The sequence below is a fragment of the Mesorhizobium sp. BAC0120 genome, assembly GCF_033542235.1.
In the GTDB taxonomy this organism is placed as follows: Bacteria; Pseudomonadota; Alphaproteobacteria; order Rhizobiales; family Rhizobiaceae; genus JAWRCU01.
The window spans coordinates 394,562-502,761 of the sequence record NZ_JAWRCU010000005.1 but is presented as its reverse complement, the minus strand read 5'-3'; the positions used below and the strand labels follow the sequence as shown (position 1 = coordinate 502,761).

Genomic DNA, 108,200 nt, shown 5'->3' with positions numbered 1-108,200 from the left:
CCGCCGCCGGCTACAACTTCCGCCGCCTCATCCGCTGGCTCAGTCTTTTGCTGTGCCTGATGCTGGCTGCCTTCAGCACTCAGCTTCGCCTCGTATCAACGTGAAATCGCAATAGTTCACGGTCGACTAGGCAACGTGATCTTATCCAGAAGGCCTGCAACGTCTTGCTGCGCTGACCTTCCATTTGGGATCATGTGCTAGCCTTCGTCATCCGGCATGTCGTGAGGCGCGAGGAGCGCCTCGGCAAAGGCGCGTTGAGCTGGTTTCGGGCGAGGCGTCGCGAGGCCCGCCAGGAGGGCGGCCAGCAATGCCACCGGCACGGCAAGGAGAGCGGCCCGATCAATGCCGATGCTTGCCAGATCCGCGAGCCCAGCCCGCTCCAGTGGAGCAAACAGGCCTGGGCTGTACAGGTTGGCAATGGCGAGATAGCCAGCTGTAGCGAAGCCGGTAAGCATGCCGGCAAGCGCACCGAACCAGTTTGCGCGAGGCCACCAGATGCCGACCAGCAGTGCGGGAAAAAGCCCGGAGGCCGAGATCGACAGCGAGATCAACATCAACCTGAAATAATCTGCTGGCGGATGATCTGCCGCGTAGACGGCAAGGACCGTCGCAAGGACAAGCGCGAGGCGCTCGACAAGCAGCCGTCTGGAGACTGACGCGCCCGGCATGACCAGTCGAGAGATGACATCATGGCCCAGTGCGCGGCCGATAGCGAAGATCAGCAGCGAACCGCCGGCGATCGCCGCTACAAGGCAGCCCACACTGACAAGCATCGCGATGAGTGGAGGTGCGCCGGCGATCTGCGGAGCGGCCAGCAGGGCAATTTCGGGCTCGACAGCGAGATCACCGGGCTGCAAGGGACCCGTGCAGGCAATGCCGGCCTGGCTGGCCGGCTCTCGGCAAAGTGTGACCAGCGTCTCGCCATGGGCAATCCAGTCGACCACCCATGGCTGCGAGACGAGTTCCGCGATCGATCCGGCACGTGCGGGACTCTCGACCACGATCCATTTCGCCACCGCCGCCATCGAAGCGCTGGCGACCGAGAACAGGGCCACGAAAAGCAGCGCCCAGGCGATGGACGAGCGCGCAGAGCTTGTCGAGCGCGCCGCCGCCGACCTCTGCAACAGAGACGGGAAGACGGCAATGCCGAGGGTCACGCAGAGGCCCATCCCGGCAAGGCCCCATGGAGGCGCTCGCGAGAGCAGGCCGTAGCCTGAGGCGTTGATTTCATCCAGGCTTGCAGAAGCGGCGACATAGCCGGCGAGCGGCAGCATATGGCCTGTCGTCGCTACGGATATCCATATCGAGGTGAAGGTCAGCGCGGCCAGCATCAGCACGAACTGCAGTACACCGGCCACCGTCAGACCATGCATGCCGCCGAGCAGAGGCGGCGCCAGCATAAGGACCGCGGCGATGACCACAGCAGCGGATGTGCCGATGCCCAGCGTCCAGTTGCCGACCATGCCGGCTACGGAAAGCTCGGCGAGCAGCATAGGAAAGAGCGCCGCGACGGCAATGATGCCGCTAAGCGCCGGAACCGCCTTGCCGCCGAAGCGCTGAGCGAGGAAATCGCCGAGCGACTGTGCAGCGCTTCGGCGGAAATAGGGCGCGAAGAGCACGCCGCTTACAAGGCAGCCGCCGCAAAGCCCAAGGGCCAAAGTCGACATTTCCGCTTCGCCGCGGAAAAACGCGGCAGCAAGCCCAACAGCAAAGACCCCGCCGAACAGCGCTGCAACCGTCGCGGCCGTGTTCTCGGCGGTGGCGATCCGCCTGCCGGCCACGGCGAATTCTGTCCGAGTGATCGTCCTGGTCGAAAGCGCCGCCAACGCCGGCACAACGAGTGCGAAGGCGACGATGAGCCACACAAGGATCGATTGGCTCACGCCGACCTGAGAGAGCGTCTCGACGGCGAGTGCCAACAGTGCAAGGGCGAAGATGAAGGCAACCACGCCCGCAGCGGCACCGCTGCGCGTCGGCCTTACCGGCTCCGCGAGCGTAGCAGGGGATCGCCTGGCCAGATCAACCATCGTCGCGGGACCGTTCGTCTTCAAGGTTCTGGCGAAAGGCTAACCAGAACATCGCCAGCACGAAGGCGGGCAGCCCAACGGGCAGAGCGAGCCCCGCCCGGAATGGCAGGCCGAAGAGCGTCGGCTCGGCATGCGTTTCTGCGAGCGGCAATGCCAGCGAGAACGCCGCCCAGATGATCAGCGCGAGAAGCCCGAACATGATCGTGCGGCTGCGAAAGGAATGTCGCGCTCGGTTATAACGCCTCCTGGCGGCCATGATGAACTTCTCGATTGCCTCGCAACCCGATTAGGCCACACGGCACGGGCGTTGCAAGCCCGAGAAACTGCGTTCGCCGGCAGCTTCTCGACATCATGCTCTGGATCCGACAGTTTCGGTGCATCACGATCTGCTAATGCTTCCGGTTGCGTGCATTACCGGAACTGCTGTGGTAACGGTCGCTTAACCATTGCAGGACCCAGGAGCGGGCCATGTCCGATCCAGCAGAACAGAAAAGCACGAACGGCGCGGTGCGGCTGGTCGAGGCGATCCGCGAGGCCAAGAACGCTGCGGCCGACCGCGAGGACGTCGTGGTGGATTTGCGGGAGGCGCAGAAGACCAGGCTCGAGCTACTTGCGGCCGAGCTTGCCCCGATCTTCGCCGAGGTGCCGGCCGAGATCGGCTTCGACTTCGCCATCTCGTCGGGAATGCAGCCGCGCCTTTGGATCGACGCTGTCAGCCATGTCAGCATGGGTCGCGACCGGCGCACCTATCGCTTCCTGCGGGACACGCGGCTCGGTCGGGTCGTGCTCGCGGAATCGCTCGACATCGGGCCGGTAGCCGACCAAGTGACCCGCTACATTGCAGAGCGGATCGTCGAACGCCAGCGCATGATGGAAGGGGATGTGGAGACAGCGCTGGAGGAACAGCCGACCAAGGCTTTGGAGCGGATCACGGAGCGGCCAACGCGATGGCGCTCGTTCCTGTCGGGCGTCCTCCTCGTGCTGGCGGGTGCCATGGTCGGGCTTGTCGTCACTGCGGCGCTGCTCTGGGACAGGCTCGCTGCGATCGGCAGCCATTTCTGAGCAAGAAAATTGCGGCTCCGAGGGGAGAGCCGCCATTGTGATCGTCGAGCGGAAATCTGGCTTTCGGCCGAAATATCTACTGATTGCGGTCCCGCTTGGCTTCCTCGATCGCAGCTTCGTGATACCAGCCGCCTTCGGATGCGATGTTGGCCGCGCGCCGTGAGCCGAGGCTCACCGGAGAATTCGCCTGGTCGGAATGGCTGCTGTACTTTTCGACCTTCGTCTTCGCCCGCTTGGGGAAGGTATAAATCTTGGCCGACTCATGTCGAACGGTCGTGCTCATGGTCGTTGCTTTCTTCAGTACCGTATCGGCTACTTGAGATAGGAATGAATACCATGACCGCAAGCTATCTGTCCAAAAAAATAGCATCGTGACTAGCATTTAGGCAGTCAGATGGTTTGCCGGTTCCGGCGGCATGTTGCAGCGCACGCGCAAGCCTTGATTTCGGGCAATTTTTGCTGCTGCGCATCGAAGTGGCACGGTTGTTGCTTGGTTAAGGACCGGGATCGGCCCTGGCGGCCGGGAAGTCGCGCTCCCTCCGAGCGCATTGGTAACGAGAGGTCGGAATGACGAAATATCGGCTCGAGTATATTTGGCTGGACGGGTACACCCCGGCGCCGAATCTTCGCGGGAAAACGCAGATCAAGGAATTCGCGGAATTTCCAAAGCTCGAAGAGCTGCCGCTCTGGGGCTTCGACGGGAGCTCGACCATGCAGGCGGAGGGCCGTAGCTCGGACTGCGTGCTGAAGCCGGTTGCGGTCTATCCCGATGCAGCGCGTACGAATGGCGTGCTGGTGATGTGCGAGGTGATGATGCCGGATGGCGTGACGCCGCATCCATCGAACAGCCGCGCGACCATCCTGGACGACCCGGAGGCTTGGTTCGGCTTCGAGCAGGAATATTTCTTCTACAAGGACGGCCGTCCGCTCGGCTTTCCGGAAACCGGCTTTCCGGCACCGCAGGGCCCGTACTACACCGGCGTCGGCTACAAGAATGTCGGCGATATCGCCCGCCAGCTCGTCGAGGAACATCTCGACCTCTGTCTCGCGGCTGGAATCAATCATGAGGGCATCAACGCCGAGGTGGCCAAGGGCCAGTGGGAATTCCAGATCTTCGGCAAGGGCTCCAAGACGGCGGCCGACCAGATGTGGATTGCCCGCTATCTCCTGCTCAGGCTCACGGAGAAGTACGGGATCGACATCGAGTTCCATTGCAAGCCGCTCGGCGACACCGATTGGAACGGCTCGGGCATGCACTGCAACTTCTCGACCGCCTACATGCGCGAGGTGGGCGGGAAGGACTATTTCGAAGCGCTGATGGCCGTTTTCGAGAAGAACCTGCACGACCACATCGCGGTTTACGGCCCGGACAACGACAAGCGTCTGACCGGCAAGCACGAGACCGCGCCGTGGAACAAGTTCAGCTACGGCGTGGCCGATCGCGGCGCCTCAATCCGCGTGCCGCACAGTTTCGTACGCAACGGCTACCGAGGCTATCTCGAGGATCGCCGGCCGAACAGCCAGGGCGACCCCTACCAGATCGCCTCGCAGATACTGAAGACGATCGCGGAAGTACCGGCCAGCGCAGCGGCCAAGGCGGCGTAAGTCAGACTTTCTACCGAAGACTAGAGAACCCCGGCAGCGATTGCCGGGGTTCTTTTTTGCGCGGCAGGCAATCTCCGCCATACCTCCTCGGCGGCATCGACGTTGTCGGTTCAGCAGTGCGTGGGTGAATTATTGCGCGCTTTGTTAAATTAGCGATTCGTGATATAAGATGGCATTTGGCGAGCGACCCTTGATGCTCGCGACGATTGCCCGCGTTCTCCGGCGATTCAGGCTTTTCCGAGGATGAAAAGGCCAGGGGAGGTTCAAATGAGATTGCGCCACGTCCTGCCGCGTGCGGGAGTAGTCGCGCTCGCCTTCGCCGGTCTTGGGACTGGCGTAGCCATCGCGTTTGTCACTCACGGTTCCGTCCAGCCTCCCAAGGCTGTGAAGGCGCAGTCGTCAGATGCTCTTGGGATCGCACATTGCATGTTTGCCGCTGTTGCGCCTCGGCTGCAACCTGCTGAAGCCGCCAAGGCTTATGAGGAGGCTGAACCGCCGCTTTGGAACGACCTGGGGTCGCTGACCTATCCGATCAGCACGAACAACACGGAAGCGCAGGCATATTTCGATCAGGGCCTGCGGCTTGCTGCAAACTTCAACCACGCTGAAGCACAGCGGGCGTTCCGCAAGGCGCAACGGCTCGATCCGAACTGCGCCCTCTGCTTCCTCGGCGAGGCCCTGGTGCTCGGTCCCAATATCAACGTGCCAATGTCGCCCGATGCTAACGCGCCCGCGATTGCGGCGCTGCGTAAGGCGCAGGCACTTGCGGGCGGGGCGAGCGGAAAGGAGAGGGGGCTGATCGAGGCGGTGGCTGCGCGATATTCCGATGACCCGAATGCGGAACGGCTGAAGCTCGACGCCGCCTTTGCCGACGCAATGGCAGCCCTGTCGGACAAATATCCCGATGATCTGGAACTGGCAGTGCTTGCGGCCGAAGCGGAGATGGACACGCAGCCCTGGGACTATTGGCAACCGGGCGGTATGGAGCCGAAGGGGCGGGCTGCCGATATCCAGAAGCGTCTGGAAGGTGTTCTGGCGAAGAGCCCCAATCACCCCTGGGCTATGCACCTCTACATTCATCTCGTCGAAGCGTCAGATCGTCCGGAGCGAGCGGAGCCCTATGCCGACCGGCTCGCCGCGCTCATGCCTGGAGCCGGGCACATCGTCCACATGCCGAGCCATATCTACTTTCGCCTCGGCCGCTATGCGGACTCGATGGAGACCAACAAGGCAGCCTCGAAAGTCGACGAGAACTACCTCACCCAGACGGGCGCGGTCGGCGTCTATCCGATCGGCTACTATTCCCACAACATCCACTTCGTGCTGGTTTCGGCTCAGCTTCTGGGAGACCGCAAGACAGTCCTCGAGCAGGCAGACAAGCTCGACAAATGGCTGAGCAACGATGTGGCAACCGCAATACCGATCGCCCAGCCGGTAAAGGCAGCACCATACTACGCGTGGGCCCAGTATGCGGATCCGGACAAGATCCTCGCCATGCCCGATCCTGCGGGCGCGCCACCTTATGTGAAGGCGATGTGGCATTATGCGAGAGGAACTGCATTCGCGGCCAAGAAAGATGCAGCCGCCGCGCGCGCGGAAGCAGACGCCATTCAGCGCATCGCAACGGACACGGACTGGTCGGAACTGGATGCCTGGCGTGTCCCCGCGCGGCCGGTGCTGGCGGTCGCCGGCGACATCGTTCTTGCGCGCGCCGCACAGGCCGAGGGTGATCAGAACGCGGCCGTGGATGCCCTGAGAAAGGCTGCCGATACTCAAGACACGATCCCTTACACGGAGCCGCCTTACTGGTACTATCCAGTAAGGCAGTCTCTTGGCGCCGCTCTCTTGAAGACAGGGCATCCGGACGAGGCCGAGAAGGAGTTCAATGCGGCATCGGAACGTGAGCGGAAAAGCGCCTGGGTTCTCTACGGGCTCAAGGAGGTAGCGAAGGCGAAGGGGGATGCGGCTGCCGAGCAAAAGGAATCGCAGGAACTCGCCAAGGCTTGGCGCGGCGATCCCGGCATGCTCACGCTCGAGCGGTTGTAAGGCTTTCACACACGCCGCGAAGGGCTAGCCGTCGGAGCGTGCGTTGGCAGCGAAAACTCTTTCTGGCGTCGATTTCGAACCTCGGTAAGGTTCGCAGGCAGGTTGGATTTCTGATGAGCCTCAACGACGACACACTGCGGATGGTGCGTCGCAACATGCTCCTTGGCATATGGGCGGCTAAAGAGCTGGGGCTCGTAGGCGAGAGCGCCGAAGCCTATTCGAGGGATCTCGCCATGGGGACGCTCGATTTCGGTCGCAGCGACGTGCTTTCTAAAATCCGCAGGGATTTCGGCGCCGCTGGCGTGGTCCACTCCGATGAGGAAATTCGCGCCGTCATGGAGAAATTCTGGTTGCAAGCAGCGGGACAGTCAAAGCGAGGAGATGCTCGCGATTCCGCGATAATACAGATTGCACGCAATCTCATTTCAAGATGACTGTGAGTGCTCGGCTTTTCCACGAGAGCTTCGATCTCGCCAAGCAGATCGCCTGCAGGGACGAGATCGGGCTCGACGCCGGACCGTTCGCGCTGGCGGCTGAGTACGACGCCAAAGGCGAGGGGTTGGCCAAAGTGCAGGCGGTCGTCGGTGGTGCGCCCGCCAAGCAACTGGCTAACCTGGTATTGGACGAAGAAGGAACATCGTCAGTTACTACAACAGGATAGCCAGTTGCGAAGGCGCTTTCTCGAGACTAGACCGAATAATACATGTCGTATTCGACCGGATGCGGCGTCATCTCGAAGCGCTGGACCTCCAGCATCTTGAGCTCGATGTAAGAGTCGATCTGGTCGTCGTCGAAGACGCCGCCCGCCTTCAGGAAGCCGCGGTCCTTGTCGAGGCTCTGCAATGCCTCGCGTAGCGAGCCGCACACGGTCGGGATCCTCTTCAGCTCTTTCGGCGGCAGGTCGTAGAGGTCCTTGTCCATCGGCTGGCCGGGATGGATCTTGTTCTTGACGCCGTCGAGACCCGCCATGAGCATTGCCGCGAAGCCGAGATAGGGGTTCGCGCCGGGGTCGGGGAAGCGCACCTCGACGCGCTTCGACTTCGGCGAGGCACCGAACGGAATGCGGCAGGAGGCCGAGCGGTTGCGTGCCGAGTAGGCGAGCAGCACCGGCGCCTCGAAGCCCGGGACCAATCGCTTGTAGGAATTGGTCAGCGGGTTGGTGAAGGCGTTGATCGCCTTGGCGTGCTTGATGATGCCGCCGATATAATAGAGGCAGGTCTCGGAAAGCCCGGAATATTCATTGCCGGCAAAGACCGGCTTGCCGCCCTTCCAGATCGACTGGTGAACGTGCATGCCCGAACCGTTGTCGCCATAGACCGGCTTCGGCATGAAGGTCGCCGTCTTGCCATAGGCGTTGGCAACCTGATGCACGACATATTTGTAGATCTGCATCTTGTCGGCGTTGCGGACCAGCGTGTCGAACTTGAGGCCGAGCTCGTGCTGGGCGGCAGCCACCTCGTGGTGGTGCTTCTCGGTGCGCACGCCCATCTGCGTCAACACCGTCAGCATTTCGGAACGCATGTCCTGGGCGGAATCGATCGGCGGTACGGGGAAATAGCCGCCCTTCATGCGCGGACGGTGGCCGAGATTGCCGGTCTCGTAGTCCGTGTCGTCATTCGAGGGCAGCTCAGCGGCATCGACCTTGAAGCCGGTGTTGTACGGGTCGGCCTTGTACTTCACGTCGTCGAACACGAAGAACTCGGCCTCGGGACCGACATAGATGGTGTCGCCGATGCCCTCGGACTTCATGTAGGCCTCGGCCTTCTTGGCCGTGCCGCGCGGGTCGCGGTTGTAGGCTTCCCCCGAGACCGGATCGAGGATGTCGCAGAAGGCGACCAGCGTCGATTGCGCGAAGAACGGGTCGACATGGGCCGTCTCGGTATCCGGCATCAGCACCATGTCGGATTCATTGATGGCCTTCCAGCCGGCAATCGAGGAGCCGTCGAACATGACGCCATCGGCAAACATGTCCTCGTCGACCTCGACGACGTCCATCGTGACGTGCTGGAGCTTGCCCTTGGGGTCGGTGAAGCGCAGATCGACGAATTTTATGTCGTTGTCCTTGATCTGCTTCATGATGTCTTTGGCTGTGCTCATGTGGGATTCCCTGTTTGAATGATGTTTTTGAAATGAAGACTGAGCCTGAGGAACAATCCGTGGAATAGAGAGGCAGTCAGATGGCGTCCACCCCGGTTTCGCCGGTGCGGATGCGTACGACTTCCTCGATGTTGGAGACAAATATCTTGCCGTCCCCGATGCGCCCGGTCTGGGCGGCTTTGCGGATCGCCTCGATTGCCCCCTCGACGGATTCGTCGGCGAGCACGACCTCTATCTTCACCTTGGGCAGGAAGTCGACGACGTATTCGGCGCCACGATAGAGCTCTGTATGGCCCTTCTGGCGGCCGAAACCTTTGGCCTCGGTGACCGTGATGCCTTGAAGCCCCACTTCCTGGAGCGCTTCCTTAACCTCGTCGAGCTTGAACGGTTTGATGATCGCCTCGATCTTCTTCATGTGACAACCGGCCTCCAATGCCGCTTTGGGACGGGTCTTTCGGGCCCGCTTCGGCGCAACTGATGCACGAACTATGCCAATCCGACCCGCTTTGTGAAGCTGTCTGGTTGACAGCGTTGCCCGAACAGGTTCGCGAGAATGCAAACCAAATCCAGGTGCAGACGCCATAATTTTAATCAACGATCATCTTTGCCTGGTTATTGGGCTGCAAACAATTTGGCCATAGTGCCTATTTCGTAGGCGGATCGGCGACCCTTTTCGTTGGCTCTTGAGTTGTAGACTGGGCGCGTTATCACGGTAAGCCCTTGCTCAAGTCGGGAACACATCGCGCTTTGCCCTTTGAAATCCTCACCCCGACGGAAATGGGCGATGCCGACAGGCTGACCATCGCGTCCGGCTTGATCGACGGCATCGGCCTGATGCGCCGCGCCGGCGATGCGGTGGCTTCGCTGGTGCTCGAGCGCTTTCCCGAAGCGCCCGGCGTGGCCGTGCTTGCCGGACCCGGCAACAATGGCGGCGACGGCTATGTCGTTGCCGAGCGTCTGAGACGGGCAGGCATCGCCGTCACGCTCTGGCGCGCCGATGAGCCGCGGTCGGGGACGGATGCCGCAATCGCAGCGGAAGAATGCAATGTCGCGCCGGAACCGCTCCCGGAGTTTGCGCCGCAGACGGGCTGGGTCATTGTCGACGCGCTGTTTGGTGCGGGGCTCGCGAGGCCTGTCGAAGGCATCTACGCGGAAGCGATCGGCAAGGTGGAGAGGGCGGGCGCCCGCGTCGTTGCCATCGACCTGCCGAGCGGCGTATCGGGTCTAACCGGCGAAGTGCTTGGAATTGCGCCCAGGGCAGAGCTCACGGTGACATTCTTTTGCAAGAAGCCAGGTCATCTGCTCTATCCAGGTCGGGCGCTCTGCGGCGTGACGGTCATCGCCGATATCGGCATTCGCGACGATGTGCTTGCAGCGATCGAGCCGAAGACGGTCGAGAACGATCCGGCCAACTGGATCGCCCATTTTCCCGCGCCAGGTACTGAAACCCATAAGTACGCGCGCGGCCATGTCGCGGTTTTCTGCGGCGGCTTGTCCGCGACCGGGGCGGCGCGGCTTTCGGCCATGGCAGCGGCGCGCACCGGATCCGGGGCGGTCACGTTGCTTTCGCCCGCCAGCGCGCTCGCCGTCAACGCGGCGCATCTGACTTCGATCATTCTCCGCAAATCGGATTCGATCGAGGAGGCCGGCGAGTTCTTGCAGGCGCGCAAGCCGGGGGCGCTCGTTTTGGGGCCGGGCTTCGGCACGAACGACAAGGCCAGCGCATTTGCGCTCGAGCTTATTTCTGCAGCCTCGGGTTACGTCTGCGCCATCGTTTTCGATGCCGACGCGCTGACGATCTTCTCGAAGAAGCGCTCGGAATTCATTGAGAAAGCTAACACAAGCAGTGCACCGGCGCTGGTCCTGACACCGCATGAAGGCGAGTTCGGGCGGCTGTTTCCAGAGCTGGCCCAAAACGGAAGGCTCTCCAAGCTCGACCGTGCAACACAAGCCGCGGCCATGGCGAACTCGGTCATCATCTACAAGGGGCCTGACACGGTGATCGCGGCACCGGACGGGCGCGTGGCGATCAACAGCAACGGCACGCCGCTGCTGGCTACTGCCGGCTCAGGAGACGTGCTGTCGGGTGTTTGCGCAGGCTTGCTCGCGCAAGGCATGCCGGCCTTCGAGGCGGCGTGCGCCGGGGTTTGGATGCATGCGGAGGCGGCGAGAACCTTTGGGCCAGGGTTGATTGCGGAGGACCTGCCGCTTGCCTTGGCGCCTGTGCTTCGGGAGCTTGGGGCTAAATTTGTACTAAGGTGATTTGTCCTGCTTCGCTGCGCTCTTCGCGCCGCCGTCTGTGCCGTCGGACATCTCCTCACAAGGGGGGAGATTGGCTGTCATCAACTGCTTCGCCAATCTCCAAACGTTGGCGATTGGCGAAAACAATGCGGCCGTCCGATCTCCCCGCTTGTGGGGGAGATGTCCGGCAGGACGGAGGGGGCAACGTAGGGCGCGGCGTTCGGCATTCAATCAACTGTGGCAAGGCTGTCATCAGGCGCTCCGGGCACACACTGGTGCCGCAGCTCACGCCAATATCTCTAGCGCGACATTGCGTCCGTACCGATATCTCTTTGAAATTTCGACGGAATTCAGCTCTGGAAAACGACTGTTCGGGTTGGAGAAACCGAGCCAGTTCCTATATAAGGAGCAAGTGATTCTGATAGTGATTGTGACCTGATTTGAGCGACCTGAAGCCACCGTCCGGCCCTGACGGCCCATCCGGCATTGAGCCGATTTCCATCATCGAGGAGATGCAGCGCTCCTATCTCGATTACGCGATGAGCGTGATCGTATCGCGCGCGTTGCCCGATGTTCGCGACGGCCTGAAGCCGGTGCATCGCCGCATCCTCTACGCCATGCAGGAGGGCGGCTTTCACTGGAACCGCAAGCATGTGAAGTCGTCGCGCATCGTCGGCGACGTCATGGGTAAGTATCACCCGCATGGCGATGCGGCGATCTACGACGCCATGGTGCGCATGGCACAGGACTGGTCGATGCGCGCCCCGCTGATCGACGGCCAGGGCAATTTCGGCTCGATCGACAACGATCCGCCGGCGGCCATGCGCTACACGGAATCGCGCCTGGCCAAGGTCGCGCATGAGCTGCTGGAGGATATCGACAAGGAAACAGTCGATTTCCAGGACAACTACGACGCTTCCGAGAAGGAGCCGAAGGTCCTTCCGGCTCGCTTTCCCAACCTTCTCGTCAACGGCTCGGGCGGCATCGCCGTCGGCATGGCTACCAACATGCCGCCGCACAATCTCACTGAGGTTGTCAACGGCACCATCGCGCTGATCGACAACCCGGCGATGGAACTGTCCGATCTCATCGAGCACATTCCCGGACCGGACTTTCCGACCGGCGGCATCATTCTCGGTCGCTCCGGCATCTACAACGCCTATTCGACCGGCCGCGGCTCGATCGTCATGCGCGGCAAGGTGCATATCGAGGAGATGCGCGGTGACCGCGAGGCGATCATCGTCACCGAAGTGCCGTACCAGGTCAACAAGGCCGCGATGATCGAGAAGATGGCCGAGCTGGTACGCGAGAAGCGCATCGAAGGCATCTCCGACATTCGCGACGAGAGCGACCGGCAGGGCTATCGCGTCGTCATCGAGCTCAAAAGGGACGCGAATGCCGATGTGATCCTCAACCAGCTCTATCGCTTCACGCCCCTGCAGACCTCGTTCGGCGCCAATTTCGTGGCGCTCAACGGCGGCAGGCCCGAGCTCATGACGCTGCTCGACGTGCTCAGGGCCTTCATCTCCTTCCGCGAGGAAGTGGTGAGCCGGCGCACGAAGTTCCTCCTGCGCAAGGCGCGCGAGCGCGCACACACGCTTGTCGGCCTTGCGATCGCCGTCGCAAATATCGATGAGGTGATCAGGCTGATCCGCAATGCGCCAGACCCGACCTCCGCGCGCGAGCAGTTGATGGAGCGGCGCTGGCCGGCCGCCGATGTCGAGGCGCTGATCCTGCTGATCGACGACCCGCGCCACCGGATCAACGAGGACGGCACCTATTACCTTTCCGAAGAGCAGGCCCGCGCCATCCTGGCGCTGCAGCTGTCGCGGCTTACTGCCCTCGGCCGAGACGAAATTGCCGACGAGCTCAACAAGATCGGCGTGGAAATCAAGGACTTCCTCGACATCCTTTCGTCGCGCGCGCGCATTCAGGGCATCGTCAAGGACGAGCTTGCCAAGGTGCGCGACGAGTTCGGCAATCCACGTCGCACCGAGATCGGAGAATCCGGCGCCGACATGGAGGACGAGGACCTCATCCAGCGCGAGGATATGGTCGTAACGGTCACGCATGAGGGCTACATCAAGCGCGTGCCGCTGTCGCTCTACCGGGCGCAGGCAAGGGGCGGCAAAGGCCGTTCCGGCATGTCGACCAAGGACGAGGATTTCGTCACGCGGCTGTTCGTCGCCAATACCCATACCCCGATCCTGTTCTTCTCTTCGCGCGGCATCGTCTACAAGGAGAAGGTCTGGCGCATGCCGATCGGCAATCCGCAGTCGCGCGGCAAGTTCCTGCGCAACTTGCTGCCGCTGGAAGAGGGCGAGCGCATCACCACGATCATGCCGTTGCCGGAAGACGAGGCGAGCTGGGGCGAGCTCGACGTGATGTTCGCCACCACGCGCGGCACGGTGCGTCGCAACAAGCTGTCCGACTTCGTCCAGGTGAACCGCAACGGCAAGATAGCCATGAAGCTCGAGGAGGCGGGCGATGAGATCCTCGGGGTAGAAACCTGCGCGGACAATGATGACGTGCTGCTTACTGCCGGCAGCGGACAGTGCATCCGCTTCCCGGTGAGCGACGTGCGCGTCTTCGCCGGGCGCAACTCGATCGGCGTGCGGGGTATCGCGCTGGGCGAGAACGACCGGGCGATCTCGATGACTATCCTGGAGCATGTCGATGCGGATGCCTCGGAGCGTTCGGCCTATCTGAAGCGAGCCGGCGCTGAGCGGAAGGCTGCCGGCGCCGACGAGGAAGACATCGCGCTCACCAATGAGGAGGTCGGCGAGGAGGCCGTGCTATCCGACGAGCGCTACGAGTTCCTCAAGGCGCATGAGCAGTTCGTGCTCACCGTCACGGAGCGTGGCTACGGCAAGCGTTCTTCCTCGTACGACTTCCGCCTGACCGGACGCGGCGGCAAGGGCATCCGTGCCACCGATGTCTCCAAGACGGCGGAGATCGGTCGGCTGGTCGCCGCCTTCCCGGTGGCCCATGAAGATCAGATCATGATGGTGTCGAACGGCGGCCAGGTCATACGTGTGCCGGTCGCCGGCATTCGCATTGCGAGCCGCGCCACCAAAGGTGTGACGATATTCAATACCGCCGATGGCGAGACGGTGGTTTCCGTCGAGCGCATTCCCGAGCCCCAGGAGGGCACGAATGGCGCAAACGGGGGGAACGGGGCTTCGGGCGGAGAGTCCGGTGGCGAAGGGAGCGCCTGACAAGGGCGGCGAAAGTGTCCGCATCAGACTCGCCACTGCCGGCGACCTCGATGCGATCGTGGCGCTGACCGAGTCTGCCTACGCGCCCTATACCGAGCTGTTTGGCGCGCCGCCTCTGCCGGTGACTGAGGATTACGGTCCTCATATCGAGTGCGGCGGCGTATGGCTCCTCGAAGAGGACAATCGGCTGGCAGGACTTATCGTCCTGGAGGAGGAGCCGGACCAGATGCTGATCTTCAGTGTTGCAGTCGCGCCTGAGTTCCAGGGCAAGGGCTACGGGATCAAGCTTCTCACATGGGCTGAGAAAGAGGCGAGGGAGGACGGCTTCGACCAAATTCGCCTGTTCACCAACGCGCGGATGGAGCGCAACATCGCGCTCTACAGGTCGTTCGGATACAGCGAGACGGGACGCCGGCCGAACAGCCGGCGCCCCGGTTGGATTCTCGTCGACATGGTCAAGAAGATCGACGCTGCGTGAACTCCGCTATTCACGCTCGTTCAGCAAGGTCAATGCCGAAAGCCGAAACGGTCAATCCGTTGTTCCTCGAACCTTTTTTGAGCTGCCTCCTCTTGCAGGCCGAGGAAAGTGGCGATCAGCATGGCGATTGTCATTGCGGCTGCGAGCATCAAGATCAACATGGCTCTGTTCTCCTGTGCTTTACAACGGACGCGTCGTTGTTTGGTTTCAAATCCGTCTGGAGGCGGCGATCACAGGGGATTTACTCCGCTGGAACTGAACGCCTGCTGATGCGGTCGTTCAGAGAATTTTCAGGTTGGCGATCGACCGCCGAAAATTTGCGGTGGACTATTCCTGTTCATCACGTCCGCTGAGACTATGCGCGACCCCTCTCAACATCTTTCGGATTTGCGCCGGTTTTCTCGAAAAACCGCTTCGCACTTTCACAGGCCATGCTTTAGAACCGGCCTGTCATGACAAAGCGCGTCGCCATCTACGCCGGTTCGTTCGACCCTCCGACCAACGGGCATCTCGATGTCCTGAAGGGCGCGCTGGCGATCGTCGACAAGGTCGTGATCGCGATCGGTATTCACCCCGGCAAGGCGCCGCTGTTCTCCTTTGATGAGCGCGTCGCATTGATCAGGCAGGTAGCACAGAGCGAGTTGAAGGCAGACAATGGCCGCCTCGAAGTTGTGGCCTTCGACGGCCTTCTCGTCGAGGCGGCGCGCGCCAACGCTGCCTCGATCCTGATTCGCGGGCTGCGCGACGGCACCGACCTCGATTACGAGATGCAGATGGCCGGCATGAATGAGACGATGGCGCCGGACCTGCAGACGGTATTCCTGCCGGCGAGCCCTTCGGTGCGTACGATTACCGCCACACTTGTCAGGCAGATTGCCTCGATGGGCGGCGATGTGCGCCCGTTCGTTCCCTCGGCCGTCGCGGGGGCGCTCAACAAGAAATTTCCCAGGTAGCTCTCAGGAGAAATAGATGTCGTTTTCGAAGTTCGCTTCGGCGATCGCCTTCCTTGCTATTCTTTTCGGCTCCTCGCTCGCCGCGCGCGCGGCCGATCCTGAGAATACCATGATCATCACGCTCAAGGACGGGGATGTGACGATCGCGCTCAGACCCGACCTCGCGCCAAAGCATGTCGCGCAGATCAAGAAGCTGGTGCGCGAGGGCGCTTATGACAATGTCGCCTTCCACCGCGTCATCGGCGGTTTCATGGCGCAGACCGGCGACGTGCAGTACGGCAATATGAAGTCCGGATACAATGCCGACGCGGTCGGCACAGGCGGCTCGAAACTGCCTGATCTTCCTGCGGAATTCTCCAAGGAGCATTTCGAGCGCGGCGTGGTCGGCATGGCTCGTTCCCAAGATCCCAACTCGGCCAATTCGCAGTTCTTCATCATGTTCGCGCCGGCCCCTTCGCTTGACGGCCAATATACGATCGTCGGCAAGGTCGAGAGCGGCATGGAGCATGTCGATAAGATCGCCAAGGGCGACGAGGCGCAGAACGGAATGGTTGCGGAGCCCGACCGCATGATGAAGGTGCGCATCGCGGCTGACGGCAAGTAAGCGACAGTCCCGGAGCATCATTGCTTTTTCGGGAAAAGCGGCGTTCAAGGAAATGATATGCGGGCCGGGTCCCTATCCCCGGCTCGAACAGCCAGGACAGGAAGGCGAAATGGCCGAAATCAAGGACCCTGAAAACACCATTCTCATGGACACGACCACGGGCAAGGTGGTGATCGAGCTCTTCCCCGATCTCGCGCCCGGCCATGTCGCTCGTATCAAGGAGCTGACGCGAGAGGGTGCCTATGATGGCGTCGTGTTCCACCGCGTCATCGACGGCTTCATGGCGCAGACCGGTGACGTGCGCTACGGCAAGTCGGATTCGCCGTCATTCGCCCCGTCGCGCGCAGGCATGGGCGGCTCGGACAAGCCGGACCTCAAGGCCGAGTTTTCCAACATGAACCACGGCCGCGGAACCTGCTCGATGGCACGCGCGCAGAACCCGAACTCGGCGAATTCGCAGTTCTTCATCTGCTTCGAGGATGCAAGCTTCCTCAACCGGCAGTACACGGTCTGGGGGCAGGTGATCGAAGGCATGGAGAATGTCGACAAGATCAAGCGCGGCGAGCCGGTGAAGGACCCTGACAAGATCGTGTCTATGAAGGTCGCGGCGGACGCCGCGGCCTGAAGTTCTTTCCTTCTCCCCGTTGACAGTGAGAAGGTGGCCCGAAGGGCGCAGTTTCTAGCTCGGCAAACTTGGCGCTGCGTTGCGTAGTGCATGTGGAAGGCGCTACATTGACGACTCCCTCCCCACAAGGGGGAGGGAGGCACCGGCGCGGCGCCACTTCAAATTGCGGTTTTGCGCTGCGGCTCAATGCTTCGTCAGCACGACATGCATGGCGTGGTCGGCTGCCGCGCGTTCCGTGACAGACCAGCCCATGGCCGGAAGGTCCAGTCCGGCAAACAGCGCTTCACCGCGGCCGAGCATGATTGGCGAGACAGCCAGGTGCATCTCGTCGATTGCACCGGCGACCAGGTACTGACGCATCGTCGAAACGCCTCCCATGATATTGACGTCGAGCCCGCCGGCTGCCGCCGCTGCACGCTCGAGTGCAGCCTCAACTCCTTCGGTGACGAAGTGAAAGGTGGTGCCGCCTTCCATCTCTATTGGCGAGCGCGGATAATGCGTCAGCACGAAGACCGGCGCGTGATAGGGAGGATTGTTGCCCCACCATCCCTTCCACGACTCATCAGGCCATGGGCCGCGTATCGGCCCGAACATATTGCGCCCGAGAATGAAGGCGCCTGCACCCTTCAACATGGCGGCGGCATACTGGTCGTCCGTGTCGGACGATCCACCTGCTTGCCCGGTCATTGCGTGGAAGGTTCTTGTCCCCATTAACCACTTGTGCAGTTCCTCTCCCTTTTTGCCGAGCGGGTGCTCGAGGCTCTGCTCTGGGCCTGCCCCGAAGCCGTCAAGCGAGATGGAAAAGCCGCGGACCCTTACCTTAGGCATGGTGGCGCCTTGACTGGTTGTGCGATTAGAAAACGGTATCATGACTGATTGCGAGTCGCAATCAGTCTATCAGATGCATGGACGGTGATCCGGTGATCCAGGGGTGGCAGATTGACCGGGATCAGGCTATCTGCCGCGGCATGAAAGTGGATTTGTTCGATTTCGAGCTTCCGGAGGACAGCATCGCTCTGCGTCCCGCCGAGCCCCGGGATGCGGCACGGCTGCTGGTCGTGCAGCCAGGGCAGCGCTTCGACGACCGGCATGTGCGCGATCTCCCGGATCTATTCGCTCCGGGCGATGTGCTCGTCTTCAACGATACGAAGGTCATCCCTGCCCAACTCGCCGGCATTCGGCAGCGCGGGGAGAATGTCGCTGAAATCGATGCGACACTGCACATGCGCATTTCTGCGGACCGCTGGAAGGCGTTCGTCAGGCCGGCTAAGCGGCTCATCGTCGGCGATCGCATCAGCTTCGGCCATGACAGCAACGTGTGCTTTCTGGGCAAGCTTGAAGCAACGGTCGCGGAGAAGGGCGAGGCGGGCGAAGTAACGCTCGCCTTCGATCTTTCCGGCGCTTTTCTCGATGAGGCGCTGCAGGCCGTCGGTCACGTGCCGCTGCCGCCCTATATCGCTTCGAAGCGCCCGGAGGACGAGCGCGACCGCAGCGACTACCAGACCATCTATGCGCGCGAGGAGGGCGCCGTCGCGGCGCCGACCGCCGGGCTGCACTTCACGCCGGCGCTGTTCGACGCGCTCGACCGACGCGGCGTGAAGCGCGTCTTCGTAACGCTGCATGTCGGGGCGGGGACATTCCTGCCGGTCAAGGCCGACGACACGGTCGAGCATAAGATGCATGCCGAAAGCGGTACAGTGCCGGCCGAAGTGGCCGATGTCGTGAATGCGGCGCAGGCGCGCGGGAACCGCATCGTCGTTGTCGGCACGACCTCGCTGCGGTTGCTCGAAACGGCGGCCTCGGAGGACGGGAAGCTGTCTGCCTGGTCGGGTTCGACCGACATCTTCATCACGCCGGGATATCGGTTCAGGGTGGTCGACGCGCTGATGACAAATTTCCATCTGCCGCGTTCGACCCTGTTCATGCTGGTGTCCGCGTTCTCGGGACTTGAGACGATGCGCGCAGCCTACGCCCATGCGATCGAGGAAGGCTATCGCTTCTACTCTTATGGCGATGCCAGCCTGCTGTTTCCCTTGAAGGAAGGACGATGATGGCAAGCTCTTCCCCAATGCGATCTTCCTTCAGAGTATCATGCTGATGGAGCGGGAGTTCTCCTTCCGTCTGCTCGCCACCGATGGCTTGGCGCGGCGCGGAGAAATCGTCATGCCACGCGGTTCCGTGCGCACACCCGCTTTCATGCCGGTCGGCACCGGCGGCACGGTGAAGGCAATGTACATGGACCAGGTGCGGGCTGCAGGCGCCGACATCATCCTCGGCAACACATATCACCTGATGCTCAGGCCCGGTGCGGAGCGCGTGGCGCGCCTCGGCGGCCTGCACGAGTTCGCGCGCTGGCCGGAACCGGTTCTCACCGACTCTGGCGGCTTCCAGGTGATGTCGCTGGCCCAACTCAGGAAGCTGGACGAGAAGGGAGTGACTTTCCAGTCGCATATCGACGGGGCACGCTACGAACTGACGCCGGAGCGCTCGATCGAGATCCAGGGCCTGCTCGATTCCGACATTCAGATGCAGCTCGACGAATGTGTCGCGCTGCCTGCGTCGGAGGCCGAGATCGAGCGGGCGATGGAGCTTTCGCTGCGCTGGGCCGAGCGCTGCAAGGCCGCTTTTGGAGAGCAACCCGGCAAGGCGATGTTCGGGATCGTGCAAGGCGGCGATGTCGGCCGGCTGCGCGAACGCTCGGCCGAAGCGCTCGCCGCAATGGGCCTCAAAGGCTATGCGGTCGGCGGGCTCGCTGTCGGCGAGCCGCAGGAGGTCATGCTCGACATGCTCGAGCTGACCTGTCCACTGCTGCCGACGGACAAGCCCCGCTATCTGATGGGCGTCGGCACGCCCGATGACATAGTGAAATCGGTGGCGCGGGGTATCGACATGTTCGACTGCGTCATGCCGACCCGCGCGGGCCGCCACGGACTTGCCTACACAAGACGCGGCAAGGTCAACCTGCGCAATGCTCGCCATGCCGAGGACCCGCGTCCGCTCGACGAAGAGAGCGACTGCCCGGCCGCGCGGGACTATTCCAGAGCCTACCTGCACCATCTCGTCAAATCCGGCGAGGCGCTCGGCGCCATGCTGCTCACCTGGAACAACGTCGCCTATTACGAGCGGCTGATGCAGGACATTCGCGACGCGATCAGCGGCGGACGGTTCGTCGATCGCGCCGCGGAGATCAAGGAGGGCTGGGCGAGGGGTGACCTTGCGCCCCGCTGAACCCCAGCTCAGGAATCTCTGCGCCAGTTCGCCGGCGGGAAGGGGATCGGCGCATCCCCACTCTCTTTTCCGCAGTCCCTTGCGTTGAGAAAAGCCGTCAGTTCCTGTGCTTCCTGGAGGGTTGCAGCGGTCAGAATTCGACCCTCGAACATAGCGGGAACGCCAGCCTGATTGTCCCACACGACAAATTGCTCGCATGGGTCCAAAATATAGTCGAAACGCGGCTTCACGCTGGTCTTCCTCCTCTCTTTCAGTCGGGAGGATGTCGGCCGGCCTGCAGAAGGCCTGGCTCTCAAGGTCCGGCATCACGCAAGCACAGCATAGCTTGCATGTGGCTACCCGCTAATGCCGCAATTCGATCTACTTCGGAGGACTGCGCTATGTGCTTAGCGTTCTTGCAGTCCTGATACTGCTGCGATTTCAGTTTCGCCGACGGTTCTTTTGCCGCTCGTCCTCCCTTGGCGCCATCGCTGAAATCGAAAGCGGTTGCTGCCAAATTGCCGGGCAAACTGCCCGGCTAGTGTGCAGTGCGAAGGTAATGGGCGCTCGGGGCTCGACCTTGATGCGATTGAGCTTGCAATTCCTGCAACGTGTCAGTGAAATGACAACGTAGGGGAGTTACCGCTTGGTAGCGTTCGACGAGATGCGTCCGGACAATTCCGGATTGCGCAGGCCTTATTCGGGGTACGATGACTGGCTGAAAGCGCAGGACCCTGCGCGGCTCACCGAAAAAACGCGTGATGCCGAGCGCGTGTTCCGCAAGACCGGCATCACCTTTGCCGTCTCTGGCGATGCGGAGTCGGCCGAGCGGCTGATCCCGTTCGACATCGTGCCGCGGATCATCTCCGGTTCGGAATGGCGGCGACTGACGCTCGGCATCGAGCAGCGAGTGCAGGCCCTCAACGCATTCCTCGACGACATCTACCACCGCCAGGAGATCCTGCGCGCCGGCCGTATCCCGAAGGAGTTGATAGCCCGGAATGACGCCTTCCTGCCTGAGATGATCGGCATGAGGCCGCCCGCCGGCGTCTATACGCACATCATCGGCGTCGACATCGTCAGGACCAGTGAGGACGAGTTCTTCGTGCTGGAGGACAATGCACGCACGCCGTCCGGCGTCTCCTACATGCTGGAAAACCGCGAGACAATGATGCAGCTCTTCCCGGAGCTGTTCCAGCGCGTGCGAGTGAGGCCGGTTGAAAACTATCCGCGGCTCTTGCGGCAGTCGCTCGCCGCGGTCGGCCCCAGCAATCTCAAGGAGCCACCGCGCATCGCAGTGCTGACCCCTGGGCTCTACAATTCCGCCTATTTCGAGCATGCATTCCTGGCCGACCAGATGGGCGTCGAGCTCGTTGAGGGAACCGACCTGCGCGTCGTCGAAGGCCATGTCGCGATGCGCACGACCGAGGGCTACAAGAAGGTCGATGTGCTCTATCGCCGCGTCGACGACGCTTTCCTCGACCCGCTTACCTTCCGGCCGGATTCGGCCCTCGGCGTGCCGGGCCTCATGGACATCTACCGCGCCGGCAACATCACCATCGCCAATGCGCCGGGGACGGGCATCGCCGACGACAAGGCGATCTACTCGTATATGCCCGAAATCATCGAGTTCTACACGGGACGCAAGGCCATGCTGGAGAACATCCGGACCTGGCGTTGCTCCGAGCCTGACAGCCTGAAATACGTGCTGGAGCATATCGACGAGCTGGTGGTCAAGGAGGTCCACGGTTCCGGCGGCTACGGCATGCTGGTCGGGCCGACAGCGTCGAAGAAGGAGCGGGAGGGATTCGCCAAGAAGCTTCAGGCGCGTCCGAGCAACTATATCGCGCAGCCCACACTTTCGCTTTCGACCTGCCCCATTCTTACCGAAGCCGGGCTTGCACCGCGCCATGTTGACTTACGACCGTTTGTGCTTGTCTCCGACCGAATTCAAATCGTGCCGGGTGGGCTGACGCGGGTGGCGCTCAAGGAGGGATCGTTAGTGGTCAATTCCTCCCAAGGCGGAGGGACCAAAGACACCTGGGTGCTTGATGACTGAGAAGGCCCATTAATGCTCCTCGGTCGCACGGCGAACGGCCTCTATTGGATGAATCGGTACATTGAGCGTGCCGAGAATATGGCGCGCTTGGTGGATGCCGGTTTGAGAATGGCATTGACGAGGAGCGAGAGCGCCTCCGACGAGTGGACGTCCGTGGTAGTAAGCGCCGGTGCTGAAGATGCTTTCAGGGCCAAGTACAACGAATTTACCGCAGCGACGGTCTCCGACTTCCTGTTGCGCGATGCCGGCAACCCTTCGAGCGTGATGTCGTCGATCGAGACGGCCCGCAACAACGCGCGCATGGTGCGCACGGCTCTCACCCGCGACACGTGGGAGTCGATCAACGAGGCTTGGATGTCGTTGAAGCGCATGCTTGCGGGCCAGGTCGACGCCCCCGACCTGCCGAAGGTGCTCGATGCGATAAAGCGTGAGACGTCGCTGATCCGCGGCACGTTTCACGGCACAATGCTCAGGAACGAAATCTTCGACTTCTCGCAGATCGGCACCTTCGTAGAGCGCGCCGACAATACGGCCCGCATTCTCGATGTGAAATACTACGTACTCCTGCCATCGATCTCCTGGGTCGGCTCCTCGCTCGACAACTACCAATGGGAATCGATCCTGCGCTCGGTGTCGGCGCACCGCTCTTACCGCTGGGTCTACGACACCGAATACAAGCCGACGAACATAGCCGACTACCTTATCCTCAATGCACGCATGCCGCGTTCGCTCACTTTCTGCTATCGCAGCATATCGACCAGCCTGAACCTGCTTGCCGGGGACTATGGCGTGCGCCACGCCTGCCACGATACGGTCGAGAAAACCCTGGCAAGGATCAGGGTGGGCTCGATCAAGGACATTTTCGACACCGGCCTGCACGAGTTCCTTGACGCCTTCATCGCCGACAACAATCGTCTTGGAGACCAGATCGCCCAAGACTATGGGTTCTGCTGATGCCGCTTTCATCGAGCACATCGCCATGTGGTTGAAGATCAACCACCGCACCGAGTACAGCTACGACCGACCGCTTTCTTATGCATTGCAGCGACTGCGGCTTTTTCCGCTGAGCGGCCCGCTGCAGATCGTCCGCTCCTGGTCGTTGTCGATCGCAGGGGCCAAGGAAGAGGTGCGCTTCATCGATCATTTCGGCAATGACACGCGGCTGATCAGCGTCGAAGGCGAGCCGCATGCGATCGGTATCGAGGTGACCGGCGAGGTTGAGACCGTCAATAAAGCTGGCATGGCGGGTCCGCAGCGCGGCTTCGCGCCGCTGTGGCTGTATCTGCGCGACACGCCGCTGACGGCACCGAGCGAGGCTATTGAGGCGCTCGCCGCGACGGTTGCCGAGGGATCCGATCTTGACTGCCTCCATAGGCTGATGGCGGCAATCCGCGAGCGCGTCGCCTATGCCGTCGGTACGACGGACAGCGACACCGCTGCAGAGGAGGCGCTTTCGAAGGGCCGCGGCGTTTGCCAGGACCATGCCCATATCTTCATCTCGGCCGCGCGGCTGAACGGCTTCCCGGCGCGCTATGTGAGCGGCTATCTGATGGTCGACGGCGTCGCCGAGCAGGCGGCAAGCCACGCCTGGGCAGAAGCACATGTCGAAGCGCTGGGTTGGGTCGGCTTCGACGTCGCCAATGGAATCTCGCCGGATGAGAACTATGTGCGGATCGCGACCGGCCGCGATTATCGCGACGCCATGCCCGTTTCCGGAATTCGGCTGGGGCAAGCCTCGGAGCAGCTTGCGGTCCGCATTACAGTGGAGCAGTAATCCTGCGAGCCGTAGAGTGGACGATTCTGCGAAGTTGCCAGATGACCTATTGCGTGGGCCTGAGGATTGACGATGGGCTGGTGTTCATGTCGGACACGCGCACGAATGCCGGCGTCGATTCCATCTCGACCTTCCGAAAGATGCATGTCTGGTCGGAACCCGGCGAGCGGGTGATCGTGCTGCTGGCTGCAGGCAACCTCGCCACCACTCAGTCGGTGGTGAGCCTGCTCGACGAGCGCACGAAAGCCATATCGGAGCGCACGCCGACGCTGCTCGAGACGCCCTCGATGTACCAGGCGGCGCGGCTTGTCGGGAACACTTTGAGGGAGGTGATCGCAAGCTCGGCGCCGGAGGGCCAGACCGCAGAATCCTATTTCAATGCCTCGTTCATCGTCGGCGGTCAGATCCGTGGCTCCGAGCCACGCCTCTTCATGATCTATCCGGAAGGCAATTTCATCGAGGCCAGCGATGATACGCCGTTTTTCCAAATCGGCGAGACGAAGTACGGCAAGCCGATCATCATACGCGCCTATGATCGCACGATGAGCTTCGCCGAGACTGTAAAGCTGCTGCTCGTATCCTTCGATTCGACGCTAAAGTCGAACCTCTCGGTCGGCCTGCCGATCGATCTCTTCTTCTATGAAAAGGACACTCTGAAGCCAGGGCTGAAGAAGCGCATCGACCGCGACGATCCATATTACCGGACCATCTCCGAAGGCTGGTCGGACGCCTTGAAGAACGCTTTCAAGAGCCTGCCGGATTTTCCTGAATGACTGTTTGAGAAGCTTCTCCGCCGGGCTTCAGCTGGGATCGCTATCTGCCTGATTTCGGCCGCAACGGATTCCCATTTCTTGGAATTGCGTTGTAGCACCCATCGCCGATCACAACGGTGCGGCCTTTGCACTACCGGGAGGGAGTTCGATGGATTGGCAGGAGTTCCGCGACTGGTCGCACAAAGCGGCCGAGTGGGGTGCCGACTACCGCGCGGGGCTGCGCGAACGGCCGGTCAGGGCCAAGACCGCCCCCGGCGACATTGCCGCGGCAATTGCCGCCTCGCCGCCCGAGAGGGCGGAACCGATGGCCGAGATTTTCGCGGATTTTGAAAAGACGATCGTGCCGGGCATGACGCATTGGCAGCATCCACGCTTCTTCGCCTATTTCGCGGCCAATGCCGCGCCGGTCTCAGTCGTTGCAGAGTATCTCGTGTCCGCGATGGCGGCGCAGTGCATGCTCTGGCAGACCTCACCTGCGGCAACCGAGCTCGAGACCAGGATGATCGACTGGCTGCGGCAGGCTCTCGGACTGCCCGACGGTTTCTCCGGCGTGATCCAGGACTCTGCCTCGTCGGCGACGCTCGCCGCGGTGCTGACGATGCGTGAGCGCGCGCTCGCCTGGGCCGGCAACCGCAAAGGGCTCGCCGGACAGAAGGCGCCCAGGGTGTATTGCTCGGACCAGGTCCACACCTCGATCGACCGCGCGATCTGGGTTGCCGGCATCGGCGAAGAGAATCTCGTGAAGCTGCCGGGCAAGGGGAAACTGCGCGGCATGGACCCTGCTGAACTCGAAGCGGTGGTCATACGGGATCGCGCCGCCGGACTACTCCCGGCCGGCGTCGTCGCATCGGTCGGCGGCACCAGCGTCGGCGGAACAGACGATGTCGCGGCAGTCGCAGAGATCGCGGGCCGTCAAGGTCTTTACCTCCATGTCGACGCCGCCTGGGCTGGCGCCGCCATGATCTGCCCCGAGTTCCGGCACTACTGGGCGGGCGCGGAGCAGGCGGATTCGATCGTCTTCAACCCGCACAAGTGGCTCGGGGCGCAGTTCGACTGCTCCGTTCATCTGGTGCGCAACCCTGACAGCCTGGTGAGGACGCTCGCAATCAAGCCGGAGTATCTGAAGACGCATGGCCGCGACGGCATCATCAACTATTCGGAATGGACTGTGCCGCTCGGCCGGCGGTTCCGCGCGTTGAAGCTCTGGTTCCTGCTTAGAGCGCACGGCCTCGAAGGATTGCGGCAGATGATCCGCAATCACGTCGCCTGGAGCGGGAAGCTTGCCGAAAGGCTGCGCGCCCATGCGGATTTCGAGATCGTCTCGGAGCCGGTGCTGTCGCTGTTTTCGTTCCGGCACAAGCCGCCACCAGGCGTGGATGCCGATGAGCACAACCTCGCGCTGGTAGGCGCAATCAACGAAGACGGCCGCATCTACCTCACGCAGACCCGGGTCGACGGCCGTGTCGCGATCCGCTTCCAGGCCGGGCAGTTCGAGACGGAGGAGCGGGACGTCGCGTTGGCCTATGAGGTGATCACCGAGATCGCTGCAGGCTGATTTCCGGTTCGCCGGGCGCATCGCTCTGAAAAGTGCTTGCAAAGCCACCTTCAAAGCGACGAAAGTTCAATCGATTAGACGGCGCGGTTTCCAGGAGAGCCGGTCTGCGATGCATGGGGACGATGCGCTTATCGATCTCATCTACGGCGCCTTGCTCGGCGAGACGTCCTGGCAGGATTTCCTTGGCAAGCTGAGCAGGACATTGCCCGGCGGCGGCAGCACTCTGTTCTTCCACGATGCCAATCGGCGGAAGGGCGCTTTCTCGCTTTCGGGCGGTATCGAACCAAGCGCACTCGATGCCTACGCCAGCTATTTTTCCAGCATCAATCCGTGGATGACCAAGGCGGCGGTGCGACCGGTCGGGCGCGGTGTCGTCGCCGAACAGATGCTACCGAGAGCAGAGTTCGTTCGCACCGAATATTATAATGATTTCGCCAGGAAGAATGGCATGGAAAGTGCGGTCGGGGTGACGATCATCCGCGACCGGGGTGTCTCGTTCATGCTGAGCACGGTGACGTCTCGTGCCGATCCCGATTCCAATATGGCCGAAGCCGAGCGGCTGACCCGGCTTGCCCCCCACCTCAGGCGGACTTTCGAATATTATAGCCGGGCTCCGCATGACCGGACCGTCACGGACGTGGCCGAAGCAGCATTGTCAGTGCTTGACATCGGGCTGTTGATGTTGGGCGACGGGGGGCGGGTGAGGACAATGACACCCGCGGCGGCGCGAATGATGGAGGAAGGGGTCGGACTGAGCGTCTCCGCGACAGGAAAGTTGCGTAGTTCGAAGGCAGCCGTCGACGAAGTCATCACCGCGATGACGGATCGTACGCTCGAGCGGCCTCACGTCAGCGATGTGGTCGCCGCGGGCAGCCGCGGGCCGGTGCGCCTGACCTTCATCCGCGTCGGCAAGGACAAGGCCGCGGCTTTCTTCGAGGGGCCGACCGTCCTTGTCCTGATCGATCCAGCGCATCCTCCACGCTCGAATGCGCAGGCGGTCGGCCCTGCATTCGACCTGACGGCTGCCGAGCATCGTATCTTTGCCGGAATCGCTGCCGGCCAAACGCTGCGTGAGATCGCTGACAACGCTGGAATTTCATACCAGACTGCGCGCGTCCAGCTGAGGCGTGTCTTCACCAAAACGGGCGTCAATCGCCAGGCCGATCTCGTTCGATTGGCGGAGAGATTCGGGTTTGCGCTGGCGTCATGACATATCGGCCGACCCGATGAGGGGCCGCACCGCCTTGGCGACTAATCAAGCCAACCGGCAAGTGTCTGTCTTGGCGGAGGCTTGCTTCAGCTGCTTGCTGGCTGGCTCATGCAATTGGTCAGCTAGTCCGCCATGGACCCAGACCTTGCCTGACGAACTATGATGGCCAGTGTAGCCACAGGAGTGGGTTTCGTCTGTTCAATGTGTCTTCCGTTTTCGTGAAGGGCGCGGAACGAACGCGCCCATCGGCCGAAAGTACCGGAATCCAGCTGGGCTACCTTCCATTCCAAGCTTCTCTTGGTTTTCGTTTTGCTCTATAAGGCGCGAAAACGAAAACCAGGGGCCTCACATGTTTCTGTCGCCGCGGCATTCGCAGATCATTCAGATGGCGAAGGATAATGGGCGCGTGCTGGTCGACGATCTTGCCGCACATTTCGATGTAACGCCGCAGACGATCCGCAAGGATCTCAATGATCTCTGCGAGCAGCGACTGCTGACGCGCATCCACGGCGGGGCGCTGTTCCCCTCCGGCATCGAGAACATGGAATATGAATCACGGCGCAAGATCGCAGCCGAAGAGAAGAGGGCGATCGGCCGTGCCGCCGCCCGGCTGATCCCCGACAATGCCTCCCTCTTCATCAATATCGGCACCACGACCGAAGCGGTCAGCGAGGCGTTGCTCGACCATAACGGGCTCATGGTCATTACCAATAACATCAATGTTGCCAACAGGATGCGGGTTCTTCCTAGCTTCGAGGTCGTGATCGCCGGCGGGGTTGTGCGCGGCTCTGATGGGGGCATCGTCGGCGAGGCTGCTGTCGACTTCATCAAACAGTTCAAGGTCGACTACGCCGTGATCGGCGTTTCCGCGATTGACCACGATGGTGCGCTGCTCGACTTCGACTTCCGCGAAGTGAAGGTGGCGCAGGCAATCATCGCCAATGCCAGACAAGTGATCCTTGTCTCTGATTCCACAAAGTTCGAGCGCACCGCACCTGTGCGCATCGGCCATCTCAGCCAGGTCGATACCTTCATTACTGACCGCTGCGACATCGCTACCGTGAGGCGGATTTGCCTGGACAACGAAGTGGAACTGATCGAGACCGCAGCCAAGTAGCACGCCTGAAGGCATGAGCCCGGCCAGATTCGAATTTCGTTTGACATTCGATATGCGTTCGAAATAATTCCGAGCGGCTTTCGACTGACTACGATAATTCTGCAGTGCGAAGGCGCGGGAGGCGCCCCAGTGGATCAGTCCACGATCCATGACATTTTCATCATAGGCGGCGGCATCAATGGCTGCGGAATCGCTCGTGATGCAGCCGGCCGTGGCTTTTCGGTTTATCTCGCCGAGATGGACGACCTGGCGAGCGGCACCTCGTCTGGTTCGACCAAGCTGATTCACGGCGGGCTGCGCTATCTCGAACACTACGAGTTTCGGCTGGTGCGGGAGGCGCTGAAGGAGCGCGAAGTGCTGTGGCGGATGGCGCCGCACATCATCTGGCCTTTGCGTTTCGTGCTGCCTTATGCCGAGGGGCTGCGGCCTGCCTGGCTGCTCAGGCTCGGCCTTTTCCTCTACGATCACATCGGCGGCCGCAAACTCCTGCCTAAGACCAGGACGCTCGACATGAGCGAAGACCCAGCCGGGAAGCCGCTGAAACCGCTTTTCTCGAAGGCTTTCGAGTATTCGGATTGCTGGGTGAACGATGCGCGCCTGGTCGTGCTCAATGCGCGCGATGCGGCCGACCGCGGAGCAGTCATTCGTACTCGCGCCAAGGTTGTCAGCGCCCGGACGGAGGGCGATCATTGGCTTGTGGACGTCGAAGACGTCTGGAGCGGCGAGATCGAGCAGGTGCGCGCGCGCATGATCGTGAATGCAGCCGGCCCTTGGGTCGATCATGTGCTAGCGGGCGCGCTCGGTCACGACCACGTGCACAATGTCCGCCTGGTCAGGGGCAGCCATATCGTCGTGCCGAAGAAATTCGAAGATCCGCGCGCCTATTTCTTCCAGAACAAAGACGGGCGCATCATCTTCGCTATTCCTTACGAGGACGATTTCACGCTCGTCGGCACGACCGACCAGGACTATGACGGCGATCCGACGAAGGTCGTCATCAGCGAGGCCGAGATCCGCTATCTCTGCGATGCGGCGAGCGAGTATTTCTCCAATCCAGTGCGGCCTGACGACATCGTCTGGACCTATTCCGGCGTGCGCCCGCTCTATGACGACGGCGCCTCGAAGGCGCAGGAGGCGACGCGCGATTATGTGCTGAAGGTCGATACGCGCGGCGGCATGCCGCTCGTCAACATATTCGGTGGCAAGATCACGACCTATCGCCGACTTTCCGAGCAGATGCTGGAGAAGATCGAGGACCTTCTCGGGCGAAGGGGCAGGCCGTGGACTGCGCATGCCGCGCTGCCGGGCGGCGATTTTTCGGTAACCGGATTCGAGGAAGAGGTCGGCGGCCTCAAGCGCTCTTATCCTTTTCTCGACATGAAACTCGCGCGCCGGCTTGCCCGGCTGTATGGCACAAAGGCGCGGGTGCTGCTCGGGCTCGCCAAGTCGGAGGCGGATCTCGGCCGGCGCTTTGGAGCGGATCTCTACGAGGCGGAGGTCCGCTATCTCATGGCGCATGAATGGGCGGCGACCGCGGAGGATGTGCTGTGGCGGCGCACTAAGCGCGGCTTGCGGCTCAACCGGCAGGAGGCCGCAGGTCTCGATGAGTTCATGACTGCTTTGAGGGCGGACCCGCACAGCGCGGCAGCGGAATAGATGGTCGGCATAGCCTGGGAGGAGGCGTGATTCAACTTTGGGCGAACGCCACTCCGGCCGTCCTTTTTTGCATGATGAGAGGGGAAATATGAGTGGTTTCATCCTGGCAATCGACCAGGGTACGACGTCGAGCCGTGCGATCATCTTCGATCAGTCAATGAAGGTGGTCGGAACCGGCCAAAAGGAATTCAGACAGCACTTTCCCGCGTCCGGCTGGGTCGAGCACGATCCCGAGGACATCTGGCAGAGCGTGGTGACGACCTGCAAGCAGGCGCTGAGGGTTGCGCATCTCTCAGCCTCCGACATTGCGGCTATCGGGATTACGAACCAGCGCGAGACGGTCGTCATCTGGGACAAGGTGACCGGCAAACCGATCCACAACGCCATCGTCTGGCAAGACCGGCGCACCTCTGCGCTCTGCCAGAAGCTCAGGAAACAGGGGCTGGAGCGAAAGTTCTCGCAAAAGACCGGCCTGCTGCTCGACCCTTACTTCTCCGGCACGAAGATCGCCTGGCTGCTCGACCGAGTGAAGGGCGCACGCAAGCGTGCCGCAAGCGGAGAGCTCATCGCCGGCACGATCGACAGCTTCCTGATCTGGCGGCTCACGGGCGGCAAGGTCCATGCGACCGATGCCACCAATGCATCGCGCACGCTGGTCTACAATATCGTCCGCAACGAATGGGATGCCGAATTGCTGGACATCCTGCGCATACCGGCTACGCTGCTGCCGGAAGTGAAAGATTGCGCGGCCGATTTCGGCTTCACCGAAAAATCGTTATTCGGAGCGGAAATCCCGATCCTGGGCGTCGCCGGCGATCAGCAGGCGGCCACCATCGGCCAAGCCTGCTTCCTGCCGGGCATGATGAAATCGACCTACGGCACCGGTTGCTTCGCGCTGCTCAATACCGGCGCCGACCTCGTGCGCTCGAAAAACCGACTGCTCAGCACCATCGCCTATCGGCTCGACGGCAAGACGACCTATGCGCTCGAAGGCTCGATCTTCGTGGCGGGTGCCGCCGTGCAGTGGTTGCGCGACGGGATCAAGGTCATAGGCAAGGCCGAGCACAGCGGCGAGCTCGCGGCCGAGGCGGACGAGAGCCAGGCCGTCTACCTGGTGCCAGCTTTCGTCGGGCTCGGCGCTCCGCACTGGGATGCCGAGGCGCGCGGCGCGATCTATGGTCTTACCCGCAACTCCGGCCCGGCCGAGTTCGCGCGTGCCGCGCTGGAATCGGTCGCCTTTCAGACGAGGGACCTCCTCGACGCGATGAAAAAGGATTGGAAAGTCGCGTCCGCGAAGACGGTGCTGCGCGTCGACGGCGGCATGGTTGCATCGGACTGGACCATGCAGCGGCTCGCCGACATTCTCGATGCGCCGGTCGACCGGCCGGCGATTCTCGAGACGACGGCACTGGGCGCCGCCTGGCTCGCCGGCTCGCGGGCAGGCGTGTGGCCGAAGGCGCAGGATTTCGCGAAATCCTGGTCGCTCGAACGCCGCTTCAAGCCGGCGATGGACGAGGTCACGCGCAAGCGCAAGCTAGCGGGCTGGCACGAGGCGGTGCGGCGAACGTTGATGTGAGAAAGCAGCGAATAGGGAATAGCGAATAGCGAGTAGGGGAATATCTAGCAACTATTCGCTATTCGCTATTCCCCCCTAGTCTTAGCTATACGGCAATGCGCTGCTTCCTGTGCGGAGAAACGATAGCGCCCGCGCCGTTGTTCGCCCCACAACCCGTCGGGGATCTTGCTTCCGGCGCGGACGCAACCTTAGGCGTTGTCGCCAGTTTTACCTGTCAGTTTGAGAAATACAGGCTTATCCCTGGGCGGTGGTGATAGCGGTAGTGGGGACGATAGTAGTCGTCATAATAGTGGCGGCGGTGCCACTCCTGCCGCATTGCCCAGCGGTTCGCTTGGCGAGCCCGCCACGCATGCCGCCTTTCCCACCGATCCCGGCGGAGGTGATGCCGGTACTGCCAGTACCCGTCACGCCATTCCCGCCTGTATTGGACCTTCTGAACATCCATCGACGATTTCGCCTGCACGGATGGCGACACATAGACCGGCGCCGCGTTTGCCGGCCCACCGCTCGCGATTGCGAACGATGCTGCCAAGGCTGTGGCCATCAGGCCGGATAGGACCATCTTCTTCATCGTTAGCCTCCTTCAACTTGGAGTAATCGTTGTGGCAACGCCCTCCAGCGAAGATTGGTTCCGATGTTAAGTTCACTCATTGTTGGAAGCGGAAAACAGCCGAGAGCCGGCAGAGGAGCATGGCCCGGGCGAATTATCAAAAGTAACGCGAGGCCATAAGTCATTGATTAAAATGGAAATTGCCATTCCGAACTTTGCTCAGATGTGAAAATACGGCGAACTTCGACAGGTCGGACCAGGATCGAACAGAACGGCACTCGGAGCCGCGCCCGGACTGGCGATTGGGGATAGATGGATGGACGCTGCAACTTTCAGGTGCCGCACGCCCGCGCAGTTGTTCGCGCGTGGCCTTGCTTCAAGACGGAGGTTGCGTCGGGAACGTACCGCAGAAAACTTGGTCTCGCTGCAAGGCACCGATTATTGGACTCCGCGAGAACGGCCGATAGCCGGCGCAGAGCTTTGGCTCAGGTCGGAGAAGGACCGAACGGAAACTGGCGGACCCGCGCCAGGGTTGGCGCGGTTCATTAGAGATACATGACCAGACCTCAACCTGTTGCCGAGGCACGCACCCTCACATGTAAGGTGAGACGCACTCTTTGCGCGGGCCACGCGGCGGCGAATAGGTGTTGTCGGCCGGGCGGTAGGTTTGGAAGTGGGCCATGCACCAGTCGACGTGTGCCCTGGAGAGTGGCGCCCTCCTGATCGAGCCCGTCGTAGTGCGGTCGGGGAATGCCGCAGCCGGGAACCACCATCCCTCATGCTCGATATACCCCTCGCGCTTATAACGATAACCGCGATACCCGTTGTAATATGCAATGTCTCCTTGCAGCTGGATGTCCTTGGGGGCGGCGCCGAAGATCGGCGGCAAGGCTTTCCAATTCTGCTCGTACTGGACCATTGTAAGGTCGGTTACCGCCGTTGCTGGTTGCGGCATTGAAAGAGGAGCCGCGTTGAGGGGCAGCGCGGATGCAGCTGCGAATGACGCGGCGAGCGACGCCGCAACGAGACCTGACAAAGGCTTCATTATCATTCTCCTCACGTATGGTGGTCGTCGGTCCGATTGCGGCAACGTGCCGCAAAACAAGGGAGTTCCGTCACTTCTGGATCACGTCCGCTTGCTTGGGAATTGAACGGGTTGGCAGGCTACGCCGACGGAATGCGTCGGCCGACGGATCGAGGGCGGCGCGATCCGGCCGGCTGGGACAGCCATGGGAGGAGCGGACAAGAGAAGGCGATGTTTCTCCGCGGCAAATAGAGGCTGGATGGCTTTGGATTTGCGGTTGACCGGATGAACCTCTCTCCCTATGTTCCGCGCCAATTTCGGGGGCGGCCTTTTCGCCCGCGGGAGCGCATAGCTCAGCCGGTAGAGCAACTGACTTTTAATCAGTAGGTCCTGGGTTCGAGTCCCAGTGCGCTCACCACACCGGACATGTGTCCGACCCGGAGACATGGGTAACAGTTTGTACCTAAGACGTGGGTGACAACCTCGTGCCGAACGGGTTGTCGATGGTCTGCAAGGTCCTCTGTTCCAAGTCGATATATCCGAGATCATAGTGCATGAAGGAGACGAGCCAAATGCCGTCGTCGACTTCCTTGATGCCGAGCCTCTGACCGGCGAGCACGGTGGAGATGTTGATCTTCTTTCGATGCATGCAGATGCGGCCGCAGGCGGTGACGAGAATGTCGCGATCGAGGAACCGGTATTCCAGTTCGGGAAGGCCCTCGTAGGCTCTTGACGAGAGCGTGTAGACGGCGGCCGCCTTCACAGATTGATTTCCAAGAGGTCGTCTTTCGGCGCCGCTCTTCTGCAGGTTGCCGGCCGACATCATGCCCGGCCTCAATGGCCGAGTCAGCTAGAGCCGCAGCTTTAATGGCCTCGAGACCACTAAATCGAAGCGTTCGCTAAGACGCGGCTCCTTTACCGCGCCCCAGCAGCGCTCGCTCGGCGAAAGCGGCAAGCAAGTAACCTGATGCAGCCGCCGCGCAGCTCAGTTTGCCTATTGGCGAATCAGTATCGAAGTATCGCTGCTTTGCATTAGACACGGCTCATAGAAAAATTTTGGGGAAAACCTCTTATAGAGTGTAAAAGGGTAGCTCTACATTCTTATACATGATTGTCTTTCATCCTGCCGTCCTCATGGTTTTTAAAGACGTGTTTGACGTCCGGCGGGCGATCGTCGGAACGCAGATGCGGCGCTTGGTCAGTTCTTGAAGTCCAATTCTCAGTTCCGATGGCGGTATCTCCGATGACTCTTCTCGAGCACTTCATGGCGCCGGAAGCCCAGCCGTTCGCGGTTGCGGCGGTGATGATCCTCGTCATCGGCCTGACCGAAGTGGCCACTATGCTGGTCGGCTTTTCGCTCAGCGAGCTGGTCGGCAAGGCCATTGACTTCGACAGCCATCCCGATCACGGCCTGCTCAACGTGATCTCGTGGCTCAACGTTGGTGGCGTTCCGCTGCTGATCTTCGTGCTCTTGTTCCTTGGCATGTTCGCGATGTCGGGTTTCGTGATCCAGGAGGCGGCGTGGAGCCTCGGCGGGCCGTTGCCGGCGTTCGTCGCCGCGCCGCTCGCATTCCTCGCTGCACTCCCCCTCGTCCGCTGGTCGACCGATCTTGTCGGCGGGATCATCCCGCAAGACGAGAGCTACGCGGTCGAGCTCACCGACCTGGTGGGCCGGATTGGCGAAGTCGTGGTCGGTCCGCTCGACCATGGCCTTCCCGGCCGCGTGCGATTGAAGGACGTTCACGGCAACGTGCACTTCGTGTCGGCCTCGGCCGCTCCTGAATCGGACCCCTTGCCGCAAGGCGCAACGGTGCTGCTCGTCGATCGGGAAGATACGCGCTTCGTTGCGATTGGCGCTCCAGTCGATCTCGCTTCAAGTACGGTTTCCGGCAACAGCTGAATTGGGGGGCTCCCATGTTCAATATTGCAATACCCGCCCTGGTGGGCGTGCTGCTCATCGTCGTCATCGGCATCGTATTCACAACACTCTACCGGCGCTCGACGCGCGACGAGGCCTTCGTGCGAACAGGGCTCGGGGGCAAGAAGGTCATTCTCGACGGCGGCGCTGTCGTGCTGCCGATCTTCCACTCGACCGCACGCGTGAACCTGAAGACGCTGCGCCTGCAGGTCGAGCGCAGCAAGCAGGATTCGCTGATCACGAAGGATCGCCTGCGCGTCGACATTGGCGCCGAGTTCTATGTACGGGTGCGGCCGGATGCCGAGAGCATCGCGCTGGCCGCACAGACGTTGGGTGACCTCACCAACGACGCCGAGAAGCTCAGGCAGCAGGTCGAGGCGAAGTTCGTCGACGGCTTGCGCTCGGTTGCCGCGACCATGGGGATTCTCGAGCTGCAGGAAAAGCGCAGCGATTTCGTGAAGCACGTCCAGCTGGCTGTCGAGTCCGACGTGAAGTCGAACGGTCTGGAGCTGGAGTCGGTATCGCTGACAAAGCTGGACCAGACCGACCTCGGTTTCTTCAACCCCGAGAATTTCTTCGATGCCGAAGGCCTGACCAGCCTGAAGAGGATCACCGAGTCGCGCAAGCAGGAGCGCAATGCGATCATCCGTGACAACGAGGTGGCGATCGCACAGAAGGACCTCGAGGCCCGGCAGCAGACGCTGTCGATCGAGCGCGAGAAGAAGGAGGCCGAGCTCAGCCAGGAACGCGACATCGCCAACAAAACCGCGAGCACGCGTGCCGAGGTGGCGCAAGCCCAGCAGACGGCCAAGCTGATGGAGGAGGGTGCCCGGATCGAGACCGAGCAGAAGGTGGCGCAGAAGCAGGCCGCCGCGAAGCAGATCGAGCAAACCGCGGTGATTGAATCCGACCTTGCCGTCAACAAGCGTCGCACCGACGCAGATCGCGAGTTTCAGATTGCGACGCAGGAGAACGAGATCGCGATTGCCAACAAGAGCCGCGAGCAGTCCGACGCGATCGCCGAGGCCAAGGCGGCCGAAGCGCTTGCCGTGGCGGCCGAGGAGAAGGTCGTGACCGCCGGTGCCGTGGAGATTGCCGACCGCGACCGCCAGACTGCCGTGCTCGCGGCTCGCAAGGAGGCCGAGAAGAAGTCGACCGAGGTCGTCGTCGCGGCCGAGGCCGAGAAGAGGGCGTCTCTCGACAAGTCCGAAGCAATCCGCACGCTGGCAGCGGCCGAGGCCGAGGCCAACAAGATCAAGGCCCAGGGCGTGCGCGACATGGGCGAGGCCGAGGCTGCCGTCACGACGTTGAACAACGAGGCCCGCAACAAGCTCGGCGAGAACTTCATCAATTTCGAGCTCGGCAAGAAGCGCCTGGAGACCATCCCGGCCGCGATCGCCGAGGCCGTCAAGCCGATCGCAAGCATAAGGGACATTCGGATTCTCAACACCGGCGGAATGCTAGGGAACGGCACCGACGGATCTGGTGGGCTCGGCTTCGGTGACGGCATCGCGGGCCAACTCCTGAAGCTGCAGGCAATGCGTCCGATCGTCGAAGAGATCCTGCGCCAGGGTGGCTATACGCCCGGCGCAGACCCGCTCACGACATTGCTCGAAGGCGCTACCGGCCGACACGTCGTCAATGGCGCGGCGGTCAATCGGGTAGGACAGGGGGCAGAAATCGAGGCGGAACTCGAAAACCAATAGGGTTGTACACGCGAGATTTCCGCGGCCCGGCAATGCGAAGTGGTGTGCGGCGCCCTTTACTATTACCTGGAGTAACGGGATTACAGGCAAGCACGAAACCCCCACCCCACGGAAGATAATGTCGCATAACCTCTTCTCGCAGATTCAGTCCCAGATTACCGATCTGGATGCGCCTTTCATGCGAACCGCGGAAGGCAGGGCCATCAACTATGGTGAACTGTTCGCGCTCTCGGGACGTTATGCCAATGTCCTGCGCAACAAGGGGGTCGTGATTGGAGATCGCGTCGCGGCCCAGGTCGAAAAGTCGCCTGAGGCGATCGTTCTCTACCTTGCATGTCTTCGTGTCGGTGCAGCGTTCCTGCCGCTCAATACGGCCTACACGCCGGCCGAACTCGAATACTTCATCGGCGATGCGGCACCGCACATCTTCATCTGCGATCCTGCCAAATACGCAGAGCTCAGTCCGCTTTGCGAGAAGCTCGGCGTTGCGTCGCTCATCACGCTCGGCGCGAAACAGGACGGCACGCTGCCGGAACTGGCAATGCAGGTGGCCGACACCTATTCGACCGCCGCCGTCGAGGCGAGCGACCTGGCGGCGATGCTGTACACGTCCGGCACGACGGGCCGTTCCAAGGGCGCGATGCTGACGCACTCCAACCTGTCTTCGAACGCTCGAACCCTCGTCGAGTATTGGCAATTCTCGAAAGAGGACGTGCTGCTGCACGCACTGCCCATCTTTCACACCCACGGGCTGTTCGTCGCCACGAACGTCATCCTGTTCGCAGGCGCGTCGATGATCTTCCTGCCCAAGTTCAGTGTCGAGGCGATCCGCAAGGAACTGCCGAATGCGACGACGCTCATGGGCGTGCCGACCTTCTATACGCGATTGGTGAAGGAGCCTTGGCTCAACCGGGAAAACACCAACCATATACGGCTCTTCATTTCCGGCTCGGCGCCATTGCTTGCCGAGACGCACCGCCAGTGGACGAGCCGCACTGGTCATCACATCCTCGAGCGCTACGGCATGACCGAGACGAACATGATCACGTCGAACCCCTATGACGGCGAGCGCGTTCCAGGCTCGGTCGGATTCCCGCTGCCCGGCGTCAGCGTACGCATCACCAATCTGGAGACGGGAGAGGTGTTGCCCGCCAACGAAGTTGGCATGATCGAGGTGAAAGGCCCGAACGTCTTCAAGGGCTATTGGCGAATGCCTGACAAGACGCGTGCCGAGTTCCGTGATGACGGCTATTTCATCACCGGGGACCTCGGGATCGTGGACGATCGCAACTATGTGTCGATTGTCGGCCGCAACAAGGATCTCGTCATTACCGGCGGCTACAATGTGTACCCGAAGGAGATCGAGACCGAGATCGACGGACTGGAAGGTGTCACCGAGAGCGCCGTGATCGGCCTGCCGCATGCCGATTTCGGGGAGGCGGTCACGGCCGTCGTGGTTCTGGAGGCCGGTGCGTCCGTTACTGAGGACATGGTTCTGCAGGCGCTCGACTGCCGCCTTGCGAAATACAAATTGCCCAAGAGGGTGGTGTTCGATTCGGACTTGCCGAGGAACACGATGGGGAAGGTGCTGAGGGCCGACCTCCGCAACAAATACGGGAATCTCTACAAATAGGCCTTTCAGGGTCACCGGTGCGGGCTCTGGCACGAGCCCGCATGTTCTTTGTACCTACCTGGACCTGGTTGCGGCTGCCTCGACAGGGGGACGATCGGGAAGAGCAGGGGCGGGCGGTAGCGCCGTCACCTCGAGAATCTCTTTTTCGTCGAGAGATTCCTGTTTCATCAAGGCGGCGACAAGCTGATCGAGTTCTCTTCGGTGTTCCTGCAAGAGGCGTTTGGCTTCCTCGTGGCATTCATTGATGATCCGGGCGACTTCGCTATCGATCAGCCCGGCGGTCTCGTCGCTATATGGTTTTGACGTGCTGAAACCGGAGGCGCCGACCCAACTGTTCTGACGCGGAGCAAGCTGGACCATGCCAAGGGCGTCACTCATGCCCCAGCGGGTGACCATCTGGCGGGCAATGTTGGTAGCCTGTTCGATATCGCTTTCGGCGCCCGTGGTCCTGGTGCCGTAGACGATCTCCTCTGCGGCACGGCCACCCAGCATTCCGATGATCTTCGCGCGCAGATAGTTTTCGGGATAGTTGTATCTGTCGGTCAGAGGTCTTTGATAGGTAACTCCGAGAGCCTGGCCGCGGGGTACGATGGTGACACGATGAACCGGGTCGGCACCGGGCACGACCAGGCCGAGGATCGCGTGGCCGCCTTCATGATATGCGACGCGCTCACGGTCGGCATCGCTCAAAATGATCGGCCGTTCCGGTCCGAGCACGATCTTCTCGAGAGCATCGATGAAGTCTTTTTGATGTACCTTGTCTTGCTCCCTGCGGGCGGCCAGCAGAGCTGCCTCATTGACTAGGTTCTTGATGTCCGCTCCGGACACCCCGGGAGTGGTCTGCGCGATATCGGCAAGGTCGACGTCCGCGGCAAGGGGTACCTTTCGGGTGTGCACCTTGAGGATCTCCTCGCGCCCGCGTTTGTCGGGAAGATTTACCACGACGCGCCGGTCGAAGCGGCCCGGCCTCAGCAAGGCCTTGTCCAGAATGTCGGGCTGATTGGTCGCAGCAAGGACGATCACGCCTTCACGGCTTGAGAAGCCGTCCATCTCCGTCAGGATCTGGTTGAGCGTCTGCTCTTGCTCGCTCGCTCCGCCGATGACGGACTGACCTCTGGTGCGTCCAATGGAATCGATCTCGTCGATAAATATGATGGAAGGCGCGTTCTTGCGCGCCTCCGAGAACAGGTCACGAACGCGCGCGGCGCCGACCCCAACGATCATTTCGACGAACTCGGCGCCACTCATCGAGAAGAATGGCACTTCCGCCTCGCCGGCTACGGCCCGTGCAAGAAGGGTCTTTCCGGTTCCTGGCGCGCCGACCAGCAGCACGCCTTTCGGCGCGGTCCCGCCCAGCCTGGTGTATTTCTCCGGGTTCTTGAGGAAGTCGACGATCTCGATCAGTTCGTTCTCTGCCTCGTCAATGCCGGCAACGTCTGCGAAGCTGACCTTTGTCTCCGTTTCCTTGTCGAAGCGTCGGGCTCTGCTTTTGCCGATGCCGCCCAACCCACCGAACATCCCGCCGCCCTGTTTCGCGGCACGGCGGAACAGCCATACGTAGATGCCAATGATAAGGAGCGCCGGACCGAAGGCGGACAGCAGCATGAGAAGCGGGTTGGCTTCCGATTGGATTGGTGTCGCCCTGATATCGACGCCACGCTTTATCAGCTCGGTCTCCAGGCCCGGATCGACGAAGGATGGCAGAATGGTCTTGAAGTTCAGAACGTCCCGGGCCTCCGAACTGGGCTGGCCCTCCCCGGCGGGCGGCGTCCACTTGACGGCCGCTCTGAATTTGCCGTCGATCGTTTGGCCCTGTGTGTGAATGGCTTCCACATTGTTCTTGGCCAACTCGTCGCGGAAGAATGTGTAGGAGACGGTCGTTGGCGCATTCGTCTCGCGAAAAAGCGTGGTGACCAGAAAGTAATTCACCACAAGCAGGATGAGGAAGACCAGCCAGGCGCGCCCGGATGGAATACTCGGCTTATTCGCGGTTTTGCCGGGTTGGCTCTTGGTCGCACCGCGCCCTCCAACTTTGCCAACCACATCGTTCTCCCTTGCCGCGGGAACCCCATGAGATTCTCAATGGAAACTGGAGCGGTAACAGCTTTCAGGCAAGTCCCGCCTCAGCATATGGACCATAGCTGGGGCCGATAGCTGGAGCTGTTGAGAGCGCGAGCTCATGCCGGCTGCTACCGCCGCCGACTACCTTTACGTTTGGAACAAACCTCCTATCTGCACATTCATTAGGGCCGTCTAAAGGACGCCGCGCCAATCCGCGCGAGCCGTTCTGACGCGGAGGTGATCGGGAGATTCCGTGAAATCGATCGCGAAAGAACTGGGCGCATCGATGAGCCGGGTCTCGGGTGGCCGCGTGCGGGCTACAGGCCCGACGCAGGAGAGTCCCGTCCAACTCCGTCCAGCGGAGTCGCGGGCGCATCGATCAGAGGATTTTCGTGAATTTCGGGTGGCAGCCCTGATCGACACGGCGATCGTGTCTGGACCGGGCCGGCAGTTAGCTGCCCTGGCAGATCGGCTGTCGACATATGGAGTTCGGCTGCGCGTTTACATGTTTCAGCGGGTCGGCCATCCGCTTTCACCATTCTCCGCCTATCTCGAAAGGGCAGGCATAGAACACGTCGTCATCTCCGAAACGGGTCCCTTCGACATGTCGCTGCTGAGCAAGGTCGGGAGGAGCCTCCGGGAATGGAAGCCGGACATTGTCCAGACGCATAACTATCGGACTACCGTGCTGGCGTATCTCCTGAGCTGGGGATATCCGGATTGGCGCTGGCTTGCCTTCTGTCACGGATGGACGAACGAAGACTGGAAAGTCCGGGTCTACAACCGAATAGACCGCGCTCTTCTGCCCCGTGCCGACCGCCTCGTCGTCATGTCTGAACGGCACAGGCGACAGTTCCTCAGGGATCATCCTGAGGTAACAGTAATCTACAATGCGGTCCTCCAATTGCCGGAGGAGAGCGACTCCATCGATCTGGAGCACCTGCACCTTCCCGAGAGGCCGGCCATCGGCGTGGTAGGCAGGCTCAGTCATGAAAAGGGCGTGGACGTCTTGCTGGCCGCGATTTCACGGCTTCCTGCCGGCAGCGTATCGTTGCTTGTCGCCGGGGAGGGACCGGAGCGCCTTGCGCTTGGGCGGCAGGCGGTCGAGCTGCACATCGAGTCACAAGTACATTTCCTCGGCTCGGTTCGAGATGTGCGAAAGCTCTATCGGCAACTCGATGCGATCGTCCTGCCCTCGCGAACGGAGGGCCTCCCGAATGTGCTGCTCGAAGCGGTCAGTGAGGACGTGCCGGTGGTTGCAACGCGGGTTGGTGCTGTCCCGGAAGTGCTCACAGACGAAGCGTCCGGATGGATCGTGGAGCCTGACGACGCTGCAGGCCTGGCAACGGCAATCAGCCTGGCTTTGGCCAATGGAAGGAGCGCGTCAGCCCGACAGGCGCGCAGAGAAACAGCCAAACGCTTCTCGCTCGAAGAGCGCGTCCGGCGACATCTCCGGCTTTATGCCGAACTATGCCCCGATCGAATTTCAGGAACGGCCACTTGAACGCGTACGAACGTCACGACGGCAGCAGACTGTCCGTCGAAATTGTGCTGCCATCGTTGCCGCGGGCCGGAATGGAGATCATGGCCTGCGAACTGGCCAAAGGTCTCGTGGCAAGCGGTCACAAAGTAGGTGTCACCTGCCTGGAGGAAACAGGGCCGCTCGCTGATGATCTGAGGGGGGCGGCTGTAGATGTCAGTCTGGTCCCATGCCCGGGGGCGCGGTCCAACTTTCTTCCCCACAAGGCGCTCGTAGAGCACTTGCGGTCCCGCCGCTGCGACGTGCTCCACATGCACAATATCTGGGGGAAAGCCAGTCTGGCAGGTCGGTACGCAGGTGTGCTCCAGATCGTCGCCACAATGCATGGATTAGCTGCTGGCGAGCCATGGTTCTACGAGTCCCTGCGTTGGTGGGGGGCCCGATATATTGATTGCGTGGTCGCCGTTTCGGAACCGCTGAGGCGTCATCTTATCGAACGCACGCGTATTCCATCCGAAAAGGTCGTCATGCTCGTGAATGGAATCGACCTGCAACGGTTCGCAGCAGCAGGCCGCACGGGCTTGCTACGGACGGAACTGGGAATTGCTCCCGATGTCCCCGTCATCGGTTGTGTGGCGCGTCTCGATCCGGTCAAGAACCATCCAATGCTCCTTCGGGCCTTCAAGCGGTTGCTTGCAGAGTTGCCCGCTGCACGCCTGATTATCGTGGGGGAGGGGCCACTCGGTTCTCAGCTGCAGGCCGATGCCTCCGAGATGGACCTCTCCGGCCGCGTGTCATTCGTCGGAAGCGTAGCCGACACGGCGCCGGTCTACCGGGAGTTCGACGTGTTTGCGCTCGGCTCTGTCTCGGAAGGCACGTCGATCAGCATCCTGGAGGCGCTTGCCAGCGGCGTGCCGGTCGTCGCGACTGCAGTAGGGGGAAACCCAGCCCTCCTCGCACCTGATTGCGGACTGCTTGTGCCGAGCGACGATGACGCGCGTATGGCCGAGGCAATTGTCAAAGTGCTCCGCGACCGCGACCTGTCCGATGCGCTGGCGAGAAGAGGGCGCGCGCGCGTCGCCTCGGGCTACTCGAGCTCGTCGATGATTTCTGCCTATGAGCGCCTCTATCGGTCGCTTCTCGGAGCGGATGGGCAGCGTGGAGTATCGTCATGTGCGGCATAGCCGGCGGCGTCGGGCTGTCGGAGGATGCCCGGCCGGACCTGTGGCGGGTCCAGGCCATGTCGTACAGCATGATACATAGAGGACCCGACGGCGGCGGGTTGTGGATCTCCCGCTCCGGGCGCGCCATTTTTGGCCATCGCAGGCTCGCCGTCATCGACCTGGAGACGGGCGACCAGCCCATGGTGGACGACGCCGGCGACGTCGCAATCGTCTTCAATGGAGAAATCTATAACTACCTCGAGCTGCGGGACGAACTGGCCCGGAGGGGCCAGGTCTTTCGCACTCGCTCGGACACGGAAGCTCTTCTTCGACTGGTCGAACTGAAGGGCGAAAGAGCCGTCGACGAACTGCGCGGCATGTTCGCCTTTGCCGTTTGGGACGACCGACGTGGCTCATTACTGATGGCGCGCGACAGGATCGGCAAGAAGCCACTCTTCTACACCGTCCACGGTAACTGTATCTATTTTGCGTCGTCTCTGGCAGCCCTGCGCGCCGCTGACCTCGTCGGCTCCTCCATCAGCTCTCGGTCGCTCGATCTATATCTCAGCCTCGGCTATATCCCCGCGCCGCACACGATCTACCCCGGGATTTTCAAGCTGCCTGCCGCGAGTGTTGCGACGATAGACGCGCACGAACTCAATCTGCGCAGCTATTGGGACCCGGCCGACGGCGAGCCTTATCGCGGCTCTTACGAGCAAGCGCTCGACGATCTTCACGCTAAGATCGACGAGGCGGTAGGCCTGCGGCTTCGCAGCGACGTTCCCCTCGGCATATTTCTGAGCGGGGGGATAGACTCAAGCCTCGTCGCCGCAATGGTCAGCGATCGCTGCAGGTCCGCGAGAACCTTTTGCGTCGGATTCCCCAACCGAGCTTTCGACGAGAGCGAGTTCTCCCTTGCCGTCGCCAGCCATCTCGGCACCCAACATCAGAACCTGAGGGCCGAAGCGCAGGTGGTGGGCACTGCATCCAAGCTGACGTCTCAGTTTGGAGAGCCATACGCCGATTCCTCTGCATTGGCTGTGGACGCCATTGCCCAGCATGCGCGTCGCTGGATAACCGTGTCCCTGGGAGGAGACGGTGGGGACGAAGGCTTCGCCGGTTATGCCTGGTATGCAAATGCGGCGCGCATCGACAGCCTGGCGAAGCTTATGCCGAAGCGGATGGTCCGCCTCGGCGCTTCAATGGTCCGCCGAAGCCATAAGCTTCGATCCAACCCCAGGATAGGGCGGATCGAGCGTGGGCTTGGGGTGCTTGAACGTTCACCGGCCGCGCGCTTCGCGGCACTGCGTTCATTCGTCAACGACGCGGACGCAGAGATTCTTTACGACGGGGAACTGTTGGAGAGGCGACTTGCCGGCGACAATCCAGCCGAACAGCTGATCGCGCGCCACTACGAGCGGGCGAGAGGATCTGCCTTGCGGAAGATGCGCTATGCAGATCTGCGGACTTATCTTGCCGACGATCTGATGCCGAAGGTCGATGTCGCGACCATGGCGCATGGTCTCGAGGCGAGAGCTCCGCTGTTGGACCAGGAGGTGCTCGCCTTCGGATTGTCTCTTCCCGACCAGTTCCTCTTTGACGATCGCGGCGGAAAACGAATTCTCCGTGACCTTCTGGCGCGGTTTGTTCCCAGGTCGATGTTCGAACGACCGAAACAAGGATTTTCGATGCCTCTCCAACACTGGTTTGCCGGAGAATTGCTGGAGCGAGTTCAATGTGTGGCCGACAGTGAAGCACTCTCCGCGACCGGCCTGCTGAAGTCCGACGGGATTCGGCGACTGATCTCCGAGAATGCGGCAGGAGTGCGGGATCACAGCCAGCGGCTCTTCGCGATCCTTCAACTGGAGTCGTGGCTGTCGCAGCAGTGACCACATGCTTCCCGCGGAGTCCAAATCGACTGGGAGGAGTATCCGATGGAAGGCCAACCGGGCGCGCGCGACCGCAAGCTCGCGATAATCGGACTGGGCTATGTCGGGCTTCCGGTGGCGGCTTCCTTTGCGCGCGCAGGATATGCTGTCACAGGTTTTGACATCGATCCCGTTCGCGTCGCGGAGCTTCGCAGGGGGATAGACCACACCCGTGAAGCCCAGCCTGCAGACCTGGTCAATCCCATTCTCCATTTCACGGATGATGCCGCAGAACTCGCCAACGCCGACTTCTTCATTGTTACGGTGCCGACACCTATCGACCAGGCGCGACGACCAGACATTTCCGCGCTTCTGCGGGCCACGGAAACCGTCGGGCGAGCCCTCAAGAAGGGGGACTGCGTGGTTTACGAGTCGACGGTTTACCCCGGCGCTACCGAGGAGGATTGCGCTCCCGTTCTGGAACACCTCTCAGGGCTCAAGGTGGGAGTGGATTTCGGTCTCGGTTATTCGCCCGAGCGCATCAACCCGGGCGACACCGAGCACCGGTTCGAGAACATCAGAAAGGTCGTCTCCGGAGATAGCCCCGCCACAGCGGAACTGATTGCCGCCATCTATGGCTCGGTGGTGCGAGCCGGCATTCATCGGGCCCCGTCGATCAAAGTGGCGGAGGCCGCGAAGGTAATCGAGAACTCGCAGCGCGATCTGAACATCGCGTTCATGAACGAGCTCGCCGAAATCTTTCATTTGCTGGGAATCGATACCTCGGACGTACTCGCCGCCGCTCGCACAAAATGGAACTTCCTGCCTTTCACGCCGGGTTTGGTCGGAGGTCACTGCATCGGGGTCGATCCGTATTACCTGACGCACCGGGCCGAGTTGGAAGGATACCACCCGCAAGTGATACTGGCCGGTCGGCGCGTCAATGACGCAGTGGGGCAGCGCATCGCTCGGGAGAGCGTGCGGCTCTTGCTGGCGCATGGATCGGGTGAACGAAAAGCTGCCGTCCTCGGAGTGACTTTCAAGGAGAACGTGCCGGACGTTCGGAATTCACGCGTCATCGATCTCGTAAGGGAGCTCGAGCGTTTTGGCGTCAGCGTCGAAGTGAGCGATCCGCTGGCGCGACCCGAACTGGTATCACGCGAATACGGTCTGGAGCTGAAGCGGCTCGAGGACCTCTCTCCTGCAAGTCTGGTGATCGTCGCCGTTCCCCACGAAACATACCTGCAGGCCGGCTGGCCATTGATCCGGCGTATCCTGAAGAACGGGCGCGGGATTGTAATGGATGTGAAGAGCCGGCTCGAACGGCAAGCTCAGGACGGCATTGTCCATTGGCGAATGTGAGGACCGGGCGGCGGCAGGCTTGGGCTGGGGGCGGACGGAGGAACAAATGCGAGCTCTCGTCACCGGCGCCGCAGGATTCATCGGCTTTCACACTGCACGAAGGCTGCTGGAAGAGGGCAATGACGTGATCGGCGTCGATGGAATGACGTCCTACTACGATCCGGAGCTGAAGCGCCGGAGGCAGGAAATCCTTCGTTCGTATGACCGCTACCAGGCATTCGAGTTCATGCTGGAGGAGGGATCGCGGTATGCCGACCTTCATTCGGACCTTCAGCCGGAAATCGTGGTCCACCTCGCGGCTCAAGCGGGTGTTCGCTACAGCCTTGAAAATCCGCGCGCCTATGTCGATGCGAACCTGATAGGTACGTTCAATGTGCTGGAGGCATGTCGGAAGAAACCGGTGCGGCACCTCCTGCTCGCGTCTACGAGCTCGGCTTACGGGGGCAACACGCGCGTTCCGTTCCGCGAGACCGATCCCGCCGTTCTTCCGCTGACGCTATACGCGGCCAGCAAACTCGCGACCGAGCACATGGCCCATTCCTATTCGCATCTTTTCGGCGTGCCCACTACGGCGTTTCGCTTCTTCACCGTATACGGTCCCTGGGGCCGCCCGGATATGGCGTTGTTCCTGTTCGTCTGGCACATTCTTCGAAATGAGCCTATCGAGGTCTTCAACGACGGAGCCAGCCAGCGCGATTTCACCTTCATCGATGACCTCGTGGAGGCCATCAGCCGATTAATCGGCTGCATTCCGATACGCGACCCGACATCTGCCGAGAACAGCGTGCCAGGCGACACACTGAGTCCGGTTGCTCCGTTTCGTTTGGTGAATATCGGAGGCGGGCATCCCGTCAGTCTGCTGGAATTCATCGCGGAAATCGAACGGGCCACCGGCCGAAACGCAGAGAAGCTATTCAAGCCCTTGCCGCCTGGCGATATCGCGCGGACCGAGGCAAGCGCGGATCTGTTGTTGGCGCTTACTGGCTACAGGCCGGACACGCCAATCTCGACTGGCGTTCCCGCCTTCGTATCCTGGTACCGCCAATTCTATGACTGCTGAATGAACGACATAGCGGACCGGCGATGAAGGTATCCGTGGTCATCCCGTTGTACAACAAGAGCGCTTACGTCGGGCGCGCGCTGGACTCTGTCTTGTCGCAAGAATTCCAGGACTTCGAGGTCATCGTGATCGATGATGGGTCGACGGATGACGGAGCCTCTGTTGCGCGGTCCTACAAGGATAGTCGCCTTCGCATCGTCACTCAGCCAAACTCGGGTCCGGGTGCCGCGCGCAATCGAGGACTTCGCGAGGCGAGGGGAGCTTACGTCGCATTCCTGGACGCCGACGATGCGTGGCTTGCCGATTTCCTGACGTCAGGATTACAGCTGTTGGACACGTTTCCTCAGGCGGCGAGCGTCACCTCTGGATACATCGACATACCTCCCGGCAAGTCGACCGAACCGCTATGGCGATCGCGGGGACTTTACAACGGCGTCGTTCGGCTCCTCCCCCGGAGTGATCCCCCATTTGTGGTCGCGCTTCTTGCATATATGACGCCCTGCACAACCATCGTTCGAACCGAGACCATCAAGCGATTCGGAGGATTCTATGATCGCGGGCGATGCCGATATGGCGAAGATGCGTTTCTGTGGTTGAAGGTGCTTCTCAACGAGCAGGTCGCCATTGATCTCGCGCCTCGCACCCTGGTCTACCGAAATGCATCAGCCTTGAGTGGCAACCTCAGCGGCGCTCGGCAGATCGAGCCCTTCCTCGATAATTCCGATGAGATCAAGCAAATTTGCCCGCCTCATCTCGCGGAATTGCTGAACCAGGTACTTGCTATCAGAGCGTTCAAGACCGCCTGCGTGCTGGGCTATTGGGGTGAATGGCGCGCCGCCGCCCGGCTGAGACGAAGTTATGCGCGATCGTCCGATCGGTTGTTGCCGTACGAGTTGGCTTCGCTGATCTGCGCGACGCCGGCGGGGTCCCTTCTGGGAGCAATCTGGCGTCAGGTGATGCGGGCTCGGACTGATGCGGCTCATCGCCTGAAAAGCTGAGCGCTCAAGAAAGAGCAGCCCCGGCACGACCGATTCTGGCGATGACTGGGGCGCCAACGGCATCGGCGAATTCTTCGGGCGTTCGAAGGCTGGTATCCAGAAACTCGCTTATGCTGGCCAGCGCGATACCGAGCAGCGCTCCGGCGGCAAGCGAGGCCAGCAGATAGATCCTTGCCGAACGGGTAGGAAATTCCGGATCGCGCGGTGGGTCTATCATACGGATGAGCTCCGGCGCCCTCAGTACTCCCTGTGCCGAAGCAAGGCGCACGGACCTCAGCCTTTGCTGCGTCACTTCGAGCTGCGCTCGGGTCGCCTGGATCTTGCTCTCAAGAGCGGCAAGCTCGCGCTGCACCTGATCGCGATCGGCAATCGTCTTTTGTTGCTGGGCACGAGCCGCCTCAAACTGGCCACCGTTCCCCGCAAGCTTGGCTATGTCGGTCTCGGTGCCGGCGGAAGTGGAGCTGGCCAATTTCGCCTCCAGCTGTGTTTTCAACAATTCCTGGGAGGCCAGGTCGCGCTGGTGTTTCTCCGCGAGCAGAGTGACGGCGTCCGGTCGACTCTGATCTGGTACCAGTGCGTCGAGAAAGCGGAGAATCACAGTCCTCAGCTCTTGGCCCAAACCCACTGGATTCGGTCCAGAGTGGAAGATTTCAACGAACGCGCCTCCGTCACCCTCCAGCCTCACAGTCTCTCTCAGCTGCTGGAGCTTTTCGGCTCTCGCCTTCGGTTCGGTGATGTTCAGGTCTTGCACCACCCCCGTCAGCACCGCATCGCTGAGCAAAAGCGCGCGCAGGGCCTCCAAGCGTTCCGAGTTCGACACGAACTGCGCATTTATCGGTTCCCGTGTCAGTGGAGATATGTCGCCTGACTCCTGGAGCATCAGGAGCGATCGCGACACGTAGTTCAGCGGCATGTATTTGCTCGCCGCGATCCCGACCGGCGTCATGATGAGCAGGGGCACGAGGAGAAGCCATCGGCGGCGCCAGCTGGCTTGAAGCAGCAGCCCGGTTACTTGTGCAGGTGATCTGGTCATCGAGTAGAGCCTTCCTCCGCGCCAGCGGGATTCCTGCCCGCTATGATGCGAGCGAGCTCCTTGCGGGCGGCTTCCCAGTCGTCCGGGTTTACGCTCCAGCTGATTGGCGCGCGAACCCAGGTCGGATCAGACGAAGACCCTACGCCGGTTTCCCACAGAACCCTCGGAACCATACGTTCCACGATGGCGGAGGTTGCCTTGCGATCCACTCGGTCTGCCAAGGCTAGATATTCGACGTCCTGGATCCCGCGCCGCCAGTATTTCAGGCGAAGGCTGGCTATAGGACCTGCAAGACCATATGATTGGCCGGGAAAAATCGCGTCGGTTCCGGGGTAGAACAGCACACCATCTCCGTTGGAGGTGTTCCAGCCGGTCATGCCGGTGACTCGGTCGAATTTGGGTTCGCCGCCGAAGGTCTGTGCGTTCTCGAAGACGTCGGTATCGCCTCGGCTACCCTGATAGTTCGCGTAGTAAGTGGCGTTCCAGAAGAACCAGCGATCCACGCCTTTCTTGAACTGTCCCCAGGGCAGCTCGCGCAGCGCTACACCGTCGTCCTCGACAGCAAACGAACCCGAAGCAGGTCGCATGCCATTGTAGAAGAATAGCCGCCTGCCGGTTTGTCTGAGCTTTTCAACAGCGGCGTCCCAGATGGATGTATCGCCCACTCCGATCCAACTGGCCAGGACCGATACCGATGGCATTTTATCCAGACTCTCGACGAGGTTGGCAGTTGCAAGGGTTGCGAGGGGCGGACGGGCATCCAACCCTTGCTTGATCCAGTTCGCCCACTGCTCCGTCTGCGAAAAATTAGGGGATTCGTCCGCCAGGTAAAGAAGCCGCTCGACGGCAGGGAAGTTGGCATGGAACCAGCTCTCCCAGGAGCTCGTGTGCATGCGCAGCGTTTGCTGGTCGGATCCGCCCCAAAGCGACTGCCAGGATCCGTAGAGACCGACAACGAAGAGGTCGGACCCCAGCCCCTCTCCCGGGCCTGCATAGCCGTTGGCGCGCGAAAACAGTTTCCCGGTCAGCCGCGCAATCCATTCGGGCCGGGGACGATCTTGCGGCCAAGCCGTCGCACCGGAGTTGTCGTCCACAAGCGATATGCGGTGTCGTCTCGCCAGCATGAACTGGCGGTCCGCCACAAGACGCGCGAGCCTGTCCTGAGGTGTTCCGGGGTTAGGATAGGCGTTGCCCGTATAGCGGCGCGCAATCTCCTCGTAACTGGTAGCCACCATCGTTCCCGAAGTCGTTTGGTCGGGCAAGGCGAAATCGAGAACCGTCAGTTCCACCGGAACGACAAATCTGACATTCCCTTCTTCGGTGACGGTGAGCTTTCCTGCATAGCTGCCGGGAGAGGCGTCGCGCGGCACGTAGATGTCTGCCCACACGCTCTGGTTCGAGCGCGCCGGAATATCGAAGTCGCCCACCAGCTCCAGGGGAACTGCAATGTCGGGGAAAAACTTGTCGGCCCCCGGGCGATCTTTCCATTCTCCACTTCCGACCAGGTCGGATGGGAGCCGCAGCCGCTGGGGCACGTGCCGCTCGTCATACGTTCCGTAGGAGAGCTGGCTTAATCCGCGGATCTGCAGATAGCGGACGAAGAAGAGCTCGATCTCGGTCGATGTCCAATCGAAAAGTCTCTCCTTCGGACGCTTGGCGTGCCGTAGTCGCACCCCTGAGCCGTTCGACAGGTCGGTAAGCGACACGCCCACGGCGTGGGCTGTCTGATCGGCGGCCTCAATGACCAGATTGAACGAGACGACCTCATTGGCCGCCGCGAATAGCCGGATGCTCTCACCATCCCATACGGAATTGCGCACCGAGGCGGCATTCCCGTGCGCGCGCAACTCGTCTCTCGTGACTTTGTCTCCGCCGTCATTGGCCCAGACAGAGGTGATTGCGTCGGATGCGGCAAAGGAAGGTTGTAGAGCTAAGAGAAAGACACCGATCGTCAGCCAACAACTGATACGGACACCGGTGAAGGATGCGGGAAGGAGAACACGAAAAAGTGCGTTCATCACAGGGCTATCGACGCACGTAGAGGAATCTACGCGAAACTTGCCAGCCTCGCACGATCAGTCTTTTCCAGAGCCGGAACCTCTGGGAAGATTGATCCTTATAGGCTGCAGCGCACTCGCGGCAAAATCGAGGCCGTCGACGTGAGCGCCTGGGAGGCGGGATTTGCCGCGATCCTTGACGGCCAACGTTGTAGCGAACTCTGCGGGCGCTGTCGTAAACGCCCTCAGCGGCTTGGTGACGGCCGCCTATCTCCTGCGCCAGCTCGGTGTGAACGAATTCGGCACATGGGCGCTCGTCGTCTCTACGACATCCCTGCTTTGGCTGCTGGACCTCGGGATGACGGTAGCGGTGGGGCGACTGATCGCCGCGCAACGTGCAAACGACAACGTGGCCGAAATCAGCCGGATTCTCACCACTGCGGTCGCGGTGCTCGGTGCCTGCTGCCTCGCAATAGTATTGGTCAGCTGGTTCATGCCATGGGCCTTCAATGCCTTCTTTCAAATGCCGCCCGAGAAGGCACCAGATGTGGCTCGGGCCGTATGGCTGATGGGGCTCGCCAGCGCGATCCATTTCGTGGCTGCGCCATACACCTGTTTCTTGTGGGGCTATGAGCGTTTCGACCTGATGAACTCGGTCGAAATCCCGTCCATGCTTCTTCGACTGGCGATGCTGTTCGTTTTCGTCGGCGCGGGATCCGCGATCTGGGTCATTGCCGCGTGCACGCTCTTCACCGGGTGTCTTGCCGCCGTCGGCTACATGGTGACTAGTTTCGTTCTCGAGCGAAGGCTCTCGCTGCGGCCAGGCCTGTTCAAGATCCGGATCGCTGCTCAGATCATTCGCACGGGGCTGGAATTCGCAGTCATGAACGGCACCAGATCCCTGGTGCTTCAACTGCCCCCAATCATCATCGGCTACACGCTCGGGACTGGGAGCGTCGCGATCTTTTCCATCGCCCGTCAGCTTTCCACCAACTGCAACTCATTTGTTTCTGCCGCTACCGAGGCAGTCGCGGCCCGATCGGTTCAGCTCTTCCAGGTGGACGCCGAGGTAGACCAGCGAAGACTTCTGCTGATGGGAGGCCGATACAACGCCGCATTGAGCTGCTTTCTTACCTTCGGGCTTTTGCTCATGGGGGATAGCTTCATTCACCTGTGGCAGGGCGGGCGAGCTCCTGGCGCCTATGAGCAGCTGACAATATTGCTGGCGGGAGAGTTCTTCGCGCTGTCCCAGTGGACGACGTTCTGGGTGATCATGGGAATGAGAATGCAGAGGGCTCTCACGCTCTTCTCGGCCGGTGAAGGGCTGACCATCCTCGCCGCGAGCGCCTTGTTGGTCGGATTTTGGGGTCTCGCTGGAATTGCTGTAGCAGCAGCTGTTGCGGCAGCGCTCTGGAGAGGAGTGGCGCCGCTGTTCTACGGCTTCAGACTTCTGAATGTGCCGGTTAGGGAATACGCAAGCCAGGTCGTTCTGCCCAATCTGATTGTCTCTCTTCCTGCAGTGATGATCGGCTATGCGATCGACCATTGGCTCCAGCCTCGTGATTGGACCACGCTGATCCTGGCAGCTATCTTCTACGCGGCAGCGTTCGCAGCTTTGCTTTATCCGGCCATGCGCGGTGAACCGCAGATGATGGCACCCGCTTCCGAAAACTAAGGCAGCCTGACGAAAGGCGGAGCAAGTTGCTGGTTGGCAGGCCGACTTGAGCGGGATTGGGTTTGGTGGGCGTCGTGCACAACCTCGGTGGCCGCCCATCGTGAAAGCGCCGCGGACATCGCCAGGATGACGTACAGGATCCAGTCATATGCCTGGCTGAGGAATGATCCGCCCACGCACAAGCCAACCAAGGCCAGCAAAGTCGCGCTGGTAAAGCCCTGCATCTCTCGGGCGTCGGCCCTTTGCGACAGAAGGCGGTCGGTCCTGATCAGGGAGCGGAATGCCAGCACTATTATCGTTATGAAAACCAGAAGACCTGGAACGCCGACCTCGCCAAGAACCTGGAACCAGATGCTGTGCGCTGTAATCGGCCGGTCAAGCCAGACGGGAGTATAAGTGTAGAATTCATTCGCGAAATTGTTCATCCCGACTCCGGTCAAAGGGCGATCGATCGCCATGCCAATGGCTGCCTGCCAGGCATACAGCCGACCATTTGCGGACTCGTCGGTCAGATCCGCATCTCCCCCCGAGACGCGTTGAGAAAGGTCCATGCCGAAATAGAGCCCGGCTACCACAGCAGGCACGATGACGAGGATCGTGCCACGCGACTTCAACATGCGCGCCACGCCGACGCCAATCACGGCGACAAACGCGAGAAGGCCGCCACGGCTTTGCGTGCAGATGACCGCCGCTGTCGCTACGGCGGTTGCCGCAATGCCGAGTGTTCGGTCACCGGCGCGCGTGGGCGAGAGCAAGAGAGAAAGAGCGTAACTGAGTGAAAAGATCAGCGTCAGCGCCAGAACGTTGGGGTCGCTGAGGGGCGAGCCGAACTCTGCAGCCAGCGCAGACCGGGTAAGCTCGACGAGTCCGGTTCCACTCACCCTATTCCAGATGGTCATAGCCCCGATCAATGTTCCCGAAAACGTGATGAAATAAGTCGCCGAACGAAAGTCTGAAGGCTCTTGCATAGACCAAGCCAATGCGAGGGTAATCATGATTAGCTTTATGTAGTTCTCGCTCCAGTATGAGTAGGCAAGATCATATGTTTTTGCAAAGAAGACGCCGAGCGATACAATAGCAAAGAATGTCAGCATCGCTATCAGTTCGTGGGAAAGAAATGGTTTAACGCGGCGAGACAGGAACATATGCCAGAGCACCGACGCCAGACCCAGTTCGCTCAACAGCAGGGGGATTTGCATCGGTTGCAGGACGGGAAGGACCTCGTGTATCCGGAATACTGAAAATATAACAAATAACATCAGAAACGCAGACGGCCAGCTTAGAGCAGAGACTATGCAGACGAACAGTATTACGACGAGTAGCGGCGTATAGGGATTGGTGGACATGCGCCAAGCCAGCGAGACGAGAAGCGCCGAACATGCAGCTATCAAGAGCTGGAGATTCATCTGACCAACTTCAGGCCTCCAGCTCCGAGCTTTGCCAAGCGCATCCGATCCCTCAATTCAGCAATTCGCTCGTCAGGGCCCAAGCCTGAACGCGCTTGCGAAGCCAAGGCAGAGGCCAAAGAATCCAGCCGCAGACGCGTGCAATCTGTGCGCCCACGCTCGCATAGCCGCTTTCGTTGAGGACGACGCCTGCGATGCGACAGCGCGCCGCCTGCAGCCTCGCGACGGCGGTTCTCAGCATCTGTCGCCTGACTGAGCCGGGCTTGCAGGTCAGCAGTACGTAGTCACAGGCTGCGCCGATCGGAAGCGGATTGAGGGTCGTAGCCGTGACCGTGAGCACAGGTCCCAGCTGCAGGATGACAAATTGATAGCTCTCGAGGTACTGCGCGAGGACTTGCCTGAGTTGAGCGGTGTCGGCAAAGACGTACGGACTGCTGGCGCCTGGATGCACTTCGATTATATCCAGGCATTGGATACTGTGGACCATGCGATCTGTTGCCAATGCGTCTGAAATCGACAAGGAGTCGTCATCGGCATGGCCGATCGGCTTTAGGAAATTGATCAGCAAAACCGACTGCCTTGATCGCGCCAGAAACTCAGCCACCGATTGAGAGATGGATGAAACCGCGTTGTCGAGGTCCGGCGTGGTGAAGCCGATAATCCTCCCGTCGTTGCTCGAGATTGCAACGACGATGTCCTCCAGTTGACGCAGCTCGATATTCATTGAGATCTGTCAGCGGCTGTTCGCTCTTTGTCGTCTGTTGCCCCCGGTCCGCTCACGTGGCGAGTGACCAGCAAGACGTCGCCCGGCCGGAGATAGGATGATGTCTTGGCGGTGAGCTGGCGTTCCCCGCTCTCGTTGCGCCGAACGATCGTGTACTCAGTCGTGGGTTGGGGGAGGGAGGCTGTTCCACGAACATGCTCACCCTGCGCGCTCTGCTCGCGGTATGTCTGGTTGGCGGCTTGGTAGTCAATCTCGATCTGCGCCAGCTCTGCCTGTTTGCTCGAAATCTCGGTGTCGATTGCTGCCTTGCGGTCCTCTTTCAGCGTGACGGCATTTTGCTGCAGCCCCGCGACGACACCTTGCACCCGCGCCCGCGAGACCGCGATTTCGATGGCCTTCTCTTCAAGTTGCGAGATTCTGAGCTCCCCCTCCAGCGATCGTTCCTTCTCCACCAGGCCCTTTTGAAGCAGTGTGGCGACGCGGCCCTGCATCTCCCGCAATTTCTGCAGTTGCTCATCGACCCGAGCTGCCTGGTCGTTCAATCCCTGCAATTCCTGCTCGGCAGTGTTGCTGCCGTTCTCCAGCGACGACAATTGCTTCGTGAGGGCCGCGCTACGTGCATCCATAAGCGCTTGCTGCTCCAAGATCAGGGATGTCGCCTCTCCTTTTCCGGCGAGCTCGATGAGTTCGGGGGGGATGGCAATCTTGTTCAGCCCTTCCTTCTCCGCCTTCAGGCGTGCGACGCTCGCCAGCAGGCGATTTCGCTGATCTTCAATCTTGCGCAACGTCTTGTCGGTGTCGATCATGCTGCCGCCGCCCGCGGTTTGTTCTTGTGGGCGGAAAAGCCCCCCTGCCAATGCCTCGGCCTGAAGCACGGTCAACCCCGGCCGCCATTCTATCGAGCCGGATCTGCTGACATCACCTGAGACGAAAATCGGGCGATAGGCGGCGATTTCCGCGGTGACGTAAGTAGCATTCCCGGCAAGCTCGGTGGCACGCTTTGCGATCAGCTGTTCCAGCCCAACAAGCGAGAGGCCAGCAACATTCATTCTCCCGACCACCGGCACCGAAAGCGTGTTGTCAGGCGAGACACGGTAATCACCCGATAGCTCTGGATGGTCCTGAAACCTCAGCGAAAGACGTTCGGCAAACGTGATATCCGGGACCGGTAGGGTCTCCAGATCTTCCTTGCTCGCAGGCTCGCCCTCAGATTGGGCAAAGGCGGAAAGGGAGCAGGCGAGAACGATGGCACCTGCAGCCGCATAGCGCATCAACCGGGATGAACTCATTGCCCGCCACCGCTCCGTTGCGCCTTCTGATATGGAGCGCGGCGACGGATGGGCTAGGGGAGGTAGCCCCACAGGTATTTTGGGGTCCGGCGTCGGCTGATAGCAGATAAGCGGCCGCCGCCCAGCTTCGATACTCCCATACATTAGGAAAAGATAAACCATGCCTTGCCGGCTCGGCAAGGCGACATACCTAAGCTCACCTGGAGGGCGCGCTGCGAGGGGTGCTGCCCGCGTAAAGGATTTCATGGTCGCGGTGCTGGCACTCTGCGCGGCGCTTATGCTGTACCACCATGCCGCTTACCCGTTGCTTCTGCGGGTGTTTGGCCGTTGGTTCGGGGACAGGCATTCGACGACCTCGCGAGCAGACACTGAAACTTTACCCACGGTGGGCTTGCTGGTCCCTGCTCACAACGAAGAGAAGTCCATCACACAAAAAGTTCGGAATTGCGCGGAGCTGGAGTATGCGCCGGGAAAACTGTCGGTAACGGTCGTACTCGACGGTTGCGAGGACGCAACCGAGCGCTTGGCAAGAAAGGAAGCCAACGAAAATCCGAACGTCGAGCTGAACCTGATATGTTTCGACAGGAATATCGGGAAGGTGGCGGTGCTCAACCGGGTGATACCGGAACTCCAGGCGGATCTTGTGGCACTGAGCGATGTGTCAGCGGTCCTGAAACCGGATGCGCTGACGCGGGCGGCCGCTCATTTCTCCGATCCGGGTGTCGGCGTGGTCTGCGGGACTTACATCATGCCCGACGACGCATCCCCCGGAGAACGGGCATACTGGGATTACCAGGTCCGGATCAAATCGGACGAAGCGGCCGTATCCGCCCCGATGGGCGCCCATGGTGCATTCTACGTGTTTCGCCGAAAACTCTTCACCCCGCTGGATCGAGACACCATCAACGATGATTTTGTGCTTCCCATGCGAATGGTGGATGGCGGGTGGCGGGCGATATACGATCAAACGGTTGTGGCAACTGAACTGGAGGCAACGGCCAACAAGCAGGATTTTCGCCGGCGGGTCCGGATAGGCGCCGGCAATCTTCAGCAAACGCTGCTGCTTCGAAATCTGGCCAATCCTGCGCGCCCGCGGCTCGCTTTTGTCTTCATCTCGGGAAAGGCACTGCGATCCGTGATGCCTTTTGTTCTGCTGGCCCTCTTCATCGCTTCAGTCTGGCTCGCGATCTTTACTGCTCCGATATGGCGAAAACTGGTCGCGCTGGAACTGGCCGGCGGCGTGATGGCTGCTGCGGGAGCATTGTTTCCCGCACGGTCGCCCAAGATGCTGACCTCGTTCAGCTACTGGTTGCAGGGGTATCTCGCATCGGGAATTGGAGCAGTTCTCCTGCTGACTGGGCACGCGCGAGCCGCGTGGCAAGTTTCCAACTGGAGTCGAGGGCACCGGCCGGTTGGATCGCGGCTCAAGCCAAAAGGCTAGAGCTCCGTCCGTTCAAATTGGATCGCCACGCGGCTCTCGATCTCTTTCCCTTGGGATCGGACTCATGGAGGTGTGTAGACGTTCGCGAGATGCCGGCCTGCAAATGGCAATTTCCTGCGCTTCCGGCGCTTACCTATCGGCATGTATGCGCCGCTTCGGTTCTCAAAAACGACTATTTTCGGCTCGGCCTGATGCGGATCTCCGCATACCTCGAACCGCTTCAATGATCCCGGATGCTGGCCTGTTGCACCTCGTCGCCAGAGCGCCGCTTACATCATCTGCGAGCGGCCCTGGGCGGCGTATTTGGCAACCGATTGGCATTTGTCGCGTTCAGCGCATTACTGTGTTAGGCTAGCAAACATGTCGCGTTTGCGCGCGGCCCGAGTTGAGTAAGCGCGCCTCTCAGGCAGAACCTTATGATGACCGCGGCTGTAGAACACATATGATTTTCATCTTGGTAATTGCTCTCGTTGGCGAAGTTGTCGCTTTGGCGGTTTTGATTCCGATGTACGGATTCATCGCCGGCTTTCTTCTTGCGCCTGCAGGCGGAGCGATTTTTGGTATTGGCGCCGCTGCCTACTTGGTCTGGGGCAAGCGTTCTCGCCCTGTGAGCGGGTCAGTTAATTCTGAATCTCCTGACGAGTCGACAGGATAATAATCGACAGCTCTCTCGGCTCTCCCTTTTCGCTGATCTCGGCTGCGCGCTTTTCGCGGCGTGCGCGCTTTGAATCGATTTTATTCAAATCGCTTACGCTTTATCAGGAACAATGGTTTTCCCGGTTCGTTGGACCCCTTACCCGACATTTGCTTGCAGGGCGCGCGTCATGAGCGTCAGGTTGTTTGATAGGGTCGGCGGACGAGAAATCGCGGGGCTGCCGACGTTCCATTATGTCGAGGTCAAGCGAATTTTCGATATCTTGTTCGTGGTCCTCGTCGCTCCGGCGACCATATTGCTTCTGGCAATTTGCGCGCTGGCTATCTTGGTCTCGATGGGAAGACCAATCCTGTTCAGGCAGGAGAGGGTCGGAAAGGGCGGGCGTGTTTTCAACATGTGCAAGTTACGCACAATGGAAACACGTCACGGGTCCGGTGTCGTCGCGACGGTGAGGGACGATCCGAGGATAACTCCGCTTGGGCACTGGTTGCGATTGGCGCATTTCGATGAGCTGCCGCAACTTTGGAATATTCTGAAGGGCGATATGAGTTTGATTGGGCCTCGGCCCGAGCAGCCAGCTCTGGTCGAGGCCTATCGCATGGCGCTGCCGGAATATGATCTCCGGCACTCGGTTGTTCCAGGCCTTACGGGATGGGCCCAAGTATACTATGGGTACGCGGCTGACCTGGATGAAACGCGGCAGAAACTAATATTTGACCTATATTACGTACGAAATATCAGCTTTCGTCTGGATCTTAAGATATTTCTACGAACATTTATGATATACGCCAACAGTAAATATGTGCGTTAGGAGCGTCTCCCAACGATCGGATCGAGGAGTGCGCCGCGGTTTTCGGTTCGGTGCGAAAACGAAGAGACAGAGCGGCATGGCGATCCAACTTGAACGTGGGCCGGTGTAAGATAACGCGGGCGCGATTCAATGCTGAAGACCGCAAAGCTGTTCGTTTTGCAGGCCGCTGAGCGCGCCGGTGGTTGCACGATGGTGGCCAACAGTCGATGGCGAAGAAATCGGCTGTTGATCTTGTGTTATCATGGGGTGGCGCGCGCAGACGAGCATCTTTGGAACCCGCAGCTCTATCTTTCTCCAGCACTGTTCGAAGAACGGTTGCAGGCCATATGTCGGGGTGGGTTCAACGTCGTGCCGCTTGGACCGGCGCTGCAGCAACTGCACGATGGCGAGCTGCCGGCAAGATCACTTTGTATAACATTCGACGACGGGTTTGCGGACTTCTATTCTCAGGCCTATCCCTTGCTGAGGAAGTACGGATTTCCCGCTTCGGTCTATTTGACAAGCTATTACTCGTCTCATCAGCTTCCAGTATTCGATGTCATGTGCAGCTATCTCCTGTGGAAGGGACGAGCGCGCACCCTCGATTCCGGCCAATTTGGTGGGGATCTCGGCCGGGTGAAGCTGGCTAGCGGCGAGACTCGGGCGCGCCTGACGGCTTTGATCAGGCATTTTGCCGCGAGCGAAGGCTTGTCGTCGTCGGAGAAGGACCTCCTGCTGAGCCGTCTCGCCACCGAACTCGGCGTCGACTATGGTTCGACGATCGGCTCCCGGATCCTCCATATCATGTCGGCCGACGAGCTGCGGCAGCTTGATCCAGCCCTGGTGCAACTGGAGCTTCACACGCATAGGCATCGGGTGCCGCTCAACGAAGAGCTGTTCAAGCAGGAGATCGCCGAAAACAGGGACTACATTGCTCGGATTACCGACGGTCGAAAGAGGCCGGTTCACTTTTGCTATCCGAGCGGTGTCACGCACCCAGGTTTTCTTCCGTGGTTGGATGAATTAGGGATCGTGTCGGCGACCACATGCGAACCGGGCTTGTCGAGTCGCCGCTGCAATCTGCTATCGCTGCCAAGATTTCTGGACAGCAGTACCGTTTCCCCGGTTGAGTTCTCTGCGTGGTTGGCGGGATTTGCTCATAAGCTTCCTCGCCGTAACCTCGTGCATCCCGCCGCGAGTGCAAGCGGGTTGATCTAACTGTATGGTTGGCCCTCTCAGGGCACAGGCGTCGATGATCCGCAGAACCCCCCAGTTCGATCATCGTTGAACCGCCTCCCTATTCCTCGGCAACGAAGTTTGAAATGCCGCAAAGGAACTTGCAGGTCTGAGAGGAGTTGAAGCCCGGCTGAACATTCTTGGTTCAAAATCCAATTTCGAGGACGGTGTCTCGAGCGGGAGGATTTATCGATGGGTATCGCTCGGCAAGTCATCCAATATGAACGGAAAGAGGAGCACTTTTTGCGGCGGCTGGGTGGAGCCCTGCTGATCCACTGGGATTCAGTTCCAACCGACGTCCAGGAACTTTTGATTCAGCAGGCCGCCGAAATGCTGGACCCGATCTGGGTTTTCGAATGTGAACCGAAGATAAGAGACTTCATCGCAACTCACAGCGGAGATGCAGCCGTTTTTCATGAACCCCGCATATACGGGCCCCTGCAGGCGACGCACTACAATCAGTTTCGCAAAGAATCGTAGGTCGGTTGTTGCGGTCGCGACAGTTGCCACCGCACAATGCAATCGATGATCCGGTTGTACAGCTCCGTCTCGCCGCCGACCCAGCTGGCATATTGACGACCAGCCTCGGCGGTGCGGAGGCGCAGCTGATCATCCTCCCATGTCCGCCGGATCAAGTTTCGCAGGGCCGCAGCATTCTCCGGCGGGAAGGTCAAAACCTCGGTTGCGAATAGGTCGGACACTCCAGGTCCCTCCGAAGCAATCACGCACTTTCCCAAAGCCATCGCGTTCAGACATATACTTATACCCGACGCCGCGATGCTGTGTTTCAGGATCGGCAAAACCACGAGCTTCGCATCTCCCAATAGGCGAATTTGGGCTGCTTCAGTGCCATCGTCGTCCAGGATTTCCACATTTTTGGGCAGGAGATCGAGCGAACGCGAAAACCGTGCCCCGTGGGCTCGGAGCTCGGAAGGGTTGGGTCGAGCGATAGCCGCGGGAAATGGAAGCTGCTCGACCGCGTCGAAAAATGTATCGAAGTCCCGCAGCGATCGGCCGAAGCACAAGACGTAGCTGCCCTCGGGATTGGCGGAAAGTGCGTGCCGTTCCGTCAGGTTCACCTTGAAGGGAACAAACGAGCTGCGATCCGGGCCAATGCCGAACACCCGCTCGTATCCGCCGAGATCTCTAAACACATGGATGTGGTGATCGACGCGCGCCAGAATAGACTTCTTGATCGGCAGCAGAAGTCGATCCTGCAGACGCATTGGCTCACGCAGAACGAGATCGAACGTGATGATCGGCGGACGATCCTTCCAAAATAGGGTTGCAAGGACTAGCTCCTGCAAGAGGGGAGGGTGACAGTCGACCATCCAGACGGTCCCGGCACCCCGATGCCGAAAAAACTCTTTGGCTGAACCCGCGTGAACGGTGTTGCCCGTTACGCCCGACGAGCTCCAGGCCGGGGGAAAGCGTTCCGTGTTGGTGACGATCAGCATTCCGCGTCGCCTGGCATCGTCGGCATTTCTTCGACCAATGACGCGGTCACAGACATTGAAGGGCCTACGCGGTGCTCCATATCCGACAAAGCTAATGAACGTCAGGAACATGACCAGAGTTCGGCAGGTCGGTCGTCGTTGAGTTGAAGGTGTCTCACGCTGCGGCCTCCAGTTCGAGAATGGACGGAGACCGGATTTCGAGCATTGCGCATATGGGACGGGACGACCGCCGGCTGGTTTTGGGGAGAGAGGGCGTGCCGACGCAACCAATACTGGCTCACGAGCCCCTCCTGTTCACCGCTCTGAAGGCCCTTTGCCGCAGCAGACTCCGCGGCGGATATCGGCTGTTCGCGGTCGCAGAAAGGTTCAGCCTGCTGCGAGGGTTCATCCGTTATTTTGTAGATGCCGAGCATCCGATCTACGTTCCCGTAGGAATGCGCTGGGATCGAACTGATATTCTGAATTATGAACGTGAGCTGGTCCGTGCGATCACCGAAAAAGCCAGCGCGATGCCGTCTGGCGTGACGCTGGTCGACTGCGGAGCGGACTTCGGTTTGATCTCAGTGCTGCTCCTGTCGCAGCTCCCGGCGATCACTGACGTGGTGGCCTTTGAACCCAACGATGAAGCCCATGCTGCTTTGGCTTTGACTCTATCCAACCAGCTGTGCAGGGCGCGGGCGCTCTGCGCGGCCGTGGGCAGCTATGTCGGTTTTGGGGAGCTCTGCACGCCCGATTATGATCAGGATGGACATGCTCGATACCTGGCGCCCGCCGAGCGCGACGGAATACCCGTGACCACCATTGACTCTGTGCTGGCGCATCGGCCCGAGCATTGCATCATCAAACTCGATATCGAGGGGGGTGAGCTGGATGCATTGATCGGCGCCAGACAGTGTGTCGCCGCAGCCAGAATGGTTGTCATTGCGATCGAAGCTCACCCGAAGGTCGCAGCCCGAACCGGCAGGGACCCGATTGAAGTTCTGCGGTATCTGGCCGATACGCGCACGTTCGAGTTCATGGTTGCCGAGGACCCGGCACGACGATTGGACGTGTCCAGGCCCTTTTTTGAACAGGTCGAGCCAGATCGCATCTACAACATCGTCTGTACCTCGGTGGGCTGTGGACCGAATGGCTGAATCGATCCCTTCGGAACCGCCCCGAAATTGCCTCATCCACGTCGGATTCGAGCCACACTAATTTAGCAAACCTCGAATTAAGAACGGTATCGCCCAAGCGATTCGATAAAAAGAACGATAAGGATAGGGACACATGATTTGCCAGTTTGAGCCTGTGGCGCAGGCATAGCGCTCGGTCCTGATCAGATCCGGACGGCTTCTTCCTCATTGCCGTACAAAGTGCGGTGAAGCGTAATTCATAACGATGCAGCAGTGTCAGCCACAATGATCATCGTCAGGTGATCATCATCTTGGCACACGGCGGCATGCGTCCTGAATTACGGATGCCACCGGTTTCATGACGAAGAGTTTTCGAAAGGAGCACATATGTTCAGCCTTGAATATTTGGCTATGTCTTTCGGCTTGACTGACGTTGATGCGGTCAATTTTTTGGGTGGTCTCGCAGTCAATACCAGCAAAGCTGCATCGCCTATGCCGCTCGGCAGTGGACAATTGCCAATTGGCGGCCGCCAGCTAACACCAGCGCGTGATCATCAACTACGTCCGGCATACTCGCTCTGGAGACGTGACTTGTCTCGAATTGCGCCGACGCGATCGCCGCCGACTCCGTCAAGAACTATGTCGGGGCCAGCAACCGCCGCATAGGGTCGCGGTGGTTCCGACGGACTGAGCCACAGCGCTCAACAAATCCGGCAACTAAGAAAGAAAGTCAGAGTTCCCCTGACCGGGATTGCTTTGGCGCGCCCAGCGCCCGGCATCCTTTGCGCCCCTGTTGCGTGAACTCTGCAAGCCAAAGATGAGCGGCAATAGCCCGCCCAGCTCATAAGACCTGAGGCCCAGGTCACGAGCTGGACTGCTGCCGCGCATCCCAGTTGGACCTACGCGTCTGAACGAGTTGGCAGGAATGGTGCCCGCCAACGACGGCTGCCTCAAATCGGAATTGGGTGGGGACTCAATGAAAAAGAAAACTGGAGATAGGTAATGGCTTTGAACACCGACCAGCTTGGTACGCTGATAGGGCCGATGACATCGTCTTCGGAGACGACCGCGCTCGGGGGCGAATTTGCCAAATACGAGCAGGATTTCGCCACCTACAGCGATCAGCACTGGGCGAGTGACGGTTCCAATTGGGAGGCGTCCAACTACTACGATCGCGCTTACATCGACTATGTCGCGTATGCCCGGACCGGCGACGAGAAGTATCTCAATCAAGCCGACGCGATCGTCTCCGACTATGTCAAGAACTATGTCGAACCCAACAACTTCGGCGTGGCGTCGTGGTGGTCCATGCCCAAGGGCATTGCGGCCCACTACCTGCTGCACGGCGATCAGGAGAGCCTCGACGCCATCGGCAAGATGGCCGATCAGGCGGTCAACCCCTGGAACACCGAGAACAACTGGGCGAACCTGTTCGATCCGCATCAAGCCGAAGGTCGCGAGCAGGCGCGCACTCTGGAGACGCTGACGCAGGCCATCATCCTCGATGCGCCCAGCAATGGCGTGCCCAACATCCAGGCCAATGGCGAGGACTGGGGCGTGCAGGGCGGCAACGACTTCAAGGCGCTGGCCAAGTCGCTGGTCGACAAGATCCTCACCTCGGACTTCCAGCATGCCGACGGCTCGCGGCCCAACTATGTCGAGGGCACGACCGCCGACGGCTCGCCGATCGACAAGCCGTTCATGAACGGGCTGATGAACGACGCGCTCATCAACTACTACGAGCAGGTCGACGCCGATCCGCGCATCGTGGACTTCATCAAGGCCAATCTCGACTACATGTGGACGCATGAGTGGGACGCCTCGGCCAAGGCCTTCCAGTACATGGACGAGAACTCGTCCAATGGCACCGAAGCCACGCCGTCGCCCGACCTCAACATGCTCGTCGTCAACGGCTTCGGCTTTGTCTACCAGCATACCGGCGACGCCACCTATCTCGAGCGTGGCGACGAGGTCTTTGCCGGCGGCGTCGAAGGCAACTGGCTGGACGGCTCGAAGCAGTTCAACCAGGAGTATGCGACCTCCTACAAGTATCTTGCCTATACTCAAGGGGACCATGCCGGTACGGGGACTGGCGCAGCGGACAGCTCCAGTGCGGAGTCGCCCGTGTCGGATGCCGGCCAAGATGCTTCGTCGGGGACCGCAAACGGGTCCGATGTCGGGACGGGATCGGGGCAGGACACCACAACCACCGGATCGATCCATGATGGAGCGGATTCGAACGCCAGCCCGCTTGCTTCACTGATCGGGCCGATGACATCGTCTTCGGAGACGACCGCGCTCGGGGGCGAATTTGCCAAGTACGAGCAGGATTTCGCCACCTACAACGATCAGCACTGGGCGAGTGACGGTTCCAATTGGGAGGCGTCCAACTACTACGATCGCGCTTACATCGACTATGTCGCGTATGCCCGGACCGGCGACGAGAAATATCTCAATCAAGCCGACGCGATCGTCTCCGACTATGTCAAGAACTATGTCGAACCCAACAACTTCGGCGTGGCGTCGTGGTGGTCCATGCCCAAGGGCATTGCGGCCCACTACCTGCTGCACGGCGATCAGGAGAGCCTCGACGCCATCGGCAAGATGGCCGATCAGGCGGTCAACCCCTGGAACACCGAGAACAACTGGGCGAACCTGTTCGATCCGCATCAAGCCGAAGGTCGCGAGCAGGCGCGCACTCTGGAGACGCTGACGCAGGCCATCATCCTCGATGCGCCCAGCAATGGCGTGCCCAACATCCAGGCCAATGGCGAGGACTGGGGCGTGCAGGGCGGCAACGACTTCAAGGCGCTGGCCAAGTCGCTGGTCGACAAGATCCTCACCTCGGACTTCCAGCATGCCGACGGCTCGCGGCCCAACTATGTCGAGGGCACGACCGCCGACGGCTCGCCGATCGACAAGCCGTTCATGAACGGGCTGATGAACGACGCGCTCATCAACTACTACGAGCAGGTCGACGCCGATCCGCGCATCGTGGACTTCATCAAGGCCAATCTCGACTACATGTGGACGCATGAGTGGGACGCCTCGGCCAAGGCCTTCCAGTACATGGACGAGAACTCGTCCAATGGCACCGAAGCCACGCCGTCGCCCGACCTCAACATGCTCGTCGTCAACGGCTTCGGCTTTGTCTACCAGCACACCGGCGACGCCACCTATCTCGAGCGTGGCGACGAGGTCTTTGCCGGCGGCGTCGAAGGCAACTGGCTGGACGGCTCGAAGCAGTTCAACCAGGAGTATGCGACCTCCTACAAGTATCTCGCCTATACCCAAGGCGACCATGCGGGGACGGGGACTGCTGTAGCGAGCAACTTTGCCGCACAGTCGCCCGTGTCGGAGGCCGGTCAAGATACTTCGTCGGGGACCGCGAGCGGGTCCGGCATTGGGACGGGTGCAGCACAGGCCAAGGCAGCCGATGTCTCAACCCATGATGCTTCCACGGAAACCTCAACCGGTTCGGACACCGGGAGCGGAACAGCGCAGGCCAAGCCAACCGATGGCTCGACCCACGATGCTTCCGCGGGAACCGCCAGCGGGTCGGATACCGGGACTGGATCGGCGCAAGGCACGTCAACCGACGGATCGACCACCAACAAAGGCCACGGCCATTGGGCGCTGGTGAAGGATGGAACGCTATCTTTTGCGCATCTTTCCAATGGCACAGGCCATCACACGCAGTCGGGTACAGGATCCACCTGGAATTCCGATTCAGGTGCTGGATCAAGCTGGCACTTCGACCACGGCAATGGACATTCGCAGGGTGACGATGTGCAGTCGGATCTCAGCGACATGACCGTCCATTCCCACATGCCAGCGCACGGGTGGCATCTGCCAGCCGATGCCCTGCTATGAGAATGCGCACGACGATCAGTAGCGTTGTGCCCTAGCGAATAGGAGCGAACTGAAGGGCCGCGTCAGCGAAAAGTGCTCAGCGGCTCTCGGATAGTCCGATGCGCAAACATTATATAGAGCGGCGTCGCGATCCTGCATTCGCGCACGCCGCTCTACTCGGGTCGAGCGCCCGATCTTTCGACGCGCGCTGTGTCTGGTGGGCATCTATCGGTCTACGCCCCCTTGGCCATCTCCATTGACACAAGTTCGGCGACGAGATGGGCGAGAACGACGGCTGCCGGCTTGGGCTTGCCAGATAAAGCTCAGTGCGGCTCCTGATTGTTCGACGGATCCATTCCCGCGCGTTGTTGCGCGGAAAGATGCGCGACAGGCAAATGCCAGCGGTACCTGATCGCCATGAAGCGGAGGGCGAAGCACAAAGCGCCTCCCACCAGAGCCGATAGGCCATAGGAAAGACCAGCCGCGTCGCCAATGACGACGATGGATGCGCCGACCAGCGCGGCAACGGCGTAGAGATCGGAACGCAGGACCTGCGGGATCTCGGTCAGGAGAACGTCACGCGTGATGCCGCCACCAATGCCGGTCAGCATGCCCAGAAGAGCGGCCATTACCGGGCTCAATCCGGCTTCGAACGCCTTTTGCGCACCCGCGACGGCGAAGAAGGAAAGTCCCGCAGCGTCGAACCAGAGCACTGGGGTGCGCAGCCTGTCGACGCCGGCATACGAGAAGAAGGTGATGAGCCCTGCCATGACGGAAACCAGCAAGTATCGGCCATCCGTCAGGGCGGCCGGCGGCACGGCGCCGATCAGCAGATCACGCGTGATTCCGCCGAAATTTCCGGCCACGAACGACAGGACGAGGATGCCGAAAATATCCAGTCGGCGATTGACTGCGGCAACCGCCCCGCTGATCGCGAAAACGAACGTGCCGCCGAGGTCAAGGATGCGTACGAAGGTTTCAATGGCGATCATGATGGCTCCGCTCGCTGCGGCATCACGCGTCGAACCGGCAGCATGAGGCGTGCATAGGATAATCCGACGGGAAAACCGCTGCGGAGCTGCATGTTTCCACACGTCGCACTCCGACTGCAATCTGCATTGATCGGTGATCTGAGCAACGTTCCAAAGTGCCTGAGTTCCTTGACATTCCGGGCGCGACAGCCCAAGTTCGCAGCATGTCCAGGGAGCGGTCTTGCTCGACCGTTTCGTCACCTACAGGATCGGCGGCTCCCCACGGCCGGAACGCCGGCTCCTGATTGTTCCTGAAGACGGAATGTGGCCGCCAGCCGAAGTGTCGCTGTCGACGCCTCTTGGCATTACCCTGCTCGGTCTGTCAGTCGGCGACCGGATGTGCATGATCGGCGCCGATGAGCGGCAATCAGCATGTGTCGAGATCTTGGCGGTGGGCCCTTCGGCAGCAAGCGGGATCGCTCGGCAGCCAGCCTTTTCCCGCGGGAGCAAGCTGCTCCCGGTCGTTGGCTGATCGCGGACGATAGCCTAAGAAGCGTTGAAGGCGGCCGAATCACCAGGAGAGCGATGGAGCGTTACCTGCTAGATCTAATCATCGTTCTGCCTTTCATGGCATGTCTCGCGGCGCTCCTGCTTCCCACGGACTCGCGTGCTCCGGCCACCTGGCTCGCAGGGGTCACCACGCTGGCCTGCGTCGGCTTGTCCGTCCTGCTCTATCCGTCGATCAGCGGCGGAGGCAGCCTCCAGCACCGGATCGAGTGGATTCCATCGCTAGGCCTCAGCGTGACGCTCAGGATGGACGGATTCGCCTGGATTTTTGCGACCCTGGTCAGTGGGATCGGGTTCCTGGTCGTCCTATACAGCCGGTATTACATCTCGGCCGAGGATCCGGTCCGCCGCTTCTACTTTCTTTTCCTGGCGTTCACGGGGTCGATGCTGGGGTTCGTCCTGTCAGGAAACTTGATCCTGATGGTCATTTTCTGGGAACTCACCAGCATATTGTCATTTCTGCTCATCGGTTATTGGCACCACAGCCAGGCCGCGCGCGACGGCGCGCGCATGGCCCTGACGGTCACGGCCACCGGCGGCCTCGCGCTGCTGGCAGGCGTTCTCATCATCGGCCATATCGTCGGCAGCTACGATCTGGAGGTTGTGCTGGCATCGGGCGACGCCATACGCGCCCACCAGCTTTACGTTCCAGCGCTCATCCTGGTCTTGCTAGGCGCGTTCACCAAGAGCGCGCAGTTCCCGTTTCATTTCTGGCTGCCCAACGCCATGGCCGCTCCAACGCCTGTGTCGGCCTTCCTTCATTCAGCGACCCTGGTGAAGGCGGGCGTCTTCCTGCTGGCGCGGCTTTGGCCGGTGCTCGCTGGGACGCCAGAATGGTTCACCATCGTCGGGCTTGCGGGAATGGCCTCGCTCGTGCTCGGCGCCTATCTCGCGATGTTCCAGCAGGATCTGAAGGGCTTGCTCGCCTATTCCACGATCAGCCATCTCGGTCTGATCACTCTGCTGCTCAGCCTTGGCAGCCCACTCGGCGCCGTCGCAGCCATATTCCACATGCTGAACCATGCTACCTTCAAGGCTTCTCTGTTCATGGCGGCTGGCATCATCGACCATGAGGCGGGCACGCGGGACCTGCGGCGGTTGAGCGGCCTGTTCCGATACATGCCGATAACGGGCACGCTTGCGATGGTGGCAAGTGCCGCCATGGCTGGCGTTCCGCTGCTCAATGGCTTCCTCTCCAAGGAGATGTTCTTCGCGGAAGCCGTCGCGACACATGCCGAGTCGTGGCTCGACACCGCGGCGCCTTACGCGGCCGTGCTCGGCAGCGCGTTCGCGGTCACCTATTCCATTCGGTTCATCCATTCGATCTTTTTTGGGATGCCGCCCAAAAGCTTCCCTCGCGAGCCGCACGAGCCGCCTTTCTGGATGCGGTTTCCGGTTATGTTCCTTGTGTTGGCCTGCCTCGTCGTCGGCATCGTCCCGGGGCTCACCATCGGGCCTTTCCTGCAGGTCGCCGTGTCGTCGGTCCTCGGCGCCGCAACGCCCCAATACAGCCTGGCGGTCTGGCACGGCTTCACCCTCCCGCTTGCAATGAGCACTGTCGCGCTGGTCGGTGGGGCGTTGCTGTATCTATGGGCGGGCGACTATCTGCAACGCGCCGAAACCGCCCCGCTTTTCGGGCGCATTCAGGGGCAGCGCGTCTTCGAAAGAGTCACGGTAGCGATCTCGTGGCGATGGGCCCGCCTTGTTGAGGAGGTCTTCGGGACGAGGCGCCTGCAGCCGCAGATGCGCCTGCTTGTGGCAGCAGCGATAGCCGCTGCCATCCCGGTTTTCGCTTCGGGCCTCAGCTTCGGGCTCCATGGCAACGAGAGGATGGATTTCGCGTTCTCCGGGCTCTGGTGCGTCGGCATGATCTGCGCGGTCGCGGCCGCCCAGCAGGCCAAGTTCCACCGCCTCGCGGCTCTAGCTCTCTTGGGAGGAACGGGGCTCGTGACTTGCCTGACCTTCGTCTGGCTGTCTGCGCCGGACCTTGCAGCGACGCAGCTCGTCGTGGAGATCGTGACGACAGTGCTTATCCTGCTCGGCCTGCGCTGGCTGCCCAAACGCTCGGAAGCACTTGCGGAGCCGGGCGGCACTCTCGATCGCCTGCGCCGGTTTCGCGACCTGTCGATTGCCGTCCTGGCCGGCACAGGGATGACGGCAATCTCCTATGCGATCATGACGCGCACGCCGCCCGACACGATCGCGGATTTCTTCGTCGAAAAGGCTTACAGCGACGGTGGCGGGCGCAATGTCGTCAACGTCATCCTGGTCGACTTCCGCGGTTTCGACACGCTGGGGGAGATCACGGTTCTCGGAACGGTCGCACTGACTGTCTTCGCTCTGCTGCGGCGGTTCCGTCCCGCGCCTGACAGCATTGAGCGGCCGGAGCAGCAGCGCATCCAGTGGTCCTTCGACGAGGCGGAGCCGGGTAGGGAGGCAGGCGCGACGGCAGCGGAATACATGTACGTGCCCGCGGTAATCATGCAATGGATGTTCCCCGTCGTCATCGTGCTGGCGGCCTACCTCCTCCTGCGCGGTCACGATGCTCCGGGCGGAGGTTTCGCAGCAGGCGTGGCGATGGCCGCAGGCTTCATCCTCCAGTATATGGCGGCAGGCACGGTTTGGGTGGAGGACAGGCTTCGCATCCTCCCCGTCTTCTGGATCGGCGGCGGCCTGCTGCTGGCCGCCTTTACCGGGGCGGCCTCGATGCTGTTTGGCGATCCTTTCTTGACTTCGTATTTCCAGTATGCGGAGCTGCCGCTCGTCGGCAAGGTCCCCTTGGCAAGCGCGGCAGTCTTTGACCTCGGCGTTTTCAGCCTCGTGGTCGGCGCTACGGTGCTGATGCTGATCGCCATCGCCCACCAATCCATCCGCCGGCTGCGGGCAGTCCGCCACGAGGAGCGTCAGCAATGGAATTGACGCTCGCGCTCGCGATCGGAGTGCTCACCGGATCGGGCGTTTGGCTGATCCTGCGTCCGCGCACCTACCAGCTCGTCATCGGCCTCGCGCTGCTTTCCTATGCGGTGAACCTGTTCATCTTCAGCATGGGTCGTCTTCGCGTCGGCGCAGCCCCCGTGCTGGGCGCGGACGGCGCCGGAAATCCGGCGGACTACGCGGATCCGGTTCCGCAGGCGCTGGTGCTCACCGCCATCGTGATCGGTTTCGCGACGACAGCGCTTCTCCTGGTGGTGCTGCTTGCCGCCCGCGGCCTGACGGGCAGCGACCATGTCGACGGCCGGGAGTCTCACTGATGGATTGGGCAAGGCACCTTCTCATCGTCCCGATCCTGCTGCCGCTCGTCACCGGCGCATTCCTCCTGTTGGTGGACGAGCTGCGCCATACGACGAAGGCAATGATCAGCCTCGCGTCGACCCTGCTGCTCCTTGCTTCGGACATAGCGCTGATGCGTATCGCGGATGGGGTTCCGCCCGGAGCCGGCGCCATGTCGTCGGCCTATGCCATTGCGGACTGGCCCGCTCCCTTTGCCATCGTCCTGGTGCTCGACCGTCTGTCGGCCCTGATGCTGGTGCTCACCTCGGTTCTGGGGCTCGCATCGCTGGTTTTCTCAATGGCGCGCTGGCAGCGGGCCGGGCCCCATTTCCACACTCTCTTCCAGTTCCTGCTCATGGGGCTTGGAGGCGCGTTCCTGACGGGAGATTTGTTCAACCTTTTCGTCTTCTTCGAAGTTACCCTGGCGGCCTCCTACGCTTTGCTGCTGCACGGCTCTGGTGCGTTCAGGGTCCGCTCCGGCCTCCACTACATAGCGATCAACCTGGCGTCTTCGCTCCTCTTCCTGATCGGCGTTAGCCTGATCTACGGCGTTGCCGGCACACTCAACATGGCCGATCTGGCGTTGCGCCTGCCCGGCGTGCCTGCCGAAAACCGAATGCTGCTGGAGGCGGGCGCCGCGATCCTGGGCGTGGCATTCCTGGTGAAAGCTGGCATGTGGCCGCTCTGTTTCTGGCTTCCTTCCGCTTACCTGGCTGCCGCAGCTCCGGTCGCCGCGATCTTTGTCCTGCTGACCAAGGTCGGATTCTACGTGCTTCTCCGTCTGACGCTGCTGATCTTCGGCAGCGAGGCGGGGCAGCTGACCGGCTTCGGCGGGATCGTCCTCCTGTGGGGCGGTATTGCCACCCTAATCTTCGCAACGTCCGGCGTGCTGGCGTCGCAGGCGATGGGCAGGCTCGCCGGCTACAGCGTGCTGACCTCTTCGGGAACCCTGCTCGCAGCCGTCGGCATAGGCGATGCCACGGTCGTGTCAGGGGCGCTGTTCTATCTGGTCAGCTCGAGCTTGAGCACAGCGGCTTTCTTCATGCTGATCGAACTGGTGGAGCGCGCACGCGAACCGGGCGCCGACCTGCTCGCAGTGACCATGGAAGCCTATGGCGACGAGGCCGATCCGGACAAGGACGCGGAAGAGGAAGTAGGTGTGGTCATGCCGGGTGCGCTGGCCGTGCTCGGCGTCTGCTTCGGATGCGTCGCCCTTCTACTCGCGGGCCTGCCGCCACTTTCGGGGTTCGTTGCCAAGTTCGCCATGCTGACAGGCATGCTGAACCTGCAAGGCCTGGGCAACCCGGTCGAAATACCGGCGCGGATCTGGCTGCTGGTCGCGCTGGTGATACTGTCTGGACTGGCAGCGCTCGTTGCGATGATGCGCACCGGCATCCGCATCTTCTGGGCGCCCCTGGAGGAGATCGTACCCCGCGTTCTGGTGATTGAGGTGGCGCCTATCGTGACGCTCCTGGCGCTCTGCCTGTTCCTGACTGTCGGGGGAGGAGCGATGATCAGGTACACGGACGCCGCTGCCCGGTCGCTGCATGAGCCCGCCAGCTATATTCAGGGCGTCCTGGAGCCTGGCGCGTCTGGGGCCGCCGTCCGATGAGCCGCGTGTTCCCTTATCCGGTCCTCGCAGCATCCTTGGTGCTGATTTGGTTGCTGCTCAATTCTTTCTCGGTCGGCCAATTCCTTCTCGGAACGGCCGTCGCCGTCGTTGCCTCTCAGGCGATGGCAGCGCTCCGTCCTGCGAAGCCGAGGCTACGGCGCTGGCAGCTCATTCCGTGGCTGGTCGGGGTCGTTGTGCTGGACATTCTTCGATCCAACGTTGCCGTAGCCACACTCATCCTGCAGGGCGATCGCCGCGACAGGGTCTCCGGTTTTGTTTCTATCCCGCTCGATCTGCGCGACAAGACGGGCCTGGCCGTCCTTGCCTGCATCGTTACCAGCACTCCGGGAACTGCATGGGTGGAGTACGCTGCCGATTCAGGCGTCCTGCTGATCCACGTTCTCGACCTCGCCGAGGAAGATGAGTGGGTCACCCTCATCAAGACCCGTTACGAGGCGGTTCTTATGGAGATCTTCGAATGAGCGCCGATATCCTTCTGTGGTCCGTAACCGTCGCTCAGGCCATGCTGGTAGCCGCCATGGGATGCAACACATACAGGCTCATCCGCGGACCGCGCGCGCAGGACCGGGTTCTGTGCCTGGATGCCATGTATGTGAGCGCCATGCTGCTGGTGCTGACGATCGGCATCCGCACAGGGAGCTCGGTCTATTTCGAAGCGGCCCTGATCATCGCTGTGCTGGGCTTTGTGTCGACCGTCGCGCTCGCGAAGTTCCTCATGCGCGGTGAGGTAATCGAATGACGCATGCCGAAAACCTGCCTGTCTGGGTGGCGCTGCTGGCGTCGTTCTTCCTCGTCCTGGGCGCCGGATTGACGCTCGCCGGAGCAATCGGAACCTTGCGGTTCCGTAGCTTCTTCGAGCGCGTGCATGCGCCTACTCTCGGCACCAGCTGGGGAACGGGCGCCATCGTGGTGGCGTCGATCGTCTGCTTCTCGGCGCTAGGTTCGCGGCCCGTTGTCCACGAACTGCTCATCGGCGTCTTCATCACCGTCACCACGCCGGTGACCCTCATGCTCCTCGCGCGGGCGGCTCTCTATCGCGAGCGGGCGGAGGGGAGTGGAGCCGTTCCTCCGCGGTTGACCCTGCGTCGGCCTAAAGGCAACGCCTTACAGGATGAGAGCAGCGACAGCGACAGATGAATGCCCCCGCCGCGTAAGGGCTCGACTAGAGCGGCGGGCACTCAAATTGGATCGCCACGCCGCTCTATCTCTTTGTTTTTGCACCGGATTTACCCGAAGACCGCTTCGCACTTTTCGGTCCGATGCGCTAACCTAGCGGCGCTGTCCAACGATTTCCGAGACCGTGGTCGCCCCCTGAACCTTCTTCTCCTTGTTCTGCTTCGGCTTGCGGGCTTCTCGATTGCCTTTTCTCTTGGCCATTCCGGTTTCCTTCTTGCATGCCCGAGCGATCCGCGGCTGCGCCTCGGAGACTGCTTGGGAAGAACGATGTCACTGAAGGGTTCCCTGGCCAGGCGGAGCTTCATCCGCGAGACCAGGGCCTAGCGGCCTGTCTTCGGCCGCTTTCGGAAGGCAAGTCCGTATGCTGAAATCCTGCTCACGGACGTCATCATGAAGAGTTGGTACGCAAAGTCAAATGGATGAGTTGGGACCGCGAGGATGGCCTTGTGCCCATTGTGCGCCGGGTCTGCCGCCATGCAGGCCTTTCCGGTCCGCCCTGTCAGCGTCCAAAGGCCGCATCCGACCTGCCTCGGATTGAATTGGCTGCTCGGGCTGACCATCTCCGGGCCATGACTACCCCTGGTCGCCACAAGAAATACCTGGTCGTCTCGGCGTCCCTTCTGAACCGTTCCTAGCCCCGAGCGGTTCGGACGCAGCCGTTCACCGTCTCGGGGACTTTCACTCTCATCCAAGCCGAATGGCTCGGCGTCGTTTCCACACGCTCTGACGAGCGTCGGGCAAGCGCAAGACCGCCGATGCCTTCCTACAGGACTGTTTGCGGATGGCCGCTTCTGCAGCCAGCCCCGAACAGTGCTGGCCAATGTGAAAGGAGGGACACAATGTCCATCAACGAGTATCCATTCGCCATGATCCGGCGGGCTTCCAAGGGGCGCAATCTGCGGTCAGCCGTCGCGCAACTTTTCCTGCGTGTGCAGGAACGGTGGCAACGGGGCAGGGCCGTCGCTGCGCTCGAGCGGCTTGACGACAGGCTGCTCGAGGACATCGGAATTGCGAGAAGCGATATCCCCCAAATGGTTGACGGGCGCTTTGGGCAGCAGGAACACGGAAAGGAGGGCTCTAGGGCGACGGCATCCCTGTCCACTGCCTGTCAGCTTCGAAGCGCGACTTGAAAGGCTGCACTGGGTGACCAATGCTTACAGGTCAGCCGAGATGCCGTCGCGGTTGGCCTCACGGAGGCAAGATGGACAGGACAACGAAAACGATTATCGCAGTGGGCTTGTTCGGTTTGATGATCTTGGCCTTTGCGATCATATGACCACGCGTTTCAGGCATCTCGGGCGACATGGCGTCGCCTTGAGAAACCGGCCTGATGGGTTAAGGTAGCCATCATGTGCATGGAGACCTTTGTCAGGATTTCGAGGCTTGCCGGGAACGGACGCTCCCTTTCCCGGGGCAGGCTCTCCCATCCTGAATTCCGCACGTAATCCTGCTCCGGGACATCTCATAGAAAGCGGTTCATTCCTGCGGCGCCTTACGGCGCCGCGCTGATGGAGCGTAAGATGAGAACTCCCCGTTCAAGGCGCATCTGCCTTTCCTGCAGCCGCACGCTGCCCAGAGCTGCTATCCGTTGCCCGTGGTGTATCGTATCGCGGGTAGTCCCCGCGGGTTCCGCACAAGTGTTGGAGCAGGGTATCCATTCTCCAGCAGGCCATGGGCATCGCGAGGTGCTGCCATGAACCTGGATCGCGGCGTGGCGGGACAACCCGCCGGAACTGTCCTCAGGCGCGAGCCGCTCAACCGTGCTCGCCCGTCAGGCATGAGATTGGAAACGCGGCTAGTGTGGCTGGTTTCGAAGGATACCCGTCATAGCTGAGTTCTGTCTCTCTCGGGGAGCTCGCCTTATCAGAGCGGGCATCTGACCCGGACGCGATCCAAGAACCTGGCCTCGCGTCCGGGTTCGCCAGGTTCCCCCTTCTTTCGACTTCAAAGTTGGCGCCGTAATGACGGGCGAGCCTCTGCGCCGCCCCTGGCGGCAATGACCTGGAGGCTGTCATGGAGATCACCGAGCTCCTGCGCGAGCAGGATATCGTGCTGCAGATGCCCGCAAAGGGAAGGCGGTCTGCCTTGGCCAAGGCAGCAGGCTGGCTGGGCGAAAGGGTCGGCAGGGGCCAGGATGAGGTGCTCGCCGCCATGCTGGAGCGCGAACGCCTCGGATCGACCGGCATCGGTCATGGCGTTGCTATCCCGCATGGACGGCTGGACGGTATTGACGCTCCAGCAGCGATGCTCGCGACTTTGGAGCGCCCCGTCTGGTTCGGGTCGCCCGACCTCGCTCCGGTGGACCTGCTGCTGGCGCTTCTGTGGCCGAAATCGGACGTGGCAGGATTCCTGCCCGCCCTTTCGTATTTTTGCCGGCTCCTGCGCCAGCCCGAACTTCGCGAACGCCTGCGCGCGGCCGAAACGCCCGAAGAGGCCTACGCCTGGTTGCAGCTGTCCGCCAGAACGGCCACCTGCCAGACGGACACTCAGGCCCCTTCAGGCACCTTTGTGTCCGACATCCTGTAGCGGAACTTGGTGTCCGTCAGCCCGGCGGCGTCGGACAGCTGGGCGGCTAAAAGCTGCGCTGAGAAAATGTCGATGATGGCCTGGGCGATCAGGTTCTCACATTGCGGGACCCTGATGACGGTCAGAAGTTCGCCGTCGTCAACCCCATCGGCCGTCGTGACTAGAAGCACAGGACAGCCGATGCGTTCCAGATGCTGCGCCAGCTCGATTTCACGCCCGGCGCCAAACAGGACCACTCCGGTGGTTGCGTCCATCGACTCCATGGGCCCGTGCAGATAGTGGCGGGTGTCGTAGGCTGAAGCCGGAATGCGCGACGCCTCTCGGATCAGAAGCGAGGCCCCGTCGGCGGTGCCGAGCGCGGCAACGGCGCCGACACAATCGATGGCGCGCCGTTTAGGGAACAGCCGGGCTAGCCGGTCCATTTTCGCCGCTGCCGCGCTCAGGACCTGACGGGCAAGCGCTGGAACCATCGCGAAGGCATCGTCGGGTGCGCCCACAAGCCTCTGCACCACCATGCCCGCGGCGAGCAACGTAGCGGTATAGCCGGTGCTGGAAGGCGTCGCGTCAGACCCATTGGCTAGCCGCACGTGCAGCTTTGCTGCCTTCGCCAGGGGGCTTTCAGGATCATTGGTGATTGCAAGACTGCCAGCCGAAGGCAGCTTTTCCAGCGCCGCCACCGTCTCTACACTGCGGCCACGATGCGAAAGCCCAATCAGCGCATCGCAAAGATCATGACCTGCGGCCATGTCAACGGACCGCAACGCGAAGGCGCGGCGATCGCGTGCTTGAAGCTCCGCCGCCACCACGACCGCTGCGGCAAAGCTCGCGCCGATGCCGGTCACCCCAATGACCGGCCCGTCCAGCGACGACAGGTCCGTTCTGGCAAGCTCGGCGCTAACGGCGGCATGGGTGTCGGCAAGCGCGTCGGGCTGGCGGGCGATGGTTGAACGATAGCTCACGAGTTTGTCCTTATCTTGGTTGGGAAATCGCCAGGGCCGAGCGTGCTCCACCCGTGGCCGGGGTTTCGATCAGGCTGCCGGCCAGGTAACAGGCACCTTCGACCGGCTTGCCGGTGAACAGGTGGGGGGCGATACGGCCGCTCGAAGCTTCGACGAGCCCTTCGGCGAAGGCACGCCACAACAGGGGCTGGCCGGCGATGACGCTGCCGCCGGCCACCGCATGGGTTGCATTTGCGCCCCTCGCCTCCAGAAGTGCGGCCGTTTGCGCGAGCGCCCGCCCACCTTCACGGATCACCTCGACGGCAAGCTGGGAGCCCGCCTCGGCCGCCTCGAAGATCGCCGCGGCGTGACGCCCAACCACGGCCGCAGAGCGCATTTCGGACAGGGAACTACCCAGGCGGGGGATCGAGGGAACTTTCAGCGTCTCAAAGATCGCCTCAACCAACGGCTCGCCGCGGCCGCCGCCCGAGTCGAAATGACGGGATACGGCTCGAACTGCCTGCCGCATAAGGCCAGCTGCGCTGCCCTCGTCTCCAATTATCCAGCCCCAGCCGCCAGCAACGAGCATCCGGTCCGCCGAGGGCCGGCAAACTGCGATCGAACCGGTGCCGGCTACGACGCCAATCTGCCCGGTGAAGCCAAGGGCAAGGGGCATCAGTTCGGCGTCATTGACCACGGCAAGAGGCGTATCGGTGCGTGCGGATAAGGCGGCCTGGAACGCCTCGCACTCTTCGGCATCGTCGCAGCCGTGTGCGCCTACCGCGATTGCCGCGAGCGGCGCGCCTTCGACCAGGCCCGTCACCAGCTCCAGCAGCCGAGCGGCATCGAGTTCCCAATTGCGGACTCGCCATTCGCCGCTCGAGAGCACCAGATCGCGAGCCGGGCCGCCTTCGACCGGCACGGCCCGCACATGCGTCTTGGTACCGCCGATGTCGATTCCGACGATCACGGCCTTTTCGTTCTTGGACTGACTCATTTTCTGGATCCGCTCGGGCCGCGGACGCGCTGGCCATCTCGGGCGAACAGGAGCGCTCGCCGAACGTCCACCGAGGCGCGGAACGTGCCGCCGGTCACCGCCGCGTCCCGTCCCGCCCGAACGGTCACTCTGGTGCCGTCGACCAGATCCATATGCACGAAACTTTCTGCACCAAGCTCCTCGACCAGCTTGACTTTCCCCTCCAGCAGCAATCCGCCTTCCGGCTGAGGGGCGTCTCCTAACAGAGGGGAGAGATGTTCGGGTCTCAGGCCGAACTCGACCTTGCCCGTCAGACCCGGAACGAAAAGCGGCAGGACCGTCTCGGCTTGCCCCCCGATACCGCCGATGCGCACGCCCTCGGACGAGGCATCGATGGCGTAGGCGGGCAAAAAGTTCATCTTGGGCGAGCCCACGAAGCCGGCGACGAACCGATTGTCCGGATCGTCGTAGATTTCCAGCGGCTTGCCGACCTGCTGCACCCGACCGCCATTCATCACAACCATCTTGTCGGCCAACGTCATGGCCTCGACCTGGTCATGGGTGACGTAGATCATTGTCGTGCCCAGGCGTTTGTGCAGATCCATCAGTTCCGCACGCATCTGCACCCGCAACTCGGCGTCCAGATTGGACAGTGGCTCGTCGAACAGGAACACGCGCGGCTCACGAACGATGGCGCGGCCGATGGCGACGCGCTGTTTCTGGCCGCCTGATAGCTGCGCCGGCTTGCGCTCGAGCAACTTGTCCAGCCGAAGGATCGCCGCCGCCTGCTGGACCTTCTTGGCGATCACCTCGCGCGGCCGGTGCGCCATGCGCAAGCCGAACGACACGTTCTGGAAGGTCGTCATATGCGGATAAAGTGCGTAGGACTGAAATACCATTGCCGTTCCGCGCAGCGCCGGTTCGACCTCGTTGACGATCTCGCCCTCGATGGAGATCGTGCCCGAACTCACCGTCTCCAGTCCCGAGATCATGCGCAAAAGCGTGGATTTCCCGCAGCCGGAGGGGCCGACGAAAACCACGAACTCCCCGCGATCGATGGAAAGGTTCACGTCATCGAGGACAGAGAGCGTGCCGAAGGCCTTCGAGACCGAGGAAATGTCCAGGAATGCCATTGGTCCTTCTCCGGTCAGCCCTTGGTTCCCGACATTGCGATGCCCTCGACGATCTTGCGCTGAAAGATCAGGAAGAACAGGAGCGGAGGAATCGCGGCCAGAAGGTTGGCGGTCATCACCATGTCGACGGTCTGGTGGGAGAGGGGCGAATTGAACAGACCCACTACCTGTCCCACGGTGTACATCTCGGGCTTCGTCCCGATGATCAGCGGCCACATATAGTTGCCCCAGGTCTGCATGAACGTCAGGATGGCCAGCGTGACCAAGGCGTTGCGGCACAGAGGCAGCGCAACGTGCCGGTAGATTTGGATATGGCTCGCCCCATCCAGCCGCGCGGCCTCGATCATGTCCTTGGGGATGGCGCGCATGAACTGCACCAGCATGAACAGGCCGAAGGCCGAGGCGAGGCCGGGTACCACCAGCCCGCGCATCGTATTCAGCCAGCCGAGTTGCGACGTGAGCAGATAAGTTGGGATGATCGTGACTGCTGTGGGCACCATCAGCGACAGCATGACGATGCCGAATAGAAGACTACGCCCCGGAAATTCGAACAGCGCGAACTCGAAGGCCGCAAGCGACCCGATGAGCAGCACGCCGGCGATGGTGAACGCCGCGTAGAGGAGCGAGATGCCGTAAGCACGCAGGTAGTCAGTTTCGGTGAAGATCAGATGTATCTTCTCGATCCCCGCCGGAATCGAAGTCGGCCAGAGGCGTGGATTGATCGACACCGGCTCGCCCGGCAGGGCAAAAACCACGTTGATCATCCACCAGATCGGGAACAGTGCGATGGCGGCAATCATCAGGGCGAGGCCCCATTTGGCCAGGGACCAGACGGGGATGCGGCGTAGCGACTGAGAGGTCATGCCCACCCTCTCCAGCGGCGCAGCCCGAACATGACGGCGGTCAGGACCACTATGGCGACGGTCAACAGGAAGCCGTAGGCGGCAGCCTCGCCGAAACGGACGCTGCCGAACGCCCGGCCCATCATGTCCATGACCGGGAAGAGCAGGGCGTTGCGTCGCCCCCCGTAACTGGTGAAGGACGACCCTGTCAGCAGCCAAGGCTTGTCGAAGACCTGCATGGCTGAGATCAGGCCATATGTCACCACAAAGAACAGCACCGGGCCCAACATCGGAATGGTGATATGGACGATCTGCTGCCACTTGTTGGCGCCGTCCAGCCGCGCGGCCTCGTAGAGTTCGACGGGGATGTTCTTTAGCCCGGCCAGGATGATCACCATGTTGAATCCTGCCGAAACCCAGACGTCTACGGCGATCAGTGCGTAAAGCATCGTGCCGGTGTCGTTCAGAAAATTGACCGAGGGTGCGCCGAACCAGCCGAGCATCATGTTCAGCAGCCCGAAATTCGGCGCATAAATCCAGCGCCAGATGGTGGCGGCCAGGAACGCGGGCAAAACCACCGGCATGAAATAGGCGTTCCGAAAGAAGTTGGCCCAGCGCCCCGTGAAACTGTCCACCAGGAGCGCCAGTCCGAGCGCTACCAGAATTCCCAGCGGCACGGTGATGGCGACATAGGTCAGGAGGTTTCGCATCGCGGTCGAGAATTCGCGCGAGAGCAGGATCTTCTGATAATTGGCAAGCCCCACATATTCCGGCGGCTTCACGCCGTTCCAAGCGTGGAAACTGTAATAGAGGCCACTAACGATCGGATAGAGGAAGAACACCGCAAACAGGATCATGAACGGCGCGATCATGACGTAGTGCGGCAGGTACCGGCGAAGGGACATGGGGGTTCCGGCTCGGGCATGCGGCCGGAGTTGGCTCCGGCCGCAGGCGAGATTACGGTGTGGCGCTTACTTGGCCAGGCAATCGTTCAGCTGCGAGATCATCTCTTCCGCGCCTTGCTCTGGGGTCTTGCTCCCGTCGGCGGTGGCGGAGGCCATGTCGATAACCGTCGAATTGTAGCAGCTCGGTACTGAATCGACGAAATAGGGGGCCGCGACATCCATCGCACCATGTGCAGCGTCGACCGAGACTTTGATCAGCGGCAGCGCTGCGACATCGGGCTCGGCCATTGCGGCGGCGTTTGCATTGTAGCGCGACAGAAGCTTCGCCCAGCGGGCCATCTGCGCCTTTTCGGTGATGTAGGCCGCGAATTCGAAAGCCAGATCAGCATGGGGACCCGGCGCGACACCGACCATTTCGTAGCTCCGGATCCCGCCGGTCTTGCCGGATTCGTCCCCGGGGATCAGCACGAAGTCATACTTCAGCCCACTGGTTTTGGCCGCCTCCTCATAGGTCGGGTTGACCCATGGGCCGACGGTGTGGAAGGCAAGCTGGTTCGAGATGAAAAGATCCTTGGTCGCCTGGTCATTGCGGCTTGTCCCGCTGTTAAGCGGCGCCATGTCAACGAATTTCTGCAGCACTTTAGTCATGGTTGCGGGGTCGATACGCGTCTTGTGGTTTGCCCAGTCGAAACCCCAGCTATCCGTCCCACCGGAGGTCGCATAGATCTCGGCGATCGAGTTGAAGACCAGCGTCTCGTCCGGAATGGCGAACATCCCGGCTTCCTTCACCTTCTTCATTTGCGCGAGCCATTCGCCCCAGGTCGCCGGTGGTTTGCTGGTATCAATGCCAGCCTTTTGAAGCACTGTAAGATTGCGGAATAGCAACGAGCCGAAACCGGTATAGGGCAGGCAGTAGAGCTCATCCGGTTTGGGCATGCAGCTCTTCAGTGCGCTCTGGTCGAACTGGGCCCGGAATTCCTCGGGCATGGCCATCCATTTGGAATAGATGTTGTCCAGTGCAGCGACCTCGACCAGCTGGGCACCAACGGACTGGGCGTTCATGAACACGTCGGGCAGGTTGCCGCTGGCGGCACCGGCCACCTGGCCGGCGGTCAGGTCGTCGTCGCCCTTTCCGACGATATTGATTTTCACCCCGGGATGCTTGGCTGTGAACTCCTTGATGAACTCCTGCTGGAGCGCCAGTGCGTCGCCTTGCGCGAAGTCGGAATAGACCCAGTATTCAAGAGTCACGTCCTCCGCCGCGGCCGTACCGGCGGCCCCGACCGCTAACAGCGCGGCAAGTCCAGCAACGCCGAACCGAAGTTTGCTGAGGGTCCTCAATTCTTCCTCCCTTGATACCCGCAATCGCCAGCCTTTTACGTTAGGCAGCTTAACTAATAAATTAAAAGGCGCGATGTCAAGATGAGGAACGTGGGTGTGGGTGGAAGCCCTTAGGCCTCTCCATCCAAGAGTTGCCGCAGGGTCGCGTCGATTGCGAGACGCTCGATTCCAAGGACGGTCGCATCCGGACCCAGGAGCGTGTTTTGGATATCGACCGGGTAGGAAAGCCTGCTGGCCGTCTCGCGCACCACGGGCAAGAGCAACGGCGAAGCGCCCAGCCCGCCGCCCAGGACAACCAGGCCCGGGTCCACCACGCTGACGCAGGTGGCTATGATGGCACCGATGTCCGAGGCGTGACTGGCCACATGACGCACCGCGTCGGCGTGACCTGTTTCGGCCAGGGCAAGAAGCTCTGCGGTATCGCCCGGCGCCGGCCCCGCCGACGCTGGCCAGTCCGACCGGACACGCGCTATAAAGGCTTCGTTACCGAGATAGTGCTCTGCTTCGCCCGGCAGTGGTTCAGCACCTGGGGCGAAAGGAAAACTCAGGTGGCCAATTTCACCGGCCGCACCGTTGCGGCCGCGCACGAGTTGATCGTTCAGCACAAGTCCCATGCCGATCTTCAACCCGATCTGCACATATGCAAAGCTCGAGACGCCTCTTGCCGCGCCATAGTGCCGCTCGGCTATGGCTGCGCAGTTGACATTGTTCTCAAGGATCAGCGTGACCCCGCGAGGCGGGCTGAACGCACTGAACACGATCTCCTGCCGGCTGCCCACCACATCGCCTCCGGGCCCCACGACCCGCGTCGGTACGGCAAGCCCGATGGCCCGCAATGGCCCCCAGCTTTGGTCAGCCATAGAACGTATGATGGAAAACTCGGAAGCGACAGCCCGGCTGATTTCTTCGTTGATTGTCAGCTGGCTCGTAGGAAGACGCAGAACCCGGTTAGCCAGTTGCCTGCGATCGAGAGCACAGGCACGAAGCCGTAAGTGTGTAGCACCAGCATCGACGGCGATAACGTGCCCGGCTCCCGATCCCACCTTGTATTGTGCTGCGCTACGTCCCAGAGGGCCCTGGATCGCGCCGACCATTTCGACATAGCCGAGCTCCTCGAGTTCAGCGATGGCAGCCGACATTGTGGGGCGCGACAGACCTAAGGACACTCCGATTTGCGGTCTGGTCGAGGGGCCATCCTCGACCAGTCGCCGGAACACCGCGCGAGCGCTCCCGGTCAGGACCGGTCTGTTCAGGGCGGCCACTGTTCGCTCCAAGAGTTCGCTGAATCAGATGCGAGATGCTAAATTGTCAGACATGTCCTGCCCCGGCGCCAAAGCGGTCGATCCCTGAAAAAGGGCTTCGCGCCTGTTGAGGCATGCCTGCTGGATTTCATTGAGCACGTAGCGAGCCCCCATTGCGGTGCCACAGACATTCCGTCTGGCAAAAGTCGTGTCTTGCGAGGAACCGACCAGCCTCACATGCATTTGCAACCTCTGGCCAGTGCCGACCGTCTCCTAAGACATGACCGCGCGGCGTTCAAGGTTCGCGGCGGTTCAGCTTCAAGCCATATCTCTAGTGGGGAACATGTCCGTCTCACGCCACAAAGGGTGCATCCAAATGCGCCATGCCAGCTGTGATTAGCGGCCCCGCGGGATCATCGCCGAGGTCTGCTTTTCCTCAGCGGCTGACATTGAGGCGCATAGCGTCGTTCATTTAGCGCGGCGAAAACGACTGTAACGGTGTCGTTGCTTCGCCAACACTTGCCCATTGGCGACAATCGCAGGGGCGAGTCCAAAGCTAACAAAAAACAACGAAACCAAAAGCTTAGTTATTGGTGGGCCCGGAGGGACTCGAACCCCCAACCAAGCGGTTATGAGCCGCCGGCTCTAACCATTGAGCTACAGGCCCCACGGCGGCTGACTTAGTGGCTTTTTTCCGGTCGCACAAGCCATGCCGCAATCGCTCCGCAATCGGTCCATAGAGCAGGCCGCATTGCAGTCGTTCGGCATAACCTAATTCTTTGTTCTGCCGGATGATTTTACAGGAGAACTCTGCGATTTCTCCGAATCGCGATCGACAGACCCAAGGATCCATCTTCCGCGGACGTCCCAAGGGAGATGCCATCCAGACCAGCAAGGAGACTTTGATGACGAAAAAATTGCTCGCAGCCGCGCTTGCCGCCGCGATTGCATTGCCCGCCGTCGCGCATGCCGCCGAACCGCCGCCACGCCGCATCGTGGTGATGGGGGAGGGCGAGGCGACGGTGAAACCCGATATCGCGCTTCTGTCGCTCAGCGTCATGCGTGAGGCGGCGACAGCACGCGAGGCGCTCGATGCCAACAACAAGGCGATGGCCGACGTGATCGCCGCCATGAAGGGGTCCGGGGTCGCCGATCGCGACCTGCAGACGGCGGGCGTGCAGATCAATCCGCGCTACGACTTCCAGAATAAGCCTGACGGCTCGCAGGAGAGCAAGCTTGTCGCCTATCAGGTCACCAATTCGCTCAGCGTGCGCGTGCGCGATCTCTCCAAGACGGGCGAGATCCTCGACAAGTCGGTGAGCCTTGGCGTCAACCAGGGCGGCGGCGTCACGTTCACCAACGACGATCCCTCGGCGACCCTCAAAGAGGCGCGCAAGAAGGCCGTCGCCGATGCGATCGACAGGGCGAAGACGTTGACAGAAGCGGCCGGAGTCAAGCTTGGACAAGTGATGGAAATCTCAGACGTCGCTTTCCGACAGCCGCCCGTACCGCTCGCGGCCAAGGCCTTTGACCGTGCAGCCGAGGCCGTGCCGGTGGAGGCCGGAGAGAACTCCTACAGGGTTCAGGTCAACGTGACGTTCGAGCTGGATTAGGGAAGTAGGGGAGTAGGGGAGTAGGGGAGTATGGGAGTATGTTGCCGACCGCCTCATTCTCCTACTCCCCTACCTCCCTATTGCCCTATTCCCTTCCCCTAGCTTCTGAACACGGTAACAATTTCGGCACCGCCGGCACCCGGCGCCTCGACACACACCGGCATCCTCTGCTATCCGGGCGCCGCTGCTTCAACCAAACGCATGCCGGCCGGCAGTCCGGCGTTCCCGCTTACGGGACTCGAATTCAGCCCCTCGGGCGAGGTCCGCAAACAAATCGACGGCCTGGATGTCCGGTCATGCCGCGCTGGTGCGTCATGGGCCGAGACGGCCGTTCAAGATTGCGGTTCGCGGGGACGGGCAGCGGGGGATCGGGTGCATCGATGGACAAGGCTGTCGACGACAGAATCGGCTTTTCGGCGCCGCCGCTCACGGAGCGCGAGAAGAACACCATCATCGGCGGCGTGCTCCTGTCGATGCTTCTGGCCGCGCTCGACCAGACCATCGTGGCTCCCGCCATGCCGACCATTGCCGGTGCGCTCGGCCATGCCGACTATCTGCCCTGGATCGTCACAGCCTATCTGCTCACCGCAACCGCGATGGCTCCCCTCTACGGCAAGCTCTCCGATATCCATGGCCGGCGGCCCATCATCTATGCGGCCATCCTGATCTTTCTTGCGGGATCGCTGATCAGCGCGATGGCGCCCAACATGTTCGTGTTGATCCTCGGCCGGGCCGTGCAGGGTCTCGGGGGCGGCGGGCTGTTCGCCTTGTCGCAGACGGTGATCGGCGACCTCGTACCGCCGCTCGAGCGGGCGCGATATGCCGCCTGGATATCGGGCACATGGGCGGTGGCGAGCATCGCGGGGCCGCTGCTCGGCGGCACGTTCGCCGAGCATCTCCATTGGTCGCTCATCTTCTGGATCAACATTCCGCTCGGGCTCGTCGCGATGGCCATCATAAACGCCCCGCTGAAGAAGCTGCCGGTGGCGGGGCGGCGCCACGCCATCGACAGCTTGGGCGCCTTGCTGCTCATTGCCGCGACGTCGGTGCTGCTTCTGGCCTTGAACTGGGGCGGTAGCGAATATCCATGGCTCTCCACCGAAATCCTCGGGCTCGTCGCCTGTTCGGCCCTTCTATGGGCCGCCTTCGGGCGCCGGCTGCTCAAGGCCGCCGAGCCGCTGATCTCGCTCGAGGTGCTCGGCAACAGGATCGTGCTTGCCGGCACGCTTTCGATGTTCCTGTTGCAGGGGGCGAATGTCGGTCTGTCGGTATACCTGCCGGTCTATCTGCAATCCTATCTTGGCCTGACGGCCGCCGAATCCGGCGTCGCTCTGCTCGGGCTGCTGCTCGGCACCGTCGCCGGTGCGACTACCAGCGGCCGCCTCATACCGCACTTCAGGCACTACAAGCGCATCGCCCTTCTCGGCTCGGTATTCAGCATGATCTGCCTCGGTCTGCTAGGCTTGCTCGCCGGCAGCGCGTCGCTGGCGATCGTCGAGCTGCTGACGATCTGCGTGGGAATGGGGATGGGGACGGGTTTCCCGGTCGCTACCGTCTCCGTTCAGAACGCGGTCGATCATGGTCATCTCGGCGTCGTGACCGGCGTTCTTACCTTCCTGCGCTCGCTGGGCGGCGCGTTGGGGGTTGCGGCGCTCGGCGCGGTCGCGCTCGGCTACGGCCTGCCGCTCGTAGGAGAAGGCATGCGGGGGGCAGCGCATGTCGTTTCGGCCGCGCCCTTCCAGACCATCTTCCTGGTCTCCGCGGGGCTGATGCTCGCTTCTTTCGTCGCGGTCGTGCTCATGCCGGAAATACCGCTGCGCGGCAGCCATCAGGACGCCGCGCCCGTGGTCGAATAGAGAGTCATCGAACAGGCAGGACCTACGGTCCCGGCGGGTAAGCGCCGGTTCCGATCGTCGCCGCGTCAATCAAGTCGAAGGCGTGCACGATCACCCCGTGCTCACCGATCCTGATGATGTTGTAGTTCGGTGCGCCGCTTGCCCAGGTGCAATCCCTGGCGGCGAAGTCGAGGACGATCTGGTGATTGCAGCCGCGTCCGGCGCTGAAGGGGATGCCGGACGGCGACACGCCGCTCACGGGGATGTGGACATGCCCGAGGAAGATGTGCGGCACGCCGCCGCCGTGGCCCTTGAGGGCCGCGATGAACGGTTCGGGTTGGGCGAGACAGATCTGCTCGAAATGCGCGACCCCAAGCGGGAACGGCGGATGATGCATGAAGATGAAGGCGGGCCGATCCGGAGCGTCCTGCAGACGCGCCTCCAGCCATGCGAGGCGGCTGTCGCAATAGCGGCCGCCGCTCCAGCCGACCTCGTTGGTGTCGAGAAAGAGCAGCCTGCCGGCTCCATCGGGCAGATCCATCACGGACTGCACGAAGCCGGCTTCGTCACGAGGCTCGTCGGGAAAGGCGTCGGTGAAAGCGGCCCTGATATCGTGGTTCCCGATCATCAGCCTGACCGGCATCGGCAGCGGCTCCAGCAGTGAACGCAGCCGCTGGTAGGAGGCAGGGTCGCCCCGATCAGTAAGGTCGCCGGTGATGACGGCGAGATCGGCATCGGCGTGGTTCGCCGAGATGTGGTCGATCACGGCCGCGAGGCGGGCGGCGGGGTCGAGGCCGTAGATGGTCTCTCCCTCGGGCACGATATGGGCATCGGTGATGTGGATGATCTTCATTTTGGTCAGTCGTTTTCTCGGGAGAAGGGCGAAGGCGCCGTTCAACGCCCTCGCTTCCTGTCGTTCCATCACGGGGTCTTCAGCATTTCCCGGGTGGCCTTCGCCATCTCAGCCAGACCGGCTTCAGGGGTCACGTCGCCACGCATCACCTCGGCGACGATGTCGCGCTGCGTCCGCCAGATGCGCACCCCGTTTCCGCCGGGATACGCGCCCCAGGGCCCAGCCCGTTGCACCTGTTCGACAGGCGTCCGGTAATTGGGGTTCTTGTCGTAGAAGGGACCGAGATAATCCGGGCCTGGTGCACCGGCATTGGTCGGCAGGTAGCCCGTCATCTCGACGATGACCTTCTGAGCCGCAGGGCTGGTCATGAACTTCATGAACTCCCATGCAGCCTTCTTCTTGGCGTCCTCCTTGGCGAGGGTCAGGATGGCGTTCCCTCCGGTCGGCAAGCTGCCCTTGGCTTCGTCTTCGATGGGAAATTTCATCGTGCGGAAATCGAATTTCCCGGCGACCAGGCTCGTGACCTGGGTCAGGTTGCCGGGCGAGGCGAAATAGATCCCGATCTTGCCGGCCCCGAACTGCTGGCGACTTTGCATATAGTCGATGAGCTGCATGCCGCCCTCGGTCACGAACCGGCGGAATGTCTGCAGCGCCTTCAGCCCCGTCGGTCCATCGAAGGCGATGTCGTGGCGGTCGTCGGTCAGGAGCTTGCCCCCGGCCTGGGTGAGCGCCGCCTCGAACAGCCAACCGTCCGGCCAGCCATGCACGTCATAGGCCATGCCGTTGATCCCGTTCGCGGGATCGTTGATCTTGCCGGCTAGCGCGATGATGCCGTCGAAGGTGCGCGGGAAATCGGCCGGGTCGACGCCGGCTTTCCTCACCAGATCGGCGTTGTAATAGACGATCGGGTTGGAGGCGTTGACCGCGAGCCCGTAGAGCTTGCCGTCAACCGAGCCGAGATCGATCAGGTTGTCGAAGTAGTTGGCCTTGCGGAATTCTGGCCCTTCGGCGGCAAGCAGGTCGTTCAGCGGAACGGCCTGATCGCGCTGGCCGAGCGTTTGGATGAGCTCGGGGAGCAGGTGATACCCGGAATAGTAGATATCCGGCAGCTGGTTCGTCATCGCCGAACGCAACATCGTCTGATGGCCTTCGTCGTAGCTCGCCGCCGGCGCACGGAACTGGATCTTGATGTCGGGGTGCTGCTTCATGAACTCCTGGGCGAGGGGCTCATGGAATTTGGCGAAATCCGGAAAGCAGTAGAGGACGTCGAGCGTCACCTCTTCCGCGCTTGCCGAAAGCCCGCTTGCCAGCAGGGCGGCGGCCGCCATGATCGTTCGTCGCGTGAGTTTCATCGAAGTTTCCTTCTTGGGGTTGAACCGATAGATGGAATGAGGTCGGGGCCGGCAGCCGTGCCGGCTACTTGATCCCGGTCATGGTGATGCCTTGCACGAAGCGACGGCGGGCGATGAGAAAGATGAGGATGATCGGGGCAGTGATGATGACAGCCCCGGCCATCAAGCTGCCGTAGCTGTTGCCGACTTCCGATCCGGCGAAGAACAGCATGCCGAGCGGCGGGGTCGCATATTCAAGCCGCTGGATGACGATGATGGGCCAGTAGAGATCGTTCCAGTGGGCGACGATCGAGAAGATCGAGAAGGCGGCGATCGCCGGCCAGGCGCTCGGAACGACAATACGCCACAATATCTCCATCTCGCCGACGCCATCGATCCGCGCGGCGTGGATGATCTCGTCCGGAAAGGTCTTGAAGGTCTGGCGAAACAGGAAGATGGCGAAGACGGAAAGGAAGAAGGGCACCATCAGCGCGAAATAGGAATCGAGCAGTCCCGAATAGGCGAGCCCCAGATAGAGCGGGAGTGCCGGAACCTGGACTGGCACGCACAGGCCGACGACGACGAGGGCAAAGAACAGCTGCCGCCCCGGGAAGCGCAGCTTCGCGAGCGCGTACGCAGCCGGGATAGAAACGAGCAGTTGCACCGCCAGGATACCCGCGCAGACGATCGCGCCGTTGAGCATGAAGTGAAGGAGTGGCGCCGTCGAAAGTGCGTCGGAGTAGTTCTCGGCGCCGTAAAATTGACCCGGAATGGGATTGAGCGAGCCCGAGACGATCTCACCCGGTGGCCTGATCGACGTTAGCAGCATCCATGCGAAAGGAAGCAGCATCACGATCGCGCCCGCGATGAGCACAGCATGGACGAGGACCAGCTTTGCAAGCGCACCTGTCGGCAGCGAGTGGCGATCGGCCGGGCTCACGGTTTGCGAAAGCGCGGTCATCCGTAGTGAACCCGTCGGTCGAGCTGCGTGGCCTGATAGACCGAGAACGCCAGCATGAAGAGTAGGAAGACGACCGTCAGTGCGGCCGCATAGCCGATTTTGAAATACTGGAAGCCTTCGAGGTAGATCGCGTAGAGCAGGACCTCGCTTCCATCCCTGCCGGCCGTCAGGATGGCGACAGTGTCGAAGACCTTGAAGGCGGTGATGGACGTGGTCACGACCACGAACATCGTCGTCGGCGCGAGCATCGGCCAGGTGACCGTCAGGAAGCGGTCGATCGCGCTGGTCGCGCCGTCGACTTCGGCCGCGTCGTAGAGGTCGCGCGGGATGGATGACAGCCCGGCCAGGAACAGCACCATGTTGAAGCCGACGATGTTCCACAGGCCGATGAAGGCAAGCGTCGGGATGAGCAGGGAAGGTGTGGAGAGAAAGCCCTGCTCCGCAAAACCCAGCATCTTGAGCACGGCATTCACCGGGCCGAGGCGGGGGTGCAGGACAAACTGCCAGACGGCCGCCATGGCGATGAGCGTCGCCGTGACAGGCAGGAAATACGCGACCTCATAGAAGACGCGGGATTTGCCGCGGCCATGGACGAGAAGCGCGACCAGGAGGGCAAGCAGGACACCACCGGGCAGCACGATCGCGACGTAAAGCAGGGTGTTCGTCACCGAGCGCCTGAAAACCGGATCAGAGAGCGCCTGCTCGAAATTGCCCAGTCCGACCCAGCGGAACGTGACGGCACCGAGCTCGTAGTCCGTGAAGCTCAGCACGACGAGAATGCCTACGGGTGCCAGAACGGTCGCCAGAAGCAGCAGGAAGGCCGGCGCGACGAACAGCGCTCCCGTTGCCCCCTCGCGGCGTTTCCCCGTCCGCCTGGCTGTCTGCCACGGCCGGCTCTCAATGACTGCAGCGGTATCAGTCAAACTGCTGCTCCTGCCATTTTCCTGGACTTTGCGGGCTGTGAAGGCTGTTGGGGGAAGAGCCGGGTGCTCAGTCGCTGCCCTTGAGCGTCGAACACGTGCAGGCGCCGCGGGTCGAAGGAAACGGAAACGAGGTTGCCCGCCGTGACCTCCGCAGTTTCGGGATGACTGTCCGGAACACGGATGGTGAGGCTTCCCCCGATCGCGGACTGGATCTCCACGTGGACCAGCTGCTCCGGCCCGTGGTGCTCGCTGCGCCGGACCCGTGCGATCAACAGGGCCCCGTCGAAAGGCGCGGATATGGTTGCATGTTCGGGCCGAAGTCCGATGGAGGCGGCTGCTCCGGCGGACCCGTCGACTGCTATGGGAAGAGGTGTTCCCGCATAGGTAAGTCGCCCTCCGGCGGATATCTGTGCCGGCAGGATGTTGATCGCCGGCGAGCCGATGAAGCATGCAACCGAAATGGTTGCAGGCCTGTCGTAAAGCTCGATAGGGCGGCCGATCTGGGCGATGCGGCCGGCTTCGAGCAGCGCGACCCGGTGGGAAAGGGTCATCGCCTCCACCTGGTCGTGCGTCACATAGATGAACGTTGCGCCGAGACGAGCGTGGAGGTCCGCGATTTCGTCGCGCATCTGGACGCGAAGCTGCGCGTCGAGATTGGACAGTGGCTCATCCATCAAGAAGAGGCTCGGTTCCCGAACCAGCGCCCGCGCCAGCGCCACGCGCTGGCGTTGGCCGCCGGACAGCTGGCCAGGCTTGCGGTCGAGAAGATGGTCAATGCGCAGCTGTGAGGCTACGGATCCGACTTTGCCCGCGATTTCCGCTGCTATCCGCGACCTTCGGGGAGATGCCAGTCGGACGAGCGGGAGGCGCTCGATGATCGAGAGCTGCCTCATCGTCAGGGGCAGCGCGACGTTGTCGAAGACGCTCATGTGCGGGTAGAGCGCATAGTTCTGGAAAACCATGGCCACGTTGCGTGCGCTCGGCGACAGCTGGCTGACCGAGCGCCCCGCTATCGCGACGTCGCCCTGATCCTGCGCCTCGAGGCCGGCGATGATGCGCAGCAAGGTCGACTTCCCGCAGCCGGAAGCGCCCACCAGCGAGACGAATTCGCCAGGCTCGACGGAGAGCGAAATATCGTCGAGCACCTTGGTCTGGCCGAACGATTTCGATACGCGCTCGACGCTCAAATCGGCAGTCATCCGCGATCCCCCGCGCAATTGCTTTCGCTAGTGCTGGTCATTCGGCGGCGATCGATTTCTGGGCGGCGTTCAGCGCCATCAATTGCTGCGCGCGCTCGAGACAGGCGGGCTGCTCGCTGCGGTAACGCGGGCCGATTTCCATCATCAGCACCGTGTCCGGAAGGAACGTCAGTTCGCTGAAGATGTCCTCCCAGTCGATGTCGCCCCAGCCGAGCGGCATGTGCAGGTCGCCAAGTCCGAGCGCGGTCGATTCCTGGGGATGGTAGGGTTTGTAGAAGCCCTGGGGGCGGCCGAAGGAATCGTGGACATGCAGATGCCCGGCCACCGGCGCCATGGCGCGCAGCTCATCGCGAAAGTCGAGCCCGCGCCAGGTCGATTCGATGTAGGCGTGGCTGAAGTCGATCAGGGCAACGAGGTTGGGATGGTCGACGGCCTTGACGGTGGCAGCAATTTCGGCCGGCGTCTGTCGGTATTGACCTGGTTCGGTCGTGAAAATGTTCTCGAAGGCAATGCGCACGCCATAGGGCCTGGCGAATTCGGCAAGCTCGAACAGAGCCTCGCGCTCGCGCCGGTCGGCTTCGGCGCGCTCGAACAGCTGGTCGGCGCGCAGATGGCCGCCGTGCTGGACAATGACGCGGGCGCCGATACTGTCACAGACCTCGACCAGCGCCTTCGCAGCATCGACCTGATAGCGTGCCGTCGCCGGATCCATGAAATTGGATGAAACAAGGCCGTGGACGGTGTAGCGGAAGGGAAACTGGCAGGTGAGCGCCTCGAGCCTCTCGGCCCTTTCCTCGATGGCCCGTCCACCGGCAATCAGGTCGATCGTCGTCAGCGCGAGCTCCACCGTATCCACCCCCATGTCGGCAAGCCGGCGCAGATCAGTTTCAAGGCTGCCGAGCTCGCCATCGGACGAACCCGAGTTGAAGCCGGTCGAGATGATGCTGTTCATTGGATTGTCTCCGCTTGTGAGGGCCGGCTGGCAGGCTGAGTAGGTGCTAGTGATGGCTGCGCATTCGGTTCGCCGCGTCGGCCGTATGGGCGGCTGCCGGCGAAATCGCATGGATTGCCGCTGCAAGTTCGTCGGCACCTTCCGTCGTAACCAGTGCACCGGCTTCCTTCAGGACGGCGTGCCGGTCCGCCCGGGGATCGGCAGGGTCGACGAAGCCGATTGCCTTCATTCCCGCGGCGACCGCGCCGACAATTCCGTGCGCGTTGTCGTCGATCACGACGCACCGTTCCGGCGCCGTGCCGAAGGTTCTCGCGCAAAGCTGGAACAGGTCGGGAGCCGGCTTCGGATGCGCCACCATCTCGGCGCTGAAGATGTGCGGGGCAAAATCCGTCCAGAGGTGGAAGAGCCCAAGACTGCGGCGCAGCCGCTCGATAGAGCTGTTCGACGCAACGCATTTGGGATGCGACAGCGAACGCACGAGGTCGACCATTCCCGTCATCGGCCGAAGCGAGCGGGTGAACTCGTCGTAGACTTGCGCCTTCCACCGCGAAAACAGCCCATCGACGTCGGCGAGGCCGAATTCATCGACGCAGATTCGACGGCTTTCGCTTTCCGACGCTCCGGTGAAGCGGCGGTGAACCTCGACGTGGCTCACATCGACCCCGGCGCGCTGCAGCGCCTTGGCAAGCAAACCGCTTGCCACGGGTTCGCTGTCGATCAACACACCGTCGCAATCGAAGATGAGGAGGTCAGCAGGCATAGCGCGGTTTCCGAAATGGGCTGCCGCACCCCCTAGGTTCCAAATGTTTCACCTATGTGACATTTGTAACCGCAGGCGAAACTGATAGTGGATTTCGCATGGATCAGCAGCAGTTGATGGTCAGGGCGGCCTGGCTCTACCATGTAGAGGGCCTGACCCAGGCCGAGATCGGCGAGCGCATGAATCTCACCCGCCGCAGGGTCAATGAGCTTCTGGCCACCGCCCTTGAAGAAGGCGTCGTGCGGATCAGCTTCAGCTCGCCGCTTGCCGAGATGGTCGAACTGGAAACGCGGTTGCGGGACCGATTCGGCCTGGCGGACGCGGTCGTCGTTCCGACGCCGGCCGATGCCCACCAGCTTCATGCAGTGATCGGTCGCGGCGCGGCCGCCTATCTGGATAGGCTGATCCAGAGCCGCAAGCCGGGATCGATCGGCGTCGGCTGGGGTTCAACGCTGCGCGAGACAGTGCGGCAGATGACGCCGGCCAATGAGCCGGGAATTGCGATTCGGTCGATGATGGGAGGACTGACCCGCGGTCTGGAAATCAACACTTTCGAGATCGTTCGCGGCTTCGCCGAGGTCCTGCAGGGGCAGTGCTATTATTTCGCGGCGCCGATCTATGCCGAAAGCCGGCAATCGCGCGAGGCGATCATTTCGCAATCCGTCTTCCAGAAAACATTCCATCGCATATCCGAAGTGGACATATCGTTCCTGAGCGTCGGAGACGTGTCGGACCAGTCGCTGCAGGTCCGCTATGGCCTGCCGGTCGGAACACCTCCCGAGGATCTCGTTGCTGCCGGGGCGGTCGGAGACCTTCTTGGCCGCTACCTCGACTGGCAGGGCAAACCCGTCGACCACCCTCTCAACGAGCAGGTTCTGGCGCCCGAACTCGAGCACTACCGCAAAATCCCATGCCGCATCGTCGCATCCGGAGGCGCGCACAAGCATGCCATTCTCCTGGCCGTTGCCAGAGCGGGGCTGGCGACTGTCTTCGTGACCGACGCAGACGCCGCGACAGCCATGTTGAAGGATTGAACGGGCTTTACGTACGGCGGCGGCCTGTCATCGCCATGTGAGGAATTCCTGGAAAGAAAGCCCGCAATCCGGGCGGATGGCGGGCTTTGTGGCAAGGTCAGGCAGCAGTCCTGTCCTCGTCTGAAAAGAATACGCTTTCAGGAAGCTGAAGCGCTGCAGCTATGCGGCGAAGCTTCTCGGGATCGGTGTCGCGCCCGTCCTCGATCTCCGTGATCTCCTGGAGCGAAAGCCCGCATGTAAGGGAAAGTTGTTCGAGAGTATAACCGGTTCGTTCCCGAATGGCCCTGACGGCGTTGTGAACCTCGTCAGCGTGTTCTGGCGGCAACTCGGAACCTGGATTGGGAATGGATGACATTGGCAACTCCGCGCATGAATGATCTATCAAATCACGATGTTGCCCGAGACGAATCCACATTGCCCGGATCGTGACGTATTGCAAGCCGACAATGAGCGAATTGTTCCCGAAATAGGATGTCAACTGCAGCGACCTGCCACGCTTTGGTGATTGGCCTCGGTGCCGCCGCCGGTCTATAGCCGCGCCGAAGCAGCAACGGTATATTGGCGGCATGGCAATCGATATCGGCTATATGAGCGCAGTCGGAGCAGGGGCGATCTCGTTCCTGTCGCCCTGCGTTCTGCCGCTGGTGCCACCCTATCTCTGCTATATGGCCGGCGTGACCGTCGATGATTTCCGCGCCACCGGCGAAGAGGCAGCGAACAGCGGCGCGCGGGCTGCGCTCGTCGCGGCATCGATCGCCTTTGTTCTCGGCTTCACCACGGTCTTCGTCACGCTCGGCGCAGGCGCCTCCACCATCGGCCGATTCCTGCGCGTCTGGCAGGAACCGCTGGCGCTCGCGGCCGGCATCGTCATCATCCTGATGGGGCTCAATTTTCTCGGCATCGTGCGTATCCCGCTATTGTCGCGCGAGGCCCGCTTCCAGGCGCAAGGCAAGCCAGCGAGTGCGCTCGCCGCCTACATCATGGGCCTCGCCTTCGCTTTCGGCTGGACACCCTGCATCGGCCCCGTGCTCGGACCGATCCTGACGCTCGCAGGCGGCCGCGAGACTGTGGGTGAGGGCGCTTTGCTGCTCTTTGCCTATTCGATCGGGCTCGGCATCCCCTTCCTGGTCGCCGCGATCTTCTCCGGCGCCTTCATGCGCTTCATGGCGAAGTTCCGCGTCCATCTCGGACGGGTCGAGAAGGCGATCGGCGCGCTGCTGGTGCTTGCCGGCATATTCTTCGTGACGGGCGGAGTAAGCGCGGCCTCCTACTGGCTGCTGGAGACTTTCCCGGCGCTTGGCCAGCTCGGCTGAAATCTGCGGATACAACTGTTGAGGGCGGCCGGATTGGAGAGGTTCGGCCGCAATGATACATAGTCCGCGATTCTACGCATCTCATTTCCGGACCACGACATGACCGAACGATCCTGCCTGTCGATCATCCTTGCCGCGGGCGAAGGCACGCGCATGAAGAGCGCACTGCCCAAGGTGCTCCATCCGATCGCCGGCCTGCCCATGGTCGCACATGTGGCGCGCGCTGCCGCGACAGCGGGCGGCGCGGATATCGCGCTGGTCGTCGGCAATGGGGCGGAGGCGGTCGAGAAGGTGGTGAGGCCCTTCGCCGCCAAGGCCCAGAGCTTCGTCCAGGCCGAGCGGCTCGGCACCGCCCACGCGGTGCTCGCAGCCCGAGAAGCGATCGCGCGCGGCTATGACGATATACTTGTCGTTTTCGCAGATACGCCGCTCGTCGAGCCAGCCTCGCTCATCGCGGCGCGGCAGAAGCTCACGGAAGGCGCCGCCGTCGTCGTCATGGGCTTTCGCACGCCGAACCCGACCGGCTACGGTCGTCTTATCGAGAAGGGCGGCGAACTGGTCGCCATCCGCGAGGAGCGCGACTGCTCGCCGGAGGAGAGGCAGATCGATTTCTGCAATGGCGGGCTGATGGCGATCGACGGTCGACTCGCCTTGAAGCTGCTCGACGCCGTCCACAACGGCAACGCCAAGGGCGAATATTACCTCACCGACATCGTCGAAATCGCGCGCGAGCTCGGCAGGAAGGTCGTCGCGACCGAGGTCGCCTTCGAGAACGTGCTCGGCATCAACAACCGCGCCGAGCTGGCCGAGGCAGAGGCCGTCTGGCAGGGCAGGAAGCGGCGCGAGATGATGCTCGCAGGCGTGACGATGATCCAGCCGGAAACCGTTGTTTTTTCTTACGATACCGAAGTCGGCCGGGACACCGTCATCGAGCCGAACGTGTTTTTCGGTCGCGGCGTCAAAGTGGATGGCGGCGCCATCATTCATGCCTTCTGCCATTTCGAGGGAGCTCATATCGGGCCGAATGCCGAAGTCGGCCCGTTCGCACGGCTGAGGCCCGGCGCTGAGCTTTCCGAAAGGTCAAAGGTCGGCAATTTCTGCGAAGTGAAGAAGTCGAAGGTCGGCCCCGGCGCCAAGGTCAACCACCTTACCTATGTCGGAGATGCGGTGATCGGGGCGAAGGCGAATATCGGAGCCGGCACCATCACCTGCAACTATGACGGTTTCAGCAAGTTTGTCACCGAGATCGGCGAGGGCGCCTTCATCGGCTCCAATACGGCACTGGTTGCGCCGATCAGGATCGGCGACAACGCCTATATCGCCTCCGGCAGCGTGCTCACCGAAGACGTGCCGGACGATGCGCTGGCCTTCGGCCGGGCCCGGCAGAGGAACCTGCCCGAGCGCGGCAGGCAGCTTCGTGAGAGGCTTGCCGCTGCCGCGAAAAAGTGAGTAGCCGAGGTAACCCGATATCAATCTGGCCTTGCCACAATAGGGGTATGGCTGCCGAGGCACCGGATTCGGGCAGATACTTAAAGTTACTTTCGCGCGCGCGAAACCGGGCCTAAGAAATCCCGGACGGTTATTTTATCGAGGGGCTGATTTATGTGCGGCATTGTGGGAATCGTGGGGCAATCGCCTGTCGCACCGTTGATTGTGGATGCCCTGAAGCGGCTCGAATATCGCGGCTATGACTCGGCAGGCGTGGCGACCATCGAGCAGGGCAAACTCTCCCGCCGGCGCGCCGAAGGCAAGCTGATCAACCTGCAGCGGCTCATCGAGGCTGATCCTCTCGACGGGACGATCGGCATCGGCCACACAAGGTGGGCCACCCACGGTGTGCCCAATGAGACCAACGCGCATCCGCATTTCTCGAACGGGGTGGCGATCGTCCACAACGGGATCATCGAGAATTTCGCGGAACTGCGCGCCGAACTCGCTGCAGACGGGTACGAGTTCACCTCGCAGACCGACACGGAAGTGGTCGCGCATCTCGTCTCGCGCGAGCTGTCGCGTGGACTCGATCCCGTGAAGGCTGCTCACAATGCGTTGAAGCGGCTCGAAGGCGCCTTCGCGCTCGCCATCATGTTCAAGGGTGACGAGGACCTGATCATCGGCGCGCGCAACGGTCCGCCGCTCGCGGTCGGCTACGGCGAGGGGGAGATGTTCCTCGGCTCCGATGCCATTGCGCTGGCGCCTTTCACGAATGCGATCACCTATCTTGAGGACGGCGACTGGGCCGTCGTGCGCCGCAGCCGGCTGCAGATCTATGACATGGCCGGCGAGCCGGTCGAGCGCAAGCGCCAGCAGTCGATCGGCATCAGTCTGCTGGTCGACAAGGGCAACTACCGGCATTTCATGGAGAAGGAGATCCATGAGCAGCCCGAGGTGATCTCGCACACGCTGGCGCATTATCTCGACTTCGCCAACGGCACCTCAAAACCGATCGAGATGCCATTCGACTTTGCCAAGATCGATCGGCTGGCGATCTCAGCCTGCGGCACAGCGTATCTCGCAGGGCTGATCGGCAAATACTGGTTCGAGCGCCATGCGCGGCTGCCGGTCGACATCGACATCGCCTCGGAGTTCCGCTACCGCGAGATGCCGCTTTCGAAGGCAAGCGGGGCGCTATTCGTCTCGCAGTCGGGAGAGACGGCCGACACGCTCGCTTCGCTGCGCTACTGCCGCGCTGGCGGCCTGCCTATCGGCGCGATCGTCAACGTGCGGGAATCGACCATCGCGCGCGAGTCTGACGCGATATTGCCGACGCTTGCCGGCCCGGAGATCGGGGTGGCCTCTACCAAGGCCTTCACCTGCCAGCTCGCTGTGCTCGCTTCGCTTGCCGTACGTGCAGCCGCGGCGCGCGGAACCATCTCGCGCGACAAGGAGAAGGCGCTGGTTCGCCAACTTTCCGAGACCCCGCGTTTCGCCAGCCAGGTGCTGAAGCTCCAGGACCAGATCGAGAAGGTCGCGCGCGAGCTCGCGCAGGTGAAGCACGTGCTCTATCTTGGCCGTGACACCAACTACCCGCTCGCCATGGAAGGCGCGCTGAAGCTCAAGGAAATCTCCTATATTCACGCCGAAGGCTACGCCGCGGGCGAGTTGAAGCACGGGCCGATCGCGCTTATTGACGAGAACATGCCGGTGATCGTGATCGCCCCTCATGACCGCATCTATGAAAAGACGGTCTCCAATATGCAGGAGGTCGCGGCGCGCGGCGGCAAGATCATCTTGATCACCGACAAAAAAGGCGCTGAGGCAGCAAGCGTCAAGACGCTTGAGACGATCGTGATGCCGGACGTGCCGGAGCTTGTCGCGCCCATACTCTATGCGCTGCCGGTACAGCTCCTTGCCTACTACACTGCCGTGTTCATGGGCACCGACGTCGACCAGCCGCGCAATCTCGCCAAGTCGGTCACGGTCGAGTAGCAAAAGCGTAATCCACAACAGGCCGGCCGGGGCTTTCTTCCCGCTTCCTTTGCGCTCGGGGCTGCATTATTCATTGTGCAGCGGCGGAAGAGGCTCATGAGCGACGGTCATACGTTGTCTGGAATGACGCGGCTCAGGAATTATTTCCTGACCGGCTTCATCGTGTGCGCGCCGCTGGCGATCACGGCCTATATCGCGTGGTCCTTCATCGGCTGGGTTGATTCGTGGGTGAAGCCCTACATCCCCTACCGCTACAATCCGGACACATATCTGCCATTCCCGGTGCCCGGCTTCGGGCTGATCGTGGCACTAGTGCTCATTACTCTGATCGGCTTCCTGACGGCCAATTTCATCGGCCGCTCGATCATCCGTTATGGCGAATCCTTGCTTTCGCGCATGCCGTTCGTGCGCTCGATATACAGCGCGCTGAAGCAGATTTTCGAGACGGTGCTTTCGCACAAGTCCGACATGTTCTCGAAAGTCGGCATCGTCGAATATCCGCGCAAGGGCGTCTGGTCGATCGTCTTCGTCGCGAGCGAGAAGGACACCGAGATCAACGAGAAGCTGAACAGCCGTGACGATCCCATGATCGCCGTGTTCATGCCTTGCACGCCGAACCCGACGACCGGGTTCCTCATGTACGTGCGGAAATCGGAGATCGTCGAGCTGGACATGACGATCGAGGAGGCGGCCAAGCTGGTCATCTCGGCCGGCCTTGTAGCCCCTGAATATCAGGTTCCCGGAGCGGCCCAGCCGGTAAGCGTGCCTCTTCCGGCGACGCTTGCCATGGCAGCGCCTCAGCCGGCACGCAGGAGGCGTACGGCCTCGTCGCGCCCGAAGAGATAGAGCAGCAGGCGGATTGCTTCGCCGCGCGGGGATTGCAGCTCCGGATCGCGGGACAACAGCAGCCGCGCGTCATCCCGCGCAACTTCCAGGAGATCGGCATGCGCCTCGATGTGGGCGACCTGGAAGCCCGGCGTGCCGGACTGGCGTGTGCCCAAAAGTTCGCCTTCGCCGCGCAGCTTCAGGTCCTCCTCGGCGATGCGAAAGCCGTCCTCGGTCTCGCGCATGATCGACAGCCGCCTTTTTGCGGTTTCGCCGAGCGGCGCCTTGTAGAGGAGCACGCAGGTCGACGCCTTGTCACCACGCCCGACGCGGCCGCGCAGCTGGTGGAGCTGGGCAAGCCCGAAACGCTCGGCATGCTCGATCACGATGATCGTTGCGTCAGGAACGTCGACGCCGACCTCGATCACGGTCGTTCCGACGAGGATGCGCGTTTCGCCAGCCTTGAAGGCGGCCATCGCCTCGTCCTTCTCGCGCCCGCTCATGCGGCCGTGGACAAGGCCGACCGCCGTGCCGAAGATGGGCTTCAGCATGGCAAAGCGGTCCTCTGCCGACATCAGCTTGATCTCGTCGGACTCTTCGACCAGAGGGCAGATCCAGTAGACTTTCTGGCCCTCTCCAATTGCGCTCTCGATGCGGTCCATCAGTTCGTCGAGCCGCTCGAGCGGCAGCGTGACGGTGTGGATCGGCCGGCGGCCGGCGGGCTTCTCGGTAAGCCGCGATACATCCATATCGCCGAACGCGGTCAGCACCAGCGTCCGCGGGATCGGGGTCGCGGTCATGACGAGCATGTCGGGGGCATTGCCTTTGGCGGTCATCGCGAGCCGCTGGTGCACTCCAAATCGGTGCTGCTCGTCGACGATCGCCAGGACAAGGTCATGGAACGTGACGGCCTCCTGGAAGAGCGCGTGTGTGCCGACGACGATATCGATCTCTCCGCAAGCAAGCCGTTCCAGGATTTGCGTGCGCTCGCGGCCCTTTTCTCGGCCCGTCAGGATCGCGGCCTCCAAGCCGGCCTCCGCGGCAAGCGGCGCGATCGTCGAAAAATGCTGGCGTGCCAGGATCTCGGTGGGCGCCATGAGCGCCGACTGCCCGCCGGCCTCGGCCGCGCGCGCCATCGCGAGCAGGCCGACCACGGTCTTGCCGGAGCCGACATCGCCTTGGAGCAGCCGAAGCATGCGCTCGGGCCTGGCAAGGTCGGCGTGAATTTCATTGAGAGCGGTCTCCTGTGCGCCGGTCAGCGAATAGGGCAAAGCTGCCCGTATCTTCGCCTCGATCGCGCCGTCGCCGGTAAGCGGCCGACCGGAGAGGCGGCGGACGCGCGCACGCACCAGCGCGAGCGCGATTTGTCCGGCGAGGAACTCGTCATAGGCGAGCCGCCGCCAGGCCGCGCCATCTGTGGCAGCATCGATCGTCTGCAAAGGATTGTGGATGCGCGTCAGCGCATCGGCAAAACCCGGAAAGGTCTGGGGCCGCATGACCTTTTCGTCCTGCCATTCCGGCAGGTCTGGCAGCCGGGCCAGTGCCTGGCCGATTGCCCGGCGCAACACCTTGGACGAGAGGCCGGCTGTCAGCGGGTAGACCGGCTCGATCAAAGGCAGGCCCGCGGCATCGCTCGCCAGCGCCATGTGATCCGGATGCACCATGCTCGGACGGCCGTTGAACCATTCCATGCGGCCGCTGACGACCACCGCCGCGCCGATCGGCAGCGCCTTCTGCAGCCAGTCGCCTTTCACGTGGAAAAAGGTAAGCGCGATCTGGCCGGTGTCGTCGAAGGCGAAGACGCGGTAGGGCACATTGCTCTTGCCGCGGGGCGGCGGCTGGTGCCGGTCGACAGTCACCTCGAGCGTGACGATCTGGCCTTCGGCTGCGTAAGCGATTTCCGGTCGGCTGCGGCGGTCGATCACCGAATAGGGCAAGGTGAAGAGCAGGTCGGCGACGCGCGCCGCGCGGTCGGTCACATCGGCCGGCACGACACGGCCGATCATGTCGGCGACCTTCGGGCCGATACCTTCCAGCGCAGTGACAGGCGCAAACAGCGGGTCGAGGAGGGAAGGGCGCATCACGCTTTGCCTGTCTGCCCGGCAAACCTGGCGCCCGGTCGCGCCCCCCTCTGTCCTGCCGGACATCTCCCCCGCAAGGGGGGAGATTGGCTGTCATTTTTGCCGGCTCCCCTTTGTACGACGATGAAGATTGGCGAAAGCCGAGCGGCAGGCCAATCTCCCCCCTTGCGGGGGAGATGTCCGGCAGGACAGAGGGGGGCAACGTGGGGCGCGACGATCACAGAGCTATCGTAGGTCGCAACGTAGGCGTTGCAAGGCTGACAGTACCGCCTATCCACGCTATATGCGCCGCTCAATCGAAAGGACATGAGAATGAGCGAGCCTGAAGGCGCCGGCGCCACGTCCATCCGCCGCAAGAAGCTGCGCTTTCGCTCATGGCATCGCGGCACGCGCGAGCTCGATCTCATCTTCGGCCCTTTCGCCGATGCGACTATCGAAGCGCTGGACGAAGCAGAGCTTGAGGATTATGAGCGGCTCCTCAACCTGCAGGACAGCGACCTGATGGACTGGGTGCTAGGGGCAAAACCCTTGCCGCCCGAGATCGACAGCCCGCTTCTGCAACGGATTCTTGCATTCCGCCAGTCCCTCTGACCATGCCTTTGATCGATCGTATCGGATTCCCGAAGAGTTTCGCCGGGCTCGCCATCGTAGACGGCGTGCCGGACGGCTACGAGGCGTTCGCCCTTGCCGCGGCCGCGCGCGAGCTTGCGCCCGACGGTCCGATTGTCTTCGTCGCGCGCGACGGCCAACGATTGCCGGCCATCGAGGATGCGCTGGCTTTTGCCGCACCGGAACTGCCTGTCGTCGAATTGCCGGCCTGGGACTGCCTGCCTTACGACCGCGTGTCGCCTGGTGCGGACGCTGCCGGCCGTCGCCTGGATGCGATGGTCCAGATCGCCGCGCTTCGCAAGAAGCCGCACCGTGCCGTGGTGCTGACCACCGTCAACGCGCTCTTGCAGCGCCTGCCCGCGGCTGCCTTCGTCGACGCGCAGACCTTCACGGCACGGCCGGGCAATCAGGTCGACATGAAAGCGCTGATCGCGCGACTTGAGAATTCCGGGTTCGAGCGAGTCCCGACCGTACGCGACGTTGGCGAGTTTGCCGTGCGCGGCGGCATACTCGACCTTTTCGCGCCGGGCGCCGACGAAGCGCTGAGGCTCGACTTTTTCGGCGACACCTTGGAATCGATCCGGGTCTTCGATGTCGCCAGCCAGCGAACCACCGGGCAACGCAACGCGCTCACGCTTCAGCCGATGAGCGAGGTGGCGCTGACGCCCGATACGATCAGCAGGTTTCGCCGCAACTACATCGAGGCGTTCGGGGCTCCGTCGCGCGACGATGCACTCTACACGGCGGTGAGCGAGGGCAGGCGGTTCGCCGGCATGGAGCACTGGCTGCCCTTCTTCTACGAGAAGCTCGAAACGCTATTCGACTACCTTCCCGACGCGCCGCTGGTGTTCGACCACCTGGCGCGAGAGGCCATCGCCGAGCGGCACACGCTGATACTCGACCACTACGAGGCGCGCAGACGGCAAAGCGAGGGCAGCGCGCTGAAGGAGGCCGTGCCGTACAAGCCGATCAAGCCGGAACTGCTCTATGCTTCGCCGGACGAGGTCCAGGCGCGGGTCGCCGATCATGCCGCCCTGGAGTTCACGCCTTTCGATGCGCCCGATGCGGGCGGAAGACGATTGTTCCATGCTGGCGCCAAACCCGGCCGCAGTTTCGAGCAGGAGCGTGCCGATCCATCCGCCAACGTGTTCGAGGCGGCCGCTCGCCATATCGCGGAAAGCCGGACGAGCGATCGCAAGGTGGTCGTCGCCGGCTGGACCGAAGGGTCGCTCGATCGGCTGACGCAGATTCTCACCGAGCATGGCGTCGAGAGGCTGAAACGCGCGGAGACTCTGGCCGACGTCGATAAGCTGAAGGCGGGCGAGGGAGCTCTGGCGGTGCTGCCGATCGAAGCCGGCTTCGAATCGAGCCGGTTCATCGTCGTCGCCGAGCAGGACATTCTCGGCGACCGTCTCGTTCGCCGCGCGAAGAAGAGGCGGCGACCCTCTGATTTCATTGCGGAAGTTTCTGCTCTCTCTGCCGGCGATATCGTCGTCCACACGGATCACGGCATCGGTCGCTTCGTGGGTTTGAGGACAATCGAAGCGGCCGGCGCGCCGCATGACTGCCTGGAAATCCACTATGCCGGCGACGACCGGCTGTTCCTGCCGGTCGAGAATATCGAGCTGCTGTCACGCTACGGGTCGGACTCAGCCGAAGCGGCGCTCGACAAGCTGGGCGGTGGCGCCTGGCAGTCGCGCAAGGCGAAGCTGAAGCGGCGTCTGCTCGAGATGGCCGGCCAGCTCATTCGCATCGCCGCCGAACGGCAGATGCGCTCCGCGCCGGTCTTCATTCCGCCAGAAGGGCTCTATGGCGAGTTTGCCGCTCGTTTCCCCTATGAGGAAACCGACGACCAGCAGAATGCGATCGACGCGGTCAAAGGTGATCTGTCGGCAGGCAAGCCCATGGACCGGCTGGTGTGCGGTGACGTCGGCTTCGGCAAGACGGAGGTAGCGCTGCGCGCCGCCTTCATTGCGGGGATGGAAGGCTTCCAGGTCGCAGTGGTGGTGCCGACCACGCTTCTCGCGCGCCAGCATTTCAAGACGTTCGCGCAGCGTTTCGCAGGCCTGCCATTGCAGGTGCGGCAGGCCTCACGCCTCGTCGGCTCCAAGGAACTTGCCGAAACCAAAAAGGGCCTTGCAGACGGCAGCGTCGACATCGTGGTCGGCACGCATGCGCTTCTCGGCAGCTCGATCTCGTTTAAGAATCTCGGCCTGCTGATCGTCGACGAGGAGCAGCATTTCGGCGTCAAGCACAAGGAGCGGCTGAAGGACCTCAAGAACGACGTGCATGTGCTGACGCTCTCGGCAACCCCGATCCCCCGCACATTGCAGCTCGCGCTGACCGGCGTGCGCGAGCTGTCGCTGATCGCCACGCCGCCCGTCGACCGCATGGCGGTGCGCACCTTCATCTCGCCCTTCGACCCGCTCGTCATTCGCGAGACGCTGTTGCGCGAGCGCTATCGCGGCGGCCATAGCTTCTACGTCGTGCCGCGCATCGCCGACCTGCCGGAAATCCAGGAATTCCTGCACAGCCATGTACCGGAATTGAAGGTCGGCGTGGCGCATGGCCAGATGGCCCCCAGCCAGCTCGAAGACATCATGAATGCCTTTTATGATGGCCAGTACGACGTGCTGCTGTCGACCTCCATCGTCGAATCCGGCCTCGACATCCCAACCGCCAACACGATGATCGTGCACCGGGCGGACATGTTCGGCCTGGCGCAGCTCTACCAGCTGCGCGGCCGGGTGGGACGTTCGAAGGTGCGGGCCTATGCGCTCTTCACGCTGCCGGCGAACCGCAAGCTCACCGACACGGCGGACCGTCGCCTCAAGGTGCTGCAGTCGCTCGACACGCTCGGCGCCGGCTTCCAGCTCGCCAGCCACGACCTCGACATACGCGGAGCCGGCAACCTGCTCGGCGAAGAGCAATCCGGCCATATCAAGGAGGTCGGCTTCGAGCTCTACCAGCAGATGCTGGAAGAGGCGGTCGCCGAGATCCGCGGCGAGCCGGAAGCAGCCGATACGGGCTGGTCGCCGCAGATCACGATCGGCACGGCGGTGATGATCCCGGAAAGCTACGTGCCTGACCTGCAGCTCAGGCTTGCGCTCTACCGGCGACTGGCCGAACTGGAAAATCCGCAGGAGATCGACGCTTTCGGCGCCGAGCTGATCGACCGCTTCGGACCTCTTCCGCAAGAGGTGCAGCACCTCTTGAAGATCGTCTACATCAAGGCGCTATGTCGGCAGGCGAATGTCGAGAAGCTCGACGCGGGGCCGAAGGGCGTCGTCATCCAGTTCCGCAACAAGGAGTTCGCCGATCCGGTGGCGCTGGTTCGCTTCATCGGCGAGCAGGGATCGCTCGCGAAGATCAGGCCCGACCAGAGCATCGTCTTCACGCGCGACTGGGCGACGCCCGAGAAGCGCCTGCAAGGCTCGGCCGTGGTGATGACGCAACTGGCGAGGCTGGCGACGAAGGCGGCGGCTTAGCCCGGCTCGTCCAACTCGCCCTTGGCCTTTGCCGTCGCGACCTGGCGGATAGCGTCGGCGAGGGTGGCGCTGTCCTGTGCACCCATTACGGCATATCTGCCT

General features: G+C 61.6%; 91 protein-coding genes, 2 tRNA genes and 1 pseudogene (1 of these 94 cut by a window edge). 57 read left to right on the top strand and 37 right to left on the bottom strand.

Features of this window, described 5'->3' with window-relative positions; all coding sequences use genetic code 11:
• Nucleotides 1-197: 197 nt before the first annotated feature.
• The gene (locus SAZ10_RS15310) at nucleotides 198-2,027 is read right to left on the bottom strand and encodes a sodium:solute symporter family transporter (protein WP_318610105.1); all 1,830 of its coding nucleotides are present in this window, start codon (nucleotides 2,025-2,027) and stop codon (nucleotides 198-200) included.
• Nucleotides 2,020-2,226, bottom strand: a complete 207-nt coding sequence (locus tag SAZ10_RS15305) for a hypothetical protein (RefSeq protein ID WP_318610104.1) — start codon at nucleotides 2,224-2,226, stop codon at nucleotides 2,020-2,022. Before SAZ10_RS15305 ends, SAZ10_RS15310 begins: the two co-directional genes overlap by 8 nt.
• Before the next feature lie 269 nt (nucleotides 2,227-2,495).
• On the opposite strand from SAZ10_RS15305, the gene SAZ10_RS15300 reads away from it, so the two are divergent.
• On the top strand, nucleotides 2,496-3,089 hold the full coding sequence (locus tag SAZ10_RS15300; RefSeq protein WP_318610103.1) for a hypothetical protein: 594 nt from the start codon (nucleotides 2,496-2,498) through the stop codon (nucleotides 3,087-3,089).
• Between the two features lie 76 nt (nucleotides 3,090-3,165).
• Here SAZ10_RS15300 and SAZ10_RS15295 read toward each other — a convergent pair whose 3' ends face one another.
• A complete protein-coding gene (locus SAZ10_RS15295; RefSeq protein WP_318610102.1) occupies nucleotides 3,166-3,372 on the bottom strand; it encodes a DUF2735 domain-containing protein in 207 nt (68 codons plus the stop codon).
• A 284-nt stretch (nucleotides 3,373-3,656) separates the two neighbouring features.
• Between SAZ10_RS15295 and SAZ10_RS15290 the strand changes: the two genes are divergently transcribed.
• The 4 genes from SAZ10_RS15290 (at nucleotide 3,657) to SAZ10_RS15275 (ending at nucleotide 7,401) form a co-directional block, all read left to right on the top strand.
• Nucleotides 3,657-4,694 (top strand): glutamine synthetase beta-grasp domain-containing protein, encoded by a 1,038-nt coding sequence (locus tag SAZ10_RS15290; protein ID WP_318610101.1) that lies wholly within the window; start codon nucleotides 3,657-3,659, stop codon nucleotides 4,692-4,694.
• 267 nt (nucleotides 4,695-4,961) lie between these two features.
• Nucleotides 4,962-6,740, top strand: coding sequence for a hypothetical protein (locus SAZ10_RS15285; protein ID WP_318610100.1), 1,779 nt, complete (start codon nucleotides 4,962-4,964; stop codon nucleotides 6,738-6,740).
• Nucleotides 6,741-6,853: 113 nt separating this feature from the next.
• Nucleotides 6,854-7,174 carry an ATPase inhibitor subunit zeta gene (locus SAZ10_RS15280; RefSeq protein ID WP_318610099.1) on the top strand — a complete coding sequence of 107 codons (321 nt, stop codon included), beginning with the start codon at nucleotides 6,854-6,856 and terminating at the stop codon, nucleotides 7,172-7,174.
• A 2-nt stretch (nucleotides 7,175-7,176) separates the two neighbouring features.
• Entirely contained in the window at nucleotides 7,177-7,401 is a 225-nt protein-coding gene (locus SAZ10_RS15275; protein WP_318610098.1) for a hypothetical protein, read from the top strand.
• A 26-nt stretch (nucleotides 7,402-7,427) separates the two neighbouring features.
• On the opposite strand, the gene glnA is transcribed toward SAZ10_RS15275, so the two are convergent.
• Nucleotides 7,428-8,837 carry a type I glutamate--ammonia ligase gene (gene glnA / locus SAZ10_RS15270; protein ID WP_318610097.1) on the bottom strand — a complete coding sequence of 470 codons (1,410 nt, stop codon included), beginning with the start codon at nucleotides 8,835-8,837 and terminating at the stop codon, nucleotides 7,428-7,430.
• Nucleotides 8,838-8,913: 76 nt separating this feature from the next.
• Complete coding sequence (locus SAZ10_RS15265; protein WP_318610096.1) at nucleotides 8,914-9,252, bottom strand: P-II family nitrogen regulator; 339 nt, start codon at nucleotides 9,250-9,252, stop codon at nucleotides 8,914-8,916.
• Between the two features lie 332 nt (nucleotides 9,253-9,584).
• Here SAZ10_RS15265 and SAZ10_RS15260 point away from each other — a divergent pair, with 332 nt between their 5' ends.
• The 3 genes from SAZ10_RS15260 (at nucleotide 9,585) to SAZ10_RS15250 (ending at nucleotide 14,774) form a co-directional block, all read left to right on the top strand.
• The gene (locus SAZ10_RS15260; RefSeq protein ID WP_318610095.1) at nucleotides 9,585-11,099 is read left to right on the top strand and encodes an NAD(P)H-hydrate dehydratase; all 1,515 of its coding nucleotides are present in this window, start codon (nucleotides 9,585-9,587) and stop codon (nucleotides 11,097-11,099) included.
• Between the two features lie 419 nt (nucleotides 11,100-11,518).
• Nucleotides 11,519-14,296: a DNA gyrase subunit A gene (gene gyrA, locus SAZ10_RS15255; RefSeq protein WP_318610094.1), complete on the top strand. Its 2,778-nt coding sequence runs from the start codon at nucleotides 11,519-11,521 to the stop codon at nucleotides 14,294-14,296.
• A complete protein-coding gene (locus tag SAZ10_RS15250; protein WP_318610093.1) occupies nucleotides 14,277-14,774 on the top strand; it encodes a GNAT family N-acetyltransferase in 498 nt (165 codons plus the stop codon). The genes gyrA and SAZ10_RS15250 overlap by 20 nt, the downstream gene beginning before the upstream one ends.
• A 29-nt stretch (nucleotides 14,775-14,803) precedes the next feature.
• Here the strand turns inward: SAZ10_RS15250 and SAZ10_RS15245 are convergent, their stop codons facing one another.
• Nucleotides 14,804-14,935 carry a hypothetical protein gene (locus tag SAZ10_RS15245; RefSeq protein WP_318610092.1) on the bottom strand — a complete coding sequence of 44 codons (132 nt, stop codon included), beginning with the start codon at nucleotides 14,933-14,935 and terminating at the stop codon, nucleotides 14,804-14,806.
• A gap of 291 nt (nucleotides 14,936-15,226) precedes the next feature.
• Between SAZ10_RS15245 and coaD the strand changes: the two genes are divergently transcribed.
• The 3 genes from coaD (at nucleotide 15,227) to SAZ10_RS15230 (ending at nucleotide 16,956) form a co-directional block, all read left to right on the top strand.
• Nucleotides 15,227-15,727 carry a pantetheine-phosphate adenylyltransferase gene (coaD, locus tag SAZ10_RS15240; RefSeq protein ID WP_318610091.1) on the top strand — a complete coding sequence of 167 codons (501 nt, stop codon included), beginning with the start codon at nucleotides 15,227-15,229 and terminating at the stop codon, nucleotides 15,725-15,727.
• 16 nt (nucleotides 15,728-15,743) lie between these two features.
• Nucleotides 15,744-16,331 (top strand): peptidylprolyl isomerase, encoded by a 588-nt coding sequence (locus tag SAZ10_RS15235; protein ID WP_318610090.1) that lies wholly within the window; start codon nucleotides 15,744-15,746, stop codon nucleotides 16,329-16,331.
• Between the two features lie 109 nt (nucleotides 16,332-16,440).
• The gene (locus SAZ10_RS15230; RefSeq protein ID WP_318610089.1) at nucleotides 16,441-16,956 is read left to right on the top strand and encodes a peptidylprolyl isomerase; all 516 of its coding nucleotides are present in this window, start codon (nucleotides 16,441-16,443) and stop codon (nucleotides 16,954-16,956) included.
• Between the two features lie 183 nt (nucleotides 16,957-17,139).
• Here the strand turns inward: SAZ10_RS15230 and SAZ10_RS15225 are convergent, their stop codons facing one another.
• Nucleotides 17,140-17,784, bottom strand: a complete 645-nt coding sequence (locus SAZ10_RS15225) for a dihydrofolate reductase family protein (protein ID WP_318610088.1) — start codon at nucleotides 17,782-17,784, stop codon at nucleotides 17,140-17,142.
• A gap of 140 nt (nucleotides 17,785-17,924) precedes the next feature.
• On the opposite strand from SAZ10_RS15225, the gene queA reads away from it, so the two are divergent.
• Together queA and tgt are read left to right on the top strand one after the other, a co-directional pair.
• Nucleotides 17,925-19,007, top strand: a complete 1,083-nt coding sequence (gene queA, locus SAZ10_RS15220; RefSeq protein ID WP_318610087.1) for a tRNA preQ1(34) S-adenosylmethionine ribosyltransferase-isomerase QueA — start codon at nucleotides 17,925-17,927, stop codon at nucleotides 19,005-19,007.
• A gap of 46 nt (nucleotides 19,008-19,053) precedes the next feature.
• Nucleotides 19,054-20,184, top strand: a complete 1,131-nt coding sequence (tgt, locus tag SAZ10_RS15215) for a tRNA guanosine(34) transglycosylase Tgt (protein WP_318610138.1) — start codon at nucleotides 19,054-19,056, stop codon at nucleotides 20,182-20,184.
• Between the two features lie 8 nt (nucleotides 20,185-20,192).
• Here tgt and SAZ10_RS15210 read toward each other — a convergent pair whose 3' ends face one another.
• Nucleotides 20,193-20,414, bottom strand: a complete 222-nt coding sequence (locus tag SAZ10_RS15210) for a hypothetical protein (RefSeq protein WP_318610086.1) — start codon at nucleotides 20,412-20,414, stop codon at nucleotides 20,193-20,195.
• A 395-nt stretch (nucleotides 20,415-20,809) separates the two neighbouring features.
• On the opposite strand from SAZ10_RS15210, the gene SAZ10_RS15205 reads away from it, so the two are divergent.
• From SAZ10_RS15205 to glpK, 9 genes are all read left to right on the top strand, one after another.
• A complete protein-coding gene (locus SAZ10_RS15205; RefSeq protein WP_318610085.1) occupies nucleotides 20,810-22,222 on the top strand; it encodes a circularly permuted type 2 ATP-grasp protein in 1,413 nt (470 codons plus the stop codon).
• Between the two features lie 12 nt (nucleotides 22,223-22,234).
• On the top strand, nucleotides 22,235-23,176 hold the full coding sequence (locus SAZ10_RS15200) for an alpha-E domain-containing protein (RefSeq protein ID WP_318610084.1): 942 nt from the start codon (nucleotides 22,235-22,237) through the stop codon (nucleotides 23,174-23,176).
• 25 nt (nucleotides 23,177-23,201) lie between these two features.
• The gene (locus tag SAZ10_RS15195) at nucleotides 23,202-23,996 is read left to right on the top strand and encodes a transglutaminase family protein (protein WP_318610137.1); all 795 of its coding nucleotides are present in this window, start codon (nucleotides 23,202-23,204) and stop codon (nucleotides 23,994-23,996) included.
• 41 nt (nucleotides 23,997-24,037) lie between these two features.
• Complete coding sequence (locus SAZ10_RS15190; protein WP_318610083.1) at nucleotides 24,038-24,769, top strand: proteasome-type protease; 732 nt, start codon at nucleotides 24,038-24,040, stop codon at nucleotides 24,767-24,769.
• Between the two features lie 148 nt (nucleotides 24,770-24,917).
• The gene (locus SAZ10_RS15185; protein WP_318610082.1) at nucleotides 24,918-26,324 is read left to right on the top strand and encodes an aspartate aminotransferase family protein; all 1,407 of its coding nucleotides are present in this window, start codon (nucleotides 24,918-24,920) and stop codon (nucleotides 26,322-26,324) included.
• A gap of 109 nt (nucleotides 26,325-26,433) precedes the next feature.
• Entirely contained in the window at nucleotides 26,434-27,534 is a 1,101-nt protein-coding gene (locus tag SAZ10_RS15180; protein WP_318610081.1) for a helix-turn-helix transcriptional regulator, read from the top strand.
• 349 nt (nucleotides 27,535-27,883) lie between these two features.
• A complete protein-coding gene (locus SAZ10_RS15175) occupies nucleotides 27,884-28,651 on the top strand; it encodes a DeoR/GlpR family DNA-binding transcription regulator (protein WP_318610080.1) in 768 nt (255 codons plus the stop codon).
• A 129-nt stretch (nucleotides 28,652-28,780) separates the two neighbouring features.
• Nucleotides 28,781-30,307: a glycerol-3-phosphate dehydrogenase gene (gene glpD / locus SAZ10_RS15170; protein ID WP_318610079.1), complete on the top strand. Its 1,527-nt coding sequence runs from the start codon at nucleotides 28,781-28,783 to the stop codon at nucleotides 30,305-30,307.
• 88 nt (nucleotides 30,308-30,395) lie between these two features.
• Nucleotides 30,396-31,883: a glycerol kinase GlpK gene (gene glpK / locus SAZ10_RS15165; RefSeq protein WP_318610078.1), complete on the top strand. Its 1,488-nt coding sequence runs from the start codon at nucleotides 30,396-30,398 to the stop codon at nucleotides 31,881-31,883.
• 214 nt (nucleotides 31,884-32,097) lie between these two features.
• On the opposite strand, the gene SAZ10_RS15160 is transcribed toward glpK, so the two are convergent.
• Both SAZ10_RS15160 and SAZ10_RS15155 read right to left on the bottom strand, forming a co-directional pair.
• Complete coding sequence (locus SAZ10_RS15160; protein WP_318610077.1) at nucleotides 32,098-32,454, bottom strand: hypothetical protein; 357 nt, start codon at nucleotides 32,452-32,454, stop codon at nucleotides 32,098-32,100.
• Nucleotides 32,455-33,025: 571 nt separating this feature from the next.
• On the bottom strand, nucleotides 33,026-33,478 hold the full coding sequence (locus SAZ10_RS15155; protein ID WP_318610076.1) for a BA14K family protein: 453 nt from the start codon (nucleotides 33,476-33,478) through the stop codon (nucleotides 33,026-33,028).
• Nucleotides 33,479-33,799: 321 nt separating this feature from the next.
• Between SAZ10_RS15155 and SAZ10_RS15150 the strand changes: the two genes are divergently transcribed.
• Nucleotides 33,800-33,875, top strand: a tRNA-Lys gene (locus tag SAZ10_RS15150).
• A gap of 45 nt (nucleotides 33,876-33,920) precedes the next feature.
• Here SAZ10_RS15150 and SAZ10_RS15145 read toward each other — a convergent pair.
• A pseudogene (locus tag SAZ10_RS15145) lies at nucleotides 33,921-34,211 on the bottom strand (IS481 family transposase); the annotation flags it as partial.
• Between the two features lie 489 nt (nucleotides 34,212-34,700).
• Between SAZ10_RS15145 and SAZ10_RS15140 the strand changes: the two are divergent.
• From SAZ10_RS15140 to SAZ10_RS15130, 3 genes are all read left to right on the top strand, one after another.
• Nucleotides 34,701-35,357, top strand: coding sequence for an OB-fold-containig protein (locus SAZ10_RS15140; protein WP_318610074.1), 657 nt, complete (start codon nucleotides 34,701-34,703; stop codon nucleotides 35,355-35,357).
• A gap of 14 nt (nucleotides 35,358-35,371) precedes the next feature.
• On the top strand, nucleotides 35,372-37,081 hold the full coding sequence (locus SAZ10_RS15135; protein WP_318610073.1) for a flotillin family protein: 1,710 nt from the start codon (nucleotides 35,372-35,374) through the stop codon (nucleotides 37,079-37,081).
• A 118-nt stretch (nucleotides 37,082-37,199) separates the two neighbouring features.
• Nucleotides 37,200-38,714 (top strand): malonyl-CoA synthase, encoded by a 1,515-nt coding sequence (locus SAZ10_RS15130; protein WP_318610072.1) that lies wholly within the window; start codon nucleotides 37,200-37,202, stop codon nucleotides 38,712-38,714.
• Nucleotides 38,715-38,768: 54 nt separating this feature from the next.
• Here the strand turns inward: SAZ10_RS15130 and ftsH are convergent, their stop codons facing one another.
• Complete coding sequence (gene ftsH, locus SAZ10_RS15125) at nucleotides 38,769-40,757, bottom strand: ATP-dependent zinc metalloprotease FtsH (protein WP_318610071.1); 1,989 nt, start codon at nucleotides 40,755-40,757, stop codon at nucleotides 38,769-38,771.
• Nucleotides 40,758-41,178: 421 nt separating this feature from the next.
• Between ftsH and SAZ10_RS15120 the strand changes: the two genes are divergently transcribed.
• Genes SAZ10_RS15120 through SAZ10_RS15095 form a run of 6 tightly spaced genes read left to right on the top strand, consistent with a single transcriptional unit; the run spans nucleotide 41,179 to nucleotide 48,706 of the window.
• Nucleotides 41,179-42,279: a glycosyltransferase gene (locus tag SAZ10_RS15120; RefSeq protein ID WP_318610070.1), complete on the top strand. Its 1,101-nt coding sequence runs from the start codon at nucleotides 41,179-41,181 to the stop codon at nucleotides 42,277-42,279.
• Nucleotides 42,246-43,439, top strand: a complete 1,194-nt coding sequence (locus SAZ10_RS15115) for a glycosyltransferase (RefSeq protein WP_318610068.1) — start codon at nucleotides 42,246-42,248, stop codon at nucleotides 43,437-43,439. The genes SAZ10_RS15120 and SAZ10_RS15115 overlap by 34 nt, the downstream gene beginning before the upstream one ends.
• Entirely contained in the window at nucleotides 43,427-45,307 is a 1,881-nt protein-coding gene (gene asnB, locus SAZ10_RS15110) for an asparagine synthase (glutamine-hydrolyzing) (protein ID WP_318610067.1), read from the top strand. Before SAZ10_RS15115 ends, asnB begins: the two co-directional genes overlap by 13 nt.
• Before the next feature lie 45 nt (nucleotides 45,308-45,352).
• Nucleotides 45,353-46,648, top strand: coding sequence for a nucleotide sugar dehydrogenase (locus SAZ10_RS15105; RefSeq protein WP_318610066.1), 1,296 nt, complete (start codon nucleotides 45,353-45,355; stop codon nucleotides 46,646-46,648).
• A 46-nt stretch (nucleotides 46,649-46,694) separates the two neighbouring features.
• Complete coding sequence (locus SAZ10_RS15100) at nucleotides 46,695-47,708, top strand: NAD-dependent epimerase/dehydratase family protein (RefSeq protein ID WP_318610065.1); 1,014 nt, start codon at nucleotides 46,695-46,697, stop codon at nucleotides 47,706-47,708.
• 23 nt (nucleotides 47,709-47,731) lie between these two features.
• Nucleotides 47,732-48,706, top strand: coding sequence for a glycosyltransferase family 2 protein (locus tag SAZ10_RS15095; protein WP_318610064.1), 975 nt, complete (start codon nucleotides 47,732-47,734; stop codon nucleotides 48,704-48,706).
• 4 nt (nucleotides 48,707-48,710) lie between these two features.
• Here the strand turns inward: SAZ10_RS15095 and SAZ10_RS15090 are convergent, their stop codons facing one another.
• Together SAZ10_RS15090 and SAZ10_RS15085 are read right to left on the bottom strand one after the other, a co-directional pair.
• Nucleotides 48,711-49,508, bottom strand: a complete 798-nt coding sequence (locus SAZ10_RS15090; RefSeq protein ID WP_318610062.1) for a hypothetical protein — start codon at nucleotides 49,506-49,508, stop codon at nucleotides 48,711-48,713.
• A 227-nt stretch (nucleotides 49,509-49,735) separates the two neighbouring features.
• Nucleotides 49,736-51,757 carry a glycoside hydrolase domain-containing protein gene (locus SAZ10_RS15085; RefSeq protein ID WP_318610061.1) on the bottom strand — a complete coding sequence of 674 codons (2,022 nt, stop codon included), beginning with the start codon at nucleotides 51,755-51,757 and terminating at the stop codon, nucleotides 49,736-49,738.
• Nucleotides 51,758-51,920: 163 nt separating this feature from the next.
• Here SAZ10_RS15085 and SAZ10_RS15080 point away from each other — a divergent pair, with 163 nt between their 5' ends.
• The gene (locus SAZ10_RS15080) at nucleotides 51,921-53,411 is read left to right on the top strand and encodes a lipopolysaccharide biosynthesis protein (RefSeq protein WP_318610060.1); all 1,491 of its coding nucleotides are present in this window, start codon (nucleotides 51,921-51,923) and stop codon (nucleotides 53,409-53,411) included.
• Here the strand turns inward: SAZ10_RS15080 and SAZ10_RS15075 are convergent.
• From SAZ10_RS15075 to SAZ10_RS15065, 3 genes are read right to left on the bottom strand one after another with little or no spacing between them, the layout of a single operon-like run.
• The gene (locus SAZ10_RS15075; RefSeq protein ID WP_318610059.1) at nucleotides 53,408-54,817 is read right to left on the bottom strand and encodes an O-antigen ligase family protein; all 1,410 of its coding nucleotides are present in this window, start codon (nucleotides 54,815-54,817) and stop codon (nucleotides 53,408-53,410) included. The genes SAZ10_RS15080 and SAZ10_RS15075 overlap by 4 nt on opposite strands.
• 52 nt (nucleotides 54,818-54,869) lie before the next feature.
• Nucleotides 54,870-55,541 (bottom strand): hypothetical protein, encoded by a 672-nt coding sequence (locus SAZ10_RS15070; RefSeq protein ID WP_318610058.1) that lies wholly within the window; start codon nucleotides 55,539-55,541, stop codon nucleotides 54,870-54,872.
• The gene (locus tag SAZ10_RS15065) at nucleotides 55,538-56,830 is read right to left on the bottom strand and encodes a polysaccharide biosynthesis/export family protein (RefSeq protein WP_318610057.1); all 1,293 of its coding nucleotides are present in this window, start codon (nucleotides 56,828-56,830) and stop codon (nucleotides 55,538-55,540) included. The genes SAZ10_RS15070 and SAZ10_RS15065 overlap by 4 nt, the downstream gene beginning before the upstream one ends.
• A 244-nt stretch (nucleotides 56,831-57,074) precedes the next feature.
• Between SAZ10_RS15065 and SAZ10_RS15060 the strand changes: the two genes are divergently transcribed.
• The 4 genes from SAZ10_RS15060 (at nucleotide 57,075) to SAZ10_RS15045 (ending at nucleotide 61,432) form a co-directional block, all read left to right on the top strand.
• Complete coding sequence (locus SAZ10_RS15060; protein WP_318610056.1) at nucleotides 57,075-58,271, top strand: glycosyltransferase family 2 protein; 1,197 nt, start codon at nucleotides 57,075-57,077, stop codon at nucleotides 58,269-58,271.
• 824 nt (nucleotides 58,272-59,095) lie between these two features.
• Nucleotides 59,096-59,737, top strand: a complete 642-nt coding sequence (locus SAZ10_RS15055) for a sugar transferase (protein WP_318610055.1) — start codon at nucleotides 59,096-59,098, stop codon at nucleotides 59,735-59,737.
• A gap of 129 nt (nucleotides 59,738-59,866) precedes the next feature.
• Nucleotides 59,867-60,934: a polysaccharide deacetylase family protein gene (locus SAZ10_RS15050; protein ID WP_318610054.1), complete on the top strand. Its 1,068-nt coding sequence runs from the start codon at nucleotides 59,867-59,869 to the stop codon at nucleotides 60,932-60,934.
• A 210-nt stretch (nucleotides 60,935-61,144) separates the two neighbouring features.
• Nucleotides 61,145-61,432, top strand: coding sequence for a hypothetical protein (locus SAZ10_RS15045; RefSeq protein WP_318610053.1), 288 nt, complete (start codon nucleotides 61,145-61,147; stop codon nucleotides 61,430-61,432).
• Here the strand turns inward: SAZ10_RS15045 and SAZ10_RS15040 are convergent.
• Nucleotides 61,411-62,409: a glycosyltransferase gene (locus SAZ10_RS15040; RefSeq protein ID WP_318610052.1), complete on the bottom strand. Its 999-nt coding sequence runs from the start codon at nucleotides 62,407-62,409 to the stop codon at nucleotides 61,411-61,413. The genes SAZ10_RS15045 and SAZ10_RS15040 overlap by 22 nt on opposite strands.
• 254 nt (nucleotides 62,410-62,663) lie before the next feature.
• On the opposite strand from SAZ10_RS15040, the gene SAZ10_RS15035 reads away from it, so the two are divergent.
• A complete protein-coding gene (locus SAZ10_RS15035) occupies nucleotides 62,664-63,545 on the top strand; it encodes an FkbM family methyltransferase (RefSeq protein ID WP_318610051.1) in 882 nt (293 codons plus the stop codon).
• Between the two features lie 981 nt (nucleotides 63,546-64,526).
• Entirely contained in the window at nucleotides 64,527-67,397 is a 2,871-nt protein-coding gene (locus tag SAZ10_RS15030) for a hypothetical protein (RefSeq protein WP_318610049.1), read from the top strand.
• 302 nt (nucleotides 67,398-67,699) lie between these two features.
• Here SAZ10_RS15030 and SAZ10_RS15025 read toward each other — a convergent pair whose 3' ends face one another.
• Complete coding sequence (locus SAZ10_RS15025) at nucleotides 67,700-68,368, bottom strand: trimeric intracellular cation channel family protein (protein WP_318610048.1); 669 nt, start codon at nucleotides 68,366-68,368, stop codon at nucleotides 67,700-67,702.
• A 220-nt stretch (nucleotides 68,369-68,588) separates the two neighbouring features.
• Between SAZ10_RS15025 and SAZ10_RS15020 the strand changes: the two genes are divergently transcribed.
• The 9 genes from SAZ10_RS15020 to SAZ10_RS14980 all read left to right on the top strand — a co-directional run bounded on the left by SAZ10_RS15020 (nucleotide 68,589) and on the right by SAZ10_RS14980 (nucleotide 77,519).
• On the top strand, nucleotides 68,589-68,879 hold the full coding sequence (locus tag SAZ10_RS15020) for a hypothetical protein (protein WP_318610047.1): 291 nt from the start codon (nucleotides 68,589-68,591) through the stop codon (nucleotides 68,877-68,879).
• A 53-nt stretch (nucleotides 68,880-68,932) separates the two neighbouring features.
• Nucleotides 68,933-71,833 carry a monovalent cation/H+ antiporter subunit A gene (locus tag SAZ10_RS15015; protein WP_318610046.1) on the top strand — a complete coding sequence of 967 codons (2,901 nt, stop codon included), beginning with the start codon at nucleotides 68,933-68,935 and terminating at the stop codon, nucleotides 71,831-71,833.
• The gene (locus SAZ10_RS15010; RefSeq protein ID WP_318610045.1) at nucleotides 71,824-72,165 is read left to right on the top strand and encodes a Na+/H+ antiporter subunit C; all 342 of its coding nucleotides are present in this window, start codon (nucleotides 71,824-71,826) and stop codon (nucleotides 72,163-72,165) included. Before SAZ10_RS15015 ends, SAZ10_RS15010 begins: the two co-directional genes overlap by 10 nt.
• Nucleotides 72,165-73,796 carry a monovalent cation/H+ antiporter subunit D gene (locus SAZ10_RS15005; protein WP_318610044.1) on the top strand — a complete coding sequence of 544 codons (1,632 nt, stop codon included), beginning with the start codon at nucleotides 72,165-72,167 and terminating at the stop codon, nucleotides 73,794-73,796. Before SAZ10_RS15010 ends, SAZ10_RS15005 begins: the two co-directional genes overlap by 1 nt.
• Nucleotides 73,793-74,278, top strand: a complete 486-nt coding sequence (locus SAZ10_RS15000; RefSeq protein ID WP_318610043.1) for a Na+/H+ antiporter subunit E — start codon at nucleotides 73,793-73,795, stop codon at nucleotides 74,276-74,278. Before SAZ10_RS15005 ends, SAZ10_RS15000 begins: the two co-directional genes overlap by 4 nt.
• A complete protein-coding gene (locus SAZ10_RS14995) occupies nucleotides 74,275-74,556 on the top strand; it encodes a K+/H+ antiporter subunit F (protein WP_318610042.1) in 282 nt (93 codons plus the stop codon). The genes SAZ10_RS15000 and SAZ10_RS14995 overlap by 4 nt, the downstream gene beginning before the upstream one ends.
• Nucleotides 74,553-74,954: a monovalent cation/H(+) antiporter subunit G gene (gene mnhG / locus SAZ10_RS14990; protein ID WP_318610041.1), complete on the top strand. Its 402-nt coding sequence runs from the start codon at nucleotides 74,553-74,555 to the stop codon at nucleotides 74,952-74,954. Before SAZ10_RS14995 ends, mnhG begins: the two co-directional genes overlap by 4 nt.
• A 794-nt stretch (nucleotides 74,955-75,748) precedes the next feature.
• On the top strand, nucleotides 75,749-76,123 hold the full coding sequence (locus SAZ10_RS33600) for a DUF1127 domain-containing protein (RefSeq protein ID WP_412535221.1): 375 nt from the start codon (nucleotides 75,749-75,751) through the stop codon (nucleotides 76,121-76,123).
• Nucleotides 76,124-77,006: 883 nt separating this feature from the next.
• Nucleotides 77,007-77,519: a PTS sugar transporter subunit IIA gene (locus tag SAZ10_RS14980; protein WP_318610039.1), complete on the top strand. Its 513-nt coding sequence runs from the start codon at nucleotides 77,007-77,009 to the stop codon at nucleotides 77,517-77,519.
• Here SAZ10_RS14980 and SAZ10_RS14975 read toward each other — a convergent pair.
• The 8 genes from SAZ10_RS14975 to SAZ10_RS14940 form a co-directional block, all read right to left on the bottom strand.
• Nucleotides 77,480-78,478 carry an SIS domain-containing protein gene (locus SAZ10_RS14975; protein ID WP_318610038.1) on the bottom strand — a complete coding sequence of 333 codons (999 nt, stop codon included), beginning with the start codon at nucleotides 78,476-78,478 and terminating at the stop codon, nucleotides 77,480-77,482. The genes SAZ10_RS14980 and SAZ10_RS14975 overlap by 40 nt on opposite strands.
• A 10-nt stretch (nucleotides 78,479-78,488) precedes the next feature.
• On the bottom strand, nucleotides 78,489-79,454 hold the full coding sequence (locus SAZ10_RS14970) for an N-acetylglucosamine kinase (protein ID WP_318610037.1): 966 nt from the start codon (nucleotides 79,452-79,454) through the stop codon (nucleotides 78,489-78,491).
• On the bottom strand, nucleotides 79,451-80,566 hold the full coding sequence (locus tag SAZ10_RS14965) for a sn-glycerol-3-phosphate ABC transporter ATP-binding protein UgpC (protein ID WP_318610036.1): 1,116 nt from the start codon (nucleotides 80,564-80,566) through the stop codon (nucleotides 79,451-79,453). Before SAZ10_RS14965 ends, SAZ10_RS14970 begins: the two co-directional genes overlap by 4 nt.
• 14 nt (nucleotides 80,567-80,580) lie before the next feature.
• Entirely contained in the window at nucleotides 80,581-81,429 is an 849-nt protein-coding gene (locus tag SAZ10_RS14960) for a carbohydrate ABC transporter permease (protein ID WP_318610035.1), read from the bottom strand.
• Complete coding sequence (locus tag SAZ10_RS14955) at nucleotides 81,426-82,313, bottom strand: sugar ABC transporter permease (protein WP_318610034.1); 888 nt, start codon at nucleotides 82,311-82,313, stop codon at nucleotides 81,426-81,428. The genes SAZ10_RS14960 and SAZ10_RS14955 overlap by 4 nt, the downstream gene beginning before the upstream one ends.
• A gap of 66 nt (nucleotides 82,314-82,379) precedes the next feature.
• Nucleotides 82,380-83,654, bottom strand: a complete 1,275-nt coding sequence (locus tag SAZ10_RS14950; protein ID WP_318610033.1) for an ABC transporter substrate-binding protein — start codon at nucleotides 83,652-83,654, stop codon at nucleotides 82,380-82,382.
• A gap of 110 nt (nucleotides 83,655-83,764) precedes the next feature.
• Nucleotides 83,765-84,793: an ROK family protein gene (locus SAZ10_RS14945; RefSeq protein ID WP_318610032.1), complete on the bottom strand. Its 1,029-nt coding sequence runs from the start codon at nucleotides 84,791-84,793 to the stop codon at nucleotides 83,765-83,767.
• A 693-nt stretch (nucleotides 84,794-85,486) separates the two neighbouring features.
• Nucleotides 85,487-85,562 (bottom strand) — tRNA-Ile (locus SAZ10_RS14940).
• Nucleotides 85,563-85,800: 238 nt separating this feature from the next.
• Here SAZ10_RS14940 and SAZ10_RS14935 point away from each other — a divergent pair.
• Both SAZ10_RS14935 and SAZ10_RS14930 read left to right on the top strand, forming a co-directional pair.
• The gene (locus SAZ10_RS14935) at nucleotides 85,801-86,508 is read left to right on the top strand and encodes an SIMPL domain-containing protein (RefSeq protein ID WP_318610031.1); all 708 of its coding nucleotides are present in this window, start codon (nucleotides 85,801-85,803) and stop codon (nucleotides 86,506-86,508) included.
• 380 nt (nucleotides 86,509-86,888) lie between these two features.
• On the top strand, nucleotides 86,889-88,364 hold the full coding sequence (locus SAZ10_RS14930; protein WP_318610030.1) for an MDR family MFS transporter: 1,476 nt from the start codon (nucleotides 86,889-86,891) through the stop codon (nucleotides 88,362-88,364).
• Between the two features lie 22 nt (nucleotides 88,365-88,386).
• Here the strand turns inward: SAZ10_RS14930 and SAZ10_RS14925 are convergent, their stop codons facing one another.
• From SAZ10_RS14925 to SAZ10_RS14895, 7 genes are all read right to left on the bottom strand, one after another.
• A complete protein-coding gene (locus SAZ10_RS14925) occupies nucleotides 88,387-89,265 on the bottom strand; it encodes a phosphodiesterase (protein ID WP_318610029.1) in 879 nt (292 codons plus the stop codon).
• On the bottom strand, nucleotides 89,265-90,548 hold the full coding sequence (locus tag SAZ10_RS14920) for an ABC transporter substrate-binding protein (protein ID WP_318610028.1): 1,284 nt from the start codon (nucleotides 90,546-90,548) through the stop codon (nucleotides 89,265-89,267). The genes SAZ10_RS14925 and SAZ10_RS14920 overlap by 1 nt, the downstream gene beginning before the upstream one ends.
• 64 nt (nucleotides 90,549-90,612) lie before the next feature.
• A complete protein-coding gene (locus SAZ10_RS14915; protein WP_412535220.1) occupies nucleotides 90,613-91,488 on the bottom strand; it encodes a carbohydrate ABC transporter permease in 876 nt (291 codons plus the stop codon).
• Nucleotides 91,485-92,390, bottom strand: coding sequence for a sugar ABC transporter permease (locus SAZ10_RS14910; protein WP_318610135.1), 906 nt, complete (start codon nucleotides 92,388-92,390; stop codon nucleotides 91,485-91,487). Before SAZ10_RS14910 ends, SAZ10_RS14915 begins: the two co-directional genes overlap by 4 nt.
• Before the next feature lie 17 nt (nucleotides 92,391-92,407).
• Nucleotides 92,408-93,610: an ABC transporter ATP-binding protein gene (locus SAZ10_RS14905; RefSeq protein WP_318610027.1), complete on the bottom strand. Its 1,203-nt coding sequence runs from the start codon at nucleotides 93,608-93,610 to the stop codon at nucleotides 92,408-92,410.
• Nucleotides 93,611-93,647: 37 nt separating this feature from the next.
• The gene (locus tag SAZ10_RS14900) at nucleotides 93,648-94,562 is read right to left on the bottom strand and encodes a TIM barrel protein (RefSeq protein ID WP_318610026.1); all 915 of its coding nucleotides are present in this window, start codon (nucleotides 94,560-94,562) and stop codon (nucleotides 93,648-93,650) included.
• A 46-nt stretch (nucleotides 94,563-94,608) separates the two neighbouring features.
• Nucleotides 94,609-95,322, bottom strand: coding sequence for an HAD family hydrolase (locus tag SAZ10_RS14895; protein ID WP_318610025.1), 714 nt, complete (start codon nucleotides 95,320-95,322; stop codon nucleotides 94,609-94,611).
• A 98-nt stretch (nucleotides 95,323-95,420) separates the two neighbouring features.
• Here SAZ10_RS14895 and SAZ10_RS14890 point away from each other — a divergent pair, with 98 nt between their 5' ends.
• Entirely contained in the window at nucleotides 95,421-96,356 is a 936-nt protein-coding gene (locus tag SAZ10_RS14890; protein WP_318610024.1) for a sugar-binding transcriptional regulator, read from the top strand.
• A 97-nt stretch (nucleotides 96,357-96,453) separates the two neighbouring features.
• Here SAZ10_RS14890 and SAZ10_RS14885 read toward each other — a convergent pair whose 3' ends face one another.
• On the bottom strand, nucleotides 96,454-96,711 hold the full coding sequence (locus SAZ10_RS14885; RefSeq protein ID WP_318610023.1) for a helix-turn-helix transcriptional regulator: 258 nt from the start codon (nucleotides 96,709-96,711) through the stop codon (nucleotides 96,454-96,456).
• 211 nt (nucleotides 96,712-96,922) lie between these two features.
• On the opposite strand from SAZ10_RS14885, the gene SAZ10_RS14880 reads away from it, so the two are divergent.
• The 4 genes from SAZ10_RS14880 (at nucleotide 96,923) to SAZ10_RS14865 (ending at nucleotide 101,941) form a co-directional block, all read left to right on the top strand.
• A complete protein-coding gene (locus SAZ10_RS14880; protein ID WP_318610022.1) occupies nucleotides 96,923-97,669 on the top strand; it encodes a cytochrome c biogenesis CcdA family protein in 747 nt (248 codons plus the stop codon).
• Nucleotides 97,670-97,768: 99 nt separating this feature from the next.
• Nucleotides 97,769-99,118 (top strand): bifunctional UDP-N-acetylglucosamine diphosphorylase/glucosamine-1-phosphate N-acetyltransferase GlmU, encoded by a 1,350-nt coding sequence (glmU, locus tag SAZ10_RS14875; protein WP_318610021.1) that lies wholly within the window; start codon nucleotides 97,769-97,771, stop codon nucleotides 99,116-99,118.
• A 153-nt stretch (nucleotides 99,119-99,271) separates the two neighbouring features.
• Entirely contained in the window at nucleotides 99,272-101,095 is a 1,824-nt protein-coding gene (glmS, locus tag SAZ10_RS14870) for a glutamine--fructose-6-phosphate transaminase (isomerizing) (protein WP_318610020.1), read from the top strand.
• Nucleotides 101,096-101,191: 96 nt separating this feature from the next.
• Complete coding sequence (locus tag SAZ10_RS14865) at nucleotides 101,192-101,941, top strand: DUF502 domain-containing protein (RefSeq protein WP_318610019.1); 750 nt, start codon at nucleotides 101,192-101,194, stop codon at nucleotides 101,939-101,941.
• Here the strand turns inward: SAZ10_RS14865 and recG are convergent.
• Nucleotides 101,893-104,001 carry an ATP-dependent DNA helicase RecG gene (gene recG, locus SAZ10_RS14860; RefSeq protein WP_318610018.1) on the bottom strand — a complete coding sequence of 703 codons (2,109 nt, stop codon included), beginning with the start codon at nucleotides 103,999-104,001 and terminating at the stop codon, nucleotides 101,893-101,895. The genes SAZ10_RS14865 and recG overlap by 49 nt on opposite strands.
• A gap of 312 nt (nucleotides 104,002-104,313) precedes the next feature.
• Here recG and SAZ10_RS14855 point away from each other — a divergent pair, with 312 nt between their 5' ends.
• Together SAZ10_RS14855 and mfd are read left to right on the top strand one after the other, a co-directional pair.
• The gene (locus SAZ10_RS14855; RefSeq protein WP_318610017.1) at nucleotides 104,314-104,592 is read left to right on the top strand and encodes a succinate dehydrogenase assembly factor 2; all 279 of its coding nucleotides are present in this window, start codon (nucleotides 104,314-104,316) and stop codon (nucleotides 104,590-104,592) included.
• Nucleotides 104,593-104,594: 2 nt separating this feature from the next.
• Nucleotides 104,595-108,098, top strand: a complete 3,504-nt coding sequence (gene mfd / locus SAZ10_RS14850; protein ID WP_318610016.1) for a transcription-repair coupling factor — start codon at nucleotides 104,595-104,597, stop codon at nucleotides 108,096-108,098.
• Here the strand turns inward: mfd and SAZ10_RS14845 are convergent.
• On the bottom strand, nucleotides 108,095-108,200 hold the final stretch of the coding sequence (locus tag SAZ10_RS14845) for a DsbA family protein (RefSeq protein ID WP_318610015.1). Its footprint extends 575 nt past the window's final position; 106 of the gene's 681 nt are visible here — the last part of the coding sequence; its start codon lies beyond the right edge, outside the window — the gene reads right to left on this strand; the stop codon is at nucleotides 108,095-108,097. The genes mfd and SAZ10_RS14845 overlap by 4 nt on opposite strands.

What these genes read in the sequence shown, in the direction of transcription:
- coaD (WP_318610091.1), top strand. Translation starts at nt 15,227, where the DNA reads ATGACAAAGCGCGTCGCCATCTACGCCGGTTCGTTCGACCCTCCGACC.
- SAZ10_RS15070 (WP_318610058.1), bottom strand. Translation starts at nt 55,541, where the DNA reads ATGAATATCGAGCTGCGTCAACTGGAGGACATCGTCGTTGCAATCTCG.
- SAZ10_RS15140 (WP_318610074.1), top strand. Translation starts at nt 34,701, where the DNA reads ATGACTCTTCTCGAGCACTTCATGGCGCCGGAAGCCCAGCCGTTCGCG.
- glmU (WP_318610021.1), top strand. Translation starts at nt 97,769, where the DNA reads ATGACCGAACGATCCTGCCTGTCGATCATCCTTGCCGCGGGCGAAGGC.
- SAZ10_RS15180 (WP_318610081.1), top strand. Translation starts at nt 26,434, where the DNA reads ATGCATGGGGACGATGCGCTTATCGATCTCATCTACGGCGCCTTGCTC.
- SAZ10_RS15095 (WP_318610064.1), top strand. Translation starts at nt 47,732, where the DNA reads ATGAAGGTATCCGTGGTCATCCCGTTGTACAACAAGAGCGCTTACGTC.
- SAZ10_RS33600 (WP_412535221.1), top strand. Translation starts at nt 75,749, where the DNA reads ATGCCTTCCTACAGGACTGTTTGCGGATGGCCGCTTCTGCAGCCAGCC.
- SAZ10_RS15130 (WP_318610072.1), top strand. Translation starts at nt 37,200, where the DNA reads ATGTCGCATAACCTCTTCTCGCAGATTCAGTCCCAGATTACCGATCTG.
- SAZ10_RS15195 (WP_318610137.1), top strand. Translation starts at nt 23,202, where the DNA reads ATGTGGTTGAAGATCAACCACCGCACCGAGTACAGCTACGACCGACCG.
- SAZ10_RS15245 (WP_318610092.1), bottom strand. Translation starts at nt 14,935, where the DNA reads ATGTTGATCTTGATGCTCGCAGCCGCAATGACAATCGCCATGCTGATC.
- SAZ10_RS15075 (WP_318610059.1), bottom strand. Translation starts at nt 54,817, where the DNA reads ATGAATCTCCAGCTCTTGATAGCTGCATGTTCGGCGCTTCTCGTCTCG.
- SAZ10_RS15055 (WP_318610055.1), top strand. Translation starts at nt 59,096, where the DNA reads ATGAGCGTCAGGTTGTTTGATAGGGTCGGCGGACGAGAAATCGCGGGG.
- SAZ10_RS14970 (WP_318610037.1), bottom strand. Translation starts at nt 79,454, where the DNA reads ATGAGTCAGTCCAAGAACGAAAAGGCCGTGATCGTCGGAATCGACATC.
- SAZ10_RS15135 (WP_318610073.1), top strand. Translation starts at nt 35,372, where the DNA reads ATGTTCAATATTGCAATACCCGCCCTGGTGGGCGTGCTGCTCATCGTC.
- SAZ10_RS14905 (WP_318610027.1), bottom strand. Translation starts at nt 93,610, where the DNA reads ATGACTGCCGATTTGAGCGTCGAGCGCGTATCGAAATCGTTCGGCCAG.
- SAZ10_RS15010 (WP_318610045.1), top strand. Translation starts at nt 71,824, where the DNA reads ATGGAATTGACGCTCGCGCTCGCGATCGGAGTGCTCACCGGATCGGGC.
- SAZ10_RS14935 (WP_318610031.1), top strand. Translation starts at nt 85,801, where the DNA reads ATGACGAAAAAATTGCTCGCAGCCGCGCTTGCCGCCGCGATTGCATTG.
- SAZ10_RS15160 (WP_318610077.1), bottom strand. Translation starts at nt 32,454, where the DNA reads ATGAAGAAGATGGTCCTATCCGGCCTGATGGCCACAGCCTTGGCAGCA.
- recG (WP_318610018.1), bottom strand. Translation starts at nt 104,001, where the DNA reads ATGCGCCCTTCCCTCCTCGACCCGCTGTTTGCGCCTGTCACTGCGCTG.
- SAZ10_RS14890 (WP_318610024.1), top strand. Translation starts at nt 95,421, where the DNA reads ATGGATCAGCAGCAGTTGATGGTCAGGGCGGCCTGGCTCTACCATGTA.
- mnhG (WP_318610041.1), top strand. Translation starts at nt 74,553, where the DNA reads ATGACGCATGCCGAAAACCTGCCTGTCTGGGTGGCGCTGCTGGCGTCG.
- SAZ10_RS15105 (WP_318610066.1), top strand. Translation starts at nt 45,353, where the DNA reads ATGGAAGGCCAACCGGGCGCGCGCGACCGCAAGCTCGCGATAATCGGA.
- SAZ10_RS15310 (WP_318610105.1), bottom strand. Translation starts at nt 2,027, where the DNA reads ATGGTTGATCTGGCCAGGCGATCCCCTGCTACGCTCGCGGAGCCGGTA.
- SAZ10_RS14900 (WP_318610026.1), bottom strand. Translation starts at nt 94,562, where the DNA reads ATGAACAGCATCATCTCGACCGGCTTCAACTCGGGTTCGTCCGATGGC.
- SAZ10_RS15050 (WP_318610054.1), top strand. Translation starts at nt 59,867, where the DNA reads ATGCTGAAGACCGCAAAGCTGTTCGTTTTGCAGGCCGCTGAGCGCGCC.
- SAZ10_RS15005 (WP_318610044.1), top strand. Translation starts at nt 72,165, where the DNA reads ATGGATTGGGCAAGGCACCTTCTCATCGTCCCGATCCTGCTGCCGCTC.
- SAZ10_RS14995 (WP_318610042.1), top strand. Translation starts at nt 74,275, where the DNA reads ATGAGCGCCGATATCCTTCTGTGGTCCGTAACCGTCGCTCAGGCCATG.
- SAZ10_RS15230 (WP_318610089.1), top strand. Translation starts at nt 16,441, where the DNA reads ATGGCCGAAATCAAGGACCCTGAAAACACCATTCTCATGGACACGACC.
- queA (WP_318610087.1), top strand. Translation starts at nt 17,925, where the DNA reads ATGAAAGTGGATTTGTTCGATTTCGAGCTTCCGGAGGACAGCATCGCT.
- SAZ10_RS15115 (WP_318610068.1), top strand. Translation starts at nt 42,246, where the DNA reads ATGCCCCGATCGAATTTCAGGAACGGCCACTTGAACGCGTACGAACGT.
- SAZ10_RS14920 (WP_318610028.1), bottom strand. Translation starts at nt 90,548, where the DNA reads ATGAAACTCACGCGACGAACGATCATGGCGGCCGCCGCCCTGCTGGCA.
- SAZ10_RS15265 (WP_318610096.1), bottom strand. Translation starts at nt 9,252, where the DNA reads ATGAAGAAGATCGAGGCGATCATCAAACCGTTCAAGCTCGACGAGGTT.
- SAZ10_RS15285 (WP_318610100.1), top strand. Translation starts at nt 4,962, where the DNA reads ATGAGATTGCGCCACGTCCTGCCGCGTGCGGGAGTAGTCGCGCTCGCC.
- asnB (WP_318610067.1), top strand. Translation starts at nt 43,427, where the DNA reads ATGTGCGGCATAGCCGGCGGCGTCGGGCTGTCGGAGGATGCCCGGCCG.
- SAZ10_RS15040 (WP_318610052.1), bottom strand. Translation starts at nt 62,409, where the DNA reads ATGCTGATCGTCACCAACACGGAACGCTTTCCCCCGGCCTGGAGCTCG.
- SAZ10_RS15065 (WP_318610057.1), bottom strand. Translation starts at nt 56,830, where the DNA reads ATGAGTTCATCCCGGTTGATGCGCTATGCGGCTGCAGGTGCCATCGTT.
- SAZ10_RS15015 (WP_318610046.1), top strand. Translation starts at nt 68,933, where the DNA reads ATGGAGCGTTACCTGCTAGATCTAATCATCGTTCTGCCTTTCATGGCA.
- SAZ10_RS15100 (WP_318610065.1), top strand. Translation starts at nt 46,695, where the DNA reads ATGCGAGCTCTCGTCACCGGCGCCGCAGGATTCATCGGCTTTCACACT.
- glnA (WP_318610097.1), bottom strand. Translation starts at nt 8,837, where the DNA reads ATGAGCACAGCCAAAGACATCATGAAGCAGATCAAGGACAACGACATA.
- SAZ10_RS14885 (WP_318610023.1), bottom strand. Translation starts at nt 96,711, where the DNA reads ATGTCATCCATTCCCAATCCAGGTTCCGAGTTGCCGCCAGAACACGCT.
- glmS (WP_318610020.1), top strand. Translation starts at nt 99,272, where the DNA reads ATGTGCGGCATTGTGGGAATCGTGGGGCAATCGCCTGTCGCACCGTTG.
- SAZ10_RS14925 (WP_318610029.1), bottom strand. Translation starts at nt 89,265, where the DNA reads ATGGAACGACAGGAAGCGAGGGCGTTGAACGGCGCCTTCGCCCTTCTC.
- SAZ10_RS14965 (WP_318610036.1), bottom strand. Translation starts at nt 80,566, where the DNA reads ATGGCATTCCTGGACATTTCCTCGGTCTCGAAGGCCTTCGGCACGCTC.
- SAZ10_RS14980 (WP_318610039.1), top strand. Translation starts at nt 77,007, where the DNA reads ATGGAGATCACCGAGCTCCTGCGCGAGCAGGATATCGTGCTGCAGATG.
- tgt (WP_318610138.1), top strand. Translation starts at nt 19,054, where the DNA reads ATGGAGCGGGAGTTCTCCTTCCGTCTGCTCGCCACCGATGGCTTGGCG.
- SAZ10_RS15305 (WP_318610104.1), bottom strand. Translation starts at nt 2,226, where the DNA reads ATGTTCGGGCTTCTCGCGCTGATCATCTGGGCGGCGTTCTCGCTGGCA.
- SAZ10_RS14930 (WP_318610030.1), top strand. Translation starts at nt 86,889, where the DNA reads ATGGACAAGGCTGTCGACGACAGAATCGGCTTTTCGGCGCCGCCGCTC.
- SAZ10_RS15030 (WP_318610049.1), top strand. Translation starts at nt 64,527, where the DNA reads ATGGCTTTGAACACCGACCAGCTTGGTACGCTGATAGGGCCGATGACA.
- SAZ10_RS15175 (WP_318610080.1), top strand. Translation starts at nt 27,884, where the DNA reads ATGTTTCTGTCGCCGCGGCATTCGCAGATCATTCAGATGGCGAAGGAT.
- SAZ10_RS15045 (WP_318610053.1), top strand. Translation starts at nt 61,145, where the DNA reads ATGGGTATCGCTCGGCAAGTCATCCAATATGAACGGAAAGAGGAGCAC.
- SAZ10_RS14895 (WP_318610025.1), bottom strand. Translation starts at nt 95,322, where the DNA reads ATGCCTGCTGACCTCCTCATCTTCGATTGCGACGGTGTGTTGATCGAC.
- SAZ10_RS15290 (WP_318610101.1), top strand. Translation starts at nt 3,657, where the DNA reads ATGACGAAATATCGGCTCGAGTATATTTGGCTGGACGGGTACACCCCG.
- SAZ10_RS15190 (WP_318610083.1), top strand. Translation starts at nt 24,038, where the DNA reads ATGACCTATTGCGTGGGCCTGAGGATTGACGATGGGCTGGTGTTCATG.
- SAZ10_RS15200 (WP_318610084.1), top strand. Translation starts at nt 22,235, where the DNA reads ATGCTCCTCGGTCGCACGGCGAACGGCCTCTATTGGATGAATCGGTAC.
- SAZ10_RS14865 (WP_318610019.1), top strand. Translation starts at nt 101,192, where the DNA reads ATGAGCGACGGTCATACGTTGTCTGGAATGACGCGGCTCAGGAATTAT.
- SAZ10_RS15185 (WP_318610082.1), top strand. Translation starts at nt 24,918, where the DNA reads ATGGATTGGCAGGAGTTCCGCGACTGGTCGCACAAAGCGGCCGAGTGG.
- SAZ10_RS15085 (WP_318610061.1), bottom strand. Translation starts at nt 51,757, where the DNA reads ATGAACGCACTTTTTCGTGTTCTCCTTCCCGCATCCTTCACCGGTGTC.
- SAZ10_RS14855 (WP_318610017.1), top strand. Translation starts at nt 104,314, where the DNA reads ATGAGCGAGCCTGAAGGCGCCGGCGCCACGTCCATCCGCCGCAAGAAG.
- SAZ10_RS14945 (WP_318610032.1), bottom strand. Translation starts at nt 84,793, where the DNA reads ATGTCGGCTGCCATCGCTGAACTCGAGGAGCTCGGCTATGTCGAAATG.
- SAZ10_RS14915 (WP_412535220.1), bottom strand. Translation starts at nt 91,488, where the DNA reads ATGACCGCGCTTTCGCAAACCGTGAGCCCGGCCGATCGCCACTCGCTG.
- SAZ10_RS14955 (WP_318610034.1), bottom strand. Translation starts at nt 82,313, where the DNA reads ATGTCCCTTCGCCGGTACCTGCCGCACTACGTCATGATCGCGCCGTTC.
- SAZ10_RS15155 (WP_318610076.1), bottom strand. Translation starts at nt 33,478, where the DNA reads ATGAAGCCTTTGTCAGGTCTCGTTGCGGCGTCGCTCGCCGCGTCATTC.
- SAZ10_RS15235 (WP_318610090.1), top strand. Translation starts at nt 15,744, where the DNA reads ATGTCGTTTTCGAAGTTCGCTTCGGCGATCGCCTTCCTTGCTATTCTT.
- SAZ10_RS15060 (WP_318610056.1), top strand. Translation starts at nt 57,075, where the DNA reads ATGGTCGCGGTGCTGGCACTCTGCGCGGCGCTTATGCTGTACCACCAT.
- mfd (WP_318610016.1), top strand. Translation starts at nt 104,595, where the DNA reads ATGCCTTTGATCGATCGTATCGGATTCCCGAAGAGTTTCGCCGGGCTC.
- SAZ10_RS15225 (WP_318610088.1), bottom strand. Translation starts at nt 17,784, where the DNA reads ATGCCTAAGGTAAGGGTCCGCGGCTTTTCCATCTCGCTTGACGGCTTC.
- SAZ10_RS15000 (WP_318610043.1), top strand. Translation starts at nt 73,793, where the DNA reads ATGAGCCGCGTGTTCCCTTATCCGGTCCTCGCAGCATCCTTGGTGCTG.
- SAZ10_RS15280 (WP_318610099.1), top strand. Translation starts at nt 6,854, where the DNA reads ATGAGCCTCAACGACGACACACTGCGGATGGTGCGTCGCAACATGCTC.
- glpK (WP_318610078.1), top strand. Translation starts at nt 30,396, where the DNA reads ATGAGTGGTTTCATCCTGGCAATCGACCAGGGTACGACGTCGAGCCGT.
- SAZ10_RS14880 (WP_318610022.1), top strand. Translation starts at nt 96,923, where the DNA reads ATGGCAATCGATATCGGCTATATGAGCGCAGTCGGAGCAGGGGCGATC.
- SAZ10_RS15025 (WP_318610048.1), bottom strand. Translation starts at nt 68,368, where the DNA reads ATGATCGCCATTGAAACCTTCGTACGCATCCTTGACCTCGGCGGCACG.
- SAZ10_RS15300 (WP_318610103.1), top strand. Translation starts at nt 2,496, where the DNA reads ATGTCCGATCCAGCAGAACAGAAAAGCACGAACGGCGCGGTGCGGCTG.
- SAZ10_RS14960 (WP_318610035.1), bottom strand. Translation starts at nt 81,429, where the DNA reads ATGACCTCTCAGTCGCTACGCCGCATCCCCGTCTGGTCCCTGGCCAAA.
- SAZ10_RS15295 (WP_318610102.1), bottom strand. Translation starts at nt 3,372, where the DNA reads ATGAGCACGACCGTTCGACATGAGTCGGCCAAGATTTATACCTTCCCC.